The 112,442-nt window shown below is 63.1% G+C and carries 105 protein-coding genes and 2 pseudogenes (1 of these 107 running past the window's edge); 55 read left to right on the top strand and 52 right to left on the bottom strand.

What is annotated here, in order from left to right; translation table 11 throughout:
• The 6 genes from BLS60_RS21420 to BLS60_RS19870 all read left to right on the top strand — a co-directional run.
• On the top strand, positions 1–349 hold the 3' portion of the coding sequence (locus BLS60_RS21420) for a hypothetical protein (RefSeq protein WP_143024631.1). The gene continues 17 nt to the left of window position 1, outside the view; the window shows 349 of its 366 coding nt (coding positions 18–366); its start codon lies off the left edge, out of view; the stop codon is at positions 347–349.
• 377 nt (positions 350–726) lie between these two features.
• Positions 727–981, top strand: coding sequence for a hypothetical protein (locus tag BLS60_RS21415; protein WP_143024630.1), 255 nt, complete (start codon positions 727–729; stop codon positions 979–981).
• A gap of 169 nt (positions 982–1,150) precedes the next feature.
• Entirely contained in the window at positions 1,151–1,390 is a 240-nt protein-coding gene (locus tag BLS60_RS19885) for a hypothetical protein (protein ID WP_092371583.1), read from the top strand.
• 74 nt (positions 1,391–1,464) lie between these two features.
• On the top strand, positions 1,465–2,676 hold the full coding sequence (locus BLS60_RS19880) for a carbon starvation CstA family protein (RefSeq protein ID WP_338061649.1): 1,212 nt from the start codon (positions 1,465–1,467) through the stop codon (positions 2,674–2,676).
• Positions 2,673–2,942 carry a cory-CC-star protein gene (locus tag BLS60_RS19875; RefSeq protein ID WP_070882485.1) on the top strand — a complete coding sequence of 90 codons (270 nt, stop codon included), beginning with the start codon at positions 2,673–2,675 and terminating at the stop codon, positions 2,940–2,942. The genes BLS60_RS19880 and BLS60_RS19875 overlap by 4 nt, the downstream gene beginning before the upstream one ends.
• Positions 2,933–3,931 carry an ArsA family ATPase gene (locus BLS60_RS19870; protein ID WP_092371580.1) on the top strand — a complete coding sequence of 333 codons (999 nt, stop codon included), beginning with the start codon at positions 2,933–2,935 and terminating at the stop codon, positions 3,929–3,931. Before BLS60_RS19875 ends, BLS60_RS19870 begins: the two co-directional genes overlap by 10 nt.
• Positions 3,932–4,053: 122 nt before the next feature.
• On the opposite strand, the gene BLS60_RS19865 is transcribed toward BLS60_RS19870, so the two are convergent.
• The 5 genes from BLS60_RS19865 to phnD form a co-directional block, all read right to left on the bottom strand.
• A complete protein-coding gene (locus tag BLS60_RS19865; protein ID WP_070882487.1) occupies positions 4,054–5,202 on the bottom strand; it encodes an aldose epimerase family protein in 1,149 nt (382 codons plus the stop codon).
• 271 nt (positions 5,203–5,473) lie between these two features.
• Entirely contained in the window at positions 5,474–6,289 is an 816-nt protein-coding gene (gene phnE, locus BLS60_RS19860) for a phosphonate ABC transporter, permease protein PhnE (RefSeq protein WP_070882488.1), read from the bottom strand.
• A 10-nt stretch (positions 6,290–6,299) separates the two neighbouring features.
• Positions 6,300–7,130, bottom strand: a complete 831-nt coding sequence (gene phnE, locus BLS60_RS19855) for a phosphonate ABC transporter, permease protein PhnE (RefSeq protein WP_092371577.1) — start codon at positions 7,128–7,130, stop codon at positions 6,300–6,302.
• Positions 7,130–7,975 (bottom strand): phosphonate ABC transporter ATP-binding protein, encoded by an 846-nt coding sequence (gene phnC, locus BLS60_RS19850; protein ID WP_070882490.1) that lies wholly within the window; start codon positions 7,973–7,975, stop codon positions 7,130–7,132. The genes phnE (BLS60_RS19855) and phnC overlap by 1 nt, the downstream gene beginning before the upstream one ends.
• 32 nt (positions 7,976–8,007) lie before the next feature.
• Complete coding sequence (phnD, locus tag BLS60_RS19845) at positions 8,008–8,967, bottom strand: phosphate/phosphite/phosphonate ABC transporter substrate-binding protein (RefSeq protein ID WP_092371573.1); 960 nt, start codon at positions 8,965–8,967, stop codon at positions 8,008–8,010.
• A gap of 214 nt (positions 8,968–9,181) precedes the next feature.
• Between phnD and BLS60_RS19840 the strand changes: the two genes are divergently transcribed.
• Both BLS60_RS19840 and BLS60_RS19835 read left to right on the top strand, forming a co-directional pair.
• Complete coding sequence (locus BLS60_RS19840; protein ID WP_092371570.1) at positions 9,182–9,607, top strand: HPF/RaiA family ribosome-associated protein; 426 nt, start codon at positions 9,182–9,184, stop codon at positions 9,605–9,607.
• A 10-nt stretch (positions 9,608–9,617) separates the two neighbouring features.
• The gene (locus tag BLS60_RS19835; protein WP_092371567.1) at positions 9,618–10,793 is read left to right on the top strand and encodes a baeRF3 domain-containing protein; all 1,176 of its coding nucleotides are present in this window, start codon (positions 9,618–9,620) and stop codon (positions 10,791–10,793) included.
• A 64-nt stretch (positions 10,794–10,857) separates the two neighbouring features.
• Here BLS60_RS19835 and BLS60_RS19830 read toward each other — a convergent pair whose 3' ends face one another.
• The gene (locus BLS60_RS19830; protein ID WP_092371564.1) at positions 10,858–11,769 is read right to left on the bottom strand and encodes an alpha/beta hydrolase; all 912 of its coding nucleotides are present in this window, start codon (positions 11,767–11,769) and stop codon (positions 10,858–10,860) included.
• Positions 11,770–11,987: 218 nt separating this feature from the next.
• Between BLS60_RS19830 and BLS60_RS19825 the strand changes: the two genes are divergently transcribed.
• On the top strand, positions 11,988–13,238 hold the full coding sequence (locus BLS60_RS19825) for an MFS transporter (protein WP_092371711.1): 1,251 nt from the start codon (positions 11,988–11,990) through the stop codon (positions 13,236–13,238).
• Positions 13,239–13,607: 369 nt separating this feature from the next.
• Here the strand turns inward: BLS60_RS19825 and BLS60_RS19820 are convergent, their stop codons facing one another.
• The 3 genes from BLS60_RS19820 to betC all read right to left on the bottom strand — a co-directional run bounded on the left by BLS60_RS19820 (position 13,608) and on the right by betC (position 18,119).
• Complete coding sequence (locus BLS60_RS19820; protein WP_092371561.1) at positions 13,608–15,173, bottom strand: SulP family inorganic anion transporter; 1,566 nt, start codon at positions 15,171–15,173, stop codon at positions 13,608–13,610.
• A gap of 410 nt (positions 15,174–15,583) precedes the next feature.
• Entirely contained in the window at positions 15,584–16,513 is a 930-nt protein-coding gene (gene choX, locus BLS60_RS19815; RefSeq protein ID WP_092371558.1) for a choline ABC transporter substrate-binding protein, read from the bottom strand.
• Positions 16,514–16,610: 97 nt separating this feature from the next.
• Positions 16,611–18,119: a choline-sulfatase gene (betC, locus tag BLS60_RS19810; RefSeq protein ID WP_092371555.1), complete on the bottom strand. Its 1,509-nt coding sequence runs from the start codon at positions 18,117–18,119 to the stop codon at positions 16,611–16,613.
• 112 nt (positions 18,120–18,231) lie between these two features.
• Here betC and BLS60_RS19805 point away from each other — a divergent pair, with 112 nt between their 5' ends.
• The 4 genes from BLS60_RS19805 (at position 18,232) to pbpG (ending at position 21,552) form a co-directional block, all read left to right on the top strand.
• Complete coding sequence (locus BLS60_RS19805) at positions 18,232–19,185, top strand: choline sulfate utilization transcriptional regulator (protein WP_092371552.1); 954 nt, start codon at positions 18,232–18,234, stop codon at positions 19,183–19,185.
• Positions 19,182–19,544, top strand: coding sequence for a DOPA 4,5-dioxygenase family protein (locus BLS60_RS19800; RefSeq protein ID WP_092371549.1), 363 nt, complete (start codon positions 19,182–19,184; stop codon positions 19,542–19,544). The genes BLS60_RS19805 and BLS60_RS19800 overlap by 4 nt, the downstream gene beginning before the upstream one ends.
• A 63-nt stretch (positions 19,545–19,607) precedes the next feature.
• The gene (locus tag BLS60_RS19795) at positions 19,608–20,471 is read left to right on the top strand and encodes a carboxylate/amino acid/amine transporter (RefSeq protein WP_092371546.1); all 864 of its coding nucleotides are present in this window, start codon (positions 19,608–19,610) and stop codon (positions 20,469–20,471) included.
• Positions 20,472–20,646: 175 nt separating this feature from the next.
• Entirely contained in the window at positions 20,647–21,552 is a 906-nt protein-coding gene (gene pbpG, locus BLS60_RS19790) for a D-alanyl-D-alanine endopeptidase (protein WP_092371708.1), read from the top strand.
• Between the two features lie 18 nt (positions 21,553–21,570).
• Here pbpG and BLS60_RS19785 read toward each other — a convergent pair whose 3' ends face one another.
• A complete protein-coding gene (locus tag BLS60_RS19785; protein ID WP_092371543.1) occupies positions 21,571–22,473 on the bottom strand; it encodes a LysR family transcriptional regulator in 903 nt (300 codons plus the stop codon).
• Between the two features lie 216 nt (positions 22,474–22,689).
• On the opposite strand from BLS60_RS19785, the gene BLS60_RS19780 reads away from it, so the two are divergent.
• Together BLS60_RS19780 and BLS60_RS19775 are read left to right on the top strand one after the other, a co-directional pair.
• On the top strand, positions 22,690–23,301 hold the full coding sequence (locus tag BLS60_RS19780) for an NAD(P)-dependent oxidoreductase (protein ID WP_092371705.1): 612 nt from the start codon (positions 22,690–22,692) through the stop codon (positions 23,299–23,301).
• 234 nt (positions 23,302–23,535) lie between these two features.
• Positions 23,536–24,486, top strand: a complete 951-nt coding sequence (locus tag BLS60_RS19775) for a 2-hydroxyacid dehydrogenase (RefSeq protein WP_092371540.1) — start codon at positions 23,536–23,538, stop codon at positions 24,484–24,486.
• An 85-nt stretch (positions 24,487–24,571) separates the two neighbouring features.
• Here the strand turns inward: BLS60_RS19775 and BLS60_RS19770 are convergent, their stop codons facing one another.
• From BLS60_RS19770 to aspA, 3 genes are all read right to left on the bottom strand, one after another.
• The gene (locus BLS60_RS19770) at positions 24,572–25,339 is read right to left on the bottom strand and encodes a substrate-binding periplasmic protein (protein ID WP_070882504.1); all 768 of its coding nucleotides are present in this window, start codon (positions 25,337–25,339) and stop codon (positions 24,572–24,574) included.
• Positions 25,340–25,543: 204 nt separating this feature from the next.
• On the bottom strand, positions 25,544–26,797 hold the full coding sequence (locus tag BLS60_RS19765; RefSeq protein ID WP_083328703.1) for a dicarboxylate/amino acid:cation symporter: 1,254 nt from the start codon (positions 26,795–26,797) through the stop codon (positions 25,544–25,546).
• 123 nt (positions 26,798–26,920) lie between these two features.
• Positions 26,921–28,345, bottom strand: coding sequence for an aspartate ammonia-lyase (aspA, locus tag BLS60_RS19760; protein WP_070882505.1), 1,425 nt, complete (start codon positions 28,343–28,345; stop codon positions 26,921–26,923).
• Between the two features lie 181 nt (positions 28,346–28,526).
• Here aspA and BLS60_RS19755 point away from each other — a divergent pair, with 181 nt between their 5' ends.
• Entirely contained in the window at positions 28,527–29,429 is a 903-nt protein-coding gene (locus BLS60_RS19755) for a LysR substrate-binding domain-containing protein (protein WP_070882506.1), read from the top strand.
• A gap of 31 nt (positions 29,430–29,460) precedes the next feature.
• Here BLS60_RS19755 and aauR read toward each other — a convergent pair whose 3' ends face one another.
• The 6 genes from aauR to BLS60_RS19725 all read right to left on the bottom strand — a co-directional run bounded on the left by aauR (position 29,461) and on the right by BLS60_RS19725 (position 35,976).
• Positions 29,461–30,783 carry a two-component response regulator AauR gene (aauR, locus tag BLS60_RS19750; protein WP_070882507.1) on the bottom strand — a complete coding sequence of 441 codons (1,323 nt, stop codon included), beginning with the start codon at positions 30,781–30,783 and terminating at the stop codon, positions 29,461–29,463.
• Positions 30,776–32,677 carry a sensor histidine kinase gene (locus BLS60_RS19745; protein ID WP_092371537.1) on the bottom strand — a complete coding sequence of 634 codons (1,902 nt, stop codon included), beginning with the start codon at positions 32,675–32,677 and terminating at the stop codon, positions 30,776–30,778. The genes aauR and BLS60_RS19745 overlap by 8 nt, the downstream gene beginning before the upstream one ends.
• A gap of 73 nt (positions 32,678–32,750) precedes the next feature.
• A complete protein-coding gene (locus tag BLS60_RS19740; protein ID WP_092371534.1) occupies positions 32,751–33,485 on the bottom strand; it encodes an amino acid ABC transporter ATP-binding protein in 735 nt (244 codons plus the stop codon).
• Positions 33,482–34,150, bottom strand: a complete 669-nt coding sequence (locus BLS60_RS19735; RefSeq protein WP_206353767.1) for an amino acid ABC transporter permease — start codon at positions 34,148–34,150, stop codon at positions 33,482–33,484. Before BLS60_RS19735 ends, BLS60_RS19740 begins: the two co-directional genes overlap by 4 nt.
• Positions 34,147–34,893, bottom strand: coding sequence for an amino acid ABC transporter permease (locus BLS60_RS19730; RefSeq protein WP_092371531.1), 747 nt, complete (start codon positions 34,891–34,893; stop codon positions 34,147–34,149). The genes BLS60_RS19735 and BLS60_RS19730 overlap by 4 nt, the downstream gene beginning before the upstream one ends.
• A 174-nt stretch (positions 34,894–35,067) precedes the next feature.
• Positions 35,068–35,976 carry a glutamate/aspartate ABC transporter substrate-binding protein gene (locus tag BLS60_RS19725; protein ID WP_092371528.1) on the bottom strand — a complete coding sequence of 303 codons (909 nt, stop codon included), beginning with the start codon at positions 35,974–35,976 and terminating at the stop codon, positions 35,068–35,070.
• Positions 35,977–36,410: 434 nt separating this feature from the next.
• On the opposite strand from BLS60_RS19725, the gene purE reads away from it, so the two are divergent.
• The 6 genes from purE (at position 36,411) to solA (ending at position 40,832) form a co-directional block, all read left to right on the top strand.
• Positions 36,411–36,902 (top strand): 5-(carboxyamino)imidazole ribonucleotide mutase, encoded by a 492-nt coding sequence (purE, locus tag BLS60_RS19720; protein WP_070882513.1) that lies wholly within the window; start codon positions 36,411–36,413, stop codon positions 36,900–36,902.
• The gene (locus BLS60_RS19715; protein WP_092371525.1) at positions 36,902–37,987 is read left to right on the top strand and encodes a 5-(carboxyamino)imidazole ribonucleotide synthase; all 1,086 of its coding nucleotides are present in this window, start codon (positions 36,902–36,904) and stop codon (positions 37,985–37,987) included. Before purE ends, BLS60_RS19715 begins: the two co-directional genes overlap by 1 nt.
• Before the next feature lie 96 nt (positions 37,988–38,083).
• A complete protein-coding gene (locus BLS60_RS19710; RefSeq protein ID WP_070882515.1) occupies positions 38,084–38,332 on the top strand; it encodes a GlsB/YeaQ/YmgE family stress response membrane protein in 249 nt (82 codons plus the stop codon).
• A gap of 64 nt (positions 38,333–38,396) precedes the next feature.
• Positions 38,397–38,930, top strand: coding sequence for a DUF3299 domain-containing protein (locus BLS60_RS19705; RefSeq protein ID WP_070882516.1), 534 nt, complete (start codon positions 38,397–38,399; stop codon positions 38,928–38,930).
• Between the two features lie 76 nt (positions 38,931–39,006).
• The gene (locus BLS60_RS19700) at positions 39,007–39,663 is read left to right on the top strand and encodes an HD domain-containing protein (RefSeq protein ID WP_092371522.1); all 657 of its coding nucleotides are present in this window, start codon (positions 39,007–39,009) and stop codon (positions 39,661–39,663) included.
• Positions 39,664–39,665: 2 nt separating this feature from the next.
• Positions 39,666–40,832 (top strand): N-methyl-L-tryptophan oxidase, encoded by a 1,167-nt coding sequence (gene solA, locus BLS60_RS19695; protein ID WP_092371518.1) that lies wholly within the window; start codon positions 39,666–39,668, stop codon positions 40,830–40,832.
• Between the two features lie 422 nt (positions 40,833–41,254).
• Here the strand turns inward: solA and BLS60_RS19690 are convergent, their stop codons facing one another.
• From BLS60_RS19690 to BLS60_RS19675, 4 genes are all read right to left on the bottom strand, one after another.
• Positions 41,255–41,752, bottom strand: a complete 498-nt coding sequence (locus BLS60_RS19690; RefSeq protein ID WP_092371515.1) for a GNAT family N-acetyltransferase — start codon at positions 41,750–41,752, stop codon at positions 41,255–41,257.
• 18 nt (positions 41,753–41,770) lie between these two features.
• Positions 41,771–42,232: an RES family NAD+ phosphorylase gene (locus BLS60_RS19685; protein ID WP_070882520.1), complete on the bottom strand. Its 462-nt coding sequence runs from the start codon at positions 42,230–42,232 to the stop codon at positions 41,771–41,773.
• On the bottom strand, positions 42,232–42,702 hold the full coding sequence (gene parS, locus BLS60_RS19680; protein ID WP_092371512.1) for a type II RES/Xre toxin-antitoxin system antitoxin: 471 nt from the start codon (positions 42,700–42,702) through the stop codon (positions 42,232–42,234). Before parS ends, BLS60_RS19685 begins: the two co-directional genes overlap by 1 nt.
• 176 nt (positions 42,703–42,878) lie before the next feature.
• Complete coding sequence (locus BLS60_RS19675; protein WP_092371509.1) at positions 42,879–43,421, bottom strand: gamma carbonic anhydrase family protein; 543 nt, start codon at positions 43,419–43,421, stop codon at positions 42,879–42,881.
• 242 nt (positions 43,422–43,663) lie between these two features.
• On the opposite strand from BLS60_RS19675, the gene prlC reads away from it, so the two are divergent.
• On the top strand, positions 43,664–45,712 hold the full coding sequence (gene prlC, locus BLS60_RS19670; protein WP_092371506.1) for an oligopeptidase A: 2,049 nt from the start codon (positions 43,664–43,666) through the stop codon (positions 45,710–45,712).
• Positions 45,709–45,996, top strand: a complete 288-nt coding sequence (locus BLS60_RS19665; protein WP_092371503.1) for a YheV family putative zinc ribbon protein — start codon at positions 45,709–45,711, stop codon at positions 45,994–45,996. The genes prlC and BLS60_RS19665 overlap by 4 nt, the downstream gene beginning before the upstream one ends.
• Positions 45,997–46,105: 109 nt before the next feature.
• Here the strand turns inward: BLS60_RS19665 and BLS60_RS19660 are convergent, their stop codons facing one another.
• The 3 genes from BLS60_RS19660 to BLS60_RS19650 form a co-directional block, all read right to left on the bottom strand.
• Positions 46,106–47,626 carry a tripartite tricarboxylate transporter permease gene (locus BLS60_RS19660; protein WP_092371500.1) on the bottom strand — a complete coding sequence of 507 codons (1,521 nt, stop codon included), beginning with the start codon at positions 47,624–47,626 and terminating at the stop codon, positions 46,106–46,108.
• 9 nt (positions 47,627–47,635) lie between these two features.
• A complete protein-coding gene (locus BLS60_RS19655; RefSeq protein WP_092371497.1) occupies positions 47,636–48,163 on the bottom strand; it encodes a tripartite tricarboxylate transporter TctB family protein in 528 nt (175 codons plus the stop codon).
• 62 nt (positions 48,164–48,225) lie between these two features.
• Positions 48,226–49,203 (bottom strand): tripartite tricarboxylate transporter substrate binding protein, encoded by a 978-nt coding sequence (locus BLS60_RS19650; protein WP_092371494.1) that lies wholly within the window; start codon positions 49,201–49,203, stop codon positions 48,226–48,228.
• Between the two features lie 836 nt (positions 49,204–50,039).
• Here BLS60_RS19650 and BLS60_RS19645 point away from each other — a divergent pair.
• From BLS60_RS19645 to BLS60_RS19630, 4 genes are all read left to right on the top strand, one after another.
• Positions 50,040–51,347, top strand: a complete 1,308-nt coding sequence (locus BLS60_RS19645; protein ID WP_070882529.1) for an MFS transporter — start codon at positions 50,040–50,042, stop codon at positions 51,345–51,347.
• Positions 51,348–51,420: 73 nt separating this feature from the next.
• Positions 51,421–52,839 (top strand): FAD-binding oxidoreductase, encoded by a 1,419-nt coding sequence (locus tag BLS60_RS19640; protein WP_092371491.1) that lies wholly within the window; start codon positions 51,421–51,423, stop codon positions 52,837–52,839.
• Between the two features lie 104 nt (positions 52,840–52,943).
• Positions 52,944–54,017 carry a hypothetical protein gene (locus BLS60_RS19635; protein WP_092371488.1) on the top strand — a complete coding sequence of 358 codons (1,074 nt, stop codon included), beginning with the start codon at positions 52,944–52,946 and terminating at the stop codon, positions 54,015–54,017.
• A 17-nt stretch (positions 54,018–54,034) separates the two neighbouring features.
• Positions 54,035–54,814: a DUF1835 domain-containing protein gene (locus BLS60_RS19630; RefSeq protein ID WP_092371485.1), complete on the top strand. Its 780-nt coding sequence runs from the start codon at positions 54,035–54,037 to the stop codon at positions 54,812–54,814.
• A gap of 1 nt (position 54,815) precedes the next feature.
• On the opposite strand, the gene BLS60_RS19625 is transcribed toward BLS60_RS19630, so the two are convergent.
• Positions 54,816–55,607: an AraC family transcriptional regulator gene (locus BLS60_RS19625; protein ID WP_092371482.1), complete on the bottom strand. Its 792-nt coding sequence runs from the start codon at positions 55,605–55,607 to the stop codon at positions 54,816–54,818.
• Between the two features lie 98 nt (positions 55,608–55,705).
• Here BLS60_RS19625 and BLS60_RS19620 point away from each other — a divergent pair, with 98 nt between their 5' ends.
• Entirely contained in the window at positions 55,706–56,707 is a 1,002-nt protein-coding gene (locus tag BLS60_RS19620) for a bile acid:sodium symporter family protein (protein ID WP_092371479.1), read from the top strand.
• A 71-nt stretch (positions 56,708–56,778) separates the two neighbouring features.
• Here BLS60_RS19620 and BLS60_RS19615 read toward each other — a convergent pair whose 3' ends face one another.
• From BLS60_RS19615 to BLS60_RS19605, 3 genes are read right to left on the bottom strand one after another with little or no spacing between them, the layout of a single operon-like run.
• Positions 56,779–59,865 carry an efflux RND transporter permease subunit gene (locus BLS60_RS19615; protein WP_092371476.1) on the bottom strand — a complete coding sequence of 1,029 codons (3,087 nt, stop codon included), beginning with the start codon at positions 59,863–59,865 and terminating at the stop codon, positions 56,779–56,781.
• Positions 59,862–60,929 (bottom strand): efflux RND transporter periplasmic adaptor subunit, encoded by a 1,068-nt coding sequence (locus BLS60_RS19610; RefSeq protein ID WP_092371473.1) that lies wholly within the window; start codon positions 60,927–60,929, stop codon positions 59,862–59,864. Before BLS60_RS19610 ends, BLS60_RS19615 begins: the two co-directional genes overlap by 4 nt.
• Positions 60,926–62,023 (bottom strand): efflux RND transporter periplasmic adaptor subunit, encoded by a 1,098-nt coding sequence (locus tag BLS60_RS19605; RefSeq protein WP_092371470.1) that lies wholly within the window; start codon positions 62,021–62,023, stop codon positions 60,926–60,928. The genes BLS60_RS19610 and BLS60_RS19605 overlap by 4 nt, the downstream gene beginning before the upstream one ends.
• Positions 62,024–62,172: 149 nt before the next feature.
• Between BLS60_RS19605 and BLS60_RS19600 the strand changes: the two genes are divergently transcribed.
• The 15 genes and pseudogenes from BLS60_RS19600 (at position 62,173) to BLS60_RS19530 (ending at position 80,095) form a co-directional block, all read left to right on the top strand.
• Entirely contained in the window at positions 62,173–63,234 is a 1,062-nt protein-coding gene (locus BLS60_RS19600) for a PA0069 family radical SAM protein (protein ID WP_092371467.1), read from the top strand.
• A 283-nt stretch (positions 63,235–63,517) separates the two neighbouring features.
• Positions 63,518–64,243, top strand: a complete 726-nt coding sequence (locus BLS60_RS19595; RefSeq protein WP_070882538.1) for a carbonic anhydrase — start codon at positions 63,518–63,520, stop codon at positions 64,241–64,243.
• Between the two features lie 131 nt (positions 64,244–64,374).
• Positions 64,375–65,280, top strand: coding sequence for a helix-turn-helix domain-containing protein (locus BLS60_RS19590; protein WP_070882539.1), 906 nt, complete (start codon positions 64,375–64,377; stop codon positions 65,278–65,280).
• 223 nt (positions 65,281–65,503) lie between these two features.
• Positions 65,504–66,814 carry an ABC transporter substrate-binding protein gene (locus tag BLS60_RS19585; protein ID WP_092371464.1) on the top strand — a complete coding sequence of 437 codons (1,311 nt, stop codon included), beginning with the start codon at positions 65,504–65,506 and terminating at the stop codon, positions 66,812–66,814.
• Positions 66,815–67,019: 205 nt separating this feature from the next.
• On the top strand, positions 67,020–67,952 hold the full coding sequence (locus BLS60_RS19580) for a carbohydrate ABC transporter permease (protein WP_070882541.1): 933 nt from the start codon (positions 67,020–67,022) through the stop codon (positions 67,950–67,952).
• Positions 67,953–67,962: 10 nt separating this feature from the next.
• Entirely contained in the window at positions 67,963–68,796 is an 834-nt protein-coding gene (locus tag BLS60_RS19575) for a carbohydrate ABC transporter permease (protein WP_070882542.1), read from the top strand.
• A gap of 15 nt (positions 68,797–68,811) precedes the next feature.
• Positions 68,812–69,918: an ABC transporter ATP-binding protein gene (locus tag BLS60_RS19570; protein WP_092371461.1), complete on the top strand. Its 1,107-nt coding sequence runs from the start codon at positions 68,812–68,814 to the stop codon at positions 69,916–69,918.
• Positions 69,919–69,936: 18 nt separating this feature from the next.
• Positions 69,937–71,412 (top strand): mannitol dehydrogenase family protein, encoded by a 1,476-nt coding sequence (locus BLS60_RS19565; RefSeq protein ID WP_092371458.1) that lies wholly within the window; start codon positions 69,937–69,939, stop codon positions 71,410–71,412.
• 3 nt (positions 71,413–71,415) lie between these two features.
• Positions 71,416–72,900, top strand: a complete 1,485-nt coding sequence (gene xylB / locus BLS60_RS19560) for a xylulokinase (protein ID WP_092371455.1) — start codon at positions 71,416–71,418, stop codon at positions 72,898–72,900.
• Between the two features lie 70 nt (positions 72,901–72,970).
• Positions 72,971–73,936 carry a carbohydrate kinase family protein gene (locus tag BLS60_RS19555; protein ID WP_092371452.1) on the top strand — a complete coding sequence of 322 codons (966 nt, stop codon included), beginning with the start codon at positions 72,971–72,973 and terminating at the stop codon, positions 73,934–73,936.
• Between the two features lie 238 nt (positions 73,937–74,174).
• Positions 74,175–75,839 (top strand): glucose-6-phosphate isomerase, encoded by a 1,665-nt coding sequence (pgi, locus tag BLS60_RS19550; RefSeq protein WP_070882547.1) that lies wholly within the window; start codon positions 74,175–74,177, stop codon positions 75,837–75,839.
• 370 nt (positions 75,840–76,209) lie between these two features.
• Positions 76,210–76,941 (top strand): carbonic anhydrase, encoded by a 732-nt coding sequence (locus tag BLS60_RS19545; RefSeq protein ID WP_092371449.1) that lies wholly within the window; start codon positions 76,210–76,212, stop codon positions 76,939–76,941.
• Between the two features lie 166 nt (positions 76,942–77,107).
• Positions 77,108–78,637, top strand: coding sequence for a SulP family inorganic anion transporter (locus BLS60_RS19540; RefSeq protein WP_092371446.1), 1,530 nt, complete (start codon positions 77,108–77,110; stop codon positions 78,635–78,637).
• A gap of 204 nt (positions 78,638–78,841) precedes the next feature.
• Positions 78,842–79,474 (top strand): SCO family protein, encoded by a 633-nt coding sequence (locus BLS60_RS19535; RefSeq protein ID WP_092371444.1) that lies wholly within the window; start codon positions 78,842–78,844, stop codon positions 79,472–79,474.
• 94 nt (positions 79,475–79,568) lie between these two features.
• A pseudogene (locus BLS60_RS19530) lies at positions 79,569–80,095 on the top strand (REP-associated tyrosine transposase).
• A gap of 137 nt (positions 80,096–80,232) precedes the next feature.
• On the opposite strand, the gene BLS60_RS19525 reads toward BLS60_RS19530, so the two are convergent.
• A complete protein-coding gene (locus tag BLS60_RS19525) occupies positions 80,233–80,658 on the bottom strand; it encodes a VOC family protein (RefSeq protein WP_070882552.1) in 426 nt (141 codons plus the stop codon).
• A 96-nt stretch (positions 80,659–80,754) separates the two neighbouring features.
• On the opposite strand from BLS60_RS19525, the gene BLS60_RS19520 reads away from it, so the two are divergent.
• A complete protein-coding gene (locus tag BLS60_RS19520) occupies positions 80,755–81,621 on the top strand; it encodes a LysR family transcriptional regulator (RefSeq protein ID WP_092371442.1) in 867 nt (288 codons plus the stop codon).
• Positions 81,622–81,664: 43 nt separating this feature from the next.
• Positions 81,665–82,093, top strand: coding sequence for a GFA family protein (locus BLS60_RS19515; protein WP_092371440.1), 429 nt, complete (start codon positions 81,665–81,667; stop codon positions 82,091–82,093).
• Positions 82,094–82,179: 86 nt separating this feature from the next.
• Here the strand turns inward: BLS60_RS19515 and BLS60_RS19510 are convergent, their stop codons facing one another.
• The 7 genes from BLS60_RS19510 to BLS60_RS19480 form a co-directional block, all read right to left on the bottom strand.
• Positions 82,180–82,956 carry a MetQ/NlpA family ABC transporter substrate-binding protein gene (locus BLS60_RS19510; protein WP_092371437.1) on the bottom strand — a complete coding sequence of 259 codons (777 nt, stop codon included), beginning with the start codon at positions 82,954–82,956 and terminating at the stop codon, positions 82,180–82,182.
• A 61-nt stretch (positions 82,957–83,017) separates the two neighbouring features.
• Entirely contained in the window at positions 83,018–83,683 is a 666-nt protein-coding gene (locus BLS60_RS19505; RefSeq protein ID WP_092371434.1) for a methionine ABC transporter permease, read from the bottom strand.
• Positions 83,683–84,687, bottom strand: a complete 1,005-nt coding sequence (locus BLS60_RS19500) for a methionine ABC transporter ATP-binding protein (protein ID WP_092371431.1) — start codon at positions 84,685–84,687, stop codon at positions 83,683–83,685. The genes BLS60_RS19505 and BLS60_RS19500 overlap by 1 nt, the downstream gene beginning before the upstream one ends.
• 153 nt (positions 84,688–84,840) lie before the next feature.
• Positions 84,841–85,674, bottom strand: a complete 834-nt coding sequence (locus tag BLS60_RS19495) for a hypothetical protein (protein WP_092371428.1) — start codon at positions 85,672–85,674, stop codon at positions 84,841–84,843.
• A 73-nt stretch (positions 85,675–85,747) separates the two neighbouring features.
• On the bottom strand, positions 85,748–86,536 hold the full coding sequence (znuB, locus tag BLS60_RS19490; RefSeq protein WP_070882559.1) for a zinc ABC transporter permease subunit ZnuB: 789 nt from the start codon (positions 86,534–86,536) through the stop codon (positions 85,748–85,750).
• On the bottom strand, positions 86,529–87,332 hold the full coding sequence (gene znuC / locus BLS60_RS19485) for a zinc ABC transporter ATP-binding protein ZnuC (protein ID WP_092371425.1): 804 nt from the start codon (positions 87,330–87,332) through the stop codon (positions 86,529–86,531). Before znuC ends, znuB begins: the two co-directional genes overlap by 8 nt.
• Positions 87,329–87,829, bottom strand: a complete 501-nt coding sequence (locus tag BLS60_RS19480) for a Fur family transcriptional regulator (RefSeq protein ID WP_092371422.1) — start codon at positions 87,827–87,829, stop codon at positions 87,329–87,331. The genes znuC and BLS60_RS19480 overlap by 4 nt, the downstream gene beginning before the upstream one ends.
• A gap of 176 nt (positions 87,830–88,005) precedes the next feature.
• Here BLS60_RS19480 and znuA point away from each other — a divergent pair, with 176 nt between their 5' ends.
• On the top strand, positions 88,006–88,962 hold the full coding sequence (znuA, locus tag BLS60_RS19475; protein ID WP_092371419.1) for a zinc ABC transporter substrate-binding protein ZnuA: 957 nt from the start codon (positions 88,006–88,008) through the stop codon (positions 88,960–88,962).
• 70 nt (positions 88,963–89,032) lie between these two features.
• On the opposite strand, the gene BLS60_RS19470 is transcribed toward znuA, so the two are convergent.
• Positions 89,033–89,983: a homoserine kinase gene (locus BLS60_RS19470; protein WP_092371416.1), complete on the bottom strand. Its 951-nt coding sequence runs from the start codon at positions 89,981–89,983 to the stop codon at positions 89,033–89,035.
• Positions 89,984–89,995: 12 nt separating this feature from the next.
• Positions 89,996–90,280, bottom strand: coding sequence for a DUF2782 domain-containing protein (locus BLS60_RS19465; protein WP_092371413.1), 285 nt, complete (start codon positions 90,278–90,280; stop codon positions 89,996–89,998).
• A 75-nt stretch (positions 90,281–90,355) separates the two neighbouring features.
• Between BLS60_RS19465 and polA the strand changes: the two genes are divergently transcribed.
• Positions 90,356–93,184: a DNA polymerase I gene (polA, locus tag BLS60_RS19460; RefSeq protein ID WP_092371410.1), complete on the top strand. Its 2,829-nt coding sequence runs from the start codon at positions 90,356–90,358 to the stop codon at positions 93,182–93,184.
• Positions 93,185–93,577: 393 nt separating this feature from the next.
• Here polA and yihA read toward each other — a convergent pair whose 3' ends face one another.
• The 4 genes from yihA to BLS60_RS19440 all read right to left on the bottom strand — a co-directional run bounded on the left by yihA (position 93,578) and on the right by BLS60_RS19440 (position 97,248).
• Positions 93,578–94,228 carry a ribosome biogenesis GTP-binding protein YihA/YsxC gene (gene yihA, locus BLS60_RS19455; protein WP_092371406.1) on the bottom strand — a complete coding sequence of 217 codons (651 nt, stop codon included), beginning with the start codon at positions 94,226–94,228 and terminating at the stop codon, positions 93,578–93,580.
• Between the two features lie 94 nt (positions 94,229–94,322).
• Complete coding sequence (locus tag BLS60_RS19450) at positions 94,323–95,222, bottom strand: D-hexose-6-phosphate mutarotase (RefSeq protein ID WP_092371403.1); 900 nt, start codon at positions 95,220–95,222, stop codon at positions 94,323–94,325.
• A 111-nt stretch (positions 95,223–95,333) separates the two neighbouring features.
• Complete coding sequence (locus tag BLS60_RS19445) at positions 95,334–96,710, bottom strand: TRAP transporter large permease (protein WP_070882567.1); 1,377 nt, start codon at positions 96,708–96,710, stop codon at positions 95,334–95,336.
• Positions 96,703–97,248 carry a TRAP transporter small permease subunit gene (locus BLS60_RS19440; protein ID WP_092371400.1) on the bottom strand — a complete coding sequence of 182 codons (546 nt, stop codon included), beginning with the start codon at positions 97,246–97,248 and terminating at the stop codon, positions 96,703–96,705. The genes BLS60_RS19445 and BLS60_RS19440 overlap by 8 nt, the downstream gene beginning before the upstream one ends.
• A 259-nt stretch (positions 97,249–97,507) precedes the next feature.
• Between BLS60_RS19440 and BLS60_RS19435 the strand changes: the two genes are divergently transcribed.
• The gene (locus BLS60_RS19435; protein WP_070882569.1) at positions 97,508–98,605 is read left to right on the top strand and encodes a TRAP transporter substrate-binding protein; all 1,098 of its coding nucleotides are present in this window, start codon (positions 97,508–97,510) and stop codon (positions 98,603–98,605) included.
• A gap of 228 nt (positions 98,606–98,833) precedes the next feature.
• Here BLS60_RS19435 and argB read toward each other — a convergent pair whose 3' ends face one another.
• From argB to coaBC, 4 genes are all read right to left on the bottom strand, one after another.
• Complete coding sequence (gene argB / locus BLS60_RS19430; RefSeq protein WP_070882570.1) at positions 98,834–99,739, bottom strand: acetylglutamate kinase; 906 nt, start codon at positions 99,737–99,739, stop codon at positions 98,834–98,836.
• Positions 99,740–99,763: 24 nt separating this feature from the next.
• Positions 99,764–101,155 (bottom strand): phosphomannomutase/phosphoglucomutase, encoded by a 1,392-nt coding sequence (gene algC / locus BLS60_RS21550; protein ID WP_208597326.1) that lies wholly within the window; start codon positions 101,153–101,155, stop codon positions 99,764–99,766.
• A gap of 1,204 nt (positions 101,156–102,359) precedes the next feature.
• The gene (gene dut, locus BLS60_RS19420) at positions 102,360–102,815 is read right to left on the bottom strand and encodes a dUTP diphosphatase (RefSeq protein WP_092371393.1); all 456 of its coding nucleotides are present in this window, start codon (positions 102,813–102,815) and stop codon (positions 102,360–102,362) included.
• 30 nt (positions 102,816–102,845) lie between these two features.
• Positions 102,846–104,054, bottom strand: a complete 1,209-nt coding sequence (gene coaBC / locus BLS60_RS19415) for a bifunctional phosphopantothenoylcysteine decarboxylase/phosphopantothenate--cysteine ligase CoaBC (RefSeq protein ID WP_092371390.1) — start codon at positions 104,052–104,054, stop codon at positions 102,846–102,848.
• Positions 104,055–104,229: 175 nt separating this feature from the next.
• Between coaBC and radC the strand changes: the two genes are divergently transcribed.
• A complete protein-coding gene (radC, locus tag BLS60_RS19410; protein WP_070882574.1) occupies positions 104,230–104,904 on the top strand; it encodes a RadC family protein in 675 nt (224 codons plus the stop codon).
• A 39-nt stretch (positions 104,905–104,943) separates the two neighbouring features.
• Here the strand turns inward: radC and BLS60_RS19405 are convergent, their stop codons facing one another.
• Positions 104,944–106,311: an esterase-like activity of phytase family protein gene (locus tag BLS60_RS19405; RefSeq protein ID WP_208597325.1), complete on the bottom strand. Its 1,368-nt coding sequence runs from the start codon at positions 106,309–106,311 to the stop codon at positions 104,944–104,946.
• Positions 106,312–106,423: 112 nt separating this feature from the next.
• On the bottom strand, positions 106,424–108,001 hold the full coding sequence (locus tag BLS60_RS19400; protein ID WP_092371387.1) for an ABC transporter substrate-binding protein: 1,578 nt from the start codon (positions 107,999–108,001) through the stop codon (positions 106,424–106,426).
• 381 nt (positions 108,002–108,382) lie between these two features.
• Between BLS60_RS19400 and rpmB the strand changes: the two genes are divergently transcribed.
• The gene (gene rpmB, locus BLS60_RS19395; protein ID WP_070882576.1) at positions 108,383–108,619 is read left to right on the top strand and encodes a 50S ribosomal protein L28; all 237 of its coding nucleotides are present in this window, start codon (positions 108,383–108,385) and stop codon (positions 108,617–108,619) included.
• 9 nt (positions 108,620–108,628) lie between these two features.
• Positions 108,629–108,784: a 50S ribosomal protein L33 gene (rpmG, locus tag BLS60_RS19390; protein WP_070882577.1), complete on the top strand. Its 156-nt coding sequence runs from the start codon at positions 108,629–108,631 to the stop codon at positions 108,782–108,784.
• 201 nt (positions 108,785–108,985) lie between these two features.
• Here rpmG and BLS60_RS19385 read toward each other — a convergent pair whose 3' ends face one another.
• Positions 108,986–109,561 (bottom strand): DUF6436 domain-containing protein, encoded by a 576-nt coding sequence (locus BLS60_RS19385; RefSeq protein WP_092371384.1) that lies wholly within the window; start codon positions 109,559–109,561, stop codon positions 108,986–108,988.
• A 122-nt stretch (positions 109,562–109,683) separates the two neighbouring features.
• On the opposite strand from BLS60_RS19385, the gene bipL reads away from it, so the two are divergent.
• Positions 109,684–110,616: a phospholipase BipL gene (gene bipL, locus BLS60_RS19380; protein WP_092371381.1), complete on the top strand. Its 933-nt coding sequence runs from the start codon at positions 109,684–109,686 to the stop codon at positions 110,614–110,616.
• A 2-nt stretch (positions 110,617–110,618) separates the two neighbouring features.
• On the opposite strand, the gene BLS60_RS19375 is transcribed toward bipL, so the two are convergent.
• A complete protein-coding gene (locus BLS60_RS19375; protein WP_092371378.1) occupies positions 110,619–111,350 on the bottom strand; it encodes a DUF2059 domain-containing protein in 732 nt (243 codons plus the stop codon).
• Positions 111,351–111,432: 82 nt separating this feature from the next.
• Here BLS60_RS19375 and BLS60_RS19370 point away from each other — a divergent pair, with 82 nt between their 5' ends.
• Together BLS60_RS19370 and BLS60_RS19365 are read left to right on the top strand one after the other, a co-directional pair.
• Positions 111,433–112,056, top strand: a complete 624-nt coding sequence (locus tag BLS60_RS19370) for a 2OG-Fe(II) oxygenase (protein ID WP_092371375.1) — start codon at positions 111,433–111,435, stop codon at positions 112,054–112,056.
• Positions 112,057–112,182: 126 nt separating this feature from the next.
• Positions 112,183–112,442 (top strand): annotated as a pseudogene (locus BLS60_RS19365) (IS3 family transposase); the annotation flags it as partial.

Raw genomic sequence — 112,442 nt, 5'->3', positions numbered from 1 at the left:
AGAAATGCAGCCTGGCGGGATGCTTGATTTGTCTACTATTAGAGGAAATCTTCTGACAGTATTGTTTGTCATATTGTGCTGCATAATTATGTGGAACCTTCATCATATAACGTTTTGGTTAAATTCGCTTGTTGGAATTACTATCGTAGATATGGGTGATGATGCGATTCGCGTTAGACGTTTTTGGGCAGGTATTATGGCGGGAGTAATGCTCTTAATAGGGGTGGGAAATTCTTTAAGGATATATTGTGTAAGGCGTCGAGCGGTAAATAGTTCCAAAGGACAGTGGTATGATAACGCGGAGTTAAGAAAAAAAGATTTGTTCGATGAAGATGACGTAGAAAATTAAAGTTAGAGCAAATCAGACCGAAAAAGGGGACAGATTTTGAGAAATCCCAAGGGAAAAGGGGACAGATTTATTTTTAGTGCATGGCAATTGCTGAATAAATAAATCTGTCCCCTTTTTTCGCTTGCCACGGAGGCGATTAGTGTTAGTGGCGCATACGTTGGCAGTCAGGTAAAAGGTACTGATCCTACTGGGGCGATAATTGGTGCAGGAACCGGTGCAGCAGCAATTGGCACATTGGCTGGAAAAATGACGTCAGAGCAGCTTAATAAATATATTCCCGGACCTGTAGGCGAGCTAGGGGGGAGTGTTACAAGCTCAGTGCTTTCCGAAGTAGTTGGTGCAGAAGTATCTAACAGTGTAGAGGAGGGAGGCAGGAGGTGATATTCAAGAGCGTAGGACTGGGATTGTGTATTACCCTAGTAGCTCTCTGGTGCGGAATTATTTCTGTTGCAATATTTCTAGCAAAGCTCGGGGTTGCAGTTTATTTTACTTTCGTAAACGGGGAGTTCAATTTTATGTGGCTGGATGCTCTTGTGTATTCAGCCAGAGGCGGCAGCGGTGCTGGAGTTTTTTTAGGTATAGGGATCTGGATGATGGCTAAATTAGAGGAGTCAAAGAATAAAAGCAAATAGGAAAGGGAAAAGGGGACAGATTTATTTTTGGCTCATGGCAATGGCTGAATAAATATGTCTGTCCCCTTTTTGCGGTAGGAAACATTGGAAGTTTTGCCATGGGAGCGGTAGCCTCCGAAATAGTTGGAGCAGAAGTCTCTAAAGAGACCGTTAAAAAAGGTGATTAGGGATGTTTCGATTCAATAGCGTAGGCTTGTTGTTATATCTAATACTGCTCAGTATTTTAAGCTTTTTTCTCCTTATATTGGGCTTGAAGGTTGGTGTTGCGCTTTATTTTTATGTGACTCTTGGGCGCTTTGAATTAAACTTCACGGAAGCTATTTTTCTATCTGCTAGAGGCGCCGCGGGGGCCGGCAGCGTGCTAGGTCTGGGGATGTGGATTGCGAATAAAATGAATGAAAAGAAGTAGCCGATATCATCAGGGAATAACCATTAGTCGGCCCTGCGCTAAGACTCAAAGCAACCAGAGAAAAGGGGGGATTTATTTTCGGCTCATACCAATGGCGGAAAAATAATTCTGTCCCCTTTTTCCTCATCGGCCAGGCGATCTATCGCTACAAGGTCAGCCTGCTGTGGCCATCGGTAATCGGCGTTGCAGTGCTCTACGCGCTGATCCTGCTGGGTAACGCGGTGCCGGTCGCGCTGCCGGAAACGGTGTTGGGCCTGTCGGCCAAGTCGGTGTGGATCCTGCTGCTGTTCGCCTACGCGGCCATTGCCTCGCTGCTGCCGGTATGGGTGTTGCTGCAACCACGCGACTACATCAACGGCCTGCAATTGTTCGTCGGCCTCGGCCTGCTTTACGCAGCGGTGCTGTTCGGTGCGCCGGAAATCGTCGCGCCTGCGTTCAACGATGCCCTGCCGGACAGCACGCCGAGCATCGTGCCGCTGCTCTTCGTGACCATCGCCTGTGGCGCTATTTCCGGCTTCCACGGGCTGGTGGCTTCGGGCACCACCTCCAAGCAGCTGGACAAGGAAACCGACGCGCGATTCGTCGGTTATTTCGGCGCGGTGGGCGAGGGCATGCTGTCGCTCGCGGCGATCATCTGCTGTACCGCCGGCTTCGCTACTCTGGTGGACTGGCAGGCGGTGTACACCGCATTCGGGACCGGTGGCGTCAATGCCTTCGTTACTGGCGGCGGTAGCCTGCTGGCCAACGGCCTGGGCCTGCCGGCGGATCTGGGGGCGACCATTCTGGCGGTGATGGCGATTCTGTTCGCCGGCACCACCATGGACACCGGCCTGCGCCTGCAGCGCTTCGTTATCCAGGAGGCCGGCGAGCTGGCCGGGATCAAGGTCAACACGCTGTTCGGCACGGTGCTGGCCGTTGGCGTCTGCATGGCGCTGGCCTTCGGCGCTGGTGCCGATGGCAGTGGTGGCATGATCATCTGGCCGCTGTTCGGTACGACCAACCAGATCCTGGCTGGCCTGACCCTGGCGATCATCACGGTGATTCTGATCAAGAAGGGACGCCCGGCCATCTACACCCTGGTGCCGCTGGTGTTCCTGCTGGCCATGTCGATCTTCGCCCTGCTGGTGCAGATGGGCCAGTTCTACCGCGCCGAGAACTGGCTGCTGTTGGGCATGGACGTAGTGATTCTGATCGCTGCGTTGTGGGTGACCCTGGAGTCGGTGATCGCCATGCGCCAAGGCCCCGATCCCGTCGAGGTTGAGGCAGATCGCGAGCAACGCGGGTGAGCGAGCGCAAGCCGCCACTGCTGCAGCGGGTGTCCGCCGGGCTGCGCGAATTCTATGTCGCGCCGTACCGGCGAACCTTCGCCCGTGCCCGGCGCGACGAGGATGATCTGTTCATGCTGCTGGTGTTCGGCGAAACCCTCGGCGTGCCCAACCCCGCGGCCTATTACACCCTGGAGCTGATGCCGGTGTTGTACGAGCGCTTTCATGACTGGCATCGACGCATGGGCATGGAGCGCTCGCCACTGGATCACATCGGATGCTGCTAGAACTGGCCGGGAATCGCCGCGTGCTGTTCATCGGCGGCAAGGGGGGGGGCGGCAAAACCACGGTATCGGCGGCCACAGCGCTGGCCCAGGCCCAGGCCGGGCGCCGTGTGCTGCTGGTGTCCACCGACCCTGCACACAACTTGGGCCACCTCTGGGGGCGCCCGGTTGGGCCGAGGCCGGTGTCGTTGGCTGAGGGGCTCGATGGCCTCGAACTCGATCCGCAGACCGCCGTCGAACAGCACCTGAGTGAGGTGGGTGCGGCGTTGCGCAAACTGATGCCTGCGCATCTGGCTGGCGAAGTGGACAAGCACATGAGCTTGTCGCGCGATGCGCCGGGTATGCATGAGGCGGCGCTGCTCGAACGCATCGCGGAGACGGTCGACAATGGTCTGCACGACTATGATCTGCTGGTCTTCGACACTGCTCCATCGGGGCACACGGCGCGTCTGATGGCGCTGCCGGAGATGATGGCAGCCTGGACCGAGGGGCTGATGCGTCGACGTGAGCGCAGCGCCGGGTTTGGTGCGGTGCTGCGCAATCTGGGTGGCGATGACCGCGGCTTTGGCGAATCGCTGCTGGGCCGCGAGCCGGGCGACTCGCCGGAGGATCGTGACAGCCAGGTGCGCCGCTTGCTGGATCGCCGCCGGCATCGCTTTACGCAACTGCGCGAAGTGCTCGGCGACGCCAACCGCTGCGCCTTCATCATCGTGTTGGCGGCCGAACGTCTGCCGGTGCTGGAGAGCATCGAGCTGCATGCGCAGTTGCAGCGCAGCGGTGTCGATGTTGCCGCTTTGGTGGTCAACAAGCGCTCACCGGCTGATGCCGGGGCCTTTCTTGCCGAGCGCCGGGTGCAGGAGCAAAGTTACCTTGACGAGCTGCGTCTGGTGCTAGGGCATTTGCCCATACAGCAACTGCCGCTGCTGGCGAGCGATGTGCAGGGGCCGCCGGCACTGCAGGCTTTTGCCGAGCTGCTTGCCGCCCGTAGTTGAAGCCGCCCCCCAGGTGTCTGGGGAGCACGGGCGTGAGCGCAACGGGGGCAGATTGATTGCTGCCTGCCTGGGCTGGCTAAATCTGGCCCCGTTGCGGCTCAACGAACGCAGAGAGCGTGTCCTCAGTCCGCCGAGAACTTGAACACGGTGTTCTGCGTATACGTTTGCCCTGGGTTCAGCCGCGTAGAGGCGAACGTTGGCTGGTTCGGTGCATCCGGAAAGTGCTGGGTTTCCAGGGTGAAGGCGCTCCAGTGCGCGTAGGTTTTGCCCGCCTTGCCCTTCACCGTGCCATCCAGAAAATTGCTGGTGTAGAACTGCACGCCTGGCTCCGTGGTGTAAAGCTGCAGGCGGCGGCCTGATTGCGGGTCGTGCACCTCGGCGGCGAGTTGTTGGATGTCGCCTTTGCCGTCCAGCGCCCAGTTGAAGTCGAAGCCGCCCTGTTTGGCTTCGGCGAATTTGAGCTGCTCGTGGTCGTCCTTGATGTGCTGGCCAATCGGCGTCGGTTGGGTGAAATCCATCGGCGTGCCTTTCACCGGTGCCAGTTCGCCGGTGGGGATCAGCGTTTTGTTGACCGGCGTGTAGTGACTGGCGTGCAGCGTTGCGACCTGCTTGAGGATGTCACCATTACCTGCGCCGGCCAGGTTGAAGTAGCTGTGGTTGGTGAGGTTGAGCACCGTGGGCTTGTCGGTGGTGGCCTTGTAGTCGATGTGCAGTTCGTTGTCGTCGTTGAGGCGGTAAGTAACTTCGGTTTTCAGGTTACCCGGGAAGCCCATCTCGCCGTCTGCCGACAGGTAGGTGAGGGTCACGCCGACCGAGTTCTTGTCTTGAACGGGTTTTGCTTCCCACACTCGTTTGTCGAAGCCCTCGGCACCGCCGTGCAGCGCGTTCGGCCCGTCGTTGAGCGGCACCTGGTAGCGCTTGCCATCCAGTTCGAAAGCGCCACCCGCCAGGCGATTGCCGAAACGGCCGATGGTCGCGCCGAAGAACGCCGTGCCGGCCTGATAGCCCTGCACGTCGTCGAAGCCGAGCACGATGTCATCGGATTTTCCATGCTTGTCCGGCACTTTGAGCGACTGCAGTACGCCGCCGTAGGTAATCACCGTGGCCTCCATGCCATGGCTGTTGCGCAGCACATATTGCTCGACGGGCGTGCCGTCATTGGTTTTGCCGAATGGTTTTTGCTCGCTGGTCAGTCCCGCAGCGTGTGTGCCCGCGCTGGCAAGTGCCAGCGATAAGGCAAGGCCGGACAGCAGGTGGCGAGAGTGCGTCATGGTCGAACTTCCTTTTTATTGTTTTGCGGGGGAGTCGTTCTACTGATGCGAAGGACGCGGTACAGCGGCGAAGGTGTGGCCCTCGCAACCTGTTCGCAACAGATTGATACCGAATAAACAGGTTAGCCGGTAAAGGCGATTGCAGCGCAGACCGTTCGTCCCGAACGGGAGAGCACGGTTGCGCGGTGCGAGCACGGTGCGGGGGCGCGCTCAGCGAGCGGCTGGAGTCGCAGGCGACATCGGGTGATGTCGCCTGTTTGAGGGCCGTTGGTTACGACAGCCGTTGACGCATCCGCGCCGAGGCCCATTCGGAAAAAATCACGGTCGCGAAGATCAGGATGAAGATGATGCTCACCCGATCCCAGGCCAGGTTGTTGATCGCCGCATCGAGCTGCAAGCCGATGCCGCCAGCGCCTACCAGGCCCAGCACGGTCGATTCGCGGATGTTGATGTCCCAGCGATACAGCGCGGTGCCGACGAAGGCCGGCATGATCTGCGGCACCACGCCGAACTGCAGCACCTGCAAGCGGCCCGCGCCAGTAGCCGCCATGGCTTCGACTGGCGAGTGGCTGATTTCCTCGATGGCTTCGTAGAGCAGCTTGCCGACGAAACCGACCGAGCGCAGGGCGATAGCGATGATCCCGGCGAGTACGCCAGGGCCGAGCATGGCCACCAGCAGCATTGCCCAGATCAGCGAGTTGATCGACCGCGACGACACGATGATCAGCAGCGCTGCACTGCGAATGAACGGTGATGGTGTGGTGTTGCGTGCGGCGAGGAAGGCCAGTGGGAAGGCCATCAGCACGCCGAGCGCGGTACCCAGGGTGGCGATGTTGAGGGTGTCCCAGAGCGGCTGCAGCAATGCCGGCGTGTAGTCCCAGCGCGGTGGCAGCATGCGTGCCAGCAGCGAGGCGCCCTGGCTGCCGGCGTCTTCGACGAACTCCCACAGGGTATTTTCAGAAATGAACCGCGCGCAGAACACGAAGAGCAGCGCACCGGCAAACCACATGAGCCAATGGCCCCACTGTTGCGCGGAGGTGCGACGCCGCCATTGCGGTTCTGCCGTTGCGGCATGAATCAAGGGCATGACAAAAGCCTTACTGAAGCCAGCGACGCACATGCCCGGAGAAATATTCCGAGGCCAGCACGATGGCGATGATGATCAGCAACACAGCCGCAGCGGTGTTGTATTCGTAGCGGTCCATGGCGGTACCGAGCGTCGCGCCAATGCCGCCTGCGCCGACGATGCCGATGATTGCCGATTCGCGGAAATTGATATCGAGGCGGTACAGCGAGAGCCCGATCAGGCGCGGCATGATCTGCGGCTGCACGGCATGGTTGAGCACCTGCAGCCAACTGCCGCCCGTGGCGCGGATGGCCTCGACGGGACGCGCATCGATGTCTTCGATCGCCTCGGCGAGCAGCTTGGCGATAAAGCCGATGGTGGCGAAGGCCAGCGTCGCCACACCGGCCAGCGGCCCGAAACCGAACATGACCACGAACAGGATGGCGATGATGACTTCCTGGAAGGTCCGCGACACCATGATCAGCCACCGACAGAACAGGTAGATCGGCAGTGGCGCGAGATTGCGCGCGGCGCCCAGGCCGACCGGAATCGACAGCGCGATACCAATAACCGTAGCGACCAGCGTCATGGCCAGGCTTTCCAGCAGGCCGTCGAGAATGTCGCCGCCGCGGCTGGTGAAGTCCGGGTTAACGAAGCCGGCTGCGAAGGCCAGCCCGCGTGACCATCCTTCGGCGATGCGATTCCAGTCCAGGTTGATGCTGGCGCCGGCAAGCAGCAGATACAGCACCAACCCAGCGACCACCAGGCAACGCTGGGTGAGGCCGGGAATCAGTGCCGGTGGTTTCCAGTACCCGGCCCGGGCGCGGGCCAGGCGGTCGGTTGCAGGCAGTGGCGCGGCCATCAGCTCGCGGCCTCTGCCCAGCCCGCACGCGCCTGGTATGGCTCGCGCGGCTCGTCTGCCGGCTCATCCTCCTGGGTGGATTCGCCAACGGTGGTTTCCCAATCCTCTTCGCCGTAGATGCGCGTCAGGGTCGGTGCATCCAGCGCGTCGGGCGAGCCATCGAACACGATACGGCCGGCGTGCAGGCCGACGATGCGGTCCGAGAAGCGGCGCGCCAGGTCGACGTCATGGATATTGATGATCGCGGTGAGGCCGCGCTCTTCGCACAGTTCGCGGATCAGGCGCATGATTTGCCGCGAGGTTTTCGGGTCAAGGCTGGCGGTGGGCTCGTCGATCAGCATCAGATCGGGGTTCTGCAGCAGCGCGCGGGCAATGCCGACCCGTTGCCGCTGCCCACCGGATAATGCATCGGCGCGCTTGTCGAGCGCGTGGGCCAGGCCGACACGATCGAGCAGGCGAAAGGCTTCCTGCACATCGGCCTGCGGGTAGCGGCGCCAGACACTGCGCCAGAAACCGACATAACCGAGGCGCCCGGACAATACGTTTTCCATCACCGTCAGGCGGTCGACCAGGGCGTGATCCTGAAAGATCATGCCCATGCGCCGACGTGCCTTGCGCAACGCGCCGGCACGCAGCTTGGTCAGCGACAGGCCGCTGAGCAGCACCTCGCCTTCGCTCGGCTCTACCAGCCGGTTGATGCAGCGGATCAAGGTGCTCTTGCCCGCCCCGGAAGGCCCGATCAGCGCCATCACCTGGCCTTTGGGCAGCGTCAGGCGCACGTCAGCCAGCGCCTGATCACCACTGGCGTAACGTTTGCCCAGACCCTTTATCTCGAGAAGGCTCATAGCCGCCTGCTCATTTGCCTGACCAGTGTCTGTCACTTGTCGCACGAGTAGCTCACGTCCATGGCCTGGTCGATCTTGCGGACCACTTCCCAGTGCTTCTGGTAGGTGATCGGGATGAACTGCTCACCGTCCGAGCTCTTGAACTCGGCCTGCAGGGCAGAGCCTTCCCAATCGAACGTCTCGAAGCCTTGGCGAATCTTCTCGGCCAGTTCCGGCTTGAGGTTGTAGACGTAGCCGTAACCGGTGGTGGGGAAGGTTTGCGAGGTGTAGAGCACCTTGTACTGATCCGGCTTGACCATGCCGCGTGCCTGCATCTGCGCGAGCACCGAGTTGGCGATGGCGGCGGCGTCGTAGTCGCGGTTGACCACGCCCATGATCGAGTTGTCGTGCTTGCCGGAGAAGGCTGTCTTGAAGTCCTTGTCCGCTTCCAGGTTGAACTCGGACTTGAGCAGCGCCGACGGTGCTTTGAAGCCTGAGTTGGACGTCGGCGAAGTGAAGGCGAGGGTGTGGCCGCGCAGGCCGGCAACATCATCGATACCACTGCCGTTGTGGGTGATGATTTCCATCTGGTAGCCGTAGTTGCCAGCTTTGTCGGCCATCATGGTGAAGGGCACGAAACCGGCGCAGTTGACGGCCAGCGGCACCGAGCCGGTGTTGAAACCAGCGATGTGCAGACGACCGGCACGCATGGCTTCGAGCTGCGCCGCGTTGGATTGGACCGGGAAGAACTTGATCTTCTTGCCGGTCACTTTTTCCATGTGCTGCAGGAAACCGTCCCACACCTTGGCGTATACCGCCGGGTCTTCGACGGGCGTGTAGGCGAAGATCAGCGTGCTGGGATCGACCCACTTGGTTTCGTCGGTCGGCGCATCGGCCACCATGTCGCCATTGCTGTCGTTGTAGCGGGTGGACAGGTCGGCAGCGTGGGCGCTGCCCATCAGTGGCAGCAGCAGTGCATAAAGCAGGCTAGAGCGGGTGGCGTTGCGCAGCATGGTTGTATCCCTACGGGCTGGAAAGATTCCGGCCACCTTAGTGCGGTTTTGTGACGGTTTTGCTGCAGCGCCACGAGTGGCTGGTTGCACAGCGCACGCAAGTGCTTTGTGCGATTGAGAGATCGCCAGTTATCCACCTCCCGGAACTGATTGTTTTGCTCGATCTTCTACAGGCAACAGGCGCCTTTTCGACGCCGAAGCGGAGGATCACGACATGCACGTACAGGTGGACAGTAATCACATCGAAGGCGGTACCGACCTGCAGAAGTGGGTCGGCGGCCGCGTCGTCGACGAGTTGGAGCGCTACACCGATCTGCTGACGCGGGTGGAAATCCACGTCGGGGATGTCAACTCGCATAAAGGCGGCGCCCAGGACAAACGCTGCCAGATCGAAGCGCGGCCCAAGGGCCACAGCTCATTGTCGGTGACCCACAAGGCGCAAAGCCTGGACCTGGCGGTAGCCGGCGCCGCACGGAAAATGAGCCACGCGCTGGAGCATCTGACAGGCCGGCTGACGCAGCGGGTCGAGTCGACCGGGCACCTGACAGCGCCGGTCGTGCATGAAGATTCCACAGCAGAAATCGACGCCATGCTCGAGGACGAATTCCTCGCCAAGCAGGCTGATCTGGGAAAAGAATGAGGAGCCGGTCATGACCCCAATCCAACCCCTTACGCAGCAGACGGTAAGCGCGCTTATGGCGCTGGCCGATCAACCCAACCTGAGCCTGTACATGCCCACGCACCGGACGTTTCCGGAGCGCACGCAAGACCCTATCCGTTTGAAGAATCTGTTCAAGACCCTCGAGACCTCGTTGCAGCAACGTTATCCACAACTGCAAAAAGACACGGTACTCGCGCCCATCCAGGCGTTGATCGACGACGCCGCGTTCTGGAACAACTGTCCTGCCGGCATCGCGATTTTTGCCGGTCAGGCGCACTTTCAGGTAGTCGGGCTGCATCAGCCGGTCGAAGAGGTCGCCATCGTCAACAGCCACCCGTACCTGAAACCGTTGTTACGCCTGGCGCCGCTCGCTGACCGTTACCAGGTGCTGTGCCTGTCGCGCGACAGCGTGTCCGTGCATGAAGGGTCGACGCAACGCCTGCACGCCGTCGAGCTGCCCGATTCGGTGCCGACCAATCTGGTCGAAGCGCTGGGTGATGAGCTGACCTCAAGGGACCAGCAGGGCCACCCCGATGGCTTCAGCGGCGGCGGTGAGCGTGGTGACCCGATGATGCATGAGTCAGGCGGTGGCGGTAAGCAGGACGAGATCAACCTGGACCGCGAGCGGTTCTTCCGGATCGTCGACAAGCAAATCACCGAGCATTGTTCGCGGGTTACCAAGCTGCCGCTGATCCTGGCGGCGCTGCCGGAAAACCAGGCGGTGTTCAGGGCGTTGAGCCGCAACCCGTTGCTGATGGCAGAAGGCGTTGAAGTCGACCCCGCCACGTTGTCCAGTGCCCAGCTGGCGTCGGCCTGCGGGGAGCTGATGAGCATCCGCCATGGCAAAAAACTGGACGAGGCCTTCAACCGCTACGGCGTGGCAGTGGGGCAGCAGCTGGCCGGCGATCAACTGCCGGCTATCGCCCGCGCCGCGGTTGAAGGTCGGGTCGCGTTGCTGCTGGTGGCCGCCGAGCAGCGGGTCGCCGGCACCATGGACCTGAGCAGCGGCGAGGTGGTGCTGCACGAGGACGGTGATCCTGCCACGGAGGATGTGCTCGACGAGCTGATCCTTGCGGTGATCCGTCACGGCGGCGAAGTGGTGGTCGTACCCCCGGAGCGGGTAATGCCGACCGACAGCGGGGTGGCTGCGGTTTATCGATACTGAGGTGGCGGGCCTGGGTCCGCCGCCTGCTCGCGACTAATCATGCTCGCGCCCGATACGCAGGCACTCAGCTCTCGTTGTTCGCGCCGACGGTTTTCGGTGCGAACAACGAGCGAATCGCCGCCCGGTATTCGCTGCTGCCGGTGCGCAGGCTGTTGTTGTGGTTGCCGCCGTCGATCAGCAACAGGCGCTTGGGTTCACTGGCAGCCTGGAACAGGCTTTCGCTGAAGCGCTGCGGGATGTAGCGATCATTGGTGCCGTGGGCGATCAGCACCGGCACCTTGATGTCGCCGATCTTGCTCAGCGAGTCGAATTTCTGCGACAGCAACCAGCGCACCGGCAACGAGGTGTATTCGCTGGCCACTTCGGTGGCGGCATCGGCGAGGTTGGTGAACGTCGACTCGATGATCAGCCCGGTCAGCGGCGGTGTGTTTCGGTCGCGGCTCAGAGATTCAGCGAGGTTGACCGCTACGGCGCCACCCAGGGAATGGCCATAGACGAAACGTTTGGCCGGGTCTGGCTGCAATTCGGTGAGGCGTTGCCAGGCGATTTCCGCGTCTTCATAAAGCGTGCGCTCCGAGGGCAGCTCACCGAGGCTCTCGCCAAACCCCCTATAGTCGATGGCCAGCACCGAAAAGCCCATGGCGTGCAGCTGCTCGATGCGAAACAGCTGGCCGGTAAGGTTCCAGCGTGAGCCGTGCAGGTACAACAGCGTCGGCGCGTCCTTCTTTTGCGCCGGCCACCACCAGGCGTGGATGTTCTGCGTGTCGCCGAACTGCGGTGCGCTGAGGGTCATTTCCTCGACCCCGGCGGGCAAGCCGCTGAACCAGCTGGCCGTGCCAGGCTCGATGCGGAACACCAGCTCGCGTTCCTTCTCTTCCAATTTGGCGCAGCCGACCGGCAGGCCGACGGCCAGGCAGACCAGCAAGCTCAGGCTGAACCAACGGCGGCGCAGGGTGTGGATAAGTGATGTGGCCATGGATCTCCGTGTTGCTCGACAACATGACGCCGCTGCCTGCGACGCTGAGGGGCGGCAGACGGGACGTGAAAGCGTGATAGGCGAATAGACCGGAACGGCGTGCTGATGTTCGTTCGGGCCGTGGTTTTCGGGTATCGAGTTGTTACCGGCACATGACGGACTGCTGACGCTTCCGAGCCTGCGCTATGCTGCGCCGTTCACCTGCTGCGGATTTGTTCATGACGCCCATGCCTGCCGATTTGCGCCGTCCCGCCGCCGCCACCGTGGTACTCCTGGCCTCGTTGTATTGCGCCCAGGGATTGCCATCAGGATTGATCGCCCATGCGCTGCCGGTGCTGCTGCGCCAGCACGGCGTGGACCTGGCGCTGATCGGGCTGCTCAAGCTGCTGGCGCTGCCCTGGTTGCTCAAGGTGCTGTGGGCGCCCTGGGTGGATCGGCTGTCGTCGCGGCGCCTGGGCCATCACCGCGGCTGGATCCTGCCGCTGCAAAGCGGCGTGCTGCTGGTTCTGCTGGCGTTGACGATGCTCTCCCCGGATGCGCTGTTCGGTGCCCACCTGCCGCTGTTGCTCGGCTTGCTGTTGCTGGTCAACCTGGCGGCCGCCACGCAAGACGTCGCCACTGATGGCCTGACCGTACGCCTGCTGCCCGAGCGCTGGCGCGGGCTGGGCAACAGCCTGCAGGTGGGCGGCTACAAGGTCGGGATGATCATCAGTGGCAGCGGCCTGTTGCTGGTCATCGACCGTTTTGGCTGGAATCTGTCGATGCTGCTGCTGGCGGGGTTGCTGGCGCTGACGCTGCTGCCGATCTGGCGTTTCGCCGAAGCGCGTCATTTGCCGCCTCGGGTTGCCTGCGTCGAACCGATAGGGCCGAGTTTGCTGTGGCAGCATTACCGCGGCCTGCTGGCGCTGCCCGGCATGGGCCTGTGGCTGGCGGTAGTGCTGACCTTCAAGCTGGGTGACGCCCTTGGTTCGCCGATGATCAAGCCGATGCTGGTGGACCAGGGCTGGAGCAACGCTGAGCTGGGGCAACTGACGCTGATCAGCAGCCTGGTCGGCATCGGGGGCGCGCTGCTGGGCGGGCTGCTGTATGCGCGCCTGGGTGTGCTGCGCGCGTTGCTGATTTTTGGCGCCTTGCAGGCCGTGAGTTTGGCCGCGCTGGCGCTATTGGTCAGTCGTGGCGGCGACGTTGCCCTGGTGTATGCGTTGACCCTGTTCGAGCAGGCGGCCGACGGGCTGTCCACGGTAGCGCTGTTCGCCGCGATGATGCGCCAGTGCCGCCCCGGCCATGAGGGCGCGGATTTCACCCTGCAGGCTTCTACGCAGATTCTGCTCGGTGGCTTTGTCGGTGCCGCCAGCGGCGTTTTGGCCAAGGCACTGGGTTATGACGGCTTGTTCGTCTGCGCAAGCGCGTTGGGGCTGGCAGCGCTGGTGCTGGTGTGGCGCTATTTTTATCGCCACGGTTGGCGCTAACACCTATTAAACGTTTCTCGTCGCCTGGCGTTGAGCGCAGCGTGGGGATCATTTTTTCGTAGCCCGGGTCGAGCGCAGCAACACCTGAGAAGGACGTTGCGATCGTCCACAAATTTGCCGGAATGTAAGAGCCCCGACCTCGGGGCGAATCGACTGTGGCCGTTCTGCAAGATGGCGTTGTGACCACCTTCGCCGCGGGGTCGCGGTTCCTACAGGTCGGATTCGCTCGTGAGCGGGTTTGGGCGGACAGTGCTTCCTGGGTATCGCTTCGCTCAGCTCCAGGCTACGGGGTTGGGTGCGTTGATGCGTCAGGTTCGGCACCATTTTTTGTAGCCTGGGTCGAGCGCAGCGACACCCGGGGGCGAGCGTTCAGTCCTCGAACTGCACCGGGCAGGTAGAGCCTTCGAGTTTCTGGATTTCTTCGATCACGTGGGGGCGGGCATGGCGGATCACCAGTTGCCGGTTTTGTGTCTGCAGACGGCGGGCTTCGTGGTGGAGCATTTCCACGCCGGCGTAATCGATGAAGTTGATGTGTCGGGCATCGACCACCACGCGTTCGCCGCGGCTGAGTTGCAGCACTTGTTGCACATAGTGGCAGGCGCCGAAGAAGATCGAGCCCTCCAGGCGCAGCAGTTCTTCGTCTCCATCGCCGGTGTATTTGAAGCGCGGCTGCGATGTGCGCTTGAGGTAGAAGAACAGCGAGGCCAGTACGCCGGCATAGATCGCCGTCTGCAGCTCGAGCACCAGGGTGGCCAGCAGGGTCAGCAGCATCACCACGAACTCCGAGCGGCTGACCCGCAGCAGCGCGCGTACACCTGGCATGTCGACCAACCCCCAGCAGATCAACAGGATCGCCGCGGCCATGCTGGGCAGGGCGATGTGCGCGATCAGCGGCGCGCAGAACACCGCGAATGCGGCGACCAGCACAGCCGAAAATACGCCGGCCAGCGGCGATGTGGCGCCGCCCTGCAGATTGAGCGCCGAGCGGGTGAAGGAGCCGGCCGACAGCGAGCCGGAAAACCACGGGCCGATCAGGTTGGAAAGGCCCTGGGCGCGGACCTCCTGATTGGCATCCAGCAACTGTTGGGATTTGGCCGCCAGGGAGCGGGCGATGGACAGGCTGGTGACCAGGCCGAGCATGCCGCAGGCAATGGCGGCAGGCAGCAGCTGCAGCAGGCTGTTGACCTCGAAATCCAGCGCGGTGAATGGCGGCAGCGTACCTTCGAAGGCATCGACCAGGGTGATGCTGGCGAAGAAGCCTGGCAGCACTGCAACCAGCAGGCTGCCGGCAACCACGCCGATCAGCAGCGCCGGCAAGCGTGGCCAGAGGCGCCGACACGCCAGGCTTACTAGCAAGGTGAACAGCGCCACCAGCACCGCGTGCCAATCCGCTTCCTTGAGGTGCTGGGCCAGGTTGATCAGGGTGGCGACGGCGGTACGCTGGCTGTCGACCTGCAGGCCCAGCAGGTTCGGCAGTTGCCCGAGAGCGATCACCAGCGCGGCGCCGAGCGTGAAACCGAGCACCACCGAGGGCGATACGAAGTTGACCAGGTTGCCGAAGCGCAACAGCCCGAGCAGCCACTGGAAAAGCCCGGCGAGAAAGGTCAGCACCAGCACCAGCGCGACGAATTCCTCACTGCCTGGCCGGGCCATGGGGCTGACGCTGGTGAACAGAACGATGGAAATGGCTGCCGTCGGCCCGCCGATCAAATGCCACGATGATCCCCACAGGCAGGCGATGATCACCGGCACGATGGCCGCGTAGAGCCCGTATTCGGCCGGCAGCCCGGCGATCAGCGCGTAGGCGATCGACTGGGGCAAAGCCAGAATTGCGCCGCTCAAGCCGACCAGCAGGTCCGTACCCAGCGTGCGCCGGGTGACGTTCGGCCACCAGAGCAGGAAGGGGAACAGGCTGTATCGGCTGGGTAAGCGCATGCGGTCGCTCAGGTAGCGGGTGGTTGGGTGGCGGACAGGGTAGCAGAGGCGTTTATCTGATCGTTCCTCACGCTTCGTGTGAAACCGGCGTTCATGGACGCAGAGCGTCCCGGCTTGGCTCCCACGCTGGAGCGTGGGAGCTATCAAAAGCGAGTATTCGCAGGGTGGACGACGCTTCACCTGCGCGGCCCGGCCCGTCCACCGCTCTGGAATCGCAATGGTGGATGAAAAAGCGCCATCCACCCTACGCCTTGACAGCCCTACAGCTTGGCCTTCATCGCTGCCGGTGATCCCTTTTAGCCAGTCGCGCAGAGTGGACGACGCTTCACCTGCGCGGCCCGGCCCGTCCACCGCTCTGGGAATCGCAATGGTGGATGAAAAAGCGCCATCCACCCTACGCCCTGACGGCCCTACAGCTTGGCCTTCACTGCCGCTACCGCATCGCCGCCGTCGCGAGTGGTAACGCCCTCGAGCCAGCCATCGATCACCTGCGGGTTGGCCTTGAGCCAGTTCTTCACGGCTTGGTCATTGCTCGCCTGCTTGCTCAGCACGGCGTCCATGATGGCGTTCTCCATCTCCTGGGTGAACTTCAGGTTGCTCAGCAGCTTGCCGACGTTCGGGCACTGCGTCGCGTAGCCTTTACGGGCCAGGGTGTTGACGCTGCCGCTCTCGCCAAAGTACTTCTCGCCGCCCTTGAGGTACTTCATGTCGTACTGCACGTTCATCGGGTGGGGCGTCCAGCCGAGGAAGGCGACGAACTCGTCACGCCGCACCGCACGGCCGACCTGCACCAGCATGGCCTGCTCGCTGGACTCGACCAGCGTCCAGTCCTTGAGGCCGAATTCGTTGGCGGCGATGATTTCCTTGATCGACTCGTTGGCCGGCGCGCCGGAGGCGATGCCGTAGATCTTGCGACCGAACTTGTCGGCGTGCTTTTCCAGGTCGGCGAAGGTCTTCACTCCGGCCTCGTACGCGTAAGTCGGCACGGCCAGGGTGTACTCGGTACCGCTGAGGTTTTCGGCGACCTTGTCGACCTTGCCGTTGGCGACGAACTTGTCGTGGTTGGCCTGCTGCGCGGGCATCCAGTTGCCGAGGAACACATCGACCTGGCCCTTTTGCAGACCGGCGAAGATGATCGGCACGCCAAGGGTCTGGGTCTGCACCTTGTAGCCCAGGCCATCGAGCACCAGGCTGGCGATGCCGTTGGTCACCGCAATGTCGCTCCAGCCCGGATCGCCCAGTTTCACCGTGGCGCAACTGGCGTCTTCGGCGTGGGCCTGGAAGGCCAGGCTGGTGGCCAGGAGCAGGCTGCCGGCGACAGCGGTCTTGAATGTCTTCATGCCTAATTCCTTATGTTGGATTTTTAGTTGGCAGGCTATGCGACGCAGGTGAGCGCGCCAGGTTCCCACTTTTCCGTGGGTCACCTGGCGCATCACGTCACGCTTGGGGAAACCGCGCGCGGCGCTCCAGATCGTCGAGGTCGATGTGGTTGCGCATGTACTGTTCGCTGGCGTCGACCATCGGCTGGTGGTCCCAGCTCTTCAGCGTGCCTTGGGTCAGGGCCTCGGCGACCAGGCGACGGCGGCGCTGGCTGGCCAGGGTGGCCTGGTGGATGGCGGGCATGTCCCAACGGCTGCGTGCTTCGTCGAGGAAGGCCGCGACCTGCTCACGGTGATCCGGCGATTCGGCGAGGTTTTCGCGCTCGCGCGGGTCATTCGCGACGTTGAACAAAAGCAGCGGGTCTTCTTCGGAGTAGACGAATTTCCATTCGCCGCGGCGAATCATCATCAGCGGGCTGGTGGTGCCTTCGGCCATGTATTCGCCGAGCACTTCGTCGTGCCCGCCGCTGCCTTGCAGGTGCGGCAGCAGGGACCGGCCGTCGAGGTGCAGGCCTGGCTCGACCTGCCCGCCGGCCAGCTCCACCAGCGTTGGCAGCAGGTCGACGGTGGACACCGATTGGCTGACCCGGCGCGCGGCGAAGCGTACCGGGGCGTGTACCAGCAGCGGTACGCGAGCGGCCATCTCGAACCAGTGCATCTTGTACCAGAGGCCGCGCTCACCAAGCATGTCGCCGTGGTCGCCGGAGAACACGATGATGGTGTCATCGGCCAGCTTGCAGTCCTTGAGGGTCTTCAGCAGTTTGCCGATGTTGTCGTCGATGTAGCTGCAGGCGCCGAAGTAGGCGCGGCGGGCATCACGGATTTTGTGTTCGGGCAGCGGCTTGTCCCACAGGTCGATGACCTTGAGCAGGCGCTGGGAGTGCGGGTCCTGCTCGGCCTGGTCGATGACCTGGCGCGGCAGCGGGATATCGCCATCGCTGTAGCGGTTCCAGTACTCCTCGGGGATGGTGTACGGGTCGTGCGGATGGGTCATCGACACCGTCAGGCAGAATGGCTGGTCCGGCGTCACGCGCACATGGTCGTAGAGGTACTGCTGCGCCTTGAACACCACCTCTTCGTCGAAGTCGAGCTGATTGGTGCGCACGCACGGGCCGGCCTGCAGCACCGAGGACATGTTGTGGTACCAGCTGGCGCGTACCTCGGGCTCGTCCCAGTTCACCGCCCAGCCATAGTCGGCGGGGTAGATGTCGCTGGTCAGGCGCTCCTCATAGCCATGCAACTGGTCGGGGCCGCAGAAGTGCATCTTGCCGGACAGCGCCGTGCGGTAGCCGAGGCGGCGCAGGTAGTGGGCGTAGGTGGGTACATCGGCGGGAAAGTCGGCGGCATTGTCGTAGGCACCGATCTGGCTGGGCAACTGGCCGCTGACCAGGGTGAAACGCGACGGGGCGCACAACGGGCTGTTGCAGTAGGCCGAGTCGAACAACACGCCCTCAGCCGCCAGGCGCTGCAGGTGCGGCACCTTGATCGGCGAGGCCGAGTCGTGCATCGGCAGCAGCGGCGCGGCCATCTGGTCGGCCATGATGAAGAGGATGTTGGGACGCTTCATGGTGGCGTGTATTCCATATCGTTGTTTTATGCGAGAGTGTTGTTTCGATCATCCAGCCTAGCAGCGCCTGGGTAAACCGCGATGACGCACATGGCTAGGATAAGTACAGCTTATGTTCAAGTCGTTCGATGGCGTTTCCCTCGACGTGCTGCGGGTATTCGAGTCGGCGGCACGGCACCTGAGCTTCACCGCCGCGGCGGCCGAACTGGGCAGCAGCCAGCCGGCCATCAGCCAGCAGATCAAGCGGCTGGAGGAGCAGGTAGCGGCCCGTCTGTTCGACCGCGTTTATCGCGGAATCGTGCTGACCGAAGCTGGCGAGGCGCTGCTAGGGCCGGTGCAGGAAGGCCTGGCTGCGCTGGATGCCGGGCTGGATGCGGTGGTCGGGCGGCATCAGCACGAGGTGCTGCAGGTCGCCACCGATTTCGCCTTCGCCGCGTATTGGCTGATGCCACGGCTGCAGCGCTTCCATCAGCTGCACCCGGAGGTGGACGTCAGCCTGGTCACCAGCGAGCGCGACATGACCAGCCTGCCGGCGGAAATCGATGTGGCCATCAGCTTTGGCGACGGCCGCCTGAAGAACGGCAAGGTGCACCTGCTGTTCAAGGAAGAAGTATTCCCGGTGTGCAGCCCACAACTGCTCAAGGGGCAGAGCGCCAGCGCCAATCAACTGCTGGCGCGCCTGCCGCTGCTGCACCTGCGCCCTGAAAGCCGCTCGCGCTGGTTCGACTGGAGCGGCCTGTTCCGCGCCCTGGGCATCGCTGAAACACCCAGCCCCGGCAGCCTGCGCTTCGACAATTACACCTTGCTGCTGCAGGCCGCAATTGCCGGGCAGGGCGTGGCGATCGGCTGGCGGCACCTGGTCGACGAGCTGCTGGCTCAGGGGCTGCTTTGCCGCCTCGACGAGCGCAGCGCCGCGTCGGACTTTGGCTATTACGTGGTCCTGCCCGAGCGCAAGAGACGGGTGCGGCTGGTGCAGGGCTTTACCGACTGGCTGCGCGACGAGATGACCCGCGAGTCGCTGCCTGCCGCGCAGCGCGTGATCGATCCGATGGCGATCGCGCCATGACCGAGGCTCTCATTCGCGGCTACCACGCCCATGTGTATTTCGACGCCGCCAGCCTGGCGCAGGCGCGCGCGCTGTGCGAGGGCGCGGCGGCACGCTTCGCGGTGACGATGGGGCGCCTGCACCAGCAACCCGTTGGGCCGCACCCTGACTGGAGTTGCCAGCTGGCGTTTGCCGCCGAGCTGTTCGCCGAAGTGGTTCCCTGGCTGATGCTCAATCGCGGGCAACTGGTGGTGTTCGTCCACCCTCTGACCGGTAACGATCTGGTCGATCACCGTGACCTCGCCCTGTGGATGGGCGCCGTGCGACCACTGGACCTGTCCATTTTCCCCGCGGGGCGGCCAACTGATGAGGGGCGCTGAACGCCTCTGACGCGGGAGCCGCGGCACGGTATGATCCGCGCCTGATTTCCAAGAGCCCGTACCATGCCTTACCTGCTCGCCGTCACCGTCCTCTGGGCATTTTCCTTCAGCCTGATCGGCGAATACCTGGCGGGCCGGGTGGACAGCGATTTCGCCGTGCTGGCGCGGGTCGCCGTGGCGGCGCTGCTGTTCCTGCCCTTCACCCTCTGGCGCGGCTTGCCACGGCGCCTGCTGGCCGGCTTCTGGCTGGCCGGTGCGTTGCAGTTCGGGGTGACCTACCTGTGCCTGTACCGCAGCTTCCAGGTGCTGACGGTGCCGGAGGTGCTGCTGTTCACCGTGCTCACGCCGATCTACGTGACCCTGCTCGACGATGCCCTGGCGCGCCGCTTCAATCCCTGGGCGCTGGTCGCCGCGCTCGTGGCGGTAGGGGGCGGAGTGGTGATCCGCTTCGAGCGCCTGGAGGGCGAATACCTGATTGGTTTCCTGCTGCTGCAACTGGCCAACGTGACCTTCGCGGCGGGCCAGGTGTTGTGCCGCCAGCTGCTGATGCGTTATCCGACCGAGCAACCGCTGCATCGCTTCTTCGGGCACTTCTTCCTGGGGGCGATGGTGCTGGTGGTGCCCTCGTTCCTGCTCTTCGGCAACCCGGACAAGCTGCCGCAAACGGCGCTGCAATGGGGCATCCTGCTGTGGATGGGGCTGTTCGCCACGGCGCTTGGGCTGTTCTGGTGGGTGAAGGGCAGCGTGCAGGTGGACGCCGGCACACTGGCGATCATGAACGAGCTGCACGTGCCGGCCGGGCTGGTGGTGAACCTGCTGATCTGGAACCGCGATGCCGATATTCCCCGCCTGGCCCTGGGAGGCGCGATCATCCTTGCGTCACTGTGGCTCAATCGTCTGGGACGTCGACGGTCTATCGCCAGCTGATCCATTTATCGGAGAATGGGAACCGGCCTTGACGGGTGCTAACATCGCACCTTCAATTGCAAACGCAATCAGCTGTTTTTCAAACCCTATTTGCTGCTGACGATAGGGCACGGATGACGTTTTTTCACCGGCATGGAGTGCCTTCTCAGCCATCTCTTGCCCAGTGAATGCCATCGTGAATATTCGTCGCCCCTTCGCCAGCCTTGCCCTGGCCTGCCTGTTCATCGTCTCGCCCCTGGCCGCCAAGGCTGCCGCCCCTGCCAAGCAGGAACTCGCCTCCGGCAGTGCACTGCTCGTCGACCTGACCACTGACAAGGTGCTGTATTCCAGCAACCCGGACATGGTCGTGCCGATCGCCTCGGTCACCAAGCTGATGACCGCCATGGTCGCCCTCGACGCCAAACTGCCGCTGAACGAGCAACTGCCGGTGATCATTCGCGACGTGCACGACATGCGCGGCGTGTATTCCCGCGTACGCATCGGCAGTGAGATCAGCCGGCGCGAGATGCTTCTGCTGACCCTCATGTCTTCCGAGAATCGCGCCGCCTCCAGCCTGGCCCATCATTACCCGGGCGGCGTGACCGCGTTCGTAGCGGCGATGAACGCCAAGGCCCGCGCCCTGGGCATGACCCAGACGCGCTATGTCGAACCGACCGGCCTGTCGGAGCACAACGTCTCCAGCGCCAATGACCTGGTCAAGCTGCTCAAGGCGACACGCAAGTACCCGCTGATCGGCGAGCTCAGCTCCACCGGTGAGAAGACCGTGGCGTTTCGCAAGCCCAACTACACCCTGGGCTTTCGCAACACCAACGCGCTGACCCGCAAGGCCGGCTGGGACGTGCAACTGACCAAGACCGGCTTCACCAACCGTGCCGGCCACTGCCTGGTGATGCGTACCACCATGGGCGGCAAGCCGGTAGCCTTCGTGGTGCTCGATGCCTTTGGCAAGTACACCCACATGGCCGACGCCAACCGCCTGCGCAAGTGGGTGGAAACCGGCAAGGTCACCCCGGTCGCACCTGCCGCCTTGGCCTACAAGCAGCAGCGCGCCTCGCAGCGCCAGTTGCAGGCGGCTCAATAGCCCGAGGCGCCGTTCGCGCTAGTGCGCCTGCCACAGCGGATCGTCGGCCAGGCGCTGGGCGAGAAAGTCCAGCAGGCTGCGCAGCGCGGGCAACATCTGCCGGCGTGACGCGTAGATGGCGTAGATGCCCAGCGACTGGGGCTGCCAGTGCGGCAGCAGGCGGGTCAGCCGGCCGCTCGCGAGCAGCGGCGCCGCCGCAAACAGCGGCTGCATGCAGATACCCGCGCCCGCCACGGCTGCCTCGAGCAACACGCCGCTGTCGTTGCTGCTCAGGTTGCCGCTGACCGCCACCTCCATCTGTTCGCCTTCGCCTTCGAAATGCCAGACGCTGCGGCCGAAATAGCTGTAGCTCAGGCAATTGTGCGCGGCCAGCTCATAGGGCTGTTGCGCAACGCCCGCCCGCGCCAGGTAGCCGGGTGATGCACACACCACCGAATGACAGGTGCCCAGCTGCCGGGCAACCAGGTTGGGGTCCAGGCGGTTGGTGAAGCGCAGGGCCAGATCGATGCCTTCCTCCACCAGGTTCTCTGCCTGGCTGCTGATGAGCACGTCCACCGAGGTGTCGGGGTAGAGGGCGAGGTACTCGACCAGCACCGGGCTCAGCCAGGCCTGTGCGAATGCCTGGCTGCAGGTGATACGCAGATTGCCGCTGGGCCCCTCGTTGGCCTTGAGCCCCGTGGAGCGCATCGCTTCGGCGGTGAGCAGCATCTCCCTGCAGTGCGGCAACAGCTCGTTGCCCACCTGGGTCAGGCTGAGCTTGCGTGTGGTGCGGTGCAGCAGGCGCGCACCGACCCAGCCTTCCAGCGCGGCCAGGTAGCGGGAAACCATCGCCCGGGAAATATCCAGGTGCTCGGCCGCGGCGGTCTGGCTGCCGCGGTCCACCACCTCGACGAAAACGCGGGTCGCCATGAGTCTGTCCATGATTCGCTCGATCCATGCAACTGAGTTGCGGCGATTATGCAGCTTTTCGCAGGGTTCGCACCGAGTAAGCTGCCAGCTCATCCATCGGCGGTGCCTCACATGATCCGTTCCATGCAACTGTTCTACACCACCCTGCTGTTGGCGTTCGCCGGGCTGGTGTTCGCCAGTGGCGAACCTGCCGCCGACCGATCCTCATCAGCCAAATCGGAGCATCCTATGAAAATCGTCGTCCTTGGTATCAGCGGGCGGGCGGGGTCGCGCATTGCCCATGAGCTCTTGCAGCGTGGGCATCATGTCACCGGCATCGCCCGGCAGGTGGGTGAGGTGCCCGCGCAGCAGGGGCTGCAGGTGGCCAGTGCCGATGTCGCTGATATCGAGCGCCTGGTACCGCTGCTCGAGGGTCACGACGCGGTGATCAGCTCGACGCGCTTCGTCGGCAGCGACGCAGCCAGCCTGCTGGGTGCCGTGAAAGCCGCCGGTGTGCCGCGCCTGCTGGTGGTCGGCGGTGCCGGCAGCCTGGAAGTGGCGCCGGGCGTGGCGCTGATCGACACCCCCGAGTTCCCTGCGGCCTACAAGGCCGAGGCAGGTGCCGGGTGCGATTTCCTCAACGTGTTGCGCGGTGAGCAGGCCCTCGACTGGACCTTCCTCTCGCCCTCGGCGCTCTTCGAACCCGGCCAGCGCAGCGGACGTTTCCGCCTTGGCACCGACAGTCTTCTGGTCGATGCAGCCGGCAACAGTTCGATCTCCATGGAAGATTTTGCCATCGCCCTGATCGATGAGCTCGAGCGCCCGCAGCATTCGCGCCAGCGCTTTACCGTCGGTTATTGAGCCGTGTACCGCGGGTGATCTGGCCGCGCGCCTTGGCAACTGCCGGACGCCCGCAGCCCGCAACAAAGTCCTGAGGCGTTTGCCGTATTTCCGTGGTCGTAATACAACATGCATAGCCGGGCAGCGTTAGTCCGCGCTCGCTGACGATGAGCAGGCCGCGCGCTGATGCGCACCGCTTGCTCTGCAGGAGCCGCTGTCGCGCCCGCTACGCATCCATGGGAACAGGAGACGACGATGACTGCTGCACAGACGCGCCCGCAACTGCTGATGATCGGACCGCTATCACCAAGCCTGACGGAACGCATCGCCGAACAGTACGACATCCATCGCTATTGGGAACTTGCTGATGCCGACGCCTGGCTTGGCGAGCATGCCGGGCGCATCGACGGCATCGCGACCAGCGGGGTGTTCGGTGCCAAGGCCGAGTTGATCGAGGCCTTGCCAAACCTCAAGGCCATCATCAGTTTTGGGGTGGGCTATGACGCCATCGATGTCGATGCCGCGAACAAGCGCGGTGTAACGGTGACCAACACGCCAGGCGTGCTGGATAATTGCGTGGCCGATACGGCGGTGTCGATTCTGCTCGCTCTGGGGCGGCGGATCTGCGAAGCGGATCGATTCGTACGAGCGGGTGAATGGCAGAAAAACCGCTTTCCACTGTCCGGCAGTATTGGCGGCAAGGTCTGCGGCATCGTTGGCATGGGCAACATTGGCCGCGCTATTGCGCAGCGCGTCGAAGCCTTTGGCATGACCGTCGCCTACCACAATCGTCGCCGCCGCGATGACGTTGACTACACCTATCACGAGACCCTGGAAGGTCTGCTGCAGGCGTGCGACTACGCCGTGGTGGTGGTGCCGGGTGGCAGCTCGACCGACAAGCTGATCGGCGCCGAGCAGCTCAAGGCGCTGGGTTCGAAGGGCTATCTGGTGAACATCGCCCGTGGTTCGGTGGTGGATGAACCCGCGCTGGTCGAGGCGCTGCAGAAAGGCACCATCGCCGGTGCTGCGCTGGACGTTTTCGCCGACGAACCCAACGTGCCGGCGGCATTGCTGGCGCTGGACAATGTGGTGCTCACCCCCCATATCGGCAGCGGCACCCACGAAACCCGTCAAGCCATGGCCGACCTGTTCTTCGCCAACCTCGACGGCGTGTTCAAGCACGGCAAGGCCGTTACGCCGGTCTGACTCGGCCAGGCGCGCGATTCATGCTGTTGAGTCGCGCGCCGCCCTCGATATTGCGGTTCAGGCAACCATCATCATCGAGCGTTTATCAGCACAGCTCAGGATGTTTGTTGCAGGTGCCGTAGCCTTCACTCTTCATCTCGTCGAGCGCTTTTTGAAGGCGGGCGACCACTTCGTCCGGGGTGTCGAGGTTGAGTGCCAGGTACAGCTCCGAGCGGTCGAACGTCAGTACGTTGCGCAGTCCGGTGATGCCCATTTCACGGGCCTGGTGGCGCCAGACCGGGTCGGTGGTGCCCCACAGGTCGATGCGACCCTGGGTCAGTTTGCTGAGGTTCTCTGGATCGCGCAGCGTGTTGATCGGCTCCAGCCCGGCCTTTTCCAGCGTCTGGCTGGCGGCACTGTCTTTGTAGCTGCCGATGCGGTACTGACGAGCCTGTTCCAGGCTCGTCAGGTTGGGAATGGTTGAGCCTGGGGCGGCGAGCAGCACGCGCTCGACCTTGGCGATCGGCCCCACCCACTTGAACAGCGGCCGCCGCGCCTCGTTCATCGAGGTGGAAAACAGACCGTGGTTAGCGTTGGCCAGTGTGGCGTCGTAGATCCGGCTCCACGGGAAACGCAGGGTCAGGGTGTAATCGATGCCCGCGCGTTTGAACATTTCACGCACGATGGTGGTGCTGACGCCCTGGATATTGGCGTCACGGGCGAAATTCTTTTCATTGTCGGCCATGTTGAATGGCGGGAAGTTTTCCGTTTGCAGCACGACTTGATAGCCCGCCGGCAACTCGGCGTGAGCGGGTAGCGTGAAGGCACTCGAAACGGATAGCAGGCAGAACAACCAAGCGGCTTTATGGAGCATGGCAGACTTCTCTTATTAGGACTGCTGCCGTTTTATCGCGCCGCCGCGCAAAGGGCAATCGGTCCTGCGCAAGAGTGATTGCCCGCACTCATAATGGCGGCGCACGCCGGTATTCGGCAGCGCCGCTGCAGCCTCTCTGGCACGGTGAGCGCAAAAAAGAAGGGGTGACACGTGGCCACCCCTTCTGTCACCACAAGCGCGGTGTTATTGCTTGTTGCTGGCGTTATAGATGGAACGGTCCAGCTCGTTCTCGCTGCTGCCGACCAGGGTTGTGGTCATCAGGTCGCCGGCTACGTTGACCATGGTGCGCGCCATGTCGAGGATGCGGTCGATACCGGCGATCAGCGCTACACCTTCGAGCGGCAGGCCTACCGATGTCAGCACCAGACCCAGCATGATCAGCCCGGCGCCGGGCACGCCGGCGGTGCCGATCGAGGCCAGGGTGGCGGTGAGGATGATCATCAGGTACTGGCCGGCGTTCAGGTCGATGCCGAACGCCTGGGCGATGAACAGTGCCAGCACGCCCTGATAGATCGCCGTACCGTCCATGTTGATGGTTGCGCCCACCGGCAACACGAAACCCGCCACGCCTTCGGACACGCCGAGGTTCTTGCGCGCACATTCGATCGACACCGGCAGGGTGCCGGAGCTGCTCGAGGTGCTGAATGCCACAGCCAGTGCCGGGGCGATGCCCTGGAAAAAGCGCAGCGGGCTGAGCCGCCCGAGCAGGGCGAGCAGGCCGCCGTAGACCAGCAGCAGATGTGCGATGCTCGCCAGGTAGATGACGCCGATCACCCCGGCCAGTGGCAGCAGCACTTCGATGCCGTGGGCAGCGACCACGCCGGCGATCAGCGCGAACACGCCAATCGGTGCAAAGCGCATCACCAGGTCGGTGAGCTTGTAGAACACCTCGGCCAAGCTGTTGAACAGCTTGACCGCGGGTGCGGCTTTTTCACCCACCAGGTTCATGCTCACGCCCAGCGCGATGGCGAACACGATGATCTGCAGAATGTTGCCTTCGGCGAACGCGGTCACCGGGTTGCTCGGTACCAGGCCAACGAGGATCTCGATCAGCGACGGCGCCTGCTTGGCTTCGGGCGCCGCGCTGGCGACCATGTTCATGTCGGCACCGGGGGTGAACAGCGCGCCGAACAGCAGGCCGATGCTCACCGCAAAGGCGGTGGTGACCAGGTAGATGGCAATGGTCTTCACGCTGATCCGGCCCAGCTTGGCAGTGTCCTGCATGCAGGTGATGCCGGCCACCAGGGAGACGAATACCAGCGGCACGATGAGCATCTTGATCGCATTGAGGAACAGCGCGCCCAGCGGTGCGAGGAGTTTGGCGCCGTCCTTGAACAGCAGGCCGACCAGCACGCCGAGCACAAGGCCGATGAGGATTTGCTGCCAGAGGGGCATGCCCCCCAGAAAGCGGCGGGAAGCGGTAATGCTCTGACTCATGGATATCACCTAAATTGTCGTTTTTGTGATGACCGAGGTGCGGCCTATTGGGTGGTGCCCGGCAGGCGAGGGCACAAACGAATGCGCCGCTCTCGAGGGGCGGCGCGGGTAATAGCGGAAGAATCAGGCCTGTAACGGCACCAGGCGTGGCGCGATCATGTTCTCGGGGCGCAGGATGTCGGCCAGCGTGGCCTCGTCGAGCAAGCGCTCCTCGCGCACCAGCTCCAGCACACCACGACCGCTCTGCAGAGCGATCTTGGCGATGCGTGTGGCGTTCTCATAGCCAATGTAGGGGTTGAGTGCGGTGATCAGGCCGATGGAGTTTTCCACCTGGGCACGGCAGTGGGCTTCATTGGCCGTGATGCCGTTGATGCAATGCTCACGGAGCATGTCCATGGCGCGCTGCAGCAGGCGGATCGAGTCGAAGATCTTGTAGGCGATCAGCGGCTCCATCACGTTCAACTGCAGCTGGCCGCCTTCGGCCGCCATGGTCAGGGCCAGGTCGTTGCCGATGATTTCGAATGCCACCTGGTTGACCGCTTCCGGGATCACCGGGTTGACCTTGCCGGGCATGATCGAGCTGCCCGGCTGACGCGCCGGCAGGTTGATCTCGTTGATGCCGGTGCGCGGGCCGCTGGACAGCAGGCGCAGGTCGTTGCAGATCTTCGACAGCTTCACCGCGGTGCGCTTGAGCATGCCGGAGAACAGCACGAATGCGCCCATGTCAGAGGTCGCCTCGATCAGGTCGGCGGCCGGTACCAGCGGCTGGCCGCTGATCAGCGCCAGGCGCTGCACGGCCAGGTGCTGATAGCCCGGGTCGGCGTTGATGCCGGTGCCGATCGCGGTGCCGCCGAGGTTCACTTCGGTGAGCAGTTCCGGCGCCAGGCTGCGCAGGCGTGCCAAGTCTTCACCGAGGGTGGTGGCGAAGGCGCGGAACTCCTGGCCGAGGGTCATCGGCACTGCGTCCTGCAACTGGGTGCGGCCCATCTTCAGTACGTGGCTGAATTCCTGGCCCTTCGCAGCGAAGGACTGAATCAGGCTGTCCAGGCTGGCCAGCAGCGTGTCGTGGCCGAGCAGCAGGCCGAGGCGGATGGCGGTGGGGTAGGCGTCGTTGGTCGACTGCGCCATGTTGACGTCGTTGTTCGGGTGCAGGTGTTTGTATTCACCTTTGGCGTGACCCATGGCTTCGAGAGCGATGTTGGCGATCACCTCGTTGGCGTTCATGTTGGTCGAGGTGCCGGCGCCGCCCTGAATCATGTCGACCACGAACTGGTCATGGAAATCACCGCGGATGATCCGCGCACAGGCTTCGCTGATCGCGGCGTGCTTGGCGGCGGGGAGGTGGCCCAGCTCACGGTTCGCGTCTGCTGCGGCCTGCTTGACCATGGCCAGCGCCACCACCAGCTTCGGGTAGTGAGCCAACGGCACGCCTGACAGGCGGAAGTTGTTCAGCGCACGCAGGGTCTGGATGCCGTAATAGGCTTCTTCAGGGACTTCGAGGGTACCGAGCAGGTCTTTCTCGACGCGAAACAATGCAGCAGCGGACATGATGTCTCGATTCTCATAGAGCCGCGGAAGATACCGCGATGGCGCATAGGGTAAGGATTATCCCGTCGTGCCGGCCAATGCTGTTACTTGCTGCCCTATGCATAATCGGCATAATGCAAGTGTGACTCGCACCGATGCACTCAAAAGGTGCGAGCGATCGGCTAGCGCAGAGGGATGCACTGTGAACCTGGAAACAAAATGGCTGGAAGACTTCGTGACCCTGGCCTCCACGCGCAGTTTTTCTGCGGCAGCGCAGAAGCGTTTCGTCACCCAGCCCGCATTCAGTCGACGTATTCGCAGCCTCGAAGCTGCGTTGGGGCTGACCCTGGTCAACCGCTCGCGTACGCCCATCGAGCTGACCGAGTCCGGTCAGCTGTTTCTGCTGACCGCACGCAGCCTGGTCGAGCAGCTGGGTGAAGTGGTTCGCCATCTTCACAACCTCGAGGGCCAGCAAGGTGAGGCGCTGCAGATCGCTGCGGCACACTCGCTGGTGTTCAGCTTTTTTCCCGAGTGGATTGCTCGCCTGCGTCGTGACGGGCTGCCATTGACGACGCGCTTGGTGGCAACCAACGTCGGCGAAGCGGTGCACTCCCTGCGCGAAGGCACCTGCGACCTGATTCTGGCCTATCACGATCAGGACGCCGCCGTGCAACTGGTGCCTGACCTGTTTCCGTCGCTGTATCTCGGCAGTAGCGAAATGCTCCCGGTATGTGCAGCGGACGAGCACGGCGCGCCGCTATACGACCTGGATGCCGGGCAGAGCGTGCCGCTGCTGGCCTACAGCGCCGGGACCTTTCTCGGTCGCTCGGTCAACCTGCTGCTGCGCCAGCGCGCGCTGCGCTCCACCACCGTGCACGAAACGGCCATGGCCGACAGCCTCAAGGCCATGGCGCTGCAAGGCCTGGGCGTCGCCTGGGTGCCACGCCTGTCGATGAACGCCGAGCTGGCGCGCGGCGAACTGGTGATCTGCGGCAAGGAGCACTGGTGGATACCGCTGGAGATCCGTCTGTACCGCTGGAGCATGTCACGCAAGGCCGGCGTGCGTCTGCTGTGGCGCAAGCTCGAAGGCGGCGTGGGGCGCTAAAGGTCGGTCGCCAACTCCATCGCAGCAATGCTCAGCCCAGGCCGTATTTTTTGACCTTGTCGAATAGCGTGGTCTTGGCCATGCCCAAGGCCTGGGCGGCCTGGCTGAGGTTGCCGGTGTGTTGTTCGAGGGCGTCGACCAGCAGGTTGCGTTCAAACGCCTCGACGGCTTCCGCGAAGGTCGCGGCATTGCCGTCCTGGCTGCCACTCTTTTTCAGGGCTGGCAGACCGAGGGCGAAGCGTTCGGCAACGTTGCGCAATTCGCGCACGTTGCCCGGCCAATCGTGGGCCATCAGCGCGGCAAGGGTGTGGCGATCCACTTCGGGTACGGCGCGGTCGAAGCGCAGCGCGGAGAGTTGCAGGAAGTGTTCGAACAGCAGCGCGATATCTTCGCGACGTTCGCGCAGCGGCGGCAGTTCAAGGGTGACGACATTGAGGCGGTAATACAGGTCGCTGCGAAAGTGCCCGGCCTTGCCCGCTTCGTTCAGGTCCGCCTTGGTCGCGGCGATCACCCGGCAGTCGACATCGATTGGCTGGTTCGAGCCCAGGCGCTCCAGGCTGTGTTCCTGCAGCACGCGTAGCAGTTTGATCTGCAGGTTCAGCGGCATGCTTTCGATCTCGTCGAGAAACAGGCTGCCGCCGTTGGCGTGCTCGATCTTGCCGATGCGCCGTTTGCCGGCACCGGTGAACGCGTGGGCCTCGTGGCCGAAGATTTCGCTCTCGAACAGGTTCTCCGGCAGGCCGCCACAGTTCAGCGCGACGAAGGCTTTGCTCTGCCGCCGACTGAAGTCATGCAGGCAGCGGGCGACCAGCTCCTTGCCGGTTCCGGTTTCACCTTCGATCAACACGTTGGCCGAGGTGTCGGCGACATTGGCGACCAGCTCGCGCAGCTGCTGCATGGCCGGTGATCTGCCGATCAGCCGGTGCTCCAGTGCCTGTTTGCCGGCGAGTTGGCGGCGCAGCGAGGACACCTCGCGGGCCAGGCTGCGTTGCTCCAGCGCGCGGCGGGTGACCTCGACCAGGCGCTCGGGCGAGAAGGGTTTTTCCATGAAATCGTAGGCGCCATCGCGCATCGCGCCCACGGCCATGCCGATATCGCCATGCCCGGTGATCAGCACCACCGGCAGCGCAGGGTCGCGACGTTTGAGTTCGTCCAGCAGTTGCAGGCCGTCCATGCCGGGCAGGCGGATATCGCTGATGACGATGCCGGCGAAGTCCGCATCGATGCGCTGCAAGGCCTGTTCGGCGCTGCCCACGCCTTCGCTGGCAATATCTTCCAGGGCCAGGGCCTGCTGGCAGCCAAGCAGCACGTGCGGGTCGTCTTCGACGATCAGTACGGTGAGGTCGTCATTCATCGGGTGTCTCCATGACGGTGGCGGCCAAGGGCAGGTTGAGTTCGAAAGCAGTGCCGCCCTGCGGCGGATGCTCGGCACTGAGGCTGCCGCCCGCGGCCGACGCCAGGCTGGCCGACAGGGTAAGGCCAAGACCCAGCCCCTGCTCGCCGGGTTTGGTGGTGAAGAACGGTTCGAACAGGTGCTCGCGATCAGCCGGCAAGATGCCGGGGCCGTTGTCGCGTACGCGCAGGCGATAGCGGTCACCGTCGACGTTGCCCTGCAGCCACAACTGGCGGTCTGCCTGGAAGCTCATGGCATCCACGGCGTTGGCGATCAGGTTGATGAGGATCTGCTCCAGGCGGGTCTGGTTGATCGCCAGGCGCGCATCCTCGAACTGGTGATGAATGTTCAGCGGGGTGCGTTCCAGGCGCGGTTGCACCACCTGCAGGGCGGCTTCCACCGCTTTGCCCACGCTGGCTTCGCCGCCATCGTTGGAGCGCCGGGCGAACGCGCGCAGGCTGGCGGTGATCCTGCCCATGCGGTCGACCAGTTCGTTGATGGTCTGCAGGTTGGTGGTGGCCACGTCGTAGGACCCGCGCGACAGGAAGCGGATGGTATTGCCCGATAACGTACGCAGCGCCGCCAGTGGCTGGTTGAGTTCGTGGGCGATGCTCGTCGACATCTGCCCGATCACCGCCAGCTTGCCGGCCTGCACCAGCTCATCCTGGGTCTTGCGCAGGTCGTTCTCGGTTTGTCGGCGTTCGTGAATTTCTGCCTTCAGCCGATCATTGCTGGCGCGCAGGTCGGCGGTGCGGTCAGCGATCCTGCGTTCCAGCTGGTTGTTGGCGGTCTGCAGTGCTTCGCGCGCTGCCAGGCGGGTGGCGATGACCTTGCGGCGCTCGTTCCAGGCGATCAGCAGAAACGTCAGCAGGGCGAAGGCGGCGGCGGCCAGCATGCCGTGGCTGATCGCTTCTCGGCGCAGATCCTGTAGTGGGCTAAGCAGCGTCAGGTGCCAGGGCGTGTCCTCCAGCGGGCGGGTCTGGGCCAGGTAGTTAATCGCGTGGTCCTGGCTGCCGGGGGCGCCTGCGGCAAAGGTGACCTGTTCGGTGCCGGCGCCCAGTTCGGTGCGTGCCAGGGGAATCAGCTCGTCGAGCGACGACCAGTGATATTGCAGGCTGCGCGCCAGCCGTTCCTTGATTTCGGCATTCAGCGGGCGTACCGCCTTGAGCCGGCGCTCCGGGTTGCTCGAGAGGATGATGATGCCGTTCTCGTCGCTGACATAGGCTTCCAGGCGCGCGCGCTGCCAGCGTTGCTCCAGCGCGTCGAGACGAATCTTGACCACCGCCACGCCAATGATCCGGCCATTGGCCTTGAGCCCGTGCGACAGGTAGTAGCCGGCCTCGCCAACGGTGCTGCCGATGCCGTAGAAACGCCCGGACTCACCGAGGATGGCGTCCTGGAAATAGGCGCGGAAGGACAGATCCTCGCCCAGGTAGCTGTCGGACTGCCGCCAGTTGCTGGTCGCCACGACCCGGCCATCGGTGTCCATGACGTAGATGGCCAGGCTGCCGCTGCGCCGGTTGAGGCCTTCGAGGTAATCGTTGACGCGCTGCCGACGGTAACCGTCGGGTGTCAGCAGCAAGCGGCTGACGTTGGATTCCAGCTCGAGCAGGCTGGGCAGGTAGGTGTACTTGGTGATTTCGCTTTCCACCGCGCGGGCGTTGAGCTCCAGCTGGCGTTCGCCGCTTTCGGTCAGCCCGCGGATGCCGGCTTTTTCACTGATGCGGTAACCGGCATAGCCGCAGCCGAACACCAGGGCCAGCATCAGCAGGGTCAACAACAGGTGGCGAACGTAGCGCGGTTTGGCGGACAAGGCGGGCGGCACCACACGAAGACTGGCAAGAGCGCATTGCATCACAGTCCTCCCTGGGCTGCCAGTTGCGGGTGGGCCACGTCTCGGAGCCGGCGGGCCGGCCCCGAGAGGCGGATCAGTGTTGCAGGATCTTGGCGAGGAACTGCTGGGCGCGGTCGGAGCGTGCGCTGACATCGCCAAAGAACTCTTCCTTCGGGCAGTCTTCGACGATCTGCCCGGCGTCCATGAAGATCACCCGGTCAGCCACCTTGCGGGCGAATCCCATCTCGTGGGTCACGCACATCATGGTCATGCCTTCGTGGGCCAGTTGCACCATCACGTCGAGCACTTCGTTGACCATTTCCGGGTCGAGGGCCGAGGTCGGCTCGTCGAACAGCATGACGATCGGGTCCATCGCCAGGGCACGGGCGATCGCCACGCGCTGCTGCTGGCCGCCGGACAGCTGACCAGGGTGCTTGTGGGCGTGTTCCTTGAGCCCCACGCGATCGAGCAGCGCCAGGCCTTTCTGGGTGGCTTCTTCCTTGCTGCGGCCCAGCACCTTGATCTGTGCGATGGTCAGGTTTTCGGTGATGGTCAGGTGCGGGAACAGCTCGAAATGCTGGAATACCATGCCGACGCGCGAGCGCAGTTTCGGCAGGTTGGTCTTCTTGTCGGCAATCGAGGTGCCATCGACCACGACGTCGCCTTTCTGGAAGGGCTCCAGGGCGTTGACGCACTTGATCAGGGTCGATTTGCCCGAGCCGGATGGCCCGCAGACCACCACTACTTCGCCTTTCTTGACCTCGGTGGTGCAATCGGTCAGCACCTGGAAGTCCCCATACCACTTGTTGACGTTCTTGATGGAAATCATACGGCTAACCTTTTTTGCAGGAGCTTGACCAGCTGCGAGGCAGCGAAGCTGATGGTGAAGTAGACCAGGCCGGCGAAGATCAGGAATTCGTGGGGCTGACCGAGGATGTCACCGCGCGAGCGGGCGGCGTTGAGGAAGTCCATCAGGCCGACGGTGTAAACCAGCGAGGTGTCCTGAAAGAGGATGATGCTCTGTTGCAGCAGCAGCGGGGTCATCTTGCGGAACGCCTGGGGCAGGATGATCAGGCGCATGGTCTGGCCGTAGCTCATGCCCAGCGCCTGGGCGGCGCCCATCTGGCCCTTGGGAATGGCCTGGATACCGGCACGCACGATTTCGCAGAAATACGCCGCCTCGAACATGATGAAGGCCACCAGGCACGAGGTGAACGCGCCTATCGGCGTGTCCTCACCGGTGATCCAGCGCAGGATGAACGGCACCGCGAAGTAGAACCAGGTGATCACCAACAGCAGCGGGATCGAGCGAAAATAGTTCACGTAGGTGGCGGCCAGCTTCGACAGCAGCACGTTGCTCGACAGGCGCATGAGCGCCAGCAGGGTGCCGAGAATCACGCCACCAAGAACGCCCATGACCATCAGTTGCAGGGTCATGGCCATGCCTTCCCAGAGGCCTGGCAGGGCCGGGATGATCTGACTGAAGTCCATCATTTGCCTCCCACGGAAATCAGGCCCGGCACGGCGACCTTACGTTCCACCATGCGCATGATCATCATCAGGCTCATGTTCAGGGTGAAGTAGATCAGCGTCGCCAGGGTAAAGGCTTCGAACAGGTTGGCACTGAACTCGGCGGTCTGTTTGGTCTGCGCGAGCAGCTCCATGAGACCGATCAGCGAGGCCACCGAGGAGTTCTTGAAGATGTTCAGGAATTCGCTGGTTAACGGCGGAATGATGATCCGGTAGGCCTGGGGCAGCAGCACGTTGCTGTAGATCTGCGGCAGGCGGAAACCCATGGCGTAGGCCGCGGCGGTCTGGCCGGCCGGCAATGCCTGGATGCCGGTACGAACCTGCTCGCACACGCGGGCTGCGGTGAACAGGCCGAGACAGACCACAACCGACAGGTAGGCCGAGGTGGCCGGGTTGAGGTCCTGCTTGAACCACAGTTCCAGCGGTTCGGGCAGCAGGTCGGGCACCAGGAAGTACCAGAGGAACAGCTGCACCAGCAGCGGCACGTTGCGGAACACCTCCACGTACGCCGTGGCGATGCCTGAAATCAGACGGTTCGGCACGGTGCGCATCACACCGAGCAGCGAGCCGAGTGACAGGGCGATCAGCCAGCCCACCAGTGCGATGGCGATGGTCCAGCCCAGACCGGTGATAAACCAGTCCAGGTAGATCTCGCTGCCAATGCCGGTGGACTTGAAGAATATGCCCCAGTCCCAGTTGTAGTTCATGCGGGTTTCCCCTCAGATGGAAAACAGCGGCGAAGCACGGCGGCAGGCAACAGTCGCCCGCATCCGCGTGGGCGGATGAGTGTCGGCTTCATCAGGAAATATGAAGGAGAGGCCGTCGGCGTCTCCGAATCCCCGCTACGCCCCTTCTCGTGAAAGGGGCGCAGCGTCACGCCGTCAGATCTGCTCGGCAGATTTGTCGGTTGGCTCGGCGATCAGCTTCTTCAGCTCGTCGCTCATGGGGAAATTGAGGTTCAGGCCTTTGGGCGGTACTGGCTGCTGGAACCACTTGTTGTAGATATCGTTGATCTCGCCGGAGGCGAAGGTCGCGCTGATGGCCTCGTCGACCACCTTCTTGAAGCCTTCGTCGCCCTTGCGGACCATGCAGCCGTAGATTTCAAAGGACTGCGGGGTGCCGACCACGTGCCAGTCGTCCGGCTTCTTGGCCTTGGCCATTTCGCCAGCCAGCAGCGCGTCATCCATCATGAAGGCCACGGCGCGGTTGGACTCGAGCATCAGGAAGGATTCGCCGTGATCCTTGGCAGAAATCACGTTCATGCCCATCTTCTTCTCGGCGTTCATCGACTTGAGCAGGCGCTCGGAGGTGGTGCCGGCGGTGGTCACCACGTTCTTGCCCTTGAGGTCGTCGAAATCGTTCACGCCGCTGCTGGTCTTGGTCAGCAGGCGGGTACCGACTTCGAAGATGCCGACGGAGAAGTCGACCTGACGCTGGCGCTCGACGTTGTTGGTGGTGGAGCCGCATTCCAAGTCCACGGTGCCGTTCTGCACCAGCGGAATACGGGTCTGCGAGGTCACCAGGTTGTAGCGCACCTTCAGATCAGGCAGCTCCAGTTGTTTCTTCAGTGCGTCGACGACTTTGAGCTGCAGGTCGTGGGAATAGCCGACCGGCTGCTTGGAGGTGTCGCCGAAATAGGAGAACGGGATGGACGAGTCACGGTGGCCCAGGGTGATGGTGCCCGACTCTTTGATCTTCTTCAGGGTGCCGGTCAGTTCGGCGGCGAAGACCGGGCTGGACATCAGGGCAGCGGCTACGGCAACAGCCAGTACGCGGGGGACAATACGCATGGATCGAATTCCTCGGTGTTGTTGTTATTTTGCTGTTGAAGCCGCACAGCGTGGCGCGGCTTCTCTGTGGAAGAGCTATCGCATTCCTGACGCTTAGAAGAGCAGAATGCATGCCAAGCGCCCTGTGGCCGCTCAGGATTGGTAACTAATTGAAATTATTGGCTATTTAAAATCAAGGAAAACGTCTTCAGCGGATATTGATTCGGGATTTCGGTTTTCCACGCCGCTTTCGTTCGGAAAGCCGAACGTCAGGGCGTGTATGCCGATACAGGTTCCGGGACAGCGCGGTAGAGGCGCCGGGCGCTGCAGACGAGCGTGGCTTAACCCTTTATGCACGACTGCGGTATAATTTCCGGTTTCCGCAAACCACGCCCTCCGCGTGGTTTGTTGTTTCTGCCCCGGCGCCAAGCGCCCGAGACGAGAGAGGCACGACGATGAGCGCACTGGTAGGCGTGATCATGGGTTCCAAGTCCGACTGGAGCACCCTGAGCCATACCGTCGAAATGCTGGATAAATTAGGCATTGCGAACGAAGTGAAGGTGGTTTCCGCCCACCGCACCCCGGATCTGCTGTTCCAGTACGCCGAAGAGGCTGAAGGCCGCGGTATCCAGGTGATCATCGCCGGTGCGGGTGGCGCTGCCCACTTGCCGGGCATGTGCGCCGCCAAGACTCACCTGCCGGTGCTCGGCGTGCCAGTGCAGTCTTCCATGCTTTCGGGCGTCGACTCGCTGCTGTCGATCGTGCAGATGCCGGCCGGCATTCCGGTCGCCACCCTGGCCATCGGCAAGGCGGGCGCCATCAATGCTGCGCTGCTGGCGGCGAGCATCCTTGGTCACCAGCATCCGCAGTTCCACACGGCGCTCAAGCAGTTCCGTGACGAGCAGACCAACACCGTGCTGGATAACCCGGACCCGAGGGCGCAGTGATGAAGATCGGCGTAATCGGGGGCGGCCAGCTCGGCCGCATGCTGGCGCTGGCGGGGACTCCGCTGGGCATGAACTTCGCGTTTCTCGACCCGGCGCCGGATGCCTGCGCTCAGGCCCTGGGCGAGCACATCCGTGCCGATTACGGCGATCAGGATCACCTGCGTCAACTGGCCGATGAGGTCGACCTGGTGACCTTCGAGTTCGAAAGCGTGCCCGCGGAAACCGTGGCGTTCCTGTCGCAGTTCGTGCCGGTCTATCCGAACGCCGAGTCGCTGCGCATCGCTCGTGATCGCTGGTTCGAGAAGTCGATGTTCAAGGATCTGGGCATCCCCACCCCGGAATTCGCCGATATCCAGTCTCAGGCCGACCTCGATGCGGCTGTTGCCAGCATTGGTCTGCCCGCGGTGATGAAGACCCGCACCCTGGGTTATGACGGCAAGGGTCAGAAGGTCCTACGCAAGCCCGAAGACGTCACCGGTGCTTTCGCCGAATTGGGCAGCGTGCCGTGCATCCTTGAAGGCTTCGTGCCGTTCAGCGGTGAAGTGTCGCTGGTCGCCGTGCGTGGCCGTGATGGCGAGACGCGCTTCTACCCGCTGGTGCACAACACTCACGACAGCGGCATTCTCAGCCTGTCCGTGGCCAGCACCAACCATCCGCTGCAGGCACTGGCCGAAGATTATGTGGGCCGCGTGCTCAAGCAGCTCGACTATGTCGGTGTGATGGCTTTCGAGTTCTTCGAAGTCGACCGCGGCCTCAAGGCCAACGAGATCGCGCCGCGGGTGCACAACTCCGGGCACTGGACCATTGAGGGTGCCGAGTGCAGCCAGTTCGAGAACCATCTGCGCGCCGTGGCCGGCCTGCCGCTGGGCTCGACGGCCAAGGTCGGCGAGAGCGCCATGCTCAACTTCATCGGCAGCGTTCCGGCTGTGGATAAGGTGGCGGCCATTGATGAGTGCCACCTGCATCACTACGGCAAGGCCTTCAAGGCCGGGCGCAAGGTTGGTCACGCCACCCTGCGCTGCGCCGACCGCGCAGCCCTGGATAGCCGCATCGCCCAGGTGCAAGCGCTGATCGCCGCCGAATGAGGCACAGGCACGAGAGGTTGAACCTCTCCTGCGCAGGCCTCGTCTGAAAAAAGGCGCCGCACGAATGCGGCGCCTTTTTTCTATCAGGAGGGCGTCATGGGTATTATCGGCACTATTTTAATCGGCCTGATCGTGGGCTTGCTCGCCCGTTTCCTCAAGCCAGGCGACGACAGCATGGGTTGGATCATGACCATCCTGCTGGGTATCGGTGGCTCCATCGCTGCTACCTACGGTGGCCAGGCGCTGGGCATCTACCGCGCAGGCGAAGGCGCTGGTTTCATCGGCGCAGTGGTTGGTGCGATCATCCTGCTGGTGATCTACGGCCTGATCACCAAGAAGCGCTGAACCGTAGCCTGACGCATCGACGACGGGCTACTTTCCGTTGGTCCTACTGCCGCGAGTCCCGTCGATGCGTTACCTGTCTCTTGTTCTGCTGTTGATCTGCGGCATCGCCCGCGCCGAACTGCCGGAAACCGACTGGCTGGAGCTGATGCCTGAAGAGGATCAGCGTGCGCTCGAACAGATGCCGGAGATCACCCACGACACGCCCGAAGCGCTGGGCAGCTTCGACAGCAAAGGGGGCCTCAAGCAGCAGGACAAGGGACTGCCCGCCGTCATGTATTCGGCCAAGACGGTGCCCGCCATGAACGGCAAACAGATTCGCCTCGGTGGCTATCCGGTGCCGCTGGAAACCGACAACGCCGGGCGCAGTACGCTGTTTTTCCTGGTGCCTTATCCGGGCGCCTGCATTCACGTACCGCCGCCGCCACCCAATCAGTTGGTGCTGGTGCGCTACCCCAAAGGCATCGCCTTGACGGATATCTACGAGCCGCTGTGGGTCAACGGTACGCTCAAGGTCGAGCCGGTTAGCAACGACCTGGCAGACGCTGCCTACGCCTTGGATGCCAGCAGCGCGCGAATGGTCGAAGAAAGCGATCTGTAACCTGAGTGGCGCGTTTGCCTGCACGGGCATCGGGCCGCTACGTTTCCCTGTCGACCGCTAATCTACGAGCTCACCCGTGATCTGTTTTGCTCCTTATTCTCAGCTGGCCAGCCGTCTGTTGGCACTCTGCACGCCCTCTACCGACGATGGTGCCCACGACCTGTCGCACCTGCAGCGTGTGTGGGCCAATATTCAGCGGCTGCAGCGCGAAGAGGGTGGCGATCTGGAGCTGTTGTTGGCCGCCGTGCTGTTGCACGACTGTGTGGCGGTGGAAAAGGATTCGCCGTTGCGCGCCAAGGCGTCGCGCCTGTCTGCCGCACGTGCTGCTGACATGCTCGCCAGCCTGGGGTGGGGTGACGAGCGCATCGCCGCCGCCTGCCATGCCATCGAAGCACACAGCTTCTCCGCCGCAATCCCGCCGACCAGCCTGGAGGCGCGCATCCTGCAGGATGCCGACCGCCTCGATGCGATTGGCCTGATCGGCGTGGTGCGCTGCTTCCACGTGTCCGGGCGGATGGGCAGCGCGTTGTATGACGCCGACGACATCGACGCGCGGCATCGCCCACTGGATGACCAGCGTTTCGCCCTCGATCATTTCCGCACCAAGCTGCTGGGCCTGGCCTCCGGCTTTCAGACCGCTGCAGGCGCGCGACTGGCCGAGCAGCGGCACGCGCGGATGGTCGCGTTCCTCGCTGCGTTTCGCGAGGAAATCCAACCGTCTATAGAGGAGTGAGCATGCAGCACTACGACGTCATCGTCATCGGACTGGGCGCCATGGGCGCCGCCACCCTGTATCAGCTGGCCAAGCGCGGTGTGCGTGTAGCTGGCGTGGATCGTCATGCGCCGCCCCATGATCTCGGTTCCAGCCATGGCGATACGCGCATCACCCGCCAGGCGGTTGGCGAGGGCGCTGCCTATGTACCGCTGGCGCTGAATGCCCAGCGCATCTGGCGTGAACTGGAGGCGCAGAGCGGCGAAGCGTTGTTCGAGGCCTGCGGCATGCTGATGCTGAGCAGCAGCGACACGCCAACCCGTGGGCATGGCACAGCGGATTTCGCGGGCGAGACGGCGGCCTTGGCCGAGCGCTTCGGCATCGAGCACAGCCTGCTCGACGCGACGCAGCTGCGCACGCGGTTTCCGCAGTTCGATGGTTACGGTGAGAACGCTGTCGGCTACTTCGAGCCGGGCGCCGGTTATGTGCGGCCAGAGCGGGCCATCGACGTGCAACTGAAGCTGGCCGAACAGTTGGGGGCGACCCTGTACAACAACACGCCAGTGACCGCCATCGAGTCCCTGGGCCAGGGTGTTCGCGTGCAAACCAGCAGCGGCGCGCTGACTGCCGACAAGGCCATTGTCTGCGCCGGCATGTGGACTGGCCGGCTGCTCGGTGCGCCGGTCGAGAGTTTGCTCAAGGTCTGTCGTCAGCAGTTGTTCTGGTTCGAGCTCGACGAGCCCGAGCGGTTTGCCGCCGATTCCCCGGTGTATATCCTGCTGCACGGCGCGGCGGACACCGACAGTTGCTACGGCTTTGCGCCGTTGCCGGGCGAGAACGCCATCAAGATCGCCACCGAGCAGTACCTCGAAGGCTGCGACCCGGATGCGGTGGACCGCAGCGTCAGCCAGGCCGATATCGATGCCATGTACGACGCCCACGTAGCCGGCCGCTTGCTGGGTGTGTCGAGGCGGGTGCTCAAGTCGAAGGTCTGCACCTACACCATCACCCCGGATTTCAACTTCATCATCGACGCCCATCCGCAGATGGCCAACGTGACCCTGGTGTCGGCCTGCTCGGGGCACGGCTTCAAGCATTCCGCCGGTATCGGCGAAGCCTTGGCCATGCACCATTGCAACGAACCCGGCGCCGTCGACCTGTCACCGTTCTCGCTGGCGCGCTTCAGGTAGTTACCTGCAAGTAAGGTCTCAGGAGCTGCTGACGATAGACGGCAGCAAGGCAATAGCGGACGTAGGGTGGATCGGGGCGCGTAGCTGACGCTCTTTTCATCCACCATTGCGATCGCAGAGCGGTGGACGGGTCGGGCCGCGTAGATGAGGCGTCGTCCACCCTACGACTGTGGGAGCGGGCCGTGCCCGCGATTCGCGTGCATGAACAACTGGGCGTCCCCGCCCGCTCCCACCATTCGTAGGTTACGCATCATCTGCGCGCATCCCAGGTAGACGTAGGGTGGATGGCGCTTTTTTCATCCACCATTGCGATCGTAAAGCGGTGGACGGATGAAGCGTCGTCCACCCTACGCCTAGAGCCCCTCCCACGATCGTGAACGGCCGCTCCCGCCACTTTGTGGCCATCGCAGGCAATCTTTCGGCTAAAGATCATTGTCGTTCAGCCAGCGGTACATCACATGGCAATCCACCAAGCCGAGCGTGCGATGACGGTAGGCCTTCGGCAGGGTACCGACGATGGTAAAGCCGTGCTTCTGCCAGAGCGCCACGGCGACTGTGTTAGTTGCCACCACGGAGTTGAACTTCATCGCCTGAAAGCCCAGCTCGCGGGCGATGTGCAGCGAGTGCTGGCACAGCGCGCTCGCCACGCCTTTTCCGCGCGCGGCCGGCGAAGTCATGTAGCCGCAGTTGCAGACGTGGTCGCCCGGCCCCGCGGCGTTGGCCTTGATGTAATAGCTGCCGAGGATCTGCCCGTTCTCTTCGGCCACATAGGTCGCGCGGGGCAACTCGACCCAGGTTTTCCAGGCTGTTTCACGGTCCATGGCCGGGTCATAGGCGTAGGTTTCCTGGCCCTGGACGACATCGCGGATGATCGGCCAGACCTGATTGAAATCGGCTTCGGTAATAGGACGAATATTCACACGGTTTCCTGAAGGTGCTCACGCCTTGAACATGCGTGGGTCGTAAGTGAAATCGTAGGTATCGACGATGCGGATACGGCTGACGGCCGGGTGCAGCGGGTTGATCACGAGGTTGCGCTCCAGCGGCAGCACCGCCGACGGCACGATCAATCCGAGGTGGCTGACAGCCCGCAGCCAGGCGCTGCCGTAGTCCATGCTCGGGCGGTCCACGGGCAATGCGCTCCAGCCATTCGGTAGCGCACTGGCCTCAGGCTCCCAGTAAAGATCAAGATCGTCCGGCAGCTCGAAGCAGGTGATTTTCATCGGCATCGCCGGTGGCCCCTCCGCATGCACGAAGGTTTCCAGGCAGCAGATGGCAGGGGAGAGTCCCATGTACACCGCTGCGACATCCTGCTCGTTCCAGCGCCCGCCTTCGATGGCGGCGCCACGCCCGGACAGATCGGTCGCCCGCTTGGCCTTGGCGACACGCCAGGCGCGCATCAGGCTGCGCCACCCCAATCGAGGGCGTTGAGCACCCGGCGAACCTGCTTGGCACCGATTTCCGTCTCACAGAGCATGATCGGCGCCTGCCCGCCAAGCGAGCGATTGGCGCGCGACATCCAGTCTGCAGCCGCCAGGCGGCTCTCGAACACCTCTTCGGCCAATTGGCAGACCATGGCGATGCGGTCGAGCCGCTCCGAGGCGACCGGGTCGAGTACCTTGCGTTCGCGACGCCGCCGTTCGAGGGTCGAGATCGAGGCATTAAGGAGAATTTCCAGACTGCGCTCGGGCAGGGCGAAGGTGGCCTTGACCGCCTGCACCAGCTCGGCGGCGAACCCGTCCCGGATCTCCTGCAGGCGCTCGGCTTCGCTGAGCTTTTCCCGGCCGGCGCTGAAATCCCAGAAGGCAGCGACCACGGGCGGCACTTCGTCCTTGCCCTGTTTGGCCTGACGCATTGCGGTGATGGTCATGCTGCCTCCTTCATTTGAACTGAAAAATAACATCAAATGAAGGTTACTCCTTGCGCGGTGATCTTGCACGGCCTGTCGCGATCAAGGCGGCAAAGCCAGTCCTCATTAGCCGATCACGCATAGCCTGGGTTGAGCGCAGCGATACCCGGGGCTGCTATCAAGCCATTGCCGGGGTCTCACTGATCGAAACCCTCGGCCAGGTGCGTATCCTTGAGCTTCACGTAATTGCCGGCGGTGTAGCTGAAAAAATTGCGCTCCTTGTCGGTCAGCGGCCGTGCCTGCTTCACCGGGCTGCCGACGTACAGATAACCGCTCTCCAGCACCTTGCCTGGCGGCACCAGGCTGCCAGCGCCAATGATCACCTCGTCCTCGACCACAGCACCGTCCATCACCGTGCTGCCCATGCCGACCAGAATGCGGCTGCCCAGGGTGCAGCCATGCAGCATCACCTTGTGGCCGATGGTCACCTCGTCGCCGATGAGCAGCGGGAAACCGTCCGGGTTGAACGGCCCGGCGTGGGTGATGTGCAGCACGCTGCCGTCCTGCACGCTGGTGCGCTTGCCGATGCGGATGCGGTGCATGTCGCCACGGATCACGGTCAGCGGCCACACCGAGCTGTCCTCGCCGATTTCCACATCACCGATAACCACTGCAGAGGTATCGACGAACACGCGATCGCCGAGTGTCGGTGTGGTGCCCTGATATCTACGAATCGCCACGATAGAACCTCCTAGAACCTGTTCAAAGTCTGCTGCGCGTCGGCACTGCGGCGTTAAAAACAGGCTCGGACTGCTCATTTACAGCTCGTAAACTCCGCGTCCTCGCCTGTTTTCGCCTTGCATTGCTCTAGCTCGCGAGACGTTGAACAGGCTCTTAAGCTGCGCTGGGGGTTGATTGTAATTAAGATGACCGCCATATCACTGGTCAGTGTGTTTAATTCATTCCACCACAGGTACCCGACGTGAGTGCGAACAATCCGCTTCTGCAAGATTTCGACCTGCCGCCGTATTCGACCATCCTGCCCGAGCATGTAGAGCCGGCGGTGGATGCCATTCTCGCCGAAAGCCGCACGGTGGTCGCCGATGTGCTGGCCAGCCAGGGCGACACGCCGCGCTGGGAAACGCTGATCGACGCGCTCGACGAGCAGGGCGCCAAACTGGGCCGCGCCTGGAGCCCGGTCAGCCACCTGAATGCGGTACGCAACAACCCAGAGCTGCGTGCTGCGTACGAGGCCTGCCTGCCGAAACTGTCTGAATACTGGACGGAGATGGGCCAGAACCGAGCGCTGTTCCAGGCCTACGAGGCGCTGGCCGCCAGCCCTGAAGCGGCCAGTTTCGATGTGGCGCAGGAAACCATTCTCGAGCAGGCGCTGCGTGACTTCCGCCTCTCCGGCATCGACCTGCCGCCCGAGCAGCAGAAGCGCTACGGCGAAATCCAGATGAAGCTGTCCGAACTGGGCAGCCGCTTCTCCAACCAGTTGCTGGATGCCACCCAGGCGTGGAGCAAGCACGTCGAGGACGAAAGTCTGCTGGCCGGCATTACCGAATCCGCCAAGGGCCAGATGAAGCAGGCGGCCGAAGCCAAGGACCTGCAGGGCTGGCTGATCACCCTGGAATTCCCCAGCTACTACGCGGTGATGACCTATGCCGACAACCGCGCGCTGCGCGAAGAGCTGTATGCGGCTTACTGCACCCGCGCCTCGGACCAGGGCCCGAATGCCGGGCAGAACGACAACGGCCCGGTGATGGCCGAGATTCTCGAACTGCGTCAGGAACTGGCGCGCTTGCTCGGCTTCGCCAACTACTCACAGCTGAGCCTGGCCAGCAAGATGGCCGAGACTCCCGAGCAGGTGCTGAGCTTTCTGCGTGACCTGGCCGTGCGCAGCAAGCCGTTCGCCGCGCAGGATTTGAGCGAACTCAAGGCGTTCGCCGCCGAGCAGGGCTGCAGCGACCTGCAGAGTTGGGACGTCGGCTACTACAGCGAAAAACTGCGTGAGCAGCGCTACAGCATTTCCCAGGAAATCCTCCGTGCCTACTTCCCGATCGACAAGGTGCTCAGTGGCCTGTTCGCCATTGTCGAAAAGCTCTACGGCATCCAGATCAAGGAATTGTCCGGCTTCGATACCTGGCACCCGGATGTGCGCCTGTTCGAGATCGAGGAAAACGGTCAGCACGTAGGCCGCTTCTTCTTCGACCTCTACGCGCGCGCCAACAAGCGCGGCGGTGCGTGGATGGACGGCGCCCGCGACAAGCGCCGCGCTGCCAGCGGCGAGCTGGTCAGCCCGGTGGCCAACCTGGTGTGCAACTTCACCCCGGCGTCGACCGGCAAGCCAGCGCTGCTGACCCATGACGAAGTCACCACCCTGTTCCACGAATTCGGTCATGGCCTGCATCACCTGCTGACCCGCGTCGAGCACGTTGGCGTGTCCGGCATCAATGGCGTGGCCTGGGACGCTGTGGAGCTGCCGAGCCAGTTCATGGAAAACTGGTGCTGGGAGCCGGAAGGCCTGGCGCTGATCTCCGGGCATTACCAGACCGGTGAGCCGTTGCCTCAGGATCTGCTCGACAAGATGCTCGCCGCCAAGAACTTCCAGTCCGGGTTGATGATGGTGCGCCAGCTGGAGTTCTCGCTGTTCGACTTCGAACTGCACGCCACCCATGGCGACGGTCGTAGTGTGCTGGAGGTGCTCGAGGGCATTCGCGATGAGGTGTCGGTGATGCGTCCGCCAGCCTACAACCGCTTCCCCAACAGCTTCGCGCACATCTTCGCCGGCGGTTACGCGGCCGGTTACTACAGCTACAAGTGGGCCGAAGTGCTGTCTGCCGATGCCTTCTCGAAGTTCGAAGAAGAGGGCGTGCTCAACCCGCAGACCGGTCGCGCCTTCCGCGAGGCGATCCTGGCGCGCGGCGGTTCCCAGGCGCCAATGGTGCTGTTCGTCGACTTCCGTGGCCGCGAGCCGAGCATCGACGCGCTGCTGCGTCATCTCGGCCTGAGTGCGGAGGCGGCATGAGCGACGAACCGGTGATTACGCCCAAGCGCTTTATCGCTGGTGCCGTGTGCCCGGCGTGCAGCGAAATGGACAGCATCAAGATGTGGAACGTCGACGGCGTGCCGCATCGTGAATGCGTGCAGTGCGGTTATGCCGACACCCTGGACGAACGCGGTAACTCGGTAGCCAAGGAGCTGCCGACCCGCGTCAACGTCAGCGCCCTGACACCGAAGAAGCCGGCTGACCCCAAGATCAAGGCCGTGCAGTTCTTCCCCAACCCGAAGTTGAAGAAACACGACGACTGAGGCGTTTGGCGGCGTACCCGAAATGAAAAACGCCGCTCCATTGGGAGCGGCGTTTTTTATTGTGCTGCGGCGACCCCTCTATATGTCGGTAGAGGGCTTGCGGGCCTCATCAACTACGCAGAATCTCGTTGATCGCGCTCTGTTTCGGGCGCATTGCGCTGTACACCTGCCAGAGGATGAACACCAAGGCGATGGCCAGGAAAGAGCCGGAGATGGGGTTGGTGAAGAAGTCCATGAAGTTGCCGTCCGACAACATCAGGCCACGTCGCAGGTTGGTCTCGGCCATCGGCCCGAGGATGAAGCCGATGATGAATGGCGCCGCCGGCATACCAGCTTTGACGAAGCCATAGCCGAGCACACCGAACAGCAGAATCGACCAGACGTCGAACAGGCGGCTGGACAGACCGAAGGCACCCACTACGCAGAGCACCAAGATGATCGGCAACAGGATGTGCTTGGGCACGTCGAGCAGCTTGATGAACAGACGCAGGCCGTAGAACTCCATGAACAGCATCATGAAGGTGGCGACGATCAGCGCGGCGAAGATGGTGTACACCAGCGGGCCCTGGCTGATGAACAGCAGCGGGCCGGGCTGGATGCCGTGGATCAGGAAGCCGCCGAGCATGATCGCGGTGACGGTGTCGCCCGGAATGCCCAGGGTCATCAGCGGCATCATTGCGCCACCGATACCAGCGTTGTTGGCGGTTTCACTAGCGACCACGCCGCCGATGTTGCCCTTGCCGTAGGTGTGGCCGTCTTTGGCGCGTTTCTTGGCGATGATGTAGGCCACCAGGTTCGAGGTGCCTGCGCCGATACCCGGCAGAATGCCGATACCCAGGCCGATCAGGCCAGAGCGGCCAGCGTTCGGCAGCTGTTCGCGGAACTCCTTGAACGAGAAGCCGAAGCCCTTGATGTTCTTCATGCTGACCGACTTGGCCTTGCCTTGCACCGCATGGCGGCCGGTTTCGGCGAGCTTGATGATCTCGGCCACCGCGAACATGCCGATCATCACCGTGAGCATGGAGAAACCGCCATTCAGCTCGCTGACGCCGAAGGTGAAACGACGAATCGCTTCTACCGGCGCGATGCCCACTGTCGACACGGCAAAACCCAGTGCACCGGCGAACAGTCCTTTGACCATGGAGCCAGCGGACAGCGTGGCGATCAAGGTCAGGGAGAAGATGGCGATGGCGAAATATTCATGCGGGCCGAAGCTCAGGGCGACCTTGGCCAATTGCGGGGCGATGAACATCAGTGCGGCGATGCTGAACAGCGTACCCAGAAAGGAGAACACGATGCCGATGCCCAGCGCCTTGGCGCCATGGCCCTGCTCCATCAACGGGCCACCGTCGAACACCGTGGCGATCGATGAGGGTGTTCCGGGAATTTTCAGCAAAATCGCTGAGATCAACCCCCCCGAGGTGGCACCGATGAACAGTGCGACCAGCAGAGACAGGCCAGCTTGCGGGCCCATGGTAAAGGTCAGTGGAAGGCAAAGCGCTACGGCCATGGTGGCGGATAGGCCCGGCACCGCGCCGAAGACGATACCGACGGCCACGCCGATGGCCATCAGCAGCAATATGTTGATCGAGAAAACGGCACCGAAGCCTTGCTGCAGTAAGTCGAGCATGGTCGATCCTCAGATGAAATTGTTCAGCAGGCCAGCGGGCAACATCAGGTCGAAGGCCTCGCGGAACAGCAGGAAGATGACGGCTGAGCTGATCACCGCGATCAGGAGATAGCTCACGTGCTTGGCTTTCTGGGTGACCGGTGTCAGGACCAGGAACTGTAGGTACAGGTAGATCACCGTCATGATCGGGAAGCCCACCGGCCCCAGCAGCGCCATGTAACCGAGGATCAACGCCAGGGTGAGAATCACCGTGCGTGGTTCGATGATGTCCGGTGCCGCTTCTTCGACCGGCACCTCCGGTAGGTCGCCTGTAGTCGGCGTTGCCGCTGCTTCGGCGGGCGCCGGCTTGCGGGCGAACGCGCTGAATACCTGCATGGCACCCAGCAGTATCAGCAAGCCTGCGAGGAGCGCCGGGACGGTGCCCGCGTCGACGCCGTCGTGGCCAGGGAGTTGGTAGGCCATCACCAGGTAGGCGAGGCTGGAGCCGATCATGGCAAGGCCGATGATCAGCTCTTTTTTATTCGGGGGGGTACGCATTTGGAACCTCGAAGAACGAAAGCACAGCGCCGGCGCTTATCCGGCCGGCGCTGTGTCAGGACTCACTTGCCTTGGCGCAGAGCATCCTTGAACTGCATGAAATCGTCGCGGGTCTTGGCCAGAATTTCTTTCGAGTCTTCAGTATTGAAGTAGGCAACCGGCTGCTTGAATTTCTTCAGATCCTCGGCGTAAGCAGGCTTCTCGGTGATCTGCTTCATGATGTCGGCCATTTTCTTGACGATGGCCGGGTCGGTGCCTTTCGGGAAAGCAACGATGTACGGCTTGTCCAGGGTGATGTCCAGGCCCTGCTCCTTGAGGGTCGGCACGTCCGGGATCAGCGGGTTACGCTCGGCGTTGGGCTGGCCCAGGGCGACCATTTGGCCTCCGCTGACGTAGTCCTGTACGGCGCCGTAGCTCATCGCGCCGAGATCCAGACGACCACCGAGCATGCCGACCACACGGTCGGATACGGTGCCGCCATCAACCATTTTCAGTTTCGCGCCACTGAGTTTTTCCAGCTGCAGGCCTTGAACGTGGGAGAAGTTACCCATCTCGGTGCCATAGGTGAGGCTGCCCGGGTTGGCTTTGGACTTCTCGATCAGGTCTTTCATGCTGGTTACGCCGGACTGCTTGGAGGCGACGAATACCGCGCTCTTGTCCACGCCAGCGATGCAGGAAATATCGAAGGTTTCGTAGCTGTCTTCAGTCAGACCCGCTACTTCGTTGACGATCATCTGGCCCGGGTGGGTGAAGAGGATGGTGTTGCCATCTGCCGCAGCGCCCTTCACCTGTTCGGCGGCCAGGGTGCCACCACCACCGGCGACGTTGGTCACGACCATGGTCTTGCCGGTGATTTCGTTGAAGTACTTGGCCATCATGCGGGCGTTGAAGTCGGTGTCACCACCCGGGTTGGCGATTACGACCACCTGGACGGGCCGGGTCGGCCATTTGACATCGTCAGCGATCGCAGCGGTATGGGCGCCGATGGCACCCATACCGACCATGGCAGAGAGGAGGGAGGCGCGGAATATTTTTTTCATTGGAGGCTCCGTGGGGTGTAGAAGTCGCCCGGCTCAACCGAGACAACCGAGTTTTTTGTGCTTCGATGAACGTCTTGCAGGTGCTCGTCACGACATGCGAAGCCCAAGGCAGTCACGTCGAAAAGAGCGGAGAAGAAGGGCACTCTGGAAAGCCGATGGCCTTGCCGCCAGCAAGAAATACGTGGCGTTGGGCAGCTCAGGTGCATAGGGAGGACGAATGGTTTTCGGCGCGCGCTCGGCATAGGCTACCGAAGCCCGTCAGGCGGGGCGGTGCAAGGCGATCGGCGCGGACGGGTAAGGTCTTTGGCATGACCTGAACCTCACTATTGTTATTGGGTTGTCATATGTTGTCGTATGACTTGAACAGATTAGTACCAAGCTGCCTTTAACCTGTCAATGTGATCGGCATGTGACAGGCTCATTTTTCATGAACAAGCCCCGGTCTAGAGCGTTTACGTAGAGCACTAACTTCACCGTTGCGCAGTGGACGAAGACGCTCGCGGATCAATGAAGGTGTTTTTTTGACAGTCGTACGATAACGTATCTCAATGATACGCCTGCCGACGGTGCCGGATTCTCTCCGATACCATCGCCTCAAAACGTTCAACGCGAGGGTCAGCGTGCCGGGCGGCGAGAGCGCCGCGGTGATCAGCTGGCCATTCAACGCTGACAATCTACAAGAAAAATAATGCGCCTAGATACCCGTTTGCCTCATGCCATGTTCGCTCGCCGCACCTGTTGTGGTGCCTCGCCTTGGCAATTCAATGTGCCGAGGCGCCCTTGGCCGCCATCGCCGTACGGCCTGGCCACCCCTGTTCCCGGAATGAGCGTGCCTTATGCCTGTTTTTAAACACGGGCGGGTGCGTTACAGCATCCTGCTGATGCTGTTTCTGGTCACCTCGGTAACGTTCGCTGACCGTTCCAGCATGTCGATTGCCGGCTCTGCCTTGCAGGCTGACCTGGGTATCGATGCGGTGACCCTGGGCTACATCTTCTCGGCATTCGGCTGGGCCTACGTGATCGGGCAGATTCCCGGTGGCTGGCTGTTCGACCGTTTCGGTGCCAAGCGCGTTTACGGCATCACGCTGTTTGCCTGGTCGCTGCTGACGCTGTCGCAAGGCTTCGTCGACTTGCTGCCGCTGTCCTGGACGGTTGCGACGCTATTCCTGCTGCGCCTTACCGTGGGCTTTGCTGCGGCGCCGTGCTTCCCCGGTAATGCACGGATCATCGCCGCATGGTTCCCCGCCACCGAGCGCGCCACGGCGACGGCGGTGTCGGCCTCAGCGCAGTATTCCGCCACGGCGGTGTTCGCGCCGTTGATGGGCTGGGTGGTGCAGACCTTCGGCTGGCAGCAGGTATTCATCGTGCTGGGCGTGTTTGGCTTGCTGCTTTGCGTGCTGTGGCTGAAGGTTATCCACAGCCCGCGCAGTCATCCGCATATCAGTGAGGCGGAATTTACCCACATCGAATCGGGCGGCGGGCTCATCGACCTCGAGCCGCACAAGCCGGGGGCAGGGCGTTCACAGTGGCGTTATCTCGGATTGCTGTTGCGTGAGCGCACCCTGCTGGGCGTGTATCTCGGCCAATACTGCAACAACGCGATCACCTACTTTTTCCTGACCTGGTTCCCGGTCTACCTGATTCAGGCGCGCGGCATGACCATGCTCGGTGCCGGTTTCGCCGCGGCCCTGCCGGCAATCAGCGGCTTCGTCGGTAGCTTGCTCGGCGGCCTGTTCTCCGATGGTCTGCTGCGCCGCGGGCATTCACTGACGCTGGCGCGCAAGCTGCCTATCGTCTGCGGTCTGCTGCTGTCGAGCAGCATGGTGCTGTGCATTTATGCCGAATCCGATGCGGCAGTGGTCGGCCTGATGGCGCTGGCCTTCTTTGGCAAAGGGTTCGGCTCACACGGCTGGACGCTGGTGGCCGACACCTCGCCGCGGCAGATCGTCGGGCTGTCCGGCGGGCTGTTCAATACCTTTGGCAACCTGGCGGCAATCACCACGCCGATTGTGGTCGGCTATCTGGTCAGCCGCACCGGCTCGTTCGACCTGGCGCTCGCCTATGTGGCGCTCAATGCCCTGCTGGCAGCGCTTTGCTATCTGTTTCTGGTCGGCCGAATCGAACGGGTCGAACTGGACGATTAGTCTGCACACACCGGCCGCAGCGACGCCACGCGTCCCGGCCCGATGAACAACACCTGTAACCGAGGAGCGCGTCATGGGACGTCTGACCGAAACACTGACGAAGTCACTTGAAAACGTGGTCGGCGAGGCCGGTCTGATCCGCGACAGCGAACGCATGCAGAGTTACCTGAGCGACTGGCGCAACGCCTACCGTGGCGAGGCCGCGCTGGTGGTGCGCCCGGCGTCGACCGCTGAGGTGGCTGAGGTGGTTCGGCTGTGCGCGCAGGCCGGCATCGCATTGGTGCCGCAAGGTGGCAATACCGGGCTGTGCGGCGGCTCGATTCCCGATGCGTCTGGCGACCAGGTGGTGCTCTCGCTGACGCGCATGACGCAGATTCGCCAGGTCGACCCTGGCAACGAGACCATCACCGTGGAAGCCGGGGTGATCCTGCAGCGCCTGCAGGAAGCCGCCGCCGAGGCCGGCCGACTATTCCCGCTGTCGCTGGGCGCCGAAGGCAGCTGCACCGTCGGCGGCAACCTGGCCACCAACGCCGGCGGCACCGCTGTGCTGCGCTACGGCAACATGCGCGACCTGACCCTGGGCGTGGAAGTGGTGTTGCCCGATGGGCGCATCTGGAATGGCTTGCGCGGCCTGCGCAAGGACAACACTGGTTATGACCTCAAGCAGCTGTTCATCGGTTCGGAAGGCACGTTGGGCATCATCACTGCCGCCGTGCTCAAGCTGTATCCCGCAGTGCGCAGCCGCACCACCGCCTGGGTCGCGCTGCCCAGCACGCAGGCGGCGGTCGATCTGATCGGACGCATGCGCGGGCTGTGTGGCGATCGGCTGACGGGCTTCGAGTTGATGTCGCGACAGAGCGTCGAGTTCGTACTGCGTCACGTAGCCGGATGCAACGACCCGTTTGCCGAGGTTCATCCCTGGTACGTGCTGATCGAGCTGAGCGACACGTTGCTCGATGCGCCGCTCAACGAGATGCTGGAAAACGGCTTGGGCGAGGCGTTCGAGCAGGGCGAAGCGCTGGACGCCGTGGTGGCCGGTAACGAAACCCAGGTCGCCGCGCTGTGGAAAATACGCGAGGGTATTTCCGAGGCGCAGAACCATGAGGGGCCGAGCCTCAAGCACGACATCAGCGTGCCGGTCAGCAGCATCCCCGCCTTTATCGAGACGGCTGATCAGCAGCTGCAAGCGGCGTTTCCCGGGGTGCGGATCGTCGCTTACGGCCATGTTGGCGATGGCAACCTGCACTACAACATCAGCAAGCCGGTTGGCAGCGAAGACGTGCCCTTCAAGGCCCAGGCCGAGGCAATCATGCACGTCATCTACGACGTCACCCGGGCGTTCGCCGGCAGCATCAGTGCCGAGCATGGCCTTGGCCAGGCCAAGCGAGAGGCGGCGCGCCGTTACAAGGACCCGCTCGAGCTGGAGTTGATGCGCACGCTGAAACAGGCCCTCGATCCTGCCGGCCTGATGAACCCCGGCAAGCTGCTCTGAGCCTGCAATCGGCTCACGCCTGCTGAACCCTCAACGGAGCCTGGCAGTCAGCTTTTCGCTAGCGGATACTGGCCGACTTTCAGGTTCCGAATAAGGTATTCCCTGTGCGCTTTCTGCTGCTGCCTCTGCTTGCCATCGCATTACCTGCGCTGGCCGATGTGCGTATTGACGATCTCACCGCCAAGCGCAGTGACTGGGAAACCTATCGCTTCCCGCTGCTGGTCGGCGACAGCCCCGCTATCGGGCGCATCAATACCTTTCTGCACACCGTCGAACTCCAGGCCCTGCCAGGGCGTTTCGCCAAATCGCCGTTCGAGAAGGTGCAGCCCAAAAACGGCGAGATCTGGGGCGTGAATAGCCTCGATTATCAGGTCACGGGCCAAGGGCCGGGTTATCTGTCTCTGGCCATCGACGGTGAGTACACCGGTGCCTACACCAGCCAGAGCACGCGCAATTACAGCTTCGACCTGGCCAGCGGCCGGCCTGTCGGCCTTCGACAATTGTTCACTGCTGAAGGGCTGCAGCGTGTGCAGAGCGAGGTGCAAGGGTTGCGAACAAAGCGCCTGGAGGATTTCCTCGACCAGCTGCCGCCTGCCAAAGCGGATGACGGCAAAGCACTCAGCGATGACGAGCAGTGGCTGGAAGGCCAGCGCGCCATGTACACCAGCTGCCTTGGTGATCGCCGTGACGCCAGCCTCGATTACGACCGCGTGCAACTGAGCGGCGATAGCCTGACGCTGATTGCCGGATCCTGCGCGGCTCACGTCAATCGTGCGCTCGATGACCTCGGCGAGTTTGCCAACCGCTTCAGCTATCAGGCGCTGAGCGGCGACCTCAGTGCGTACGGTCGCTGTGTGCTGCTGCAGCGCCGCAGCAACTGCGCACTGCCAGCCAACAGTGTGGGCCAGGGCGTCTACCACGGCACCTTGGGCCGCTACCCCATCACTCTGGTGCTCGAGCAGCTTTACGCCGATCACAGCCTGTCCGCGAGCTACTTCTACGACAAACACGCCACACGCATCGAGCTGGGCGGCGAGCATCAGCAGGACCACGTCACCCTGCACGAAAGCGGCGAGCCGCCCGCGCGCTTCGAACTTGAATTCCAGGCGGACGGCGCGCTGACAGGCACCTGGCAGCAGGGCGACAAGCCGGCCTTGCCGGTTCAACTGGCCCCGTGAGGGCGCGAGGAGGCGTCATGTGGCATTTGGTGTGTGGCGACAACGCAGTCGCAGGCGTGACCCATGTGATCGGGCCGGCGGCTGCAGAGGCAGGGCTGCACGTATTGCGTGACGACCTGGCCGTCGGCCCGCTCGGTGATGTCGACACGCCGCCCTGTGCCGAGCGCGTGGCGTTCTGGCGGGCGGTGTGGCCGGAGGGGGCTACGCCGATGCCGGATTTCGCTGCTGGGCTGCCCGCCGATGCGCAGTGGATCGCCGACCTCGCCAGGCAGGAGCGGCCGGTTACCGTCTGGCATGGCGACAGTGCCAGTGAGCAGCTGCTGCTCGCGCGCGTTGCGCACGCACTGGAAGGCAGCGCCGTGGCGCTGATCGAGGTCTCCTGCGGCACCGGCAACAGCTGGGTGCAAAACCGCCAGGCAGTCGCCATGCGCACGCCGCAGGCACTGCTTGGCTTGGCCAAGCCCCGACCGGTCGAGACAGAACGCCAGGCAGCCCTGGCGGCACAATGGCGTGCGGCGGTGACCGATGGTGGGCTGATTCATCGCTGGCAGACGGGGCAGTTCGCCGCCGAAGATTATCAGGCCGTCGACGCTGCGGTGCTGCGTCAGGCACGGGCGGAGCCGCAACCGCTGGCTCGCCTCATGGCGGAAGTGATGGCGCGCAACGACGGGTTCTTCGCCACCGATTACTTCCTGTTCTGGCGCGCCCGCGAGCTGGCCGCAGCGGGCCAATTGGTGCTCACCGGCGAGCCTGGCGAGCAGGGCTACTCACTGCTGCAGGTGCGCCGCGCCGGCTGATTCAGGCGCGAAAGAATTCGCCCGGCGTGGCGCCGAACTGCTGGCGAAACGCGGCGATGAAGGCTGACGTCGATTCATAGCCACACAGCAGCGCCACGTCGGTCACGCGCTGGCCCTGCTCCAGCGGCGTCAGCGCGCCGAGCAGGCGCAGGCGTTGCCGCCAGGCGCGAAAGGTCAGGCCGGTGTCGCGCAGGAACAGGCGGCTGAGGGTCTTTTCCGACACGCCCAGGCTTTCGCCCCAGTCTGCCAGCGGGCGGTCATCGTCCGGTTTCCCCTGCAGCATGGCGCACAGCGTGCGCAGTCGCGGGTCGCTCGGCAGTGGTAACGACAGATGCACCTCGGGCGCCGTCCGCAAGCGATCGAGCAGCACCTGCGCCAGTCGCCCGTCTGGCCCGGTTTCATCGTATTCCACCGGTAACTCACAGAAGCTGCGAATCAACTCGCGGGTCAACGCATCCACGCCGAGCACGCGGCAATTGCCGCCGGGGGAGTCGGTACTGGCAGTATCCAGATAAAGGCTGCGCATTTCGGTATTTGGCGAGCTCAGTACCTCATGTTCGAGGCCGGCGGGAATCCAGATCGCCCGTTGTGGCGGCGCGACGAAACTGCCGACGGCGGTGCGTACGTGCAGCACGCCCTGGATGGCGTAAGTCAGCTGTACCCAGGTGTGGCTGTGGCGCGGCGTGCCAGTCTGCCGGGTCAGTGATTCGTTGCGTGCGTACAAGGGACGCGGCAAGCGTTCCAGGTGGGGAACGCTGCGCTCGGCAATGGTGGTTTGTCCGTTAGGCGACATGATCTGGCTTTATGGCGTTAGTCGGCAATTGAGCTTCAGCGTAGAGTGAGCGCCCTTCTCTGGCAACTGCCTGCCTTCGTCTGCTCGGAATCCTGCCCATGGCCCGCTCCCGTCTGCTGCCCGACAACTTCACCCTGACGCTGATCGCCGTCGTTCTCGCCGCTACTTTCCTGCCCGTGAGCGGCAACGGCGCGGTGGCTTTCGGCTGGATCACCAATCTGGCCATCGCCTTGTTGTTCTTCATGCACGGCGCCAAGCTGTCGCGCGAGGCGATCATCGCCGGTGCCGGGCACTGGCGCCTGCACCTGCTGGTGTTCAGCTGCACTTTCATTCTCTTCCCGTTACTCGGGCTGGCGCTCAAGCCACTGCTGTCGCCGATGATCGGCACTGAGCTGTACCTGGGCATGCTTTACCTGTGCGCGCTGCCGGCCACGGTGCAGTCGGCCATTGCCTTCACCTCGCTAGCGCGCGGCAATATTCCCGCGGCAATCTGCAGCGCTGCGGCCTCCAGCCTGTTCGGCATCTTCCTCACGCCTTTGCTGGTGGCGCTGCTGATGGACGTGCATGGCAGCGGCGGCTCGATGCTCGACGCAATCGGCAAGATCACCCTGCAGCTGCTGGTGCCCTTCATCGCCGGACAAATCGCGCGGCGCTGGATTGGTGCCTGGGTCGGCCGCAACAAGGACTGGCTGAAGTACGTGGATCAGAGCTCGATCCTGCTGGTGGTCTACACAGCGTTCAGCGAGGCGGTGGTCGGAGGCCTGTGGGGCGAGGTGTCCTGGCCGACCCTGGCGGCGCTTGTATTCGCCTGCTGCCTGCTGCTCGCGCTGTCGTTGGGTATCACCGCGCTGCTGGGCAAGTGGTGCGGCTTCAATATGGAAGACCGCATCACCATCCTGTTCTGCGGCTCGAAAAAGAGCCTGGCCACTGGCGTACCAATGGCCCAGGTGTTGTTCGCCGGCAGCAGCATCGGCCTGATGATCCTGCCGATGATGATCTTTCATCAAATCCAGCTGATGGTCTGCGCGGTGCTCGCCCAGCGCTATGCCAGGCGGCCTGAAACCGTTGCCGTTGAAGAGGGGCTACAAGCCAAGGTGTAGCCCGACACGATCTGCACGGATGGCGACCCGGGAGTCTCCCGGGTATCGCTTCGCTCAACCCGGGCCACGGTCTATTGCGCCTGTTTCGGGGAAGCCTCCTGGTCATCCTCGCGGATGCGGTACCAGGCCACGTAAAGCGCCGGGAGGAACAGCAGGGTCAGCAGGGTGGCGCTGAAAATGCCGCCGATCATTGCGTAGGCCATCGGCCCCCAGAACACTTCGCGGGCGATGGGGATCATGCCCAGGCTGGCTGCGGCGGCGGTCAGCAGGATCGGCCGGCGACGGTGCCGGGTGGCGTCGATGACCGCCTGCCAGGGCGAGTCGCCGGCGCGCTCGAACTCGTCGATCTGGGTGACCAGAATCACCGAGTTGCGGATGATGATGCCGATCAGCGCAAGGATGCCGAGAATCGCCACGAAGCCCATCGGCGTGCCGGTCGGCACCAACGCCAGCACCACGCCGATCAGCCCGAGTGGCGCTACGCTGAACACCAGAAAGGTCTTGGCCACGCTGTGCAGCTGGATCATCAGGAAGGTGGCCATCAGGAACAGCATCAGCGGCAGCACGCTGGCGATTGGGCCCTGGGCCTTGCCGCTTTCTTCCACCGTGCCGCCAGTGGCGACGCTGTAGCCATTGGGCAGGCTGTCAGAGAATTTCTGGATGTCCGGCGCCAGGTCGGCGACCAGGTCAGTCGGCTGAACATCGCTGATCACCGCGGCCTTGAGGGTGATGGTTGGCTTGCGGTCGCGGCGCCACACCAGCGGCTGTTCCAGCTCGTAACCCACGGTGGCGAACGCACGCAGCGGAATCGCCACGCCGCTCGGATTGACGATCTGCAGGTTCTCCAGGGTCTGCGGCGAGCTGCGCTCGCTGTCTTCGGCGCGGCCAATCACGTCGATCAGGTAGATGTCATCCTTCACTTGGGTGACCGTGGTGCCGCTGACGATGCCGTTGAGCAGGTTGGCGACATCTTCCGAGGACAGGCCGAATTGCCGCGCTTTGTCTTGGGCGACGTCGATGCGCAAGACCTTGCCCGGTTCGTTCCAGTCGTAAACCATCTCGCCGATGTCCGGGTTCTTATCGAGCAGCGCCGCCAGTTCCAGGGCGTGCTTGCGCACCTGATCGACGTCCGCGCCGCTGATCCGGTACTGAATCGGCCGGCCCACCGGCGGGCCCATCTCCAGGGGCTGGACGAAGCTGCCGATGCCAACGAAGTCGTCGCGTAGGCGTTTCTTCAATTTGCCGACCAGACGATCACGGGCCTCGATGTCCTGGCTGACGATCACCAGCTGGGCGTAGAACGGGTTTTGCAGTTGCTGGTCCAGCGGCAGGTAGAAGCGCAGCGCGCCCTGGCCGATGTAAGTACTCCAGCGGGCAATGTCCGGGTCGTCCTTGAGGCTGGCCTCGAGGCGGTCGACCTGGGCGCGGGTCTCGTTGATCGAGGCGTTCTGCGGCAGGTTGAGGTCGACGAGAATTTCCGGGCGATCCGACGCCGGGAAGAACTGGCTCTGCACCATTGTCATGCCGGCGATCGACGCCGCGAACATCGCCACGGTGATGCCGATCGTCCACCAACGGTGACGCATAGACAGCAGCAGACCCTTGTCGAAGGCGCGGGCGATGCGGCCCGGACCGCTTTCCTTGGCCTTCATGCGTTTGGGCAGGATGTGCACGGCGATCACCGGCGCGAACACCACGGCCACCAGCCAGGACAGCGACAAGGCCACGGCAATCACCGCGAACAGGGTGAAGGTGTACTCGCCGGCCGAACTGGCATTGAGGCCGATGGGCACGAAACCGGCCACCGTCACCAGCGTGCCGGTGAGCATCGGGAACGCCGTTGAGGTGTAGGCGAAGGTCCCGGCATCGTGCAACGAGTCGCCTTTTTCCAGGCGTGTGACCATCACCTCGACAGTGATCATCGCGTCGTCCACCATTAATCCCAGCGCGATGATCAACGCGCCCAGGGAGATGCGCTGCATGGTGATGCCGCTGTATTCCATGAACATGAAGACCATGGCCAGCACCAGCGGAATCGAGCAGGCGACCACCAGGCCGGCGCGAATGCCCAGACTGACGAAGCTCACCAGCATGACGATCAGCACCGCCTCGAACAGCGCGCGAGTGAAGCCGCTGACGGCCTCGTCCACCACCTCGGCCTGGTCGGACACCACGTGCACGCCAACACCCACCGGCAGCTCGGCGGTCAGCTCGTCCATGCGCGCGTGCAGGGCTTTACCGAAGGTCTGGATATTGCCGCCGTCGCGCATGGCGATGGCCAGGCCGATGGCAGGCGTGCCATTGAAGCGAAACAGCGATTGCGGCGGGTCGACATAGCCGCGGCTGATCTCGGCAATATCGGTAAGCCGATAGAAGCGGTCGTCCAGGCGCAGGTTGACGTTGCGCAGGTCGGCTTCCGATGCGAACTGGCCACTGGTACGCACGGAAATACGCTCCGGGCCAGCCTCTATCACCCCGGAAGGCGTCACCGCGTTCTGCGCCTGCAGGCTCTGGATCACCTGGCTCTGGTCGATGCCCAGCGCGGCCAGCTTGCGCGTCGAGAAGTTGAGGTAGAACACCTCGTTCTGCTGGCCAACCATCTGCACCTTACCCATGTCGGGCACGCTGCGGATCTCGGCGCGCACTCGTTCCACGTAGTCGCGCAGCTGGCGCATGCTCAGCCCGTCGCCGGTGAAGGCATAGATGGAGCCGAACACGTCACCGAATTCGTCGTTGAACGAGGGGCCCTGCAAGCCCTGGGGAAACTCGCCGCGGATGTCGTCGACCTTCTTGCGCACCTGGTACCAGATGTTTGGGATATCACCCGCCTTGGTGGTGTCGCGCAGGAACACCATGATGGTCGACTCGCCGGGCCGCGTGTAGCTCTTCACGTAGTCCAGCGAGTCCAGCTCTTCGAGCTTTTTCTCGATGCGGTCGGTGACCTGGCTGAGGGTTTCGTCCACCGTGGCGCCCGGCCAGCGGGTCTGGATGACCATGGTCTTGATGGTGAAGGAAGGGTCTTCTTCGCGGCCCAGGTTCATGTACGAAATCACGCCCATGAGCAGCGACACGAACATCAGGTACCAGACGAACGACTGGTGGCGCAGCGCCCAGTCGGAGAGGTTGAAGCCGTTCTTGCGCGGCGCCTGTTGATTCATGGTGCCACGCCCTCATCGATACGCACTGCCTGACCATCCTTGAGCTCGCTCAAGCCGGCGCTGACTACTTTGTCGCCCGGCGCGAGGCCTTCGACGCTGATCTGTTGCCCGTCACGAGCTACCACCTGCACGGCACGCGGATGCACGGTCTTCGTGGCGGTGTCGATGACCCATACGCGGGCCTGGCCGTCGACTTCCTGCAGCGCCCCGACTGGCAGCACACTGCGTGGCGTCTGCTCGCGAGTGAGGCTGACGGCCACGGCGGTGCCCAGGCGCAGGCCCGGCGGGGTGTCGGCCAGGGTCAGACGGGCGCGGCGGGTGCGCGTTGCAGCGTCGGCACGCGGCGCCAGTTCGCGCAGCGTGCCACGGGTGGCGATGCTCGGGTCGAGCTGAGAAACCACGTTGAACTGCACGGTGTCATCAAGCGCATCGGCGACATCCACCGGCAGGTCGAAGACTGCTTCCTTGACGTCAGGGCGGGCGAGGGTGACGACTTCCTGGCCGGCGCCGACCACCTGGCCAGCCTCGACGTGCCAGGTGGTGACCACGGCATCGAACTCGCTGCTCAGGGTGCCGTAGGCGACGCGGTCGCGGGCTTGCCGCGTGGCGGCTTCAGCCTGTTCACGGCTGCTGCGGGCGTTGCTCAATTCGGTTTGTGCCTGTTCGAGCATGGCCTTGGCGCCGACGCCGCGGTCGAACAGCTCCTGCTGGCGACGCGCATTGGCCTGGGCATTGATCCACTGCGCTTCGCTGCGCGCCAAGTCGCCTTCACTGGCGCGCAGGGCATTCTGTTGATCGGTGGGGTCGAGAGTCGCCAGGGTAGTACCCGCTTTCACCTCAGCGCCGGCGTCGACGAGGCGTTGAGCGAGACGGCCTCCGACGCGAAAGCCCAACGTGCTCTGCACTCGCGCTTCGATGATGCCGGCGAAGCGGCCAAGCGCCTGCTGGTCCTGCTGTTGCACCTCGGTATAGAGCACGGGGCGGATCGGTTCGGGTTTCTCTTCCTCGGCGCAACCGGCGAGCAGTGCGACGGCGACCAGCGCAACACCTAGCTGGCGCGTCATGGCTGATCCTCCAGCTTGCGCTGCTCGGCGATTTCCACCTTCTGGCCCGGATGCAGCAGTTGACCGCCGGCTACCACCACGCGATCACCGTCCAGCAGGCCGCCGCGGATGATCACCTTGTCGGTCAGATAGCGACCGACCTGCACCGGGTGCAGGTCAGCAACATCGTCGTCGCTGAGCCGCCACACTGCTGGCTCGCGCTCGGCCTTGGTGAGGGCCGACCAGGGCAGTTCGACACTGCGCCTGGCTGGGGTGTGTACCTCGGCACTGACGGTCGCACCCAGGGTCATCGCCGCCGGTACCTGCTCAAGGCTGACCTTGACCTGCACCGTGCCGCTCTGTGCGGAGACTTGCGGATTGACCTCGCGGACCTTGCCTTCGGCGCTGATCGCCGGATTTTCCAGCAGGCTGACGCGCAACGCCTGGCCCGGTTCGACGAGCAGCGCCTCGAAGACATTGAACACCGCGTCGCGGGCTCCCTCGCGGGCCAGGCCGAAGATAGGTGTGGCTGCCTGTACTACCTGGCCCACCTCGGCCTGACGGGCGGTGATCACCCCATCGGTTTCGGCGCGCAGTTCGGTGTAGCCGCTCTGCTCACGGGCATCGGCCAGCTGCGCTTCGGCGGCGGCCAGGCTGTTGCGGGCGCTGCGCTCGCTGGCCAGCGCGCTGTCGTATTCGCTGCGGCTGGTGTAGCCCTTGGGTAACAGTTGCTGTTGGCGCCACAGATTGGCCGCGCTCAGCTTGAGCTGCGCACGGGCCGCTTCAGCCGCAGCTTCGGCGGAGCGCACGGCGTTGCGCTGATCCTGTGGGTCGAGGCGCGCCAGCACCTGGTCGGCCTGCACGCTGTCGCCAACATCGACCAGGCGCTCGATGATCTTGCCGCCGATGCGGAACGACAGGTCGGTCTGCACGCGCGCCTGGATATCGCCGGTCAGCGTGGCGTCGGCGACGTAGTCGATCAGGCTGACTGTCGCCACCTTGACCCGCGGGTGCTGTGGTTCTGGCGGCGCGTCGTCGGCGCAGCCGCCCAGCAGCACGAATGCCAGCAAGGCCCCGGCAATACGAGGCGAAGCGAAGATCGATACGGGCGGCATGCAGGCTCCGGCACGGTAGGAAGCGGGTGTGTGTGCAAATGCGACCGCAGCGGGCGACGAACGGTTCAGGCAACCTCTTCCGACGGGCTGGCTTGTGCAGACGTCGTTAAGTGAATACTGTATTTATATACAGTTAAAGAGTTTTTGCCATGAATCCTATCTCAGTCCCGCGCGGTCGCGGCACCGCCAGCCAGCCGCACAATCGCTTCGCGCCGACCACCAGCGAAGCCGAGGACGATGGCTGGTATCAGGAGCAGACGCCGCTGACCTTCGTCACCGAAGTGCGACACGAACTGGCGAAGACGGTGATCAGCCGCAACAACTCGCCAGACGTCGGCTTCGACCGTTCGGTGAATCCTTACCGGGGCTGCGAGCACGGCTGCATCTACTGTTTCGCCAGGCCCAGCCACGCGTATTGGGACCTGTCGCCAGGCATTGATTTCGAAACCAAGCTGATCGCCAAGACCAACCTCGCCGAGCGCCTCGAGGAGCAACTGAGCAAGCCGGGTTACATGCCCAAGCCTATCGCCCTGGGAATCAACACCGACGGTTATCAGCCCATCGAGCGTGAACACCAGCTGACGCGCCAGGCGCTGGAAATCCTTCTGCGCTACCGCCACCCGGTGAGCATCATCACCAAGAGCGCGCTGATCCTGCGTGATCTCGACCTGCTCGAAGAGCTGGCCAGCCTCAATCTGGCCAGCGTTTCGTTCAGCGTCACCACCCTCGACGACGAACTCAAACGCATCATGGAGCCGCGCACTGCTGCGCCGAAGGCTCGCCTGCGAGCGATGAAGACGCTGCACGAGCACGGCGTGCCGGTGGGCCTGATGGCCGCACCGATGATCCCGATGATCAACGACATGGAGCTTGAGCGCCTGCTCGAGGCGGGCCGGGATGCCGGAGCCAGCTCCGCCGGCTACGTGCTGCTGCGCTTGCCGCTGGAGATCGCCGGGCTGTTCGAGGAATGGTTGCAGACGCACTTTCCCGATCGCGCCGAGCACGTGATGAGCCTGATTCGCCAGTCGCGCGGCGGGCAGAATTACGACAGCCGTTTTGGCTCGCGGATGAAAGGCGAGGGCCACTTCGCCGACCTGCTGGCTCAGCGCTTTCGCCTGGCGCGGCGGCGCTACGGCTACGACGGCAGCAAACGGGCCATTCTGGACTGCTCGCTGTTCGCGCCGCCAGGGCAGCAGATGGGGTTGTTCTGACGGCTTCGTCGTTGTTGGAATTCCCAGGTGTCGCTGCGCTCGACCCAGGCTACGGGTATGGCGGAGGGCGGCTTTGGGTAGCCTGGCGTTGAGCGAAGCGATACCCAGGGCGCGATGCCCCGCACTCCATCGTTACACCCCGTGACCGGATATTTGTTGCCCAGACGTGCCTTGAATCGTGCTGCCACAGTCCAAGCCTTCGACCCCCTTGCCGGCAACGCCGTCGGCTGGGAAGCTGTGCGCTGTCGCACGCTTCGTCCCTATCCGTAAACGAGGTAACGCTATGCCTGGTAATCATCGTCCTGCCGATGGCAAGTCCGAGAAGAATGCCGCTTCTGCCGCCGAAGCGCTGGATCACTTGGTCGATGGCTTCCTGCGCTTTCGTCAGGATGTGTTCCCGCAGCAACAAGCGCTGTTCAAGAAGCTGGCCCATGCCCAGTCACCGCGCGCGATGTTCATCACCTGCGCCGACTCGCGCATCGTCCCCGAGCTGATCACCCAGAGCGAGCCGGGCGATCTGTTCGTAACCCGCAACGTCGGTAACGTGGTGCCGCCCTACGGGCAGATGAACGGTGGCGTCTCCACTGCCATCGAGTACGCCGTGGCGGCTTTGGGTGTGCAGCACATCATCGTTTGCGGCCACTCCGACTGCGGCGCGATGAAAGCTGTGCTCGACCCCGCCACCCTGGAGCGTATGCCGACGGTCAAGGCCTGGCTGCGCCATGCCGAAGTCGCCAAGACCGTGGTCGCCGACAACTGCGGTTGCGCCGACCACACCACCCTGGGTGTGCTCACCGAAGAAAACGTGGTGGCCCAGCTCGATCACCTGCGCACGCATCCGTCGGTCGCATCACGCCTGGCTGCCGGGCAGCTGTTCATCCATGGCTGGGTGTACGACATCGAAAGCTGCCAGATCAAAGCCTACGATGCCGAGAACGGCGGGTTCCGCCAGATCGGTGACGGCCCGCTGCCGATGGCCACGCCCCGCGCGCGTTATCCACAGGGCTGATCTGCAGACTGGTTCGCAGGCGCAAGGTCTGCGAACCAGTCGGGCTGTGCTAGGGTCTTTAGTCGGTAAGCTGGGCGCGCTTGAAAAAGCGCGGCTTTGTTTCGACAAGAATAAGACGATGCCGCCCGACCATGTCCCGAACGCAAAGAACGCTCGACCCGTCCTACGAGTTGATGGATGACCACGAAGGCCATTCGCTGATCTACCGCCAGCATGGTTTTCCCAGCCCGCTGGTGCGCTGGCATTTCCATAAGGAATACGAGCTGCACCTTATCGTCGCCAGTTCGGGCAAGGTGTTCATCGGCGACTATATCGGCAACTTTTCCCCCGATACCCTGTTTCTTACCGGCCCCAACCTGCCGCACAACTGGATCAGCCAGATGGCTGCCGGCGAGGCGGTTGCCCAGCGCGATATGCTGGTCAACTTCACCGACGACGTGCTGGAAAGCGGCACGGCGGTGTTCGCCGAACTCAAGGATCTGCAGCCGTTACTCAGCCGCGCCCACTACGGTATCGAGTTCCGCTGCGAGCACACCATCGCCGAGGCGCGCCATTTGTTGCAGCGCATCGCCGATTCCCAAGGCATGACCCGCCTGGGTAATTTCTTCATCCTCATGGAGCTGCTCGCTGCCTGCGACGACTACCAGCTGCTGTCGGACAGAACTGCCGCGCAGTTGGCGGACGAGCATCATGTCGAGCGCATCAACCGCGCCGTCGATTACATCTTCCAGCACTATGCCCAGGAGCTGACCCAGGAAGAAGTCGCCGAGTACCTGGGCATGACGCCGACCTATTTCTCGCGCTTTTTCAAGCAGGCCACCGGGCGCGGTTTTGTCGAGTTCGTCAATCGCATGCGGGTGAGCAAGTCCTGCGAGCTGCTGACCCAGAGCGACAAGCCGGTGACCGAGGTGTGCTTCGAGTCCGGCTTCAACAATATTTCCAACTTCAATCGGCGTTTCCAGCAGCTCAAGGGCATGACGCCCAGCGGCTATCGCCGGCTGGTCACGCAACGGGTTACCGAGCAAAACCTGTACTGAATCTGTCGCTCTCATTCGTTGGAAATATCGCCAAAGGCCCGCTCTTGAGAGGTCTGTGGTATTTCACTAGCGCCGAGCCCTGCATTTTCAGTGCAAAAAAGTATCGGTTGCAGTGCAGTCGAGGCGTTGTTTGCCCTGACCTGAGGGGGTGTAATCCGGGTCGGCCCACAAAAACAATAATGTCTCCTGAGACCGCTCCGGTCAGGGAGAGGAGTTCAAGACCATGAACCATTCGATCAAAGTACTTGTTGCCGCTTCCTGCCTGTCGCTCACCGTTGGTGCGCAGGCTGCCGAAACGCTGACCATCGCTACGGTCAACAACAGCGACATGATCCGTATGCAGCGCCTGGCGAAAACCTTCGAAGAACAGAACCCGGACATCAAGCTCAAGTGGGTCGTGCTCGAAGAGAACGTGCTGCGCCAGCGCCTCACCACCGACATCGCCACCCAGGGTGGCCAGTTCGACGTGCTGACCATCGGCATGTACGAAGCGGCGTTGTGGGGCGAGAAGGGCTGGCTGGAGCCGATGACTGATCTGCCCGCCGACTATGCCCTCGATGATGTTTTCCCCTCCGTGCGTGAAGGGCTCTCGGCCAAGGGCCAGCTCTACGCCCTGCCGTTCTATGCCGAAGCGTCAATCACCTATTACCGCACAGACCTGTTCGAGCAGGCCGGGCTGAAAATGCCCGAGCAGCCGACCTGGGAGCAGATGGCCGAATTCGCCGGCAAACTGCACCAGCCGGACAAGGGCCAGTACGGCATCTGCCTGCGCGGCAAGGCTGGCTGGGGCGAGAACATGGCGCTGATCACCACCATGGCCAACGCCTACGGCGCGCGTTGGTTCGACGAACAGTGGAAGCCGGAATTCACCGGTAGCGAGTGGAAGAACGCGCTGAACTTCTATGTCGACACCATGAACAAGTACGGCCCGCCCGGCGCGTCGAGCAATGGCTTCAACGAGAACCTGGCACTGTTCAACAGCGGCAAGTGCGCAATGTGGGTCGATGCCAGCGTGGCCGGCTCGTTCGTTACCGACGAGTCGCAGAGCAAGGTTGCCGACTCGGTAGGCTTCACCTTCGCGCCGACCCAGGTCACCGACAAGGGTGCCTCGTGGCTGTATTCCTGGGCGTTGGCCATTCCTACCAGCTCCAAATCCAAGGACGCCGCCAAGACCTTCAGCGCTTGGGCAACGTCCAAGGCCTACGGTGAGCTGGTTGCCGAGAAAGATGGCGTCGCCAACGTGCCGCCAGGCACTCGCGCCTCGACCTATAGCGACGCCTACATGAAGGCGGCGCCATTCGCCAAGGTCACCCTCGACTCGCTGAAGAAGGCCGACCCGGCCAACCCCAGCGCCAAGCCGGTGCCGTACGTGGGCATTCAGCTGGTGACCATCCCCGAGTTTCAGGCCATCGGCACCAGCGTCGGCAAGCTCTTCGCCGCCGCGCTGACCGGGCAGATGAAACCTGATCAGGCCCTGCAGGCTGCTCAGCAGAGCACCGAGCGGGAAATGAAGCGCGCCGGCTACCCGAAGTAGCCAATCCGTAGGGTGGGTGAGGCGGCCTATCGCGACATGCGTGTTATGCGATAGGCATGGCGCCGTAGCCCACCATGGGCGCAACGCAGTATGTAGGGTGGACAACGCGAAGCTTGTCCACCGCTCTATGTCGCCAATGGGGGACAAAAAAGAGCGTTGTCCACCCTACGTCAGGCGAAGCGCAGCAACGATCAGAGGATTCACCATGGCTATCTCCACCGTAGAAAATCGCACGCAGCCTGCCGATAATCCGGCCGGCCGCAAGCGTCGTGCGATCAAGCCCGGTTGGTTCCTGGTCAGCCCTTCGGTCATTCTGCTGCTGGTCTGGATGATCGTGCCGCTGGGCATGACCGTGTATTTCTCGCTGATCCGCTACAACCTGCTGTACCCCGGCGAGAACGATTTTGTCGGGCTGGAGAACTTCGAGTACTTCGTCACCGACGCGGCGTTCCTTTCCGGGGCCGGCAACACGCTGTTGCTGGTCGGTAGCGTCTTGCTGATCAGCGTGGTGTTCGGCGTGCTGATTTCTGCACTGTTGGAGGCCAGCGAGTTCTTTGGCCGCGGCATCGTGCGGGTGTTGTTGATCTCGCCGTTCTTCATCATGCCGACGGTCAGTGCGCTGCTCTGGAAGAACCTGATCTTCCATCCGGTATCGGGGATTCTCGCCGCGGTCTGGCAGTTTTTCGGCGCCCAGCCGGTGGACTGGCTGGCGCACCACCCGCTGTTCTCGATCATTCTCATCGTGTCCTGGCAATGGCTGCCGTTCGCGATCCTGATTCTGATGACCGCCATGCAGTCGCTCGACCAGGAACAGAAGGAGGCCGCGCGCCTCGATGGCGCCGGGCCGCTGGCGATCTTCTGGCACCTGACCTTGCCGCACCTGGCGCGACCCATCGCCGTCGTGGTGATGATCGAAACCATCTTCCTGCTCTCGGTGTTCGCCGAGATCTACACCACCACGGGTGGTGGCCCGGGTTATGAGTCCACCAACCTCGCTTACCTGATCTACACCCAGGCGCTGCTGCAGTTCGACGTCGGCATGGCCTCCGCGGGCGGGTTGATTGCCGTGGTCATCGCCAATATCGCCGCCATCGTGCTGATCCGCATGATCGGCAAGAACCTGACCGATAAACAATGAGGGCGCCGAGATGCTGACACTCAAACAGTCCCGTCGCCTGCAAAGCGTGTTTATTGGCACGCTGGCCTGGGCTATCGCCGCGTTGATCTTCTTCCCGATCTTCTGGATGGTGCTGACCAGCCTGAAGACCGAGCTCGACGCATTCGCCACGCCGCCGCAGTTCATCTTCACGCCGACGCTGGAAAACTACCTGCACATCAACGAGCGCAGCGACTACTTCAGCTTCGCCTGGAACTCCGTGCTGATCTCCTTCTCGGCGACCCTGCTGTGCATGCTGATCGCGGTGCCGGCGGCGTACTCGATGGCGTTCTTCGAGACCAAGCGCACCAAGGCCACGCTGCTGTGGATGCTGTCGACCAAAATGCTCCCGCCGGTCGGCGTGCTGGTGCCGATCTACCTGCTGGCCAAGCAGTTCGGCCTGCTCGATTCGCGCATCGCGCTGATCATCATCTACACCCTGATCAACCTGCCGATCGTGGTGTGGATGGTGTACACCTACTTCAAGGACATCCCGGTGGAAATCCTCGAAGCGGCGCGCCTGGATGGTGCCACCACCTGGCAGGAAATCGCTCGCGTGCTGCTACCGATCGCCCGTGGTGGCCTGGCCTCGACCATGCTGTTGTCGCTGATCCTGTGCTGGAACGAGGCGTTCTGGTCGCTCAACCTGACCAGCTCTGCGGCTGCGCCACTGACCGCGCTGGTGGCGTCCTACTCCAGTCCCGAAGGCCTGTTCTGGGCCAAGCTTTCCGCCGTTTCGACGCTTGCCTGTGCGCCCATCCTGATCTTCGGCTGGATCAGCCAGAAGCAGCTGGTGCGCGGCCTGTCGTTCGGCGCCGTCAAATAATAAGGGGTTGATTCCATGGCTGATTTGAAAATCCGCAACCTGAAGAAAGGCTTCGACGGCACGGCGATCATCAAGGGCATCGACCTGGATATCGAGAACCGCGAGTTCGTGGTCTTCGTCGGCCCGTCCGGCTGTGGCAAATCCACCCTGCTGCGGCTGATTGCCGGGCTGGAGGAGGTTTCCAGCGGCACCATCACCCTCGATGGCACCGACATCACCGACACCGCGCCAGCCAAGCGTGACCTGGCGATGGTCTTTCAGACTTACGCCCTGTACCCGCACATGACCGTGCGCAAGAACCTCTCCTTCGCCCTCGACCTGGCTCGCGTGGGCAAGCAGGAGGTGCAGGAGAAGGTCGCCAACGCGGCGCGCATCCTTGAGCTGGAAGCCCTGCTCGAGCGCAAGCCCAAGCAGCTCTCCGGCGGCCAGCGCCAGCGCGTGGCGATTGGCCGGGCCATCGTGCGTAACCCGAAGATCTTTCTGTTCGACGAGCCGCTGTCCAACCTTGATGCCGCCCTGCGTGTGCAGACTCGCCTGGAACTGGCGCGCCTGCACAAGGAGCTCAAGGCGACGATGATCTACGTGACCCACGACCAGGTCGAAGCAATGACCCTGGCCGACAAGGTGGTGGTGCTGAGCGGCGGTCGTGTAGAGCAGGTCGGTTCGCCGCTGGAGCTCTACAACCATCCGGTCAACCTGTTTGTCGCCGGCTTTCTCGGCACGCCGAAGATGGGTTTCCTGCGTGGCACGGTCGAGCGCGTCGATGCCGGCGTCTGCCAGGTCCGTCTCGAAGATGGTGCCTTGCTGGATCTGCCGCTGTCGGGCACCGGTTTGAGCACGGGCAGTCAGGTGACCTTGGGCATTCGTCCCGAGCACCTCAACGTGGTGCCCGCGGGGCAGGGCCGCCTGCAGGCCACCGCCGACGTCAGCGAACGCCTGGGCAGCGACACCTTCTGTCACGTGCGCGTGGGCAAGGAAGACCTCACCGTGCGGGTGCGTGGCGATTTCGCACCGGCCTACGGCGACCCGCTGGCGCTGGATTTTGACCCGGCTCACTGCCACCTCTTCAACGCCGATGGCCTGGCCCTCGACAAACGCATTCAGGCCGGCCAGGCCGCCTGACGCGCAGGAATGATCACCATGAAACTGAATCGCAAGAATCTCGCTTCACTGGCCGCCGAGGTCGACGTACCGGCTTACGATCCGACGGTGGTGCGCCAGGGCATCGCCCATATCGGCGTCGGCGGTTTCCACCGGGCGCACCAGGCGATCTACACCGAAGCCCTGCTCAACCGCGGCGAGGCGCTGGACTGGGGCATCTGTGGTGTTGGCCTGCGCCCCGAAGACCGTGCCATGCAACAGGTGTTAGCCGAGCAGGATCACTTCTACACCATGCTGGTGCTGGGCGACGAGCCTGGCCTGGAGGTGCGCGTGGTCGGCGCCATCAACGGCATGCTGCTGGCCGAGGATTCGCCCGCTGCGCTGATCGACAAGCTGGCCGACCCGGCGATTCGCATCGTCTCGCTGACCATCACCGAAGGCGGTTACTGCATCGACGACAGCACCGGCGAGTTCATGGCCCAGCTGCCGGACATCCAGCACGACCTGGCACACCCGGATACACCGCGTAGCGTTTTCGGTTTTCTCTGTGCTGCCCTGGCCGCGCGCCGCGCAGCCGGTACGCCGGCATTCACGCTGATGTCCTGCGATAACCTGCCGCACAACGGCGCGGTGACCCGCAAGGCGCTGCTGGCGTTCGCCCACCTGGCCGACCATGAGTTGGCAACCTGGATCGACAGCCACGTGAGCTTTCCCAACGCCATGGTCGACCGCATCACGCCGATGACCAGCGACGCCCATCGTCAGCAACTGACCGAGCGCCATGGCATCGAAGACGCCTGGCCGGTGGTCTGCGAGCCGTTCCTGCAATGGGTACTGGAAGACAAGTTCGTCAATGGCCGCCCGGCGTGGGAAAAGGTCGGCGTGCAGTTCACCGATGACGTGACGCCCTACGAGGAGATGAAGATCAAGCTGCTCAACGGCAGCCACCTGGCGCTGACCTACCTGGGGTTTCTCAAGGGCTATCGCTTCGTTCACGAAGCCATGAATGATCCGCTGTTCCAACGCTATATCCGCACCTTCATGGACCTCGACGTGACCCCGCAACTGGCGGCGGTGCCGGGTATCGATCTGGAGGCCTACAAGGACACCCTGGTCGAGCGCTTTTCCAATCAGGCCATCGCCGACCAGCTCGAGCGCGTCTGCTCGGACGGCTCGTCGAAGTTTCCCAAGTTCATCGTGCCGACCCTCAACCGCTTGATCGAAGACGGCCGGCCGCTGGAGCGTGCCGCGCTGGTGGTGGCGGCCTGGGCGCTGTACCTCAAGGGCGTCGACGAGAACGGCACGCGCTACCGGATTCCCGATCCGCGCGCCGAGTTCTGCCAGGCGCTGGTGCAGGACGATGACCGCGTGCGCGAGCGGCTACTGGGTGTCGAGGTGATCTTTGGCAACGCCATCCCGCAGTCGGCGGCGTTCGTCACAGCGTTCGAGCTCTGCTACGACAGCCTGCGCAAGCTGGGCGTGACGCGCACGCTGCAGACCCTGCTGGGCGATTGAGCCATGTACCTCGGCATCGATTGCGGCACCCAGGGCACCAAGGCGCTGGTGCTGGATATCCACAGCGGCAGGGTGCTCGGTGAGGGCAGCGCTGCACACCGGTTGATCAGCGGTGCCAACGGCCGCCGTGAGCAGGAGCCGGCAGACTGGCTGCAGGCGTTTGAGCAGGCCACCGCGCAGGCTTTGCAACAGGCCGGCGTATCGGGGCGTGAAATTCTCGGCATCGGCGTCTCCGGCCAGCAACATGGTCTGGTGCTGCTCGATGCCAAGGGCGAGGTGCTGCGCCCGGCCAAGCTGTGGTGCGATATCGAATCCGCCGCCGAGAATGCCCATCTGCTGGATTTTCTCGGCGGTGACAGCGGTTCGCTGGAGCGCCTGGGCGTGGCCATCGCCCCGGGTTACACGGTGTCGAAACTGCTGTGGACGCGTGATCATCACCCCGAGGTGTTCGCCCGCATCGCCCACATCCTGCTGCCCCACGATTACCTCAATTACTGGCTGACCGGGCGCTTCTGTGCCGAGTACGGCGATGCCTCGGGCAGCGGTTATTTCAACGTGCGCACGCGCTCCTGGGACACCGAACTGCTGGAGCTGATCGACCCGGACGGCGCGCTGGTACGGGCGTTGCCTGGGTTGATCGAGTCGCATCGTTGCGTCGGCCCGATCCGTCCGCAGGTCGCCGAGCGCCTGGGCCTCAACCCCAGGGCGCTGGTTGCCAGCGGCGGTGGCGACAACATGATGGGCGCCATCGGCACCGGCAATATCGCGCCGGGCGCGATCACCATGAGCCTCGGCACTTCGGGCACGGTGTATGCCTACAGCGATCAGCCGCAGGTCAGCCCGCATCCGCAAGTGGCGACCTTCTGTTCGTCATCCGGCGGCTGGCTGCCGCTGATCTGCACCATGAACCTGACCAACGCCAGCGGCGCGATCCGCGAACTGCTCGGGTTGGATATCGACACCTTTGGCGCGCTGGTTGGTGAAGCGCCCGTGGGTGCTGAAGGCGTGCTGATGCTGCCGTTCCTTAATGGCGAGCGGGTACCGGCGCTGCCGCATGCCACGGCCAGTCTGCACGGCCTGACCAGCGACAACCTGACCCGCGCCAACCTGTGCCGCGCCGTGGTGGAGGGCACCACCTTCGGCTTGCGTTACGGCCTGGACCTGCTGCGCGACAGCGGCATCCGCAGCGATGCCATCCGCCTGATTGGTGGCGGCGCGAAGAGCGCGGCGTGGCGGCAGATCGTCGCCGATATCATGGGCGCGCCGGTGGCCTGCCCGCAGCACACCGAAGCGGCTGCACTGGGCGCGGCAATCCAGGCGGCCTGGTGCGCGAGCCATGAACACGGCCAGGCGCTGAGCCTGGATGACCTGTGCGAACGCTGCGTGACCCTGGATGAAACCCGCGGCGCGCAGCCTGATGCGCAGCGCAGTCGGGCTTACGAGGGCGTCTATCAACGCTACCGTGAGCAGGTGCAACAACTGCAATGAATTCATTCCGGCGGCCTTTCGCCGTCGCCTCTTCCCTGCGCGAGCGCGCCTTCTGTGATGTGGAGACTCCATGTACCTGGTATGCGGCGAAGCCCTGTTCGATTTTTTCTGCAACCCTGGTGAGCGCAGCAGCGAGCTGAATTTCCGGGCCCTGGCCGGCGGCTCGCCGTTCAACGTGGCGGTCGGTCTGCGTCGACTGGGCGTGGACTCGGCGTTGTTCGCGGGGATTTCCAGCGACTACCTCGGCCAGCGCCTGCGCAGTGTGCTGGAGGAGGAAGGCGTCAGCGATCGCTACCTGGTCGCCAGCGATGCGCCGACCACCATGGCGATGGTCGCGCTGGATTCGCAGGGCTCGCCGCAGTACATGTTCCGCGGCGAGGGGTGTGCGGACCGGCAACTGCTCGCCGAGCATATGCCCGTGCTCGATGAGCAGGTCAGCGGCCTGCACATCGGCTCCTACTCGCTGGTCGTGCCACCGGTTGGCGACACGCTGCTGGCGCTGGTCGAGCGCGAGAGCGAGCGCCGGTTAATCACGCTGGACCCCAACGTGCGCCTCAATCCTGCACCGGACATCGAGCGTTGGCGCCAGCGAATTGAATCTTTTGCCGCCCACGCGCATCTGATCAAGGTCAGCGAGGAAGACCTGGAGCTGCTCTACCCGGGTATCGAGCCGCTGGCGAGCATCGAACGTTGGCTGGCCCAGCGTTGCCAGGTGGTGTTTCTGACCCGTGGCAGCGAAGGGGCGAGCGTGTTCAGCCGGCAGCACGGGCACTGGTCCGTGCCGGCGCGTCAGGTGGTCACGCGCGATACGGTGGGGGCGGGGGATACCTTCCAGGCGGCAATCATCGCCTACCTGGTGCAGCATGGGCTGGATAGCCCAGCCGCACTCGCCACATTGTCTCGCGAGACGCTCGGTGCGATGCTCGATTTCGCCGTGCAGGCCGCGGCGCTGACCTGTTCGCGGGTTGGCCCGCAACTGCCGTATCGGCATGAGCTGGAGCAGTATCAGGCCGTTGAGGGGCACGAGGCGCAGTAACAGGCCGTTGAAAAACGTAGGCGAGGCAGCCAGCGCTAGGCAAAAACGGGCGAAAAAGCGCAGTTTACAGCTGTAAATGAGCATTTTTAGCCTGTTTTTAACGCCGCGGTGGCAACGTAGATAGTTTTTCAACGGCCTGGTAGGCAATTTTCAGCGCAGTATTTGCCAACGCCCGGCGTTCAACGGCATGCAATCGAATTCGCGAGGCCAGGAGGCTGGCCCGAACCAAGGAGTTTTCATGCCGTACCTTTCTTCATCGATGGATGTGACCCAACTGCCGAGCTGGCAGGCACTGGTTGCCCACCGTGAGCGCCTGGCCGGCTTCAGCATGCGCCAGGCCTTCGCTGCCGACGCGCAGCGTTTCGAGACGTTCAGCCTCAGCGGTTGTGGGCTGTTCCTGGATTACTCGAAGAACCTGATCAACACCGAGACCCGCGAGCTGCTGGTCAACCTGGCCCGGGAAGTCGGCCTGGAGCGTGGCATCCGCGCGCTGTTCGACGGCGAGCTGCTGAACAATACCGAGCAGCGTCCGGCGCTGCACACCGCCCTGCGCCGGCCACTGGGCGACAAGGTGCAGGTCGACGGCGTCGACATTATCCCCGAGGTGCAGCGCGTGCTGCAGCAGATGACCGAACTGGTCGGGCGCATTCACGATGGCCTGTGGCGCGGTTACACCGAGAAGCCGATCACCGACGTGGTGAACATCGGCATCGGCGGTTCCTTCCTTGGCCCGCAGCTGGTTTCCGAAGCGCTGCTGCCGTTCGCTCAGCGTGGCGTGCGCTGTCATTACCTGGCCAATATCGACGGCAGCGAATTCCACGAGCTGTCGGCCAAGTTGCGCGCCGAAACCACGCTGTTCATCGTCTCGTCGAAGTCCTTCGGCACCCTGGAAACGCTCAAGAACGCCCAGGCCGCACGTGGCTGGTACCTCGCCCAGGGCGGCTCCGAAGCCGAGCTGTACCGGCACTTCATCGCCGTGTCGAGCAACCGTGAAGCCGCGGTCGGCTTCGGCATTCGTGAAGAAAACATCTTCCCGATGTGGGACTGGGTGGGAGGGCGTTACTCGCTGTGGTCGGCCATCGGCCTGCCGATTGCGCTGTCGATCGGCATGTCCAACTTCAAGGAGTTGCTGTCCGGCGCCTACCGCATGGACGAGCACTTCCAGACCGCGCCGTTCGAGGAAAACATGCCGGTGCTGCTGGCCCTGCTCGGCGTGTGGTACGGCAACTTCTGGAATGCGCAGAGCCACGCGATCCTGCCGTACGACCATTACCTGCGCAATATCACCAAGCACCTCCAGCAGCTGGACATGGAGTCCAACGGCAAGAGCGTGCGCGGCGATGGCCAGCCGATCAGCACGGCAACTGGCCCAGTGATCTGGGGCGGGGTCGGCTGTAACGGTCAGCACGCCTACCACCAGTTGCTGCACCAGGGCACCCAACTGATTCCGGCCGACTTCATCGTGCCGGTGAGCAGCTACAATCCGGTCGCCGACCACCACCAGTGGCTGTACGCCAACTGCCTGTCGCAGAGCCAGGCGCTGATGCTCGGCAAATCCCGCAAGGAAGCCGAGGACGAGTTGCGCGCCAAGGGCCTGAGCGAGGAAGACGTGCAGCGCCTGGCGCCGCACAAGGTGATTCCCGGCAACCGCCCGAGCAACACCCTGGTCATGGAGCGGGTGAGCCCACGCCGCCTCGGCGCGCTGATCGCCATGTACGAGCACAAAGTGTTCGTGCAGAGCGTCATCTGGGGCAACAACGCCTTCGACCAGTGGGGCGTGGAGCTCGGCAAGGACCTCGGCAAGGGCGTTTATTCGCGCATGGTCGGCAGCGACGAAGCGCCTGCCGATGACGGTTCGACTCAGGGCCTGATCAACTTCTTCCGCGGTCGCCACCGCGGTTAAGCGTGTGCGGCGTGGGCGTCGTTCGGGCGCCCACGCCGCATGGCATCGACCGGCTGGGCGCGGCAGACACGCCTCGTCCCAGTGGACGATCCCTGCCGCACCTGTAGCGCCAGCGTCATCTGCAGGGTTTCAGGATGGGTTGCGCCACGCTGCAACGTGGCGCTGTTGACGCCATCCTGCCCACTAGACCCCGCAGCCTTATGGCACTTTTCTGTCCTCAATGTGACGGTAAGAAGCCCCTCGCAGAGCCTGCTATTAAGTTTCAGTTAAGTCTTAACGGGTAGCTTGGTTTCAAATGTGACCAATTGGTCATGTTGCAAGCTGCCATCAGATGGCAAGTCAATATCACGACTGAAACCAGGAGGCACCCATGAGCGATCGCGTTCGTTCCATTCGATCCGCAACTCCCACTGTAGCCGGCAAGCAAACTGCGGAAGATGCCCTGCAGACTTTGCTTGATGGCTTTCAGCGTTTCCGTACCGAGGTGTTTCCCGAGCAGCGCGAGCTGTTCAGCAAGCTGGCGCGTCAGCAGAGCCCGCGTGCCATGTTCATCACCTGCGCAGATTCGCGCATCGTTCCCGAACTGATCACCCAGAGCGACCCTGGCTCGCTGTTCGTGACCCGCAACGTGGGCAACGTGGTGCCGCCGTATGGGCAGATGAACGGCGGCGTATCGACCGCCATCGAATACGCGGTGATGGGCCTGGGCGTCCAGCACATCATCATCTGTGGGCACTCCGATTGCGGCGCCATGAAGGCGGTGCTGGCCCCTGACACCATCGAGCGCATGCCGACGGTCAAGGCCTGGCTGCGCCATGCCGAGGTGGCCAAGACCGTGGTGGCCGACAACTGCGGCTGCGCCGATCACACCACCCTGGGCGTGCTCACCGAAGAGAACGTGGTGGCCCAGCTCGATCACCTGCGCACCCACCCGTCTGTCGCAGCGCGCCTGGCCAGCGGTCAGTTGTTCATCCATGGCTGGGTCTACGACATCGAGAACTGCACCATCCAGGCCTATGACGCCGAACGCGGCGAGTTCCTGCCCCTCGATGGCGACACCGCACCCAACGCCAGCCCGCGAGCACGCTACCTGGCCTCGTAAACGCCCCTGACAGGACGTCACCCGTGGCCATGAATCGACCCGCGCGTTAACCGCCCGCCAACAATCGACAGCCTTCTTGGGTTTTTGACTGCCTTTAGCCTGCCAGACGACGAGCTCGGCTTGTCGTCATGACCTTTCGTGCGCCGTACCTGCAGGAGACCGCACCATGACCCTTGCATCATTCAAATCCGCGCTACCCCGTGATGCCCTGGCATCCATCGTGGTATTTCTCGTCGCCCTGCCACTGTGCATGGGCATCGCCATCGCCTCGGGTATGCCTCCGGCCAAGGGCCTGATCACCGGCATCATCGGTGGCCTTGTCGTCGGCTGGCTGGCCGGCTCGCCGCTGCAGGTCAGCGGCCCGGCTGCCGGCCTCGCCGTACTGGTATTCGAGCTGGTGCGCACCCACGGCCTGGCGATGCTCGGGCCGATTCTGCTGCTCGCCGGCCTGTTGCAGCTGGTCGCCGGGCGCCTGCGCCTCGGTTGCTGGTTTCGCGTCACGGCGCCGGCCGTGGTGTACGGCATGCTCGCCGGTATTGGCGTACTGATCGTGCTCTCGCAGCTGCACGTGATGTTCGACATGAAACCCCAGGCTTCCGGCCTGGATAACCTGCTGGCCTTCCCCGATACCGTGCGCCAGGCAATCCCCGGCCTGGGTGGCGGCAGCGCCCTTGCAGCCGCCAGTCTGGGTTTCGGTACCATCGCCTGCATGTTCCTGTGGGACAAACTGCGCCCCAACAGCCTGCGCTTTCTGCCTGGCGCGTTGCTGGGCGTGGCGTCCATGACCCTGATCAGCCTGTGGATGAACCTCGGCGTGGCACGGGTCGAAGTACCGGCCACGCTGAGCGATGCCATCGATTGGGTACAGCCCGCCGACCTGCTCAACCTGGCCAACCCGCACATCCTCCTTGCAGCCGTTGTGGTGGCCTTTATCGCCAGCGCGGAAACCCTGTTGTCCGCCGCAGCGGTTGACCGCATGCACAGCGGTGCGCGATCCAACCTGGATCGCGAGCTGTCCGCCCAGGGCATCGGCAACATGCTCTGTGGTGCGCTCGGCGCCTTGCCGATGACCGGGGTGATCGTGCGCAGCTCGGCCAATGTGCAGGCAGGGGCGCGCACCCGTATGTCGGCCATCCTCCATGGTGCCTGGTTGCTGGCCTTCGTCATGTTGCTACCGGGCGTGCTGCAGAGCATTCCCGTGGCCTGCCTGGGCGGTGTGCTGGTGTACACCGGTTTCAAGCTGGTCGACATCAAGGCTATCCGCAATCTTGGCCGCTACGGACGGGCGCCGGTGTTCATCTACGCCGCCACGGCCGTCGGTATCGTCGCCGTCGACCTGCTGACCGGCGTGCTGGTCGGCTTCGCCCTGACGCTGGTCAAACTGGCCGGCAAGGCCTCGCGTCTCAAGGTCACGCTCAACCGGATGGGCCCCGACGAAGCGGAGCTGCGGCTGATCGGCTCGGCTACCTTTCTCAAGGTGCCACGTTTGGCCAGCGTGCTGGAGAGCATTGCGCCGACCACTCGCCTGCACGTGCCGCTGGACAAGCTCGGCTATGTTGACCATGCCTGCATGGAGTTGCTGGACGACTGGGGTCGCGCCGCCGAGCAGCAGGGCGGGGCACTGCTGATTGAGCGCCATGGCCTCAACCGTCGCCTTGAAGGCCGCGCATTGAGCATGCGTCGCGCCGTGGCGTGATCGTCGGCAGATGCGTGCCAGCGGTCAGCGTGACAGCTGGCCGCAGGCGGTGGAGGGTACCGTGACGGTCAGTATCTGGTACCTTTTCCCGCTGCGCATCGCCGACCGGCCGATTCGATTGCCTGCCCGGCGCGAAGTATTCGCGTCGGTCGGGCTTATCAGGTCATCTGGGCGATCACTTTCACTCAGACCATCGTGGCCGCCATGACCCGAAAGCAAATCACCGTATTCGTCCTCATCGCCGTCGTCGCCCTGGTACTCGGCCTGGCCGTCAATCAGGTACTCAACGGCAAATCGCAGAATGACCCTGCCGCGTTGCTGGGTGCCGGCATCGTGATGCTGCCGCAGCAGCGCCAGGTACCGGCGCTCGATTTCGTCGATCAGGATGGGCAGACCTTCTCCACCGGCCAGCTCAAGGATCGGTGGAGCCTGCTGTTCTTCGGCTACACCTTCTGCCCGGACATTTGCCCGGCGACGCTGGCCCAGCTGCGTCAGCTGCGCACGCAGATTCCTGAAGAAGCCTGGAACAACCTGCGCATCGTGCTGGTAACGGTCGACCCGAATCGTGACTCACCCGAGCAGATGAAGAAGTACCTTGGCTATTTCGATGCCGGCTTCATGGGCCTGACCGGCGAGCCGGACACCATTCAGAAACTGGCCAACGCGGTGAGCATTCCCTATATCCCTGCAGATACCAGCAAGGAAAACTACACCGTCGACCACAGCGGCAATCTCGCCGTCATCGGCCCCGACGGGACACAGCGCGGGTTCATTCGTGCGCCGATCAAGATCGACAAACTGGCCGCACAGTTGCCGGGGCTGATCAGCGGAGACTGAAAGAATGGGCGACATAGGCTGCGTGAAAACGTAATGCGTAGGATGGGTACAACCCATCACATATCTCAAAACCAACCCAAGGAAGGGCGCGTTGATGACTGGCTACCGTCGCTACTACCGCGCTGGCGGTGTGTATTTCTTCACCCTGACGCTCGCCGATCGGCGTAGAGATTGGCTAGTTTCCAATATTGATGCATTGCGCCAGAGCTTTCGGGAAAGAGCAGCACCGCGTGCCCTTTGCTTTGCAGGCCTGGGTGGTGCTGCCCGAGCACGTTCATCTGATAATGCGGCTACCAGATGGCGACAGTGATTTCTCTAACCGGCTGCGGCGTATCAAAGGCAACTTTTCCCGCCAGATAGCTGTGCCTGTGCACAGGCGTCAAAGTCTTCTGGGCAAGGGTGAGCGCGGTATCTGGCAACGTCGGTTCTGGGAGCACGTCATCCGTGATGAAGAGGACTGGCAGCGGCATATCGACTACATCCACCACAACCCGGTCAAACATGGGCTGGTGAATCGGGTACGCGACTGGCCATATTCGTCGTTCCACGCATATGTGCAGCGTGGGCTCTATCCAGGATTGGGGATGGGCAGCGGAAGAGGACATCCTGGCGGGAGAGTAGGTGAAAGCGCTATTGATGGGTTGCACCCATCCTACGTATGGCTGCAGCAGCCTCGTCATAGGATGGGTGCAACCCATCATGTAACCCGCCCCATATAAGCTTGGTGCATGGGTACGAATCAAGAAGTGGTGGCTGAGTTACTTGGCGAACAGCTGGCTCATGTCCTTGAACGCTTTGAACTCCAGGGCGTTGCCGCAGGGGTCAAGCAGGAACATGGTGGCCTGTTCGCCCACCTGGCCCTTGAAGCGCACGTAGGGTTCGATTACGAACGCCGTCTCGCGCTCCTGCAGGCGCTGCGCCAGGGCTTCCCAGACCGGCCAGTCGAGAATCACGCCGAAATGCGGCACCGGCACATCGTGCCCGTCTACCGGGTTGCTCACGGCCGATTCCTGGTGCGGCATCTTTGGCGCTTCGTGGATAACCAACTGGTGGCCGAAGAAATCGAAGTCCACCCAATGATCGCTGCTACGGCCTTCGGCACAGCCAAAAACGTCGCCATAGAAATGTCTGGCGGCTGCCAGGTCGTAGACCGGAATGGCCAGGTGAAACGGGGACAATGCCATGATCTGACTCCTTAGGTCGGTGCCAGTCGATTCTAGATGCAAGAATTTTGATTAAAAGCGAATATTCTTGCCGTCCAGCTCAAAAGAAATCGATCAATGCTCCGTGAATTGAAAACCTTCGTTGCCGTAGCCCGTTACGGCACCTTCGCCGCAGCCGGGCTGCGTGTGGGCCTTACCCAATCTGCCGTAAGCGCACAGATGCGTGTGCTCGAGCAGAGCCTGGGCGTGCGTCTGTTCGACCGCAGCGGACGCAGCGCCGTGCTGAGTGCGGGCGGGCGCCATGCGCTGCCGCTGGCCGAGCAGATCCTTGGCCTGTACGCGCAGATGGCCCTGCCTACCGCATTGGCGGAATGGCAGGGTGAATTGAAGATCGGCGCCATCGCCAGCGTGCAGACCGGGTTGTTGCCCGAAGCCCTCGTGCGGTTTCGGGCGCAGGCGTCGCAGGTGGAGCTGAAGCTGGTGCCAGGGGTTTCCCTCGACCTGCTCGGGCAGGTGGACGCTGGCGAATTGGACCTGGCCGTGCTGATCCGTCCGCCCTTCGAGCTGCCCAAGGAGCTGCTGCAGGTGGAGCTGGTGCGTGAACCCTTCGTACTGATCGCGCCCCCCGGCCTGCGCGGAGACGATCCACTGCAGTTGCTGCGCGAACAGCCCTTCGTGCGCTACGACCGCCGCTCCTTCGGTGGTCGCCAGGTCGAGCGTTTCCTGCGCGAACAACGCCTGACCCCGCGCGAGGCACTCGAGCTGGATGAACTGGAGGCCATCGCGCGCATGGTCGAATGCGGCTTGGGCGTGTCGCTGATTCCGCGCGCCGGCCTGTGGTGCCAGCGCCCCTCGACGTTGCGCGTGCTGGAACTGGGTGAGCTGACCTTCCACCGCGAGCTGGTGGCGATTCTGCGTCGCGCCCAACGCCAGCCCGCACTGGACTGGCTATTGCAGTGCCTGGTTGCGCCACCGCCCGCCTGATTCGGCCTATGATTTCAGTACCAGTCGATTGGAGGCGTGACGGATGAACATGGACATCAACGCGATCAATGGCGCCTGCCACTGTGGCGGCGTGCGTTTTCATGTGCGGTTGAGCAACGGCCTGCATACCGCGCGGCGTTGCAACTGCTCGTATTGCCGTATGCGCGGTGCGGTTGCGGTGTCTGCCGCGGTGGCTGACTTCCGCCTGCTTGAAGGCGAGGCATTGCTGACGGTGTATCGCTTTAACACCGGCAGCGCCCGGCATTACTTCTGCTCGCGCTGCGGCATCTATACCCATCATCAGCGTCGATCCAATCCGGATCAGTACGGAGTCAATGCGGCCTGCCTCGAAGGGGTGAGCCCGTTCGATTTCGCTGAGGTGCCGGTCAGCGATGGCATTTCCCATCCCAAGGATAACCCTGGCGGCTCGGGTTCGCGGCAGGCCGGCGTGTTGCGCTTTATCCCGTCGTGAGCGCGCAGTGTGCCGCGCAGACATGAAAATGCCGCGTTGCTTTACAGCGACGCGGCATTGGATGCAGCTGGGGCAGGTAGTGGTGATCAGAACGCCGGGACGACCGCGCCCTTGTATTTTTCCAGGATGAAGGCTTTCACCTCGTCGCTGTGCAGGGCCTTGACCAGCTTCTGTACGGCGGCGTTGTCCTTGTTGTCTTCACGGGTTACCAGGATGTTGACGTACGGCGAGTCGCTGCCTTCGATAGCCAGGGCGTCCTGGGTCGGGTTCAGCTTGGCTTCCAGCGCGTAGTTGGTGTTGATCAGCGCCAGATCGACCTGGGTCAGCACGCGCGGCAGGGTCGCGGCTTCCAGTTCACGTACCTTGATGGCCTTCGGGTTCTCGGCGATGTCTTTCGGCGTGGAGAGGATGTTGTTGGCGTCTTTGAGTTTGATCACTCCGGCCTTCTGCAGCAGCAGCAGGGCACGGCCACCGTTGGTGGCGTCGTTGGGGATCACCACGTTGGCGCTTTGCGGCAGGTCTTTCAGGTCCTTGATCTTGCTTGAGTAGGCGCCGAACGGCTCGACGTGCACGCCGGCAACGCTGACCAGGGTGGTGCCACGGCTCTTGTTGAACTCGTCCAGGTACGGTTGGTGCTGGAAGAAGTTGGCGTCCAGGCGTTTTTCGGCGACCTGTACGTTCGGCTGTACGTAGTCGGTGAAGACTTTCACGTCCAGCTCCACGCCTTCTTTGGCCAGGGCCGGTTTGACGAAATTGAGGATCTCCGCGTGTGGCACGGCGGACGCGGCGACGCGCAGGGTTTCGGCCTGGGCAGCGCTGGAGAAGGCTGCGACGACAGCCAGGGCAGTGAGCAGTTTTTTCATGGTGTGACTCCTTGAAATGAGGCGGCGTGGCGGCAGACTGCCGCCGACCCTTCCAGCTGTTTTATTTACGAGAAAAGTGCACCACCAGCCGGTCGCCGATGGTTTGCAGAATTTGTACGAGCACCACCAGCAGCGCCACGGTCACGAACATCACGTCCGGCTGGTAGCGCTGGTAGCCATAGCGCACCGCCAGGTCGCCCAGGCCGCCGCCGCCGATCAGGCCGCTCATCGCGGTGTACGACACCAGGGTGATGGCGGTAACGGTGACAGCCGCCAGAATGCCCGGCAGCGCTTCCGGCAACAGCGCGTTGAAGATGATCTGCCGGGTGCTGGCGCCCATCGCCTGGGTCGCCTCGATGATGCCGCGGTCGACCTCGCGCAGCGCGGTTTCCACCAGGCGTGCGAAGAACGGCGTCGCGCCAACCACCAGCGGCGGAATGGCGCCGGCAACGCCCAGCGAGGTGCCGGTGATCAGCACCGTGACCGGGATCAGTAGGATCAGCAGGATCACGAACGGCACCGAACGCAGCACGTTCACCAACAGCGAGACCACCGCATAGAGGCCCTTCTGTTCGAACATCTGCCGCGGGCCGGTCAGAAACAGCAACACGCCGAGGGGCAGGCCAAACAGCACGGTGAACAGCATCGAGCCGCCGAGCATGTTCAGGGTGTCGAGGCTGGCCTGCCAGATTTCCAGCCAGTCGACGTTGGGCAATAGGGTTTCCATCAGCGCAAAACCTCCAGGTGCACGTCGGCCGCTTCGAAGCGGGCCAGGGCGGCGTCGATATCGCCGCCGCTAAGCGCCAGGGTCAGCTGGCCGTAGGGCGTGTCCTTGATACGGTCGATACGCCCGGCAAGGATGCTGTAGTCGATCCCGGTGTCGCGGGCGACCTGGCCGAGCATCGGCGAATAGGTCGACTCACCCTGAAACGTCAGGCGCAGGATGCGGCCCTGCACGTGAGCGAAATCATCGCGCTGGTCGTTCTCGTCGACCTGCTCATCCTCTTGGACGAAGCGCTTGGTGGTGGCGTGCTGCGGATGCAAGAACACATCGGCGACCGAGCCCTGCTCGACGATAACGCCGGCATCCATGACCGCAACACGGTCGCAGACCCGGCGGATCACGTCCATTTCGTGGGTGATCAGCACGATGGTCAGGCCCAGCTCGCGGTTGATCTCGGCCAGCAGTTGCAGCACAGACGCGGTAGTTTGCGGGTCAAGCGCACTGGTAGCTTCGTCGCAGAGCAGGATCTTCGGCCGGGTCGCCAGGGCGCGGGCGATACCGACGCGCTGCTTCTGGCCGCCGGAGAGCTGGGCGGGGTATTTGCTGGCGTGATCCTTGAGGCCGACCCGCTCGAGCAGGGCAGCAACGCGCAGCTCGATCTCCTTGGCCGGAACGCCTGCCAGCTTCAGTGGCATGCCGACGTTGGCGGCTACGGTCTTGGAGGACAGCAGGTTGAAGTGCTGGAAGATCATGCCGACCTGTTGGCGGAATTGCCGCAGGCCGTCGGCGCCGAGGGCAGTCACGTCCACGCCATCGATATCGATGCGGCCGCCGGACGGCTCCTCCAGGCGGTTGATCAGGCGCAGCAGGGTGCTTTTGCCGGCACCGGAGTGGCCGATGATGCCGAACACTTCGCCACGCTCGATGTGCAGGTCGCAGGGTTGCAGGGCGGGGATGTCGCGGCCACTGACGCGATACGCCTTGTGAACCTGATGAAAGTCGATCACGCGTTAAACCTTTTGGGTTCGTCGTTGTGCCGGGTAGGCATATAAGGCGCTAGTCTACCCGGCGCTGTTTAGACCTCAAAAATCTTTGTGGGCCTATGTTTATATCTAAAAGGATGGTCGCGCCGCGTTTCAGCGTGTGCCGCGCCCATTTGCTCAGTGCCCGCGTGCGCGCAGGATCAGCCGCGGAACCTGTACGGGTTTGACGGCGTGGCTGAGCGTCAGCTTGAAGGTCGGGTCGCGCTTCATCACCCGCGCTTCCAGCAGATTGGTCACGCGGCGCAGGTCTTCGGCGCTGCGCACCTGGATGTGCACGCTGCGGTCGAAGGTGACCACATCTGCCGCCACGGCATCGAGGCGTTCGAACAGGGCGGCTTCGTCGCGGCTGTCGAGCATGGGCAGGCTGACCTCGCTGCGTTTCGCAGCCGGGTCGATCAGCTGCGCCGAGGCTTCAGGCGGTGTGGCATCGACGGTGCGGGTGGCGGCGGCCTGTGCTTCGGCAGCCTGGCGCAGCAGGCGCAGTTGCTCCTGACGGGCGGCCTGGGCCTGTTCGCCGGCCTGGCGAGCCTGTTCCACGGCGCTCAGCTCGGCCTCGCGGGCCTTGCCGATGGCGCCATCAAGACCGGTGGTCAGCGCGGGCGCCTTGGGCATCAGGTTGCGCGCGTGACCCAGCGACTTGGCGGCCTTGTCGAGGTCGCCGCTTTCCAGGGCTTTCTGACCTTCCTGCAAGTAGGCTTCGGACAGGCGCCGTTGCGCTTGTAGCAGCACAGTGGGCTCGCCGTCTTGCTGCAAGGCCTCGAACTGCGCCTCGGCCTCAGCCAGACGACCTTCGGCAAGGCTGGTCTCGAACTGCTCCTGGGCGCTGGGCACGGCCGCCTCGGTAGCTGGCGCAGGAGCGTGTACCGGCTCGGTTGTCTGCTGGCTCTGGCAGCCGACCATCAGCAAAGCCAGTGCGGCCAGGGCGGCACGGCGAATAGGAAACGATGTCATGGCTGCAAGTCTCGGTTTGTGCAAAAAACAGGCAATTCTACACGGCGCCGTGCGGGCAACCAAATGCCGGTGATCAGGCCTTGCGGCGCGGCAGGGCGAAACTCAACAGGAACAGACTGGCGGCCGCTACCACAATGGACGGCCCCGCCGGCGTGTCATGCAGCCAGGACAGGCTAAGGCCGCAGCACACCGCGACAATACCCAGCAAGCTGGCGCCGAAGGCCATCTGTTCCGGGGTGCGCGCGTGCCGTTGCGCGGCGGCGGCGGGGATGATCAGCAGCGAGGTTATCAGCAGCACGCCGACGATTTTCATCGCCACGGCAATCACGATGGCGATCAGCATCATCAACCCCAGACGGATCGCCGCCACGGGCAGGCCTTCGACCCTGGCCAGTTCTTCGTGCACGGTGATCGCCAGTAACGGGCGCCACATCAGCATCAGCACGACCAGCACCACGGCACTGCCAGCGAGGATCCAGGCCAGGTCGGTGGTGCTGACCGCGAGCAGATCGCCGAACAGATAGCCCATCAGGTCGATGCGCACGTCGCGCATGAAACTCAGCACTACAAGGCCCAGCGACAGGGTGCTGTGCGCGAGGATGCCGAGCAGCGTGTCACTGGCTAGCGGCTGCCGGGTCTGCAAGGTCACCAACAGCACCGCCAGCAGTACGCAGCCCACGGTTACCGCAAAGGTCGGGCTGACATCCAGCATCAGTCCCAGGGCGACGCCAAGCAGCGCCGCGTGGGACAGGGTGTCGCCAAAATAGGCCATGCGCCGCCAGACCACGAAGGAGCCCAGCGGACCGGCGACCACCGCCAGGGCGAGGCCGGCGAGCAGGGCGTTGAGTAGAAAATCAGCCATGCTTGCAGCCATCTCCGTGTACGTGCGGACGCAGCGGTCCATTGATGGTCAGGCCCGGCTGGTCATCGACCACGCTGCCGTGCAGGTCGTGTTCGTGGTCGTGATGGTGGTGATAGACCGCCAGGCTCTGGGCGTCGCGACCAAACAACTCGACAAACGCCGGATCAGAGCTGACCTGCTCCGGATGGCCCGAGCAGCATACGTGGCGGTTCAGGCAGACCACCTGATCGGTAGTGCTCATCACCAGATGCAGGTCATGGGAGACCATCAGCACGCCGCAGCCGTGGCGGTCGCGCAGGCGGGTGATCAACCGGTAGAGCTCGGCCTGGCCGGCCACGTCGACGCCCTGCACTGGCTCGTCGAGTACCAGCAACTGCGGTTCGCGCAGCAGCGCACGGGCCAGCAGCACGCGCTGCAGTTCGCCACCGGAAATGCCCTGCAGCGGGCTGTCGAGTACCTGGCTGGCGCCTACCTCGGCCAATGCGGCCTGGGCGCGCGCGCGGTCCACGCCGGGAACCAGGCGCAGAAAGCGCAGCACGCTGAGCGGCAAGGTCGGGTCAACATGCAGCTTTTGCGGCATGTAGCCGATGCGCAGTTTTGGCTTGCGCCACACGCTGCCACTGTCCTGCTTGAGCAGGCCGAGTACGGCGCGCACCAAGGTGGTTTTGCCGGCGCCATTGGGGCCGATCAGGGTGACGATCTCACCGGATTTGATGGTCAATTCGACCTTGTCAAGCACGGTCTGGCCGGCGAAGCCGACACTGACGCCCTCGAGGCGTATCAGCGGATCGCTCATTTGCTCCCCTGGCAGCCTGCGCACAGGCCGACGATTTCCACGGTCTGGCTTTCCACAGTGAAGCCGACATCTTTGGCGCCACGCACGATGGCATCACTGATCGCCGTCTGCTCCAGCTCCACCGCCGCGTTGCAGTTGCGGCAGATCAGGAATTGGCTGTGGTGAGCGTGGGCGGGGTGGCTGCAGCCGACGAAGGCATTGAGCGAGGCGATGCGGTGTACCAGGCCATTTTCCAGCAGGAAGTCCAGCGCGCGATAGACCGTCGGCGGTGCGGCGCGGCGCCCGTCCTGCTCGCTCAACACGCCAAGAATGTCATAGGCGCCCAGCGGCTTGTGGCTTTGCCAGACCAGCTCCAGCACGCGTTTACGCAGAGCCGTCAAGCGCAGGCCCTGACGCGCGCAGATGGTTTCCGCTTCGGCCAGAGCATGGCTGACGCAGTGGGAGTGATCATGGGGGCGTGATGCCAGAGGGGGCACGACGCTGACAGGTTTGTACATGGCGATGGCCTCGAAGCGTAGGACGTTATTCTATTACGCATCGGCCAGCTGATGCCATGCACGCACGGAATGCCGTTCATCGCGGTCAGACAGCGGCTGTTCAGCGCACGTGTGCGCATTCGGCAGGAGAGGATGTTATTGTATTACCCCTTTTGTTCTGCGATGAATAGTTGCCCATGTTGCCTCGTCTGCGTCACGTGTCGTCTTTGGCCTTGTCACTCGGCCTGCTCTTCAGCGCTGCTGTCGCCCATGCTGATGTGCGTGTGCTCACCAGCATCAAACCGCTGCAACTGATCGCAGCAGCTGTGCAGGAAGGCGCGGGAGAGCCCGACGTTCTGCTGCCGCCAGGCGCCTCGCCGCACCATTACGCGCTGCGCCCTTCGGATATGCGCCGCGTTCAGGACGTGGATTTGCTGTACTGGATCGGCCCGGACATGGAGAGCTTCATGCCCCGCGTCCTGGCCACCAGAGAGAAGCCAAGCGTGGCGGTGCAGAGCCTGCCGGACATGACGCTACGGCACTTTGGCGAGGGCGAGCATGACCATGGCGACGACCACGACCACGACCACGACCACGACCAGCTTGGCGAGCATGACCACGATCACCGCCCCGGCAGCCTGGATGCACATTTGTGGCTACTGCCGGCCAATGCCCGGGTGATCGCCGCTCGCATGGCCGCCGACCTCAGCCAGGCTGACCCCGCCAACGCGGACCGTTATGCCGCTAACCTGCGCGCCTTCGGCGAGCGTCTCGATGCTCTGGAGCCGCGCCTGCAGGCGCAGCTCAAGCCGCTGGCGACCAAGCCGTTCTTCGTGTTTCACGAGGCGTTCGATTATTTCGAGGCGGCCTATGGCCTCAAGCATGTGGGCGTGTTCAGCGTTGCCGGTGAAGTGCAGCCGGGCGCCCAGCATGTGGCCGCAATGCGCGAGCACCTGCAGCGCGTAGGTCCGAGCTGCGTATTCAGCGAACCGCCACTGCGCCCGCGCCTGGCGGAAACCCTGACCGCCGGCTTGCCGGCAACCTTGGCCGAACTAGATGCCATGGGCGCCACGGCGCCGATTGATGCAAGTGGCTACGAAAGCCTTCTGCAAGGCCTGGCTGACGGTTTGAGCGGCTGCCTGGGCAAGCTCTGACGCGCACGCCGCTCAGGAGAGCGGCACGTTCACCATGCGGAGCTGGCAGGTGAACGTGCCGTCGGGTTGCCTACAAGGCGAACGGCAGCGCCAGGGCGACGTGTTGACGCTCTGCCAGACGGTGCTGGAACTCGGCCGGATCGTGGATCAGCACGTCCTGTCCGGCGAAGGCTTCAGCTGCTATCAGCCGCGACAGCCAGAAGCGTACGCAACCGATGCGCAGCAAGGCCGGCCACAGTTCGGCTTCGGCGGCCGTGAAAGGGCGCAGCGCCGCATAACCAGCCAGCAGTGCGCGGGTTCTTCCGGCATTGAGCCGGCCGTCCTGGTCCGAGCACCAATCGTTCACCGCGATGGCCAGGTCGTAGAGCATCGGCCCGGAACAGGCGTTGTAGAAATCGATCACGCCGCTCAGGTGCGTGCCTTCGAACAAGCAGTTGTCGCGAAACAGGTCACCGTGCAGGTTGGCGCTTGGTAGCGCGCGCACGCGCTCCTTCACAGCGGCAATCTCTGCCAGCGCGTCATTCAGCAGGCTGGCCTGCTCGGCGGGTAGTCGCTGCGCCAGCGCCGAACCTTCCTGCAGCATCCACTCCAGCCCACGGTCACTTTTGCGTTCGAGCGGGCGTTCACGGGTGGCCAGGTGAATACGCGCCAGCAGCCCGCCGATCTCCTCGCAGTGGTGGGCATTGCCCACGCTGATGTGCTTGCCGCTCAGGCGCGGCTGCAACAGCGCAGGCTTGTCGGCCAGGCTGCGCAACGCTTCGCCATCGCCGGTCCGCAACGCGTAGGGCACCGGCAGACCGGCTTCATGGAGCACGTCCAGCAGCTCGATGAAGAACGGCAGGTCGGCGCTGGGCCCGCGCTCGATCAGGGTGAGCACGAACTCGCCCTGCTCCAGGCTGACGAAAAAGTTGCTGTTTTCGCTACCGGCCTCGATGCCTTGGAAGTCGAGCAGGCGACCGAGCCCGTAGGGCGCGAGAAACGTGTCCAGTTGCGGACGTTGCAGCGGGGTGAACACCGACATGAATTGACTGCCTTACCAGCTGAAGATTTCCCAGGCGGGGATGAGCATGTCCGGCGAATCGGAGCGTACGAAACTGCCGTCGCTGCCGTCTGCCCGAACCAGGAAATAGGGTTTGCCACCTTTGGGGGTGACCTTGATGGCGTAGAGGAAGCCGTTGACGCGGTACTCCTCGACGGTACGGTCGCCGTCCTGGCGGATGGTGACATCAGGTTCCGCAGAGGGTGCATCACTGGCCTGCGCGGCGATTGGCACGGCGGCCAGCACGGCAAGCAGGATCAGGCGATTGAATGGTCCCATGGTAACCTTGTCCCTTTGATATCAACGGTACTGCGTATTCTAGCGCCACGCCCGCCGAAAAGGTTGATCACCCTCATGAGCCAAGCCCCTCTCGTCCTGGTCGACGGTTCCTCTTACCTGTACCGCGCCTTCCACGCGCTGCCGCCGCTGACCACCTCCAAAGGTCTACCGACCGGTGCGGTGAAGGGCGTGCTGAACATGCTGCGCAGCCTGCGCCGGCAGTATCCGGACAGCCCCTTCGCGGTGGTCTTCGACGCCAAGGGCGGTACGTTCCGCGATGAACTGTTCGCCGAATACAAAGCCAACCGCCCGTCCATGCCCGACGAGCTGCGCGTGCAGGTCGAACCGTTGCACGCCAGTGTGCGTGCGCTCGGCCTGCCGCTGCTGTGCGTCGAAGGCGTGGAAGCCGATGACGTGATCGGCACCCTGGCGCGGCAGAGCGCTGCGCAGGGCCGCGACGTGGTGATCTCCACCGGCGACAAGGACATGGCGCAGTTGGTGTGCCCGCACGTCACGCTGGTCAACACCATGACTGGTAGCGTCTACGACATCGAAGGTGTGCGAGGAAAATTCGGCGTCGGCCCCGAGCTGATCATTGATTACCTGGCGCTGATGGGCGACAAGGTCGACAACATCCCAGGTGTGCCGGGCGTGGGCGAGAAAACCGCCCTCGGTTTGCTGGTCGGGGTCGGCGGCGGCCTCGACGTGCTCTACGCCAACCTCGACAAGGTGCCCGGCCTGCCGATACGCGGTGCCAAGAGCCTGCCGGCCAAGCTCGAAGAACACCGCGAGATGGCCTACCTGTCGTATCAGCTGGCGACCATCAAACTGGACGTGCCGCTGGATCTCGACTGCACCCAACTGCACCCCGGCGAGCCGGATATCGAGGCGTTGATTCCGCTTTACGAAGAACTGGAGTTCAAGAGCTGGCTGGACGAACTGCTGCGTCAGAACAAGAGCGCCGCGCCCAAGGCCACTGCCAAGGCAGACCTGACGCCGAGCGCGGACGACCTGTTCAGCACGGCCATCCACCCGACGCCGACGGCCGGTGACCTGGCGACTGCCGATGTGGAACAAGCCGTGATTACCGGCGACTACCGCACGGTGCTCGAGCAGAGCGAATTCGACGCCCTGCTCAAGCAGCTGGAGCAGGCCGAGCTGATTGCCTTCGATACCGAAACCACCGGCCTGGATGCACAGCGAGCGCAACTGGTCGGTCTGTCGTTCGCGGTCAAGGCGGGCGAGGCGGTCTACGTACCTGTCGCGCACAGCTACATGGGCGTGCCGCAGCAGCTGGATCGCGATGCCGTATTGCGTGCGCTCAAGCCGATTCTCGAAGACCCGAGCAAGCGCAAGGTCGGTCAGCACGCCAAGTACGACATCAACATCCTCGCCAATGCCTCGACGCCGATCACCGTGCAAGGCGTGGCGTTCGACACCATGCTCGAGTCCTACGTGCTGGACTCCACCGCCACGCGCCATGACATGGACAGCCTGTCGCTCAAGTACCTGGGCCACAGCACCATCCGCTTCGAAGACATCGCCGGCAAGGGCGCCAAGCAGCTGACCTTCGACCAGATCGCCCTGGAGCAGGCCGGCCCGTACGCCGCTGAAGATGCCGACGTGACCCTGCGCCTGCACCAGAACCTGTGGGCGCGCCTGGAGCGGGAACCGAGCCTGGCCAGCGTGCTGCGCGAGATCGAAATCCCCTTGGTGCCCGTGCTGGCGCGTATCGAGCGCACTGGTGCGCTGGTCGACGCCAACCTGCTCGGCCGACACAGCCAGGAGCTCGGTGAGAAGCTGGTCGCGCTGGAGCGTCAGGCGTTCGAAGTAGCCGGTGAAGAGTTCAACCTCGGCTCGCCGAAACAGCTCGGTACCATCCTCTACGAGAAGCTTGGCTTGCCGATTATCAGCAAGACGGCAAAGGGGCAGGCATCGACGGCCGAAGCGGTACTCGCGGAGCTGGCCGAGCAGGACTACGAGCTGCCCAAGGTGCTGATGCAGTACCGCAGCCTGAGCAAGCTCAAGAGCACCTACACGGACCGTCTGCCGGAGCAGATCAACCCGCGCACCGGGCGCATCCATACCAGCTATCAGCAGGCGGTGGCGTCCACCGGCCGGTTGTCGTCCAGCGACCCGAACCTGCAGAACATTCCGATCCGCAGCGCCGAGGGGCGGCGTATCCGCCAGGCGTTCGTGGCGCCAAAGGGTTACAAGCTGGTGGCGGCCGATTATTCGCAGATCGAGTTGCGCATCATGGCGCATCTGTCGCGTGACGAGGGGCTGATGAATGCCTTCCGCGATAACCTCGACGTGCACACCGCCACGGCGGCGGAGGTGTTCAAGGTCGAGCTGGACCAAGTTAGTTCTGATCAGCGGCGCAGCGCCAAGGCGATCAACTTCGGTCTGATCTATGGCATGGGCGCGCAGAAACTGGGCAAGGATATCGGCGTCGACGGCAAGACCGCCAAGGCTTATATCGAAACCTATTTCGCCCGTTATCCCGGCGTGCGCGACTACATGGACCGTACGCGTCGCCAGGCTGCGGAGCAGGGTTTCGTGGAAACGCTATTCGGCCGTCGACTGTACCTGCCGGCGATCAAATCCAGCCGTCCACAGGAGCGCGCTGGTGCCGAGCGCACGGCGATCAACGCACCGATGCAGGGCACGGCGGCGGACATCATCAAGAAGGCCATGGTCGCGGTGGATAGTTGGCTGACCGAGTCGGGCGTGGACGCTCGGGTGATTCTGCAGGTACACGATGAATTGGTGCTGGAAGTGCGTGAGGATCTGGTCGAGCAGGTTAGCGAGCGAATTCGTGTGCTGATGGGCGAGGCGACCCAGCTGGATGTGCCGCTGCTGGTCGAAGTCGGCGTAGGCAATAACTGGGACGAAGCTCACTAAGGGATGCGACGCGTTATCAGTTAGAGCAGGGGAGTCTTAACCGATATAAAGACCAAACAAAGGGTTCTAAGCATCGCTGAACTTTACTTCTGTCCACCCGGTCAGAGTTTGTGAATGGCCCATAAAGCCCTTCGATGCTCCTTTGTTGTGTTAAGTGTTGGCAGACATCTGAGCCCCGCCCTAGCGGTTCAGACCCTTAAACCCCGATCTTCTCCCTCCCCATACGAAGTTCGGGGTTTTTTTTGCCTGCAGAAAAGTGCCAAGCAACTTCTTTCTCCCTTCCCTTGCGCTACAGCCTAGACCGCAATCGCCGAAAGCGCCTGCCAGCTGCGCTCGCTGGAAGCAAAACGCCCCGCATAAGCGGGGCGTTTTAGTCAGGCCAGGCGTTTGAGGTTATTCCTCGACCTGCTCGACCTCGGCTTCTCCGCCCATCAGGCCCAGCCAATGGCCCAGAACGGCCTGCGCATCTTCCACGCCAATGCGTTTGGGTGCCGAGAACAGCTGAATGCTGACATGCTCGCCCCAACCCTTGCGGATCTCCTGCTGCACTTTGAGCAACGTGGTTTTCGCTGCACCAAAGGCCAACTTGTCTGCCTTGGTCAGCAGGATGTGCATCGGCATGCCGCTGGCGCCGGACCAGTCGAGCATCATGCGGTCGAACTCGGTCAGCGGATGACGGATGTCCATCATCAGCATCAACCCGCGCAGGCTTTCGCGGCTGCCCAGGTAGGCCTCCAGGTGCTTCTGCCAGTGCAGCTTGAGCGGGATCGGCACCTTGGCGTAGCCGTAACCCGGCAGGTCGACCAGGCGGCGTTCTTCATCCAGGCGGAAGAAGTTGAGCAGCTGGGTACGCCCGGGGGTCTTCGAGGTACGCGCCAGGCTGGCGTGGGTCAGGGTGTTCAACGCACTGGATTTGCCGGCGTTGGAGCGCCCGGCGAAGGCAACTTCGTAGCCCTGATCGTCCGGGCATTGGTCGACCTTGGCGGCGCTGATCAGAAAAGTGGCTTGCTGACACAAGCCGATTGCAGGGTTCTTTGCTTGCATCGGGGTATCCGGTGGAGGGCGTGCATCGCGGCAGTCTATCAGGCTGGCGACCCGCTGACCCGTACGGGCTGACTGCTGCGACGCGCGACCGGTATCAGAGAGGCTGCGACCACAGCGTCACGTCAAGCTGGTATTCGGCACCCGGCGCGAGAATCAGCGCGTCATCCAGCACATTGGCGTGCTCGATGCAGAGCATGCCCTGCCAGGCATCGTCGGCGAACTGCGACAGGCGCTTGGCCTTGGCGATCCAGGGGTTCCATACCACCGCCGACGCCGAGCCTTCACTGCGCATGAGGATACGGCGCTTCCACTGCGCATCGACAATGCTCAGCTGCGCCGGGGTGTCGAGGTAGATGCGGTCGGTTTCGCCGGTGAAGGTCACCGCGCCTTTCTGGCGGACTTTTTTCCAACCGTCGAGGGTGTCGACATAGCGGCAGGCGTCCAGGCCCTCGACCTTCACCTGACGGACGTCGCTGACCGCGAAATAGGTGTGCAGCGCCTGGCTGATCGGCAATTCGCTGTCGCCGAGATTGCGTGTGGTCAGGCTCAGCGTGAGGCGCTCACCGAGATGGATATCGAGCTGCAATTCGGCAGCGAACAGCCATTCGGCGATCGGCTGCGCGGCCGTGTCGAAGGCGAACGACAGGGTCACGCCGTCCTCCTCGGTATTCAGACCGATCAGCTGCCAGTCGACGCTACGAACCAGACCGTGGGCTGGGGCCTGTTCCGGGCGGGTGTAGGCCGCGCGTATCGCTTCGGGGTTGCGTTGCAGATCGCCAAACCAGGGCCAGCACACCGGCACCCCACCGCGCACGCTCTGTCCGGCCTGATAGGCCGCCTCGTCGCTCAGCCAGATCAACGGCTGACCGCTGGCCGGCTGGTAGCGGAGGATTTGCGCGCCTTGTTCACTGACCAACAGCTCGGCCCCGGCATGATGAATGCGCCAGCAGACCAGGTCGCCGAGTTGGATGCGTTCGTTGGTGGTGCTACTCATGGTGCGGTTCCTGTCGAGGGCAATGCTCAGTTGGGTCGTGCTGAGCCGTGCAGGTTCAATGGCTTAAATGCAAAAACGCCCGTCGAAACGGGCGTTTTGTTGATGCTCGCGTTATGAGCCGTAGACCTGCTCCGGCAGCCAGGTGATCAGGCCCGGGAAGATATAGGCGATCACCAGCAGCGCCAGCTGGATCAGGATAAACGGCACTACGCCCTTGTAGATGGTGCTGGTCGGTATGCTGGGCGGCGTGACACCGCGCAAGTAGAACAACGCAAAACCGAAGGGCGGCGTCAGGAACGAGGTCTGCAGGTTGAGCGCGATCATCACGCCCAGCCAGACCGGGTCGAGGCCCATGGCAAGCAGCACGGGACCGACGATCGGCACCACCACGAAAGTGATCTCGATGAAGTCGAGAATGAAGCCGAGCAGAAAGATCACCAGCATGACCAGGAAGAATGCGCCGAGCACACCACCAGGCAGCTGCGCGAAGACGTCTTCGATCAACGCTTCACCGCCAAAGCCGCGGAACACCAGGGAGAACAGCGAGGCGCCGATCAGAATCATGAACACCATGGCGCTGATTTCGGTGGTGCCGTAAGCGACGTCACGCAGCTGAGTGAAATTCAGCTTTTTCTTGCTCAGCGCCAGCAGCATGGCGCCGACTGCGCCGAGCGCGGCCGCTTCGGTGGGCGTTGCGTAGCCGGCGAGGATCGAGCCGAGTACCGCGCCGATCAGTATCAGCGGCGGCACCAAGGCCTTCAGCAGTTTGCCCCACTCGACGTCACCGAGTTCTTCCTTGGACAGCGCCGGCAGCTTCTTGGGCTGCAGGATCGCCACGCCGATGATGTAGAGGATGTACAGGCCGACCAGCAGGAGGCCCGGCAGCAGTGCACCGACGAACAGGTCGCCCACCGAAACGGTCTTCGGCGAGAAGATGCCCATTTTCAGCTGCGCTTGCTGGTAGGCGCTGGACATCACGTCACCGAGCAGAACCAGCACGATCGACGGCGGGATGATCTGCCCCAGGGTGCCGGTAGCCGCCAATGTGCCGGTGGAGATCGCCGGGTCGTAGCCGCGGCGCAGCATGGTTGGCAATGCCAGCAGACCCATGGTCACTACCGTCGCACCGACGATGCCGGTACTGGCCGCGAGCAGGGCGCCCACCACGCACACCGAGATCGCCAGGCCGCCACGCAGGGTGCCGAACAGCCGGGACATCGACTCGAGCAGGTCTTCGGCCACGCGGGAGCGCTCAAGCATCACGCCCATGAACACGAACAGCGGCACCGCCAGCATGGTCTGGTTGTTCATGATGCCGAACAGGCGGTTGGGCAGGGCGCTCAGGTAGCCGGGGTCGAAGCTGCCGGTCAATATGCCGATACCGGCGAACAACAGGGATACGCCACCGAGAGTGAACGCAACCGGGTAACCGGCCATCAAGGCCACGCAAATGCTGATGAACAGCAGGATAGCCATCAACTCAGCCATGGTTCACCTCAGGGGCAGGCAGGCGGCCAGTGATGACGTAGAGCGCCTTGATCAGATTGGAGATGCCCTGCAGGGTCAGACTAACCACCAGCAGCAGGATGATGCTTTTTTGCAGGTAAACAAATTTCAGGCCACCCGACTCACTGGAGCCTTCGTGGGTCGCCCAGGAATTGCCTACGTAATCCCAGCTCGCCCAGCCGAGGAACAGGCAGACCGGCAGCAGGAACAGCAAGTTGCCCATGATCTCGACCACTGCCTGACGCCGGCCGCTGAATTGCTGATAGAAGATGTCCACGCGCACGTGGGCATTGCGCTGCAGTGTCCAGGCCGCGGCGCCCATGAATACCAGCGCATGGGCGTACAGCACTGCCTCCTGCAGGGCCGTCGCTCCGATACCAAAGCCGTAACGCAGTATCACCACGACGGTTGTTCCGATCACCAGAAACACGGTGAGCCAGGAGCAGACCTTGCCGAGGTATTCATTGATCAGGTCAATGACCCTGACAATACCGAGAGGAAGTGAAGGCGAGCTGGACATGGGGCGTCCTTTATAGTTATGAAATAGAGAAGGCAAAAAGCGGCTGATTCTAGGCAGTTACCTGGCAAAACAGCAATGGCGATACGACTTTAGTCAGGTTTGCTATACCTGATGGCGGCTTGCCTCTAATGTAGCCATATTTGAATATGCTTCAGCGGCGCCGATCTCCGTCTGCGCGCTGGCTGGGCAACGGCTCAGGGCTTTGGTTTTGGGCTGCCGTGCTGGGCAAGAATTATTACAACAACAATAGGAGCTACTCATGAAACGTCGCCACATTCTGGCCGCTGCGGGCGTTGGTATTGCAGCCGGTGCGCTGGTCGGTTGCAAAGAGGAGGCTGGTGCCGCGAGCACGTCGCAACCCGCCGCCGAAGCCAAGACTTTTAACTGGAAAATGGTCACCTCGTGGCCGAAGAACTTCCCCGGCGTAGGCGTGGGCGCCGAGCGCTTCGCCAAGCTGGTCGACGAGATGAGCAATGGCCGCCTGAAGGTCAAGGTCTACGCCGCCGGCGAGCTGGTACCCGCCCTGGAAGTGTTCGATGCGGTCTCGCGCGGCACCGCCGAAATGGGCCACGGCGCGCCTTATTACTGGAAGGGCAAGGTGCCGGCAGCGCAATTCTTCTGCGCCCTGCCATTCGGCCCCAATGCCCAGGAAATGAACGCCTGGCTGCATTACGGCGGTGGCATGAAGCTCTGGGAGGAGGTCTACAAGCCCTTTGGCGTGTTGCCGATGGCGTGCGGCGCCACTGGCGTGCAGACGGCAGGCTGGTTCAACAAGGAAATCAACTCCGTTGACGACCTCAAGGGCCTGAAGATGCGCACCCCGGGCCTTGGCGGCGAAGTGCTGACCAAGGTTGGTGGCACGGTCGTCAACATGCCGGCAGGTGAGATTTTCACCGCCTTACAGACCGGTGCCATCGACGCCACCGAGTGGATTGGCCCGTACAACGACCAAGCCCTCGGCCTGCATAAAGCCGCCAAGTATTACTACACGCCGGGCTGGCAGGAACCGAACGTCACCTTCGAGCTGGACATCAACATCAAGGCCTGGGAAACCTTGCCGGCCGACTTGCAGGCTATCGTTCGCGCCGCTGCCCGCGACGTCAACGGCGACATGCTCGACGACTACAACGCCAAGAACATGGAAGCCATGGAGCAGTTGAAGACGGCGGGTGTCGATGTGCGCCGCTTGCCGGACGAGGTGCTCGCCAAGCTCAAGGAAGTGTCTGCCGATGTGGTGGACGCCACCGCGGCTGCCGATCCCGCTGCGCAGAAGGTCTGGGAACAGCAGAAGGCCTACCTGGCGCGCCTGTACGAATACGCCGAAGCCAACGAGAAGGATATCTACGCGATTCGGTAATGAGGTGATTGAAGGTGAGAGCGGACGTAGAGTGGATGACGCTCTTTTCATCCACCATCGCGATCGCAGAGCGGTGGACGGATCGGGCCGCGCAGGCAAGCGTCGTCCACCCTACACCGGCTGCTTGCTCCACTTGGCAGTCAGAGTCGATAAAGCTGCTGCAAAGCTAATGCTGTAGATATGAAAACGCCGGCTGCGAAGCCGGCGTTTTGTGTGTTCAGGCAGCTATCAGACACGCTTGCGGTTGCTGATCATGGTGCCGTTGCCGATATCGGTGAAGATCTCCAGCAGCACCGCATTGGGCACCCGGCCGTCGATGATGTGCGAACTGTTCACGCCACCCTGCACCGCCTCCAGCGCGCACTTGATCTTTGGCAGCATGCCGCCATAGATGGTGCCGTCGGCGATCAGCTCATTGACCTGCTCGGTGCTCAGCCCGGTGAGTACTTCGCCCTGCTTGTCCATCAGGCCGGCGATGTTGGTCAGCAGCATCAGCTTCTCGGCTTTCAGCGCTTCGGCCACCTTGCCGGCAACCAGGTCGGCGTTGATGTTGTAAGACTCACCCTTGGGACCCACGCCAATCGGCGCGATCACCGGAATGAAGTCGCCCTTCACCAACATGTTCAGCAGGTCGGTATTGACCCCGGTGACTTCGCCCACGTGGCCGATATCGATGATTTCCGGCTGGGTCATCTCTGGCGTCTGGCGGCTGACAGTGAGTTTCCTGGCGCGGATCAGCTCGGCATCCTTACCCGTCAGGCCGATGGCGCTGCCGCCATGGCTGTTGATCAGGTTGACGATGTCCTTGTTGACCTTGCCGCCGAGGACCATCTCCACCACATCCATGGTCTGTGCGTCGGTGACGCGCATGCCATCGATGAAGTGGCTTTCGATCGACAGGCGCTTGAGCAGATCACCGATCTGCGGGCCGCCGCCGTGCACCACCACCGGGTTGATGCCGACCGCCTTCATCAGCACGATGTCGCGGGCGAAGCCGGTTTTCAGCTCGTCGCTTTCCATGGCGTTGCCGCCGTATTTGATCACCAGTGTCTTGCCAACGAAGCGACGGATGTACGGCAATGCTTCGGACAGTACCTTGGCGACGTTGGTGGCGGCATCACGCTCTAGGGTCATGCGGGGGCTCCAGTGCTGGGCGGATCAGAACGGTAGTTTGACATCGGGCGCGACGAGGTGCATCTGGGTGCGGAACAGCTCCTGGATTCGCTCCAGTTCTGCCTGGCTCTCCGCTTCGAAGCGCAGCACCAGAACCGGCGTGGTGTTGGACGCACGCACCAGGCCCCAGCCTTTCGGGTAGTCGACGCGCACACCATCGAGGTTGGTCACACTGCCTTCGCCCCATTGGCCTTCGCGCTGCAGGCGCTCGACGATTGGGAACTTGGTCTGTTCGGTCACCTGGATGTTGATTTCCGGGGTCGACACGTCATTGGGGAACGCAGCGAATACCTGTTCGGCGGTGCGCTTGTCCTGGCTGAGAATCTCCAGCAGGCGGGCAGCGGCGTAAATGCCGTCGTCGAAACCGAACCAGCGTTCCTTGAAGAACACATGGCCACTCATTTCGCCGGCCAACAGCGCGCCGGTTTCCTTCATCTTCTTCTTGATCAGCGAGTGGCCGGTCTTCCACATTACCGGGCGGCCACCGTAGCCGCTGATCAGCGGAGTCAGGCGACGGGTGCATTTGACGTCGAAGATGATATCGGCGCCTGGATTACGCGACACCACATCCTTGGCGAACAGCATCAGCAGGCGGTCCGGATAGACGATGGCGCCGGTGTTGGTGACCACGCCGACGCGGTCGCCATCGCCGTCGAAGGCCAAACCGATGTCGGCCTTGTGTTCCTTGACCTTGGCGATCAGGTCGACCAGGTTTTCGGGCTTGCCCGGGTCCGGATGGTGGTTGGGGAAGTTGCCGTCCACGTCGCAGAACAGCGGGATGACCGTGCAGCCCAGTGCTTCGATCAGCTGCGGGGCGATCACGCCTGCTGCGCCGTTGCCACAATCGACCACCACGCGCAGTGGCTTGGCCATGGCGATGTCGCTGCGGATCTGTTCCAGGTAGCGCGGCAGCAGGTCGACGGCCTCGACGCTGCCCTGGCCGCTGACCAGATCGTTGTTGTCGATGCGGTTCTTCAGCGCCTGGATCTGTTCATTTGCCAGGGTGTCGCCGGCGATGACAATTTTGAAGCCGTTGTAGTCCGGCGGGTTGTGGCTGCCTGTGAGCATCACTGCGGATTTGCCGGCCAGCACGTGGGCGGCGTAGTAGACCACCGGGGTCGGCACCATGCCGACGTCACTGACCTGGCAACCGCTGTCGACCAGGCCGTCGATCAACTGCTGCACCAGCGTCGGGCCGGACAGGCGGCCGTCTCGGCCGACCGAGACATTGGGTTCGCCCTCTGCCAGGCTTTGCGAGCCGATGGCGCGGCCGATCCAGTACGCCGTTTCCGGGGTCAGGCCAGCGCCCACCACGCCGCGAATGTCATAGGCACGGAAGATGTCTGCAGGAAGTTTCGGGGCTTGCGGCGTGGTCATGATCGGGGTCTGCTCCAGTCCCAGGAGATCCTGGTCATCGTCGAGAATGTCGATATCGAGGATATCGGTGTCTTGAAACAGCGGATTTACAAGATCCGCTGGCCTGGCCGCGGCACTGCCCTTGGGTTGCGGGCTGACGATGACATCCGGGCGTACAGCCACGGGTTCCTGGGCGCGACGAGGTAGTCGGCTCAGGCTTTGCGCCAGGTCGTGTAGGGCCGGCAGGCTCAAGCTGAAGGCTTTGACGGCTTTGCCCGCAGAGAGTTCTTTGACCAGTTGGGTCAATTGCGAGGTGTCGCTGTCCAGCCGCTGGTGGAGGCGCCGGTTGACCAGATACAGGCCTGCCAATGCGCCGGCCAACGCGACCAGCAGAGCGAGCGCCAGCAGGGTCGGCGACAGCCCGTTTGCGCCCAGGTTGGAGGCTGGGGTGAAGCTCAGCGTCCAGTGCGGGTTGCCGGTGGAAAACGCCTGGGCGTTGCCCTCGGCCTGGCCACGCTGGGTCAGCACCTGCGCCGCGCCGCCATCAAAACGCTGGATCAGTTGGATTTGCCCGACCTCGGCCGGCAAGGGCGGCAAGTTGGCGAGCACGCGGTTGAGGTCGACCGCCAGCAGCAGCGTGCCGAGCATCGGCTGGGTATCGTCCTGGCGCACCGGGGCGACGCTGTAGGCCAGCCAGCGCTCACCCACGCGATAGGCTTCGACAGCGGGCGCCTGGCCAGTTTCCAGGCGGCGTAGCATGTCCAGTGCGGCAAAATTCATCGGCGCCGTGCGGCTGCTGTCGGGCACGGCCTGGCCTGTCAGGTTGAGCTGGGCATCGACCACGCCGCTCCAGTAGCGCAGCCCGGCCTCGGCGCTGCGAAGCTGAGTCTCATCACCGCTCTGCAGGGCTTGCGACAGCTCGGGGTTGCGGGCCGCTGCGATGGTATCGGCGCTGAGTTGCTTGAGCGCCTGCTGCAGAGCGGCGGCCTGGCTGGCGCCCCAGGCCTGGGTAAGTTGTTGCTGCTGCAACTGTTGAGCCGGGCTGACAGCCATGACCCACAGCAGTGCGCCGGCCAGTACTACGCCGAGTGTGGCGGCCAGGGCACCTGGCAGCAGGTCGGTCGCGGCGCTGGGCCGGGCGGTGCCTTTCGAGTCGCCGGAGCGTTCTTCCTTGGGCGCGCGTTTGAAGCCTTTCATCAGACGTCTCCTGGCGATTGGGTGTGCGTCAGTGGCTACCCGAGTGACCGAAACCACCCGCACCGCGCTCGCTGTCGTCGAATTCCTCGACCACCTCGAAGTGCGCCTGGACGACCGGCACCAGTACCAACTGGGCGATACGTTCACCGATCGCCATCTTGAAAGCAGTAGTGCCGCGGTTCCAGCACGACACCATCAGCTCGCCCTGGTAATCAGAGTCGATCAGGCCGACCAGATTGCCGAGCACGATGCCGTGTTTGTGGCCCAGGCCGGAGCGCGGCAGGATCAGCGCTGCCAGGCCTGGGTCGGCAACGTGAATCGCCAGGCCGGTCGGAATCAGCACGGTCTGCCCCGGTTCCAGAGTCAGGTCTTCCTTGAGCATGGCACGCAGGTCGAGGCCTGCCGAACCAGGAGTGGCATAAGCCGGCATAGGGAAGTCGGTACCGAGGCGGGGGTCGAGAATCTTGGCTTGTAGGGCGTGCATGAGGCGATCTGGGTATCCGTGCTGTGAAGGTCAGTTTTTCGGCTGGTGCGCGGCGATGAAGCTCACCAGCTGCCGGGCGATCTTGCCCTTGCTGGTCTGCGCGAAACTGCTTTGGTGGAGCTGGCGATCGATGATGGTGATCGCGTTGTCTTCGCTGTTGAAGCCGATGCTGGGGTTGGCCACGTCGTTGGCAACGATCAGGTCGAGGTTTTTGTCCTTGAGCTTGCGCGAAGCGTACTCCAGCAGGTTCTCGGTCTCTGCCGCGAAACCGACGCTGAAGGGGCGGTCGTCGCGGTGGGCGAGCGTGGCGAGAATGTCCGGGTTGCGCACCATCTGCAACAGCAGGCCATCGCCGCTGTTGGGGTCTTTCTTCAATTTGTGCTGGGCGACAACTTCCGGGCGGTAGTCGGCGACCGCTGCGGCAGCGATGAGGATGTCGCAGGGCATGGCTGCTTCGCAGGCCGCGAGCATGTCACGGGCACTGACCACGTCAATACGGGTGACCCGATCGGGCGTCGGCAGGTGCACCGGCCCGCTGATCAGGGTGACCTTGGCGCCCGCTTCCACCGCCGCTTCGGCGAGGGCGAAGCCCATCTTGCCGGAGCTGTGGTTGGTGATGTAGCGCACCGGGTCGATGTTCTCCTGGGTCGGCCCTGCGGTGATCAGCACGTGCTTGCCGGTCAGCGCCAGGTGTTCGAAACAGTCGGCGGCGAGGTGCGCGAGGTCATCGGCTTCAAGCATGCGGCCGACGCCCACGTCACCACAGGCCTGACTGCCGGATGCCGGGCCGAACAGGCGAAAGCCGCGGGCACGCAGCAGATCGGCATTGGCCTGGGTGGCCGGATCGCGCCACATCGCCTGGTTCATCGCTGGCGCCAGGGCTACAGGTGCATCGGTGGCCAGTACCAGCGTGGTCAGCAGGTCGTCGGCCACGCCCTGTGCCAGGCGGGCCATGAGATCGGCGGTCGCCGGGGCGATCAGCACCAGGTCAGCCCAGCGCGCCAACTCGATATGACCCATGGCGGCTTCGGCTGCGGGATCAAGCAGGTCCTGGTGCACCGGGTGCCCGGACAGCGCCTGCAGGGTCAGCGGGGTGATGAACTCGCGACCACCGTGGGTCATGACCACGCGCACTTCGGCGCCCTGGTCCTTGAGTCGGCGAACCAGCTCGGCGCTCTTGTACGCCGCGATGCCGCCACCCACGCCGAGGATGATGCGTTTGCGATACAGCCGCTGCATAACGTTGCCTTTGTCGTGTGTAGTTACAGACGCAGGTGACCGAGACCTCCCCAGGCCCGGCACCCCGCGAAAAACCGGGCTACGATAGCACAGCGGCAGCAGGGGAGCAGCGGCGTGCCAAGCCGGCCTTTTAGAGGCGGTGCGCGGTACCAAATTGGAACGACAGGGAGCGTTTATGAGCATTCGTGAATGGCCCGCGGCAGAGCGTCCGCGGGAGAAACTACTGGCCCAGGGGGCTGCCAGCCTGACCGACGCGGAGCTGCTGGCGATTTTTCTGCGCACCGGTGTGGTGGGGCAGAGCGCGGTAGATCTGGCGCGCCACCTGCTTGCCGATTTCGGCAGCCTGCGCGCGCTGTTGCAGGCTGATCTGCCGTCATTCAGCCAACGCCTCGGGCTGGGGCCCGCCAAGTTCGCTCAGCTGCAGGCGGTGCTGGAGATGGCGCGGCGGCACCTTGCCGAGCAACTGCGCCGTGATTCCGCATTGGAGAGCCCGCAGGCGGTGCGTGATTACCTCAAGGCACTGCTGCGCCATGAGCCCCACGAGGTGTTCGGCTGCCTGTTTCTTGATGCCAAGCACCGCGTGCTGGCCTTCGAGGCACTGTTCCAGGGCTCCATCGACAGCGCCAGTGTTTATCCGAGGCAGGTGGTAAAGCGCGCGTTAGCGCATAACGCGGCTGCGTTGATCCTGACCCACAATCATCCTTCGGGCGTCGCCGAGCCGAGCCAGGCCGACCGAATACTGACCCAGCGCCTGAAGGACGCGCTGGCCCTGGTGGAGGTGCGCATCCTTGATCATTTCATCGTCGGTGACGGCGAGCCGCTGTCGATGGCCGAGCACGGCTGGCTGTAGCCCGTCGGGACGGCGGCTGCACGTGGCCGCCGCCGACCGCTAGCGAGCCTTGAGCAGCTCGGCAGCCTCCAGCAAGACCATCTCGCTGTCGTCGGCCCGGTTGGGCTCGCGGCTGCTGGAGAACGGCAGGTTGTTGTCGTTACCGACCACAATGTGCCGGTCATCGACGATGTCGACGTTCTCGATGGTGAAGAACGGAAAACTCAATACGCCGTCGTTCAGCGGCTTGCGCGCCAGGCCGTGCGGGTCCTGGATGGCGAGCAGATCGATATAACCCACCTTGCGCACCGCCTGGCCCACATTGCTGTCGTCGAACGCCACCTTGTAGACGCGTTTGAAGCGGGCGATGTCGGAGAAGCAGGTGCTGCCGGTCTCGCCTGCAGGGCAGGCCTTGTCGGCGGTGCCTTCGCCGTTGTCGCGCTCGATGATCAAGCCGCTGCTGGCGTCGATCATGTTGAAGTCGCCAATCGCGTGGCCTGGCTGCTCCAGAGGATAGAGCCAGTGGCGCCCCGTCCAGGCCTCGTGCTTCACGTCGAATTCGACCATGCGCAACACGCTCTTTCCATCCTGTTGTTCTGCACCCTTGCTGGTTGCGTCCCACAAGGGGCCTTCGAGTAGTGCATAGAGCGTGCTGCCGTCGTTGGAGGCCGCCATGCCTTCCAGACCCTTGGAACGACGCACTTCGACATTCATCGGCTCGGCAGGCCAGCCAGGCAGCTTGACCGCGGGGTTGTCGGGCGAGCGTACCGGTTTGCCCGCTATCTCCACGTCGAACACCTTCTGCACCCGGCCCTGCAGGTCGGTTTTGATCACATAGGGGCCGAACTCGTCACCGATCCAGATTGCATCACCCGCGAACTGGAAACTTTCGGGGTCGAAATCAGCGCCCGACAGGTAGCGCGCTTGGGTGCCTTCGTGAACGATTCGAAATGGCACCTTCTTGTCCGGGTCGCTGAGAAATACTGTTGCAAGCCGCTTGAATTCGCCTGACTGGAAGTCCACGTCATAGTGGTTGAGGTAGAGCATCGAGTCAGCGGAATTGGCCTTGGTGCCAAAGCCATTGTCGGTGAGCACCCAGAAACTGCCATCAGGCATGTGCTTGATGCCGGAATGGCCCTGCAGCGGCTGGCCTTCGAAGGGCAGAAACATCCCCGTGGGGCGGTTGGCTGATAATCCCTCGACGCTGCCGATTTTCTCGCTGCGCTGGCCGTTGGAAAATTTACCGCTGATTGCAAAGTCGGCCGGAGCGTCCGCAGGCGGCTTCACGAAGCTGGCAGCCGGCATGACTGCATGCCCGGCCAGTGTTGCCGGGTAGGCCCGGGCGGCGGCATCCTGCCCGTGAGAGACGAGCGGCATGCAGCAGAGAGTGGTGACTAGCAGGTTGCAAACACTGGTATTGAAACGCATGGCCTGAACGATCCCCGTCTGTGAAGAACGGACAGGGTGCGGCAGGCGTATGTCACCGCTGTGACAGGCGCCTGCCATCGAGACGCGGATGGCGCTGATGTATTGCCGTGTCTCAGGGCTGCAGGCTGACCTTGGAAAAGTCCTGGCGACCGAATGGGCTCACGCTGTAGCCCTCTACACTTTTGCGGATCAGCGCGTAAGCGGTCGGGTGCGCCAGCGGCAGCCACAGCGCCTGCTCGTGAATGATCGTCTGGGCATCTTTATACAGCGCGCTGCGTTTGGCCTGGTCGCTGAGCGTTTTGCCGTCGGCGATCAGCGTGTCGAGCTTGGCGTCGCAGTAACGGGCAAAGTTCAGGCCGGACTCCACCGACGCGCAGGAAAATTGCGGGGTGAGGAAGTTGTCCGGATCACCGTTATCACCCGCCCAGCCCATGAACAGCAGGTCGTGTTCGCCTGCCTTGGCGCGACGGATCAATTCACCCCATTCGATCACGCGGATCTGCGCCTTGATGCCGATTTCGGCGAGGTCGGCCTGCAGCAGCTGGGCGCCCAGGCTAGGGTTGGGGTTGAGCACGCTGCCTGAAGGGCGAGTCCAGATGGTCGTGCTGAAGCCGTCGCCCAGGCCTGCTTGTTTGAGCAGTTCGCGGGCTTTCTGCGGATCGTGTGCGTAGCCCGGCAGATCGCTGGCGTAGCTCCAGGTATTCGGTGGATAAGGGCCGCTGGCGGGCTCAGCACTATTTTCGAAAACTGCTTTGAGGTAGCTGGCCTTGTCGAACGCCAGGTTGATGGCCTGGCGCACGGCGGGCTTGTCGAGCGGCGGGTGCTGGCTGTTGATGCCGACGAACGCGGTCATGAAGGCGGCCGTCTTCACGCTGTCGAGGTTGGCGTCTTGGGCGGCGGCTTGGACGTCCATCGGCTTGGGCGACAGGGCGATATGGCATTCGCCACGGCGCAGCTTCTGCAGGCGTACGTTGGCATCCGGGGTGATGGCGAAGACCATGGCATCGACCTTCGGCTTGCCGGCGAAGTAATCCGCATTGGCGACATAGCGCACCGCAGCGTCTTTCTGAAAACGCTTGAGCACGAACGGCCCGGTGCCGATCGGCTGGCTGTTGAGCTTTTCCTGGCTACCCGCTTTGAGCAGCTGATCCGCGTACTCTGCCGAATAGATGGAGGCAAAGCCCATGCTCAGCGTGGCGAGGAAGGTCGCGTCCGGCTTGTTGAGGGTGATGCGCACCTGATGGGTATGGACTTTCTCGACTGCCTTGATCAACTCCGGCCATTGCATCGACTGCGCATGCGGGTAGCCGCTGGCGGCGGTGTGGTGCCACGGATGGTTGGCATCGAGCATGCGCTGGAAGCTGAACAGCACATCGTCGGCTTCCAGTGGGCGGCTCGGCTTGAAGTAGTCGGTGCGGTGGAACTGCACGTCGGGCCGCAAGGTGAAGGTGTAGATGAGACCGTCTGCTGACACATCCCATTTACTGGCCAGGCTCGGCACCAGCTTGCCGCCGTCGGCATCGAAATCGACCAGGCGGTTCATCAGCACGTCGGCCGAGGCATTGGTGGTGGTCAGGGAGTTGTACTGCACCACGTCGAAGCCGTCTGGGCTGGCTTCGGTACAGACGCTGAGGGTGGCAGCCTGGGCGAACAGCGGGGCGATGAGCAGCGGCAACAGAGCGAGGCGCATGGGAAACTCCTGAGCGGGGTGGCGCGCATCCGGCGGGCCGTCGGGTGGAAAACGCGGGCTGGGCAGGTCGCGTTGGCGCGTGACCTGAGACACTAAGCGATAAGTTGCGGCTGAACAATGTATCGTGGCGACGAATGGTCGGTGCCGGGCGCGCCCGCAGGGCTGGGCCAGCGCAGCCGCCAGGGTATATAAAAGTGTGCTCGCGCTTGTTGATCTGGGGGCTTTCTGGTATAAAGCAGCGCTCTTTTCTAGGGGCCCGGTTGCTTGATTGCGATCTATCGCCGGTAAGACCCTGAAGAAACGCGGCGCCCAGCGCCGAAAAACAGAGATTAAGCGGCCAACCCATGCCGGGTTGGGCATGTGGTTTTAGAGGGCTGAGGTATGTCGAGAGTCTGTCAAGTTACCGGTAAGGGTCCGGTAACCGGGAATAACATTTCCCACGCTAACAACAAAACCCGTCGTCGTTTCCTGCCGAACCTGCAGCATCACCGCTTCTGGGTCGAGTCCGAAAAACGCTTCGTTCGTCTGCGTGTTACTGCCAAAGGCATGCGCATCATCGACAAGCGTGGTATTGACGTAGTGCTGGCTGAAATCCGCAACCGCGGCGAAAAGGTTTAAGGAGCTATCATGCGCGAACTGATCCGTTTGGTGTCCAGTGCCGGTACCGGCCACTTCTACACCACCGACAAGAACAAACGCACCACGCCTGACAAGATCGAAATCAAGAAATTCGATCCGGTCGTGCGCAAGCACGTGAACTACAAGGAAGCCAAGATCAAGTAATTGATCGGCGACCCTGTGGTTGAAAAGCCCGCTTCATGGCGGGCTTTTTCATGCCTGCGATTTGCCTCGACCCAGTGCTCTGGCGACAGAAGCAGCATGCTGGGGTATGGAAGGTGACATCCGCTGCGCTCAGGTCTGCGGTCGATTCGGCCTCGACGAAGCGCTTGGCCTGATCGGTGACGGCGTTCAACGGCAGGCGCTTTAGCGTTGCTGCACCCAATCGCAGAAGCAGCCGCTGGCCAGGTTATTGTCGGCCATCACCGTACGCCCAGCGAGCAACGCGTCGAGCACCGGTTCGATGAAGCTGTTGCCGGGGCTGCAGGACAGGCCGCTGCCGTAGGGGCCGAAATAGGCCAGTTTGCCGTGCTGATCCCAGATTGCCACGGCCGGGCTGGCGGGCAGGTGATCGCTACCTGTCAGCCCGGTAAGCGGCTGCAGGCCACCGAGGGTCCCAGGAGATTGCCCATGGCTGCCTGGTTTCTGCACAACATGAAAGCTCACGCCGCGCGCCGAGTAACTGCCCACCAGCTCGGCAAGGTGCTGCTGATTACCGACATTGCACGGGCAGGCCGGGTCCCAGAAATGCACCAAGCGGATCTCGCCTGGCCCCGCCAGGGTTGCTGGCAGGCGCAGCGCGGTGCCACCGAATAACGTGGTGCGCTCATCGAACGGACGCAGATAGCGAGCGTCGAACCACCACAGCGCCGCGCCCACGACCGCCAGGCAGGCCGCGGTGATCAACCAGCCAGGCAGGGAGGTGCGGCACGAATGGGCCATGCTGACAGCTTCCGTTGAACAGTCGGTTGGCTTGCCATGCTGAACCTGGCAGCAGAATATCGGTACTGTACCGGTTGCCCGATGCGGTGACGCTGCCCTGAATCAATGAGTCGATAGCGCTGATGTCCGATACCTTTCAACCTGAATCCCTGGTCGCCAACCTGCGCCCGCTGGCCGATGCGGCACAGTTGTCGGCTGGCGAACTCGCCTACCGGCAGTTCTATGGCTTCGTGCCGCAGGAAGCGGTGGAAAGCCGGCTGGGCTGGTTCGAGGTGGACGGCTACCGTATTGCCGCACAGGTCTGGTCGCCGGTTGCCCCGCGCGCAACCTTGTTAGTGCTGCACGGCTATTACGACCACAGCGCGCTGTATCGGCACGTCATCCAGTGGGGCTTGGAAATGGGTTTCGCGGTGCTTACCGTGGACTTGCCCGGCCATGGGCTGTCCAGCGGGCTGCGCGCCAGCATCAATGATTTTGCCGAGTACCAAGCCGTGCTGCGCGCTGCACTGCAGCAGGCTGAGGCACTGCGCCTGCCACAACCCTGGCACCTGTGCGGGCAGAGCACGGGTGGGGCGATCCTCATCGATTATTTGCTCAACGACACGCCGCTGGACGCAGTGGGCGAAACCATTCTGCTGGCGCCGCTGGTACGCCCACGTCGCTGGAACTGGTCGCAACTCAGCTATCGCCTACTGCGCCGTTTCGTGCAGGAGATTCCCCGACGCTTCAGCGAGAACTCCAGTGACCTGGAGTTCCTCGACTTCCTGCGCAATCGCGACCCGTTGCAGCCCAAGGTGGTGCCGACGGTCTGGGTCGGTGCGTTGAGCCAGTGGGTGCCGCGGATCGAAAAAGCCCAGCGCAGCAAGCGCAGCCCGTTGATTATCCAGGGCGAGGCGGACATGACGGTGGACTGGCAGCACAACCTGGGCGTGCTGCAAAACAAATTCAGCGCGCCGCGCATCCTGCGTCTGCCCGAGGCTCGTCACCACTTGGCCAATGAGGCGCAGCCGATACGGCAGCGCTACTTCGACTATCTGGGCGAGCAGTTGAGCTGAGCTTACTGACCGACGGCCAGGCCGGCGCGCACCGCCGCCAGCGCTGCCTTGTAGTAAGCCGCACCGTCGCTGGACTGGGCGAACGTGACGAACTCCTCAAGCTCCGGATCGGAAAGCCCGCGGTAAACGTGCAGCAGGGTGTTATCCAGGTCCTTGTCGATCTGCGCCATCAGGCGCTGGCGCTGGCCGTCCAGCAGGCCTTGAGCCGTGCCACCGCCGAGCAGGCCGGGAATCATCTGGCTGAGGCTGTCGGCGGCGACCCCGGCGAGTGCCAGGCTGATTTCCGCGCCGGCTTCCCTGGCCGGCAGCGCCTGCGCCAGGTGGCGAATCAGCAGGCGTCGCGTGGCGTCTGCCTCACTGAGCGGCAGGCCATCAGCATATTTCGCTAACTGATCCGGGCGGGTGGCCAGCAGCTCCGCTTCGACGATCTTGCGGCCCAGGGGCGATTCGAAAAAGCGCAGGGCCGGTACCGGGTCGGCGAGGTTCGCGCGCAGGCTGCTTTCGGCGCGTTGGTCCATGGCGCTGGCAGCGAAGCGCTGATTGCTGTTGCTCACCAGCGCCTGGTACACCGCTGGCGGCAGGCTGTTGCGGTAGCGGGTCTGCGCGGCGCTGAGGGCATCGCTGAAATGCGCACGTTGCTGCGGCCAGCCGGCTTTTTCATACAGCTCGGCATGGGGCTCGGCCAACCCGGGAAGGCTCAGGAGCAACAACAGAAAAAAACACAACGCACGCATAAGGACTCCTGTCTGGGGCGGCTATTTTCGGCAGCCAGGTGGAGCTTGTCGAGGTGTAGTCGACACAGGGTAGAATCGCGGCATGACAACCGACCTTTCCGATTCGCTGCTGAGCCGCATCATCGATGACCTTGCCGAATTTGGATGGTCGTTGCAAACCCAATTCGCCCCGCTGTCGCTGACTCGGCAACTGGCCGAAGAGTGCCGCCAGCGAATTTCCCTGGGCACTCTTGCGCCAGCCGGCACCGGCCGGGGCAATGCGGTTGCCGTGCGCGAAGGCACCCGTGGCGATCATATCCAGTGGCTCGAGGCCGGCCAGTCGCCAGCCTGCGATGGTTACCTGCAACTGCTCGACGAGCTGCGCGTGGCGATCAACCAGAGCCTGTATCTGGGCTTGGTCGACTACGAGAGCCACTTCGCCTTCTACCCGCCGGGCGCTTTTTACCTCAAGCACCTCGATCGCTTTCTCGACGACGACCGCCGCGCGGTTTCTGCAGTGCTGTACCTCAACGAAGACTGGCAGGCCGATGAAGGCGGCATGCTGCGCCTGTATCTGGCCGACGGCCAGGTGCGTGACGTGCTCCCCGAAGCCGGCACGCTGGTGGTATTCCTGTCCTCCGATGTGCCCCACGAAGTCTTGCCGGCAACCCGCGATCGGCTGTCGCTGACCGGTTGGTTCCGCCGCCGCGGTGACGGCCCGCTCTGATCGGCGCCATCTTCCGGCCACTTGAACGCTGCACAGGAAAAAGGGAGGCCGAGGCCTCCCTTTTTCGTTGCGCTGTCCCGTCCTGAATAAGGTTTACACCTTCTGCCTGAGAATCTGGAGATCTCGATGGAGCAAGGTGTTAAGCGTACGCAGCGTGATTACTCGCTGACTTTTAAATTGGCGGTGGTCGACCAGATCGAAAAAGGCGAGTTGACCTATACGCAGGCTCAGGAGCGCTATGGCATCCAGGGCCGCTCCACTGTTTTGGTATGGTTGCGTAAGCATGGTCGGCAGGATTGGAGTCAGGGGGCCTCGATTCGAGCCGACAGGAGCCAAGCCGTGACCGATCCTAAAAACTTGACGCCTGAGCAGCGCATCAAGGAGCT

This window comes from Phytopseudomonas seleniipraecipitans (genome assembly GCF_900102335.1).
GTDB lineage: Bacteria > Pseudomonadota > Gammaproteobacteria > Pseudomonadales > Pseudomonadaceae > Aquipseudomonas > Aquipseudomonas seleniipraecipitans.
The sequence above is the reverse complement of the archived record's forward strand: the minus strand, read 5'-3'. Positions and strand labels throughout refer to the sequence as shown.

What these genes read in the sequence shown, in the direction of transcription:
- BLS60_RS19515 (WP_092371440.1), top strand. Translation starts at nt 81,665, where the DNA reads ATGAACATGGACATCAACGCGATCAATGGCGCCTGCCACTGTGGCGGC.
- BLS60_RS19535 (WP_092371444.1), top strand. Translation starts at nt 78,842, where the DNA reads ATGACCCGAAAGCAAATCACCGTATTCGTCCTCATCGCCGTCGTCGCC.
- BLS60_RS19610 (WP_092371473.1), bottom strand. Translation starts at nt 60,929, where the DNA reads ATGACGCGCCAGCTAGGTGTTGCGCTGGTCGCCGTCGCACTGCTCGCC.
- BLS60_RS19555 (WP_092371452.1), top strand. Translation starts at nt 72,971, where the DNA reads ATGTACCTGGTATGCGGCGAAGCCCTGTTCGATTTTTTCTGCAACCCT.
- BLS60_RS19655 (WP_092371497.1), bottom strand. Translation starts at nt 48,163, where the DNA reads ATGCGTACCCCCCCGAATAAAAAAGAGCTGATCATCGGCCTTGCCATG.
- BLS60_RS19615 (WP_092371476.1), bottom strand. Translation starts at nt 59,865, where the DNA reads ATGAATCAACAGGCGCCGCGCAAGAACGGCTTCAACCTCTCCGACTGG.
- BLS60_RS19840 (WP_092371570.1), top strand. Translation starts at nt 9,182, where the DNA reads ATGCACGTACAGGTGGACAGTAATCACATCGAAGGCGGTACCGACCTG.
- BLS60_RS19520 (WP_092371442.1), top strand. Translation starts at nt 80,755, where the DNA reads ATGCTCCGTGAATTGAAAACCTTCGTTGCCGTAGCCCGTTACGGCACC.
- BLS60_RS19770 (WP_070882504.1), bottom strand. Translation starts at nt 25,339, where the DNA reads ATGCTCCATAAAGCCGCTTGGTTGTTCTGCCTGCTATCCGTTTCGAGT.
- BLS60_RS19445 (WP_070882567.1), bottom strand. Translation starts at nt 96,710, where the DNA reads ATGGCTGAGTTGATGGCTATCCTGCTGTTCATCAGCATTTGCGTGGCC.
- BLS60_RS19740 (WP_092371534.1), bottom strand. Translation starts at nt 33,485, where the DNA reads ATGATTTCCATCAAGAACGTCAACAAGTGGTATGGGGACTTCCAGGTG.
- BLS60_RS19470 (WP_092371416.1), bottom strand. Translation starts at nt 89,983, where the DNA reads ATGTCGGTGTTCACCCCGCTGCAACGTCCGCAACTGGACACGTTTCTC.
- BLS60_RS19870 (WP_092371580.1), top strand. Translation starts at nt 2,933, where the DNA reads ATGCTGCTAGAACTGGCCGGGAATCGCCGCGTGCTGTTCATCGGCGGC.
- BLS60_RS19785 (WP_092371543.1), bottom strand. Translation starts at nt 22,473, where the DNA reads ATGGACAGACTCATGGCGACCCGCGTTTTCGTCGAGGTGGTGGACCGC.
- BLS60_RS19780 (WP_092371705.1), top strand. Translation starts at nt 22,690, where the DNA reads ATGAAAATCGTCGTCCTTGGTATCAGCGGGCGGGCGGGGTCGCGCATT.
- BLS60_RS19440 (WP_092371400.1), bottom strand. Translation starts at nt 97,248, where the DNA reads ATGTCCAGCTCGCCTTCACTTCCTCTCGGTATTGTCAGGGTCATTGAC.
- polA (WP_092371410.1), top strand. Translation starts at nt 90,356, where the DNA reads ATGAGCCAAGCCCCTCTCGTCCTGGTCGACGGTTCCTCTTACCTGTAC.
- BLS60_RS19580 (WP_070882541.1), top strand. Translation starts at nt 67,020, where the DNA reads ATGGCTATCTCCACCGTAGAAAATCGCACGCAGCCTGCCGATAATCCG.
- parS (WP_092371512.1), bottom strand. Translation starts at nt 42,702, where the DNA reads ATGACCATCACCGCAATGCGTCAGGCCAAACAGGGCAAGGACGAAGTG.
- algC (WP_208597326.1), bottom strand. Translation starts at nt 101,155, where the DNA reads ATGACCACGCCGCAAGCCCCGAAACTTCCTGCAGACATCTTCCGTGCC.
- BLS60_RS19715 (WP_092371525.1), top strand. Translation starts at nt 36,902, where the DNA reads ATGAAGATCGGCGTAATCGGGGGCGGCCAGCTCGGCCGCATGCTGGCG.
- BLS60_RS19645 (WP_070882529.1), top strand. Translation starts at nt 50,040, where the DNA reads ATGCCTGTTTTTAAACACGGGCGGGTGCGTTACAGCATCCTGCTGATG.
- BLS60_RS19600 (WP_092371467.1), top strand. Translation starts at nt 62,173, where the DNA reads ATGAATCCTATCTCAGTCCCGCGCGGTCGCGGCACCGCCAGCCAGCCG.
- BLS60_RS19660 (WP_092371500.1), bottom strand. Translation starts at nt 47,626, where the DNA reads ATGCTCGACTTACTGCAGCAAGGCTTCGGTGCCGTTTTCTCGATCAAC.
- BLS60_RS19450 (WP_092371403.1), bottom strand. Translation starts at nt 95,222, where the DNA reads ATGAGTAGCACCACCAACGAACGCATCCAACTCGGCGACCTGGTCTGC.
- BLS60_RS19525 (WP_070882552.1), bottom strand. Translation starts at nt 80,658, where the DNA reads ATGGCATTGTCCCCGTTTCACCTGGCCATTCCGGTCTACGACCTGGCA.
- BLS60_RS19510 (WP_092371437.1), bottom strand. Translation starts at nt 82,956, where the DNA reads ATGAAAAAACTGCTCACTGCCCTGGCTGTCGTCGCAGCCTTCTCCAGC.
- BLS60_RS19375 (WP_092371378.1), bottom strand. Translation starts at nt 111,350, where the DNA reads ATGCGTGCGTTGTGTTTTTTTCTGTTGTTGCTCCTGAGCCTTCCCGGG.
- BLS60_RS19625 (WP_092371482.1), bottom strand. Translation starts at nt 55,607, where the DNA reads ATGTCGCCTAACGGACAAACCACCATTGCCGAGCGCAGCGTTCCCCAC.
- BLS60_RS19480 (WP_092371422.1), bottom strand. Translation starts at nt 87,829, where the DNA reads ATGTACAAACCTGTCAGCGTCGTGCCCCCTCTGGCATCACGCCCCCAT.
- coaBC (WP_092371390.1), bottom strand. Translation starts at nt 104,054, where the DNA reads ATGCAGCGGCTGTATCGCAAACGCATCATCCTCGGCGTGGGTGGCGGC.
- BLS60_RS19795 (WP_092371546.1), top strand. Translation starts at nt 19,608, where the DNA reads ATGCCTTACCTGCTCGCCGTCACCGTCCTCTGGGCATTTTCCTTCAGC.
- argB (WP_070882570.1), bottom strand. Translation starts at nt 99,739, where the DNA reads ATGACCCTAGAGCGTGATGCCGCCACCAACGTCGCCAAGGTACTGTCC.
- BLS60_RS19710 (WP_070882515.1), top strand. Translation starts at nt 38,084, where the DNA reads ATGGGTATTATCGGCACTATTTTAATCGGCCTGATCGTGGGCTTGCTC.
- BLS60_RS19765 (WP_083328703.1), bottom strand. Translation starts at nt 26,797, where the DNA reads ATGAGTCAGAGCATTACCGCTTCCCGCCGCTTTCTGGGGGGCATGCCC.
- BLS60_RS19835 (WP_092371567.1), top strand. Translation starts at nt 9,618, where the DNA reads ATGACCCCAATCCAACCCCTTACGCAGCAGACGGTAAGCGCGCTTATG.
- znuA (WP_092371419.1), top strand. Translation starts at nt 88,006, where the DNA reads ATGTTGCCTCGTCTGCGTCACGTGTCGTCTTTGGCCTTGTCACTCGGC.
- BLS60_RS19685 (WP_070882520.1), bottom strand. Translation starts at nt 42,232, where the DNA reads ATGCGCGCCTGGCGTGTCGCCAAGGCCAAGCGGGCGACCGATCTGTCC.
- BLS60_RS19865 (WP_070882487.1), bottom strand. Translation starts at nt 5,202, where the DNA reads ATGACGCACTCTCGCCACCTGCTGTCCGGCCTTGCCTTATCGCTGGCA.
- BLS60_RS19705 (WP_070882516.1), top strand. Translation starts at nt 38,397, where the DNA reads ATGCGTTACCTGTCTCTTGTTCTGCTGTTGATCTGCGGCATCGCCCGC.
- choX (WP_092371558.1), bottom strand. Translation starts at nt 16,513, where the DNA reads ATGAAGACATTCAAGACCGCTGTCGCCGGCAGCCTGCTCCTGGCCACC.
- znuB (WP_070882559.1), bottom strand. Translation starts at nt 86,536, where the DNA reads ATGGCTGATTTTCTACTCAACGCCCTGCTCGCCGGCCTCGCCCTGGCG.
- xylB (WP_092371455.1), top strand. Translation starts at nt 71,416, where the DNA reads ATGTACCTCGGCATCGATTGCGGCACCCAGGGCACCAAGGCGCTGGTG.
- BLS60_RS19545 (WP_092371449.1), top strand. Translation starts at nt 76,210, where the DNA reads ATGAGCGATCGCGTTCGTTCCATTCGATCCGCAACTCCCACTGTAGCC.
- dut (WP_092371393.1), bottom strand. Translation starts at nt 102,815, where the DNA reads ATGCACGCCCTACAAGCCAAGATTCTCGACCCCCGCCTCGGTACCGAC.
- phnE (WP_092371577.1), bottom strand. Translation starts at nt 7,130, where the DNA reads ATGGCCGCGCCACTGCCTGCAACCGACCGCCTGGCCCGCGCCCGGGCC.
- phnD (WP_092371573.1), bottom strand. Translation starts at nt 8,967, where the DNA reads ATGCTGCGCAACGCCACCCGCTCTAGCCTGCTTTATGCACTGCTGCTG.
- purE (WP_070882513.1), top strand. Translation starts at nt 36,411, where the DNA reads ATGAGCGCACTGGTAGGCGTGATCATGGGTTCCAAGTCCGACTGGAGC.
- BLS60_RS19405 (WP_208597325.1), bottom strand. Translation starts at nt 106,311, where the DNA reads ATGCGTTTCAATACCAGTGTTTGCAACCTGCTAGTCACCACTCTCTGC.
- BLS60_RS19570 (WP_092371461.1), top strand. Translation starts at nt 68,812, where the DNA reads ATGGCTGATTTGAAAATCCGCAACCTGAAGAAAGGCTTCGACGGCACG.
- BLS60_RS19805 (WP_092371552.1), top strand. Translation starts at nt 18,232, where the DNA reads ATGTTCAAGTCGTTCGATGGCGTTTCCCTCGACGTGCTGCGGGTATTC.
- BLS60_RS19595 (WP_070882538.1), top strand. Translation starts at nt 63,518, where the DNA reads ATGCCTGGTAATCATCGTCCTGCCGATGGCAAGTCCGAGAAGAATGCC.
- BLS60_RS19665 (WP_092371503.1), top strand. Translation starts at nt 45,709, where the DNA reads ATGAGCGACGAACCGGTGATTACGCCCAAGCGCTTTATCGCTGGTGCC.
- radC (WP_070882574.1), top strand. Translation starts at nt 104,230, where the DNA reads ATGAGCATTCGTGAATGGCCCGCGGCAGAGCGTCCGCGGGAGAAACTA.
- znuC (WP_092371425.1), bottom strand. Translation starts at nt 87,332, where the DNA reads ATGAGCGATCCGCTGATACGCCTCGAGGGCGTCAGTGTCGGCTTCGCC.
- BLS60_RS19640 (WP_092371491.1), top strand. Translation starts at nt 51,421, where the DNA reads ATGGGACGTCTGACCGAAACACTGACGAAGTCACTTGAAAACGTGGTC.
- BLS60_RS19830 (WP_092371564.1), bottom strand. Translation starts at nt 11,769, where the DNA reads ATGGCCACATCACTTATCCACACCCTGCGCCGCCGTTGGTTCAGCCTG.
- bipL (WP_092371381.1), top strand. Translation starts at nt 109,684, where the DNA reads ATGTCCGATACCTTTCAACCTGAATCCCTGGTCGCCAACCTGCGCCCG.
- BLS60_RS19800 (WP_092371549.1), top strand. Translation starts at nt 19,182, where the DNA reads ATGACCGAGGCTCTCATTCGCGGCTACCACGCCCATGTGTATTTCGAC.
- BLS60_RS19820 (WP_092371561.1), bottom strand. Translation starts at nt 15,173, where the DNA reads ATGCGCTTACCCAGCCGATACAGCCTGTTCCCCTTCCTGCTCTGGTGG.
- rpmG (WP_070882577.1), top strand. Translation starts at nt 108,629, where the DNA reads ATGCGCGAACTGATCCGTTTGGTGTCCAGTGCCGGTACCGGCCACTTC.
- BLS60_RS19465 (WP_092371413.1), bottom strand. Translation starts at nt 90,280, where the DNA reads ATGGGACCATTCAATCGCCTGATCCTGCTTGCCGTGCTGGCCGCCGTG.
- BLS60_RS19400 (WP_092371387.1), bottom strand. Translation starts at nt 108,001, where the DNA reads ATGCGCCTCGCTCTGTTGCCGCTGCTCATCGCCCCGCTGTTCGCCCAG.
- BLS60_RS19385 (WP_092371384.1), bottom strand. Translation starts at nt 109,561, where the DNA reads ATGGCCCATTCGTGCCGCACCTCCCTGCCTGGCTGGTTGATCACCGCG.
- BLS60_RS19505 (WP_092371434.1), bottom strand. Translation starts at nt 83,683, where the DNA reads ATGGAAACCCTATTGCCCAACGTCGACTGGCTGGAAATCTGGCAGGCC.
- rpmB (WP_070882576.1), top strand. Translation starts at nt 108,383, where the DNA reads ATGTCGAGAGTCTGTCAAGTTACCGGTAAGGGTCCGGTAACCGGGAAT.
- BLS60_RS19735 (WP_206353767.1), bottom strand. Translation starts at nt 34,150, where the DNA reads ATGATGGACTTCAGTCAGATCATCCCGGCCCTGCCAGGCCTCTGGGAA.
- phnC (WP_070882490.1), bottom strand. Translation starts at nt 7,975, where the DNA reads ATGAGCCTTCTCGAGATAAAGGGTCTGGGCAAACGTTACGCCAGTGGT.
- yihA (WP_092371406.1), bottom strand. Translation starts at nt 94,228, where the DNA reads ATGCAAGCAAAGAACCCTGCAATCGGCTTGTGTCAGCAAGCCACTTTT.
- BLS60_RS19575 (WP_070882542.1), top strand. Translation starts at nt 67,963, where the DNA reads ATGCTGACACTCAAACAGTCCCGTCGCCTGCAAAGCGTGTTTATTGGC.
- BLS60_RS19775 (WP_092371540.1), top strand. Translation starts at nt 23,536, where the DNA reads ATGACTGCTGCACAGACGCGCCCGCAACTGCTGATGATCGGACCGCTA.
- BLS60_RS19540 (WP_092371446.1), top strand. Translation starts at nt 77,108, where the DNA reads ATGACCCTTGCATCATTCAAATCCGCGCTACCCCGTGATGCCCTGGCA.
- BLS60_RS19605 (WP_092371470.1), bottom strand. Translation starts at nt 62,023, where the DNA reads ATGCCGCCCGTATCGATCTTCGCTTCGCCTCGTATTGCCGGGGCCTTG.
- aauR (WP_070882507.1), bottom strand. Translation starts at nt 30,783, where the DNA reads ATGAATGACGACCTCACCGTACTGATCGTCGAAGACGACCCGCACGTG.
- BLS60_RS19495 (WP_092371428.1), bottom strand. Translation starts at nt 85,674, where the DNA reads ATGACATCGTTTCCTATTCGCCGTGCCGCCCTGGCCGCACTGGCTTTG.
- BLS60_RS19825 (WP_092371711.1), top strand. Translation starts at nt 11,988, where the DNA reads ATGACGCCCATGCCTGCCGATTTGCGCCGTCCCGCCGCCGCCACCGTG.
- aspA (WP_070882505.1), bottom strand. Translation starts at nt 28,345, where the DNA reads ATGTCCGCTGCTGCATTGTTTCGCGTCGAGAAAGACCTGCTCGGTACC.
- betC (WP_092371555.1), bottom strand. Translation starts at nt 18,119, where the DNA reads ATGAAGCGTCCCAACATCCTCTTCATCATGGCCGACCAGATGGCCGCG.
- pgi (WP_070882547.1), top strand. Translation starts at nt 74,175, where the DNA reads ATGCCGTACCTTTCTTCATCGATGGATGTGACCCAACTGCCGAGCTGG.
- BLS60_RS19885 (WP_092371583.1), top strand. Translation starts at nt 1,151, where the DNA reads ATGTTTCGATTCAATAGCGTAGGCTTGTTGTTATATCTAATACTGCTC.
- BLS60_RS19620 (WP_092371479.1), top strand. Translation starts at nt 55,706, where the DNA reads ATGGCCCGCTCCCGTCTGCTGCCCGACAACTTCACCCTGACGCTGATC.
- BLS60_RS19585 (WP_092371464.1), top strand. Translation starts at nt 65,504, where the DNA reads ATGAACCATTCGATCAAAGTACTTGTTGCCGCTTCCTGCCTGTCGCTC.
- BLS60_RS19630 (WP_092371485.1), top strand. Translation starts at nt 54,035, where the DNA reads ATGTGGCATTTGGTGTGTGGCGACAACGCAGTCGCAGGCGTGACCCAT.
- BLS60_RS19725 (WP_092371528.1), bottom strand. Translation starts at nt 35,976, where the DNA reads ATGCGTATTGTCCCCCGCGTACTGGCTGTTGCCGTAGCCGCTGCCCTG.
- BLS60_RS19730 (WP_092371531.1), bottom strand. Translation starts at nt 34,893, where the DNA reads ATGAACTACAACTGGGACTGGGGCATATTCTTCAAGTCCACCGGCATT.
- BLS60_RS19590 (WP_070882539.1), top strand. Translation starts at nt 64,375, where the DNA reads ATGTCCCGAACGCAAAGAACGCTCGACCCGTCCTACGAGTTGATGGAT.
- BLS60_RS19565 (WP_092371458.1), top strand. Translation starts at nt 69,937, where the DNA reads ATGAAACTGAATCGCAAGAATCTCGCTTCACTGGCCGCCGAGGTCGAC.
- phnE (WP_070882488.1), bottom strand. Translation starts at nt 6,289, where the DNA reads ATGCCCTTGATTCATGCCGCAACGGCAGAACCGCAATGGCGGCGTCGC.
- BLS60_RS19745 (WP_092371537.1), bottom strand. Translation starts at nt 32,677, where the DNA reads ATGCAATGCGCTCTTGCCAGTCTTCGTGTGGTGCCGCCCGCCTTGTCC.
- BLS60_RS19650 (WP_092371494.1), bottom strand. Translation starts at nt 49,203, where the DNA reads ATGAAAAAAATATTCCGCGCCTCCCTCCTCTCTGCCATGGTCGGTATG.
- solA (WP_092371518.1), top strand. Translation starts at nt 39,666, where the DNA reads ATGCAGCACTACGACGTCATCGTCATCGGACTGGGCGCCATGGGCGCC.
- BLS60_RS19370 (WP_092371375.1), top strand. Translation starts at nt 111,433, where the DNA reads ATGACAACCGACCTTTCCGATTCGCTGCTGAGCCGCATCATCGATGAC.
- BLS60_RS19435 (WP_070882569.1), top strand. Translation starts at nt 97,508, where the DNA reads ATGAAACGTCGCCACATTCTGGCCGCTGCGGGCGTTGGTATTGCAGCC.